This is a genomic window from Nocardioides sp. Root140 (genome assembly GCF_001426745.1).
GTDB lineage: Bacteria > Actinomycetota > Actinomycetes > Propionibacteriales > Nocardioidaceae > Nocardioides.
In genome coordinates this window covers 1-110015 of sequence record NZ_LMFI01000013.1, presented here as the reverse complement: position 1 = coordinate 110015, position 110015 = coordinate 1, and the positions used below count along the sequence as shown (strand labels likewise).

The window sequence follows — 110015 nt, the reverse complement described above, 5'->3', positions numbered from 1 at the left end:
AGTCGGCGGAGCAGATCGCCGCCCTCGGGCCGGCCAACGAGGCGCTGGGCAAGCTCGACGACCAGGCCGCGAAGCTGGTCCGCGAGTCAGGCGTGATCCGCATGCTGCAGCCGAAGACGCACGGCGGCCTCGAGTCGCACCCGCGCGAGTTCGCCGAGACGGTCATGAAGATCGCCAGCCTCGACGGGTCCTCGGGGTGGGTCGCCGGCATCGTCGGCGTACACCCGTGGGAGCTGGCCATGCTGGACTCCCGCGTCCAGGACGAGGTGTGGGGCCAGGACCAGGACACCTGGCTGGCCTCGCCGTACGCACCGATGGGCGTGCTGCGCCCGGTCGACGGCGGCTACGTGTTCAACGGGCACTGGCAGTTCTCCTCCGGCACCGACCACTGCGACTGGATCTTCCTCGGCGCCTGGCTCGGCGACGACTCCGGCGAGGCGCTGATGCCGCCGCAGATGTACCACGTGGTGCTGCCCCGCGCCGACTACGAGATCGTCGAGGGCTCCTGGGACGTGGTCGGGCTCAAGGGCACCGGCAGCAAGGACATCATCGTCAAGGACGCCTTCATCCCCGACTACCGGGTGCTCGCCTACGACAAGCTCGCCGACGGTTCGGCGGCGATCGAGGCCGGCCTCGGCACGCTCTACCGCGTGCCGTTCTCGCAGGCCTTCCCGCTCGGCATCACCTCGGCCGTGATCGGCATCGCCGAGGGAGCCCTGGCCCACCACCTGGCCTACCAGAAGGGCCGCACCTCGGTCACCGGCACGAAGATCAAGGACGACCCCTACTCGTTGTACGCGGTCAGCGAGGCGGCCGCCGAGATCTCCGCCTCCCGCACGGCCCTGATCGAGAACATCAGCCGGTTCCACGACCAGGCCGAGGCAGGCATCACCGCGACCTTCGAGGAGCGCGCCGTCGGGCGCCGGATCCAGGTGCAGGCGGCCTGGCGCGCCGTACGCGCCGTCGACGAGATCGTCAGTCGCTCCGGCGGCAACGGGATGCGCATGAGCAACCCGATCCAGCGCTTCTGGCGCGACGCCCACATGGGCATGGCACACGCGATCCACGTGCCGGGCTCGGTCTTCCACGCCTCGGCCCTGACCAACCTCGACGTCGACCCGCCGGCCGGGCCGATGCGCTCGATGATCTGACCGGCCCAACCCAACGACTGACAAGGACATCCCATGACGGAACTACGCGGCCTCGGCTACCTCAAGGTCCAGACCACCGACGTCCCTCGCTGGCGTGAGCTGATGATCGACTCGCTCGGTTTCGCCGAGGGGTCGGGCCCCGAACCCGACGGCCTCTACCTGCGCATGGACGAGCGGTCCTCGCGGGTGATCATCCTGCCTGGGGAGACCGACGAGGTGCTCGCCGTCGGGTGGGAGGTCCGCGACCAGTTCGCGCTCGCTGCCGTCGGCCGCGCCGTCGAGGCCGCCGGCACCCCCGTGAAGATGTTGTCGACGGGGGAGGCGGCGCACCGTGGCGTTGAGGCGGCCATGACGTTCACCGACCCGGCCGGCATCCCGGTCGAGGTGTTCTTCGGCCCGGTGCTCGACCACTCGCCCGTCCTGACCGGCGCCGGCCAGAAGTTCGTGACCGGCAAGTGCGGGCTGGGCCACGTGGTGCTCCCGACGACGGAGATGGAGGAGACCGTCGCGTTCTACACCGAGGTCCTCGGCTTCCTCCCGCGCGGCGCGATGAAGGTGGGTCCTGCGGCGGAGGACGGCAGCCAGGCCCGGATCCGGTTCATGGGCATCAACCAGCGGCACCACAGCCTCGCCGTCTGCCCCGCCCCGCACGGCGGTGCGCCGGGCATGATCCACCTGATGGTGGAGGTCGACACCCTCGACGCCGTCGGTCGCTCGCTCGACAACGTGCAGAAGGCCGGCTTCACGATCTCCTCGACCCTGGGCCGGCACACCAACGACAAGATGGTCTCCTTCTACGTCCGGGCACCCGGCGGCTGGGACATCGAGTACGGCTGTGAGGGCATGCTGGTCGACGAGACCTGGTACACCTCCGAGGAGATATCCGCGGACTCCTACTGGGGCCACGACTGGTCGGGTGCGGAGCCCCTGGCCGCTTTCACGCCGCCGGCCTCCTGAGCGCCTGAGTTCGACACACTGCCCGGATCGACCTGAACGGATCGTCACATGACCGAACGGCCTGACCTCTCCCTGCCCGTCGCTCCCCAGGGAGCGCCCAACGTCGTGCTCGTGATGCTCGACGACGTCGGGTTCGGTGCGTCCGCGCCGTTCGGCGGGATCATCGAGACCCCCGCCATCTCGCAGCTGGCGGAGGAGGGGCTGCGCTACAACCGGTTCCACACGACCGCGATCTGCTCGCCGACCCGGGCCGCGTTGTTGACCGGCCGGGACGCGCACGTGGCCGGCGTCGGCACGGTGATGAACAGCGCGAACGACCAGCCGGGCTACCAGGGCATCCTGCGAGACAGCTCCGCCACGATCGCCACGGTGCTCAAGCAGAACGGTTACAGCACCGCCTGCTTCGGCAAGTGGCACCTGGCGCCGGCCTGGGAGACCTCGCAGGTCGGTCCGTTCGACCGCTGGCCGACCGGTCGGGGGTTCGACACGTTCTACGGGTTCCTCGGCGGGGAGACCCACCAGTACGAGCCCACCCTGTACGCCGGCACCACGCCGGTGCACCGACCTGACGGGGACGACTACCACCTCACCGAGGACCTGGTCGACCGCTCGATCGAGTGGATCCAGATGCAGGAGTCGGTCGCTCCCGACCAGCCGTTCATGCTCTACCTGGCCCCCGGCGCGACGCACGCGCCGCTGCACGTGCCGAGTGCGTGGAGCGAGAAGTACAGCGGACGGTTCGCCCAGGGCTGGGACGTCGTACGGGAGGAGACCCTGGCCCGCCAGAAGGCGCTCGGCGTGGTCCCCGAGGACACCGTGCTCACGCCGCGCCCCGAGGAACTGCCCGCCTGGGACACCCTGAGCGACGGCCAGAAGCAGGTGGCCGAGAGGCTGATGGAGGTCTACGCGGGCTTCCTGGAGCACACGGACACCCAGATCGGTCGCCTGGTCGACGCCCTCAAGGAGAGCGGCCAGTTCGAGAACACGATGTTCGTCTACGTCGTCGGTGACAACGGCAGCAGCGCGGAGGCCGGACTCCTCGGCAGCATCAACTACTTCGGAGCCCTGCAGGGGATGCAGGAGCCGCTGGAGACCCAGCTCGAACGGCTCGACGAGATCGGTGGGAAGAAGTCCTACCCGCAGTACCCGGCAGGGTGGGCGTGGGCGATGACCTCGCCGTTCCAGTGGGTCAAGCAGGTGGCCTCGCACTTCGGTGGAACCCGCAACCCGATGGTGGTCTCGTGGCCCGCCGGCATCAAGGATGCCGGCGGCCTGCGCACCCAGTTCTCGCACGTGAACGACGTGGTGCCGACGATCCTCGAGGCGGCCGGCATCGAGGCGCCGAAGGTGGTCAACGGGGTCGAGCAGTCGCCGATGGACGGCACCAGCCTGGTCTACAGTTTCGCGGACGGCGAGGTGCCCGAACGCCACACCACCCAGTACTTCGAGGTGTACGGGCACCGCTCGATCTACCACGAAGGGTGGATCGCCTCGGCCTTCCACCGGGCCGGGATGCCGTGGACCGTGGGCCTGCCACCGACCGACGCACCCTTCGACCAGGACGTGTGGGAGCTCTACGACACCACCCGTGACTTCAGCCAGGCCCACGACCTGGCGGCGTCCGAGCCCGCCAGGCTGGCCCAGCTCCAGGAGCTCTTCGAGCGCGAGGCCGCGCGCGTCGAGATCCTGCCGTTGCACGACGCGCGCACCCGCCGCGGAGGCACGCCGAACCTGGCCGGCAACCGGACCGAGTTCGTCTACCGTCGCGGTGCGTTCGGGATCCCCGAGTCCAACGGCCCGCGGCTCAACGGTCGCTCGTGGACGATGCGGGCACACGTCGACGTTCCCGAGGGTGGGTCCCGCGGCGTCCTGGCCACCATGGGCGGCAACACCGCCGGCTGGGCGCTCTGGCTCACCGAGGACGGCCGACCCGAGTTCCGGCTCAGGGCCTTCGAGGCCGGCACCGTGAGCCTGGCCGGCGACACCGCCGTCGCCGTCGGTGCGCACGTCCTCGAGGTCGACGTCGACTACGACGGTGGCGGCGTCGGCAAGGGCGCCACGATCACGCTCTCCCTGGACGGCGTGGCCCTCGGCAGCGGACGCACGGAGCGCACCCCGCGGGGCTTCTACTCGATCGACGAGACCTTCGACATCGCGATGACGTCGGGCTCTCCCGTCGGGGACTACCCGCACGTCTTCCCGTTCGAGGGTGGGCTGGACCGCGTCGAGTTCAGCCTGCGCTGACGGAGGCAGGTCATGCCCCTCGTCGCCCACGGCGCCATCATGCAGATCGGCTGCGTCGTCGAGGACCTCGCCGAGGCCGAACGGATCCACTCTGCGAGCTTCGGCGTGCCGATCTGGACGCGCATGCGCGACATCGCGTTCAGCCCCGAGCGCACGACCTATCGGGGTGAGCCGGCCGACTTCGTGATCCACGTGTCGCTCGGGTACGCCGGCTCGCAGCAGATCGAGCTGATCGAGCCGGTGCGAGGCGTGAACCTCTACACCGAGTTCCTCGAGCGATCCGGGCCCGGCATGCACCACCTCGGGTGGATCCCGGAGGACTACGACGCCGCACTCGACGAGGCGCGGCGTGCCGGCCTTGCCGTCGTACAGCAGGGGAGCACGAAGGAGATGGACTTCGTCTACCTGGAGGCGGCGGACATGGGCGTCCAGTACGTCGAGCTGATGCGACCGTCGGCGTCCTTGAGCAGTCGGTTCGAAGCCATGCGGCTCGCCTCCCAAACCGTCGACCCGTCGTGAGTTCTGATCGACCCGTCGCCAGTTCTGGTCGACCCGTCGTGAGTTCTGATCGACCTGTCGCCAGTTTCAGCCCGCGACAGCGCTGAGCCGGTCGTACCACCGGGCCAGGTCGAGCTCGCCGGACCACGGGATGTCCACCAGCAGCTCGTCGACGCCGGCGTTCCGGAGCAGGGGAATCGCCGCGACCAGTCCGTCGACGTCGAACGACGGCCCCGTGTGCACCCGCACGAGCTGGGCGATCTCGTCGGGGTCCCGGGCGTGGTCCGTGGCGATCTGGCGGATCCGGGTGATCGGTTCGACCGCGCCGCGCTGGAGGTCCTTGAGGTTCGTGGTGCCCATCCAGCCCGAGCCGTAGCGGACCACCCGTTCGTAGGCGCGCTCCGACACACCGCCGATGATGACGGGCACGTCGTGCAGCGGGACGGGGTAGAAGAGCGATCCCTCCGGCAGCGAGTAGAAGTGGCCCTCGAAGCCGTCGGGCGCGCCTTCCCAGCAGCGTCGGATCATGGCGACGGCCTCGTCGAGGCGGCGTCCGCGATCCTTCGCGTCGAGGCCGACGATGCCGAACTCCTCGGTGAGCCAACCTGCGCCGACGCCCAGCTCGAGCCGTCCGCCGCTGAGCACGTCGATGGTGGCGAGCTGCTTGGCCAGGACGACGGGGTTGCGCAGGCCGGCCACCATCACTCCCGTGCCGACCCTGATCGTCGAGGTCGCCTCGGCCATCGACGCCATCGCCACGACGGAGTCGCACCACGGCTCCGTCGCGGGCCACGGCATCTCGCCGGTGGGGGAGAACGGATAGCGCGACGTGTGCGTCCGCGGCATGGCGACGTGGTCGCCCACCCAGGCCGACTCGAACCCGGCGGACTCGAGGTCCCTGGCCATGGCGCCGAATCCCCGCTCGAGGGCAGCGCGCCCCCGAGCAGGGATGGTTGCCCCGATCTTCAGAGCTTCACGACCTTGCAGGTCGGCAGGGGGTGGTTGTCAGCCTTCACCCAGCGCATGAGGGCGGTGCCCTCCTCGTGGAAGGCGGTGGAGATCCAGTTGCCGTAGCCCGGGTCCTTGGCCGAGACCACGATCGTCAGGGTGCCGTCGTCGTTGAGCTTGCCGGTGTGGTTGTTGATGTAGGTGTTCATCCGGTCGTGGTCCAGCGACTCCATCCACCAGTTCTGCAGCACGAAGTTCCAGTACTCGCAGTCCGGGACCGCAGTCTCGATCACCCAGGCCTCGTCGGGCGCGAGCTTCCAGTAGCCGTGCAGGTAGAAGATGGTCGGGTCGCCGCCGGCCCCTTGGAACAGCTCCTGGCCCCAGTCGGGAAGCTCGTTGGGCCGTTCCATGAAGAGCTTCGTCCACCGGGCAAACGTAGCCGAGGTGCCCTTGACGAAGTCCGTGGTCAGCTTGAGCTGGCGGGCGAAGGCGTCGCTGTCGATCGGGGTCGGGCGGGGGATCTCGTCGATGAGCTCGATGCGGACCTGTGCCGCGACCTCGGTGCTGCGATCCTGGAAGGACTGCCGACCGACCAGGTTGGTGGTGTCCTCGGCGAGGGGGAGCCAGGCTCCTTCCGCGGGGCGATCCGCACTGGCGATGAAGCTGAAGTTGCCGTCGGCGTCGACGGGGATCTCGTCGTTGGAGATCTCGCCGGTCGAGGCCATCGTGCCGTCGATGTGGTAGCGGTTGGCCTTCGATCCGAACGTCATCAGGGGCACGGTGCCGCGGCTGCCGCTGATCCGGTAGCGGTGCTTGCCCGAGACGTTGGCGCGCATGTAGATGTTGTCCGGGTTGTCCGCGCCGATCTTGCACTTGAGGTTGGGATCGAGCGCATTGGTGATCGCGGGGAACATCGGGTCGGAGTTCTCGATCGCGTTGAGGGACGCGTAGCGCAGCAGCCGGATCAGGTAGCGGACGCCCTCGTCCTGGTTGAGCGCATCCTGCGGGGCGGCTTCGTCGATCAGCCCCTGCCCCGCCTCTCGCAGCTGGTCGCAGAACTCGTCCCACACCTTGTTGGCCATGTCGCTCCTCGGAGTAGTCAATTTCCTCGGACGGTACGACGTACGAAGCCTCGAGGCCGGGGGCGTCCCGCTGGCAAGGACTGGATCCCGTTGTCCGGGATGCGGCCGACGCCGGCAGGGTCGGCTCCCTAGGTTGAGCGGACCACCCACGACATCAGGGAGATCTCGCATGACTCGTCAGGTCGTCGTCACCGGCGCCGCATCCGGAATCGGAGCGGCCACCGCCGCCATGCTCACGGCACAGGGTGACCACGTGATCAGTGTCGACCTGCGCGACGCCGACGTCGTCGCGGACCTGGCCACCCGTCAGGGCCGCGAGCAGGCGGTCGCCGACGTGCTCGAGCAGACCGGTGGCGTCGTTGACGCCGTGGTCGCGTGCGCCGGCACGTCGTCGCTGAGCCCGCTGGACGTGAAGGTCAACTTCTTCGGTGTCGTCGACTTCCTCGAGGGACTGCGACCGGCACTGGCCCGCGCGGAGGCGCCGCGAGTGTCGGTGACCTCGTCGATCTCGTCGACGCAGCCGACCGACCAAGAGGTGGTCGACGCCTGCCTCGACGGCGACGAGGAGCGCGCCGTCGCACTCGCGGAGAAGCTGCACGCCGACGGGAAGGGCTCCTTGCTCTACGCCTCGTCCAAGAACGCGCTGACCCGGTGGTTGCGTCGTACCGCCGTCACGGAGGACTGGGCCGGCGCCGGCATCCCGCTGAACGCAGTGGGCCCGGGAGTCGTGGTCACGCCGATGACCGAGGGCCTGCGCGCGTCCGAGCAGGGTGTCGAGATGATGAAGAAGGCCGTGCCCTCGAAGCTGGGCGGCTGGATGGGCCCGGAGGTGATCGCCGATGCGCTCGTGTGGCTGGTCCGCCCGGAGAACACGCACACCACCGCACAGATCCTCTTCATGGACGGCGGCGCCGAAGCAGTGGTCCGCGGCCCCGAGGCGTTCTGATGAAGTGGGCGCTGTCGGGCGCGATGATGGGCCCGAAGGAGCTGCTCGAGGTCGCCGTCGCCGCGGAGGAGCTCGGGTACGACGGTGTCGGCCTGTCCGACTCGGTCTTCTACCCGGAGAAGGTCTCCGCCGACTACCCCTACACCGCGGACGGCAAGCGGATGTGGAGCGGCGAGACCCCCATGCCCGACCCGTTCGTGATGATGTCGGCGCTGGCCGCGGTGACCGAACGCCTGATCATCTCGACCAACGTGCTCAAGCTGCCGTTGCGCGACCCGTTGCTCACCGCCAAGCAGGTCGCCACGATGGCGGTCCTGTCGGACAACCGGATCGCCCTCGGCGTGGGCCTCTCGTGGATCCCGGAGGAGTTCACCTTCACCGGCACCGACATGCGCACGCGTGGCGCCCGGACCGACGAGGCGATCGCGATCATCAAGTCGGTCTGCGCCGGCAACGGTCCCGAGTGGGTCGAGCACCACGGCAAGCACTACGACTTCGACCGGCTGATGATCAGCCCGGCCCCCGACAGGCCGGTCCCGGTCTACGTCGGCGGGCACAGCGAGGCCGGCCTCAAGCGCGCGGCGCGGATCGGCGACGGCTGGATCTCGGTCAACGTCCCCGCCGACGAGCTGAAGGTCGCCATCGCCCGACTCGGTGTCCTGCGCGAGGAGTACGGCCGAGCCGACCTGCCCTTCGAGATCGACGTGTCGCCGACCGACGTCCACGACGTGTCCGGCTACCGCGACCTCGAGGAGGCCGGGGTGACCATCTGCCGTGTCTCGCCCTGGCGGATGTTCGGCGAGGAGCAGACCACAGCTGGTCGGATCGAGTCCCTGCGCCGCTTCGCCGAGACGGTCATCGGGAAGTACTGACGTGACTTCCGCGTCGCCGTGACCCGAGACCTGACATGACCCTGCCCCGATCGGTGTGGGCGGCACTGTTCGCCCTGGTCGCGGCGACGATCGGCATGGGCCTCGTGGTTCCGATCCTGCGCCCGATGAGTGTCGATCTCTCCGCCTCGCCGTCGGAGACGCTGTTGCTGGTGTCGGTCTACCTGGTCGCGTGCGGTGGGGCGATGCCGTTCACCGGCATGGTCTCGAGCCGCCTGGGCATCCGCAGGTCGCTGATCGCGGCGCTGCTGGTCAACGTCGCCTGCGGCCTGGTGGCCACCACGGCTCAGGACATCGGTTGGGTCATCGTGTCGCGGGCCGGATGGGGCCTGGGCAGTGCGCTGTTCCTGGCCACCGTGCTGGTGGCCGTGCTCGAGGAGGCTGGAGGAAGCTCCGGCCGGGCGGTCAAGCTCTTCGAGGCCGCGGTCGGGGTCGGCATCGCGGCGGGGCCGTTGGCGGGCGGACTGCTGGGAGCGATCTCGTGGCGGATCGCCTTCCTCGGCTCCTCGTCGATGATGCTGGTGGCCGCCCTGTCCCTGGTCGTCCTGATGCCCCCGAACCGGGACGAACGATCGCCCACGAGGTTCTCGTCGACGTTTCGCGCCCTGCGGGACCCGGTCGTGCTGACCCTCTCGGTCGCGGCACTGCTCTACAACGCCGGCTTCCTGATGATGTTCACCTACACGCCGTTCCCGCTGGCCCAGAGCCCCGAGGTGGTCGGCCTCGTCTACTGCGGCTGGGGCGTGACCCTGGTGCTCTCCTCCACCGTGATCGGCCCGCCGCTGCAACGGCGCTTCGGCACCGTGGCGACCTTCGCGGGTGCCACGGTCGGCTTCGCCCTCCTGCTCGCGGTGATGTCGTTCCTCGCGGGCAGCGGGCCCGCCCTCGCTGCCGGGGTGGTGTGCTCGGGCCTCCTCCTGGGGATCTGCAACACGATGATGACCGAGGCAGTGATGTCGTCCTCGTCCAGCGACCACGCGACGACCTCCGCGGCGTACAACCTGATGCGCAACGCCGGGCCCGCGCTCGCCCCCTGGCTGGCCGGGCACCTGGGCGAGACGTACAACGCCCATGTCCCGTTCGCGGTCGCCGCCGCCGCAGCAGGGGCCGCTGGCCTCGCCGCGCTGTTCGTGCTCGGGCGCCGTTCGCCCGCCCCGATCCCGCTGATCGGGATCATGCCCGGGTCGGGCAGGTGCGCTGGCTAACTTCCGGCCATGAGCAGCAAACCGACCTTCGCGCCCGCCCACGCCTCCGACATCGAGGCCTTCGACCACGAGACCGACGTGCTGGTGGTCGGCTTCGGTTGCGCGGGAGGCGCCGCGGCCCTCGAGGCGGCGGGCTCGGGAGCCGACGTCCTGGTCATCGAACGTGCCGGCGGCCCGGGCGGCTCGTCGGCGATGTCCGGCGGGGAGCTCTACCTCGGCGGAGGAACCCCGTTGCAGCAGTCCTCCGGCTACCGGGACAGCCCCGACAACATGTTCGCCTACCTGAAGGCCGCCCTCGGGCCCGACGCCGACGAGGAGAAGATCCGCCTCTACTGCGACGGCAGCCGCGAGCACTTCGACTGGTTCTGCGGCCTCGGGCTGACCTTCAACCCCGGCCTGTACGACGGCCAGAGCTGGATGCCCCCGACCCAGGACGGCCTGATGTGGCTCGGCGAGAACGCCTGGCCCTACGACCGGCTGGCCGACGCCGTGCCGCGTGGCCACCGGCCCGCGACCGAGTCCTTCGGTGGCTGGCTGATCATGGAGAAGCTGGTGGCCGCGGTGAAGGCGGCCGGTGTGGAGACCCATGTCGACACCGTCGCGACCCGCCTCGTGCTCGACGACGACGGCCGGGTCGTGGGCGTGGTCGCCCGGCAGTACGGCACCACGGTCACCTACCGCGCCCGAAAGGCCGTCATCGTGACCACGGGCGGGTTCGTCGACAACGAGGAGATGCTCTTCGAGCACGCGCCGGTGCTGAGCGGTCACGCCAAGGTCAGTGACGGGCTGGACGACGGCAGCGGCATCTCGATGGGCCTCGCCATCGGAGCCGCCGTACGCCGCATGTCGGTGACGCAGATCGCCGCCCAGGTCCTGCCGGCGATGATCGCGCGGGGGATGCTGGTCAACGGCCTCGGTCAGAGATTCATCAACGAGGACGTCTATCCCGGCCTGGCCAGCGTTGCCGCGGTGCGTCACCAGCCCGGCCCCTACTGGGTGATCATCGACCAGGAGGGCTACGACGACATCCCCGAGCGCGACCTCTGGAACGTCCGGCCCTCGCACGTGTGTGAGCGCCTGGGCGAGCTGGAGGAGGAGCTCGGCCTGCCGGAGGGGTCCTTGGAGAGCACCGTCGCGGCGTACAACCACTGGGCCGAACGGGGCGAGGACCCGCAGTTCCACAAGAACAAGCGGTGGCTGCGCTCCCTGAAGGCGCCCTTCGCGGCGATCGATCCCAGGAAGGGCTTCGACTCGGGCAGCGAGGGTGGCGGCGGAACGACGGGCGTCGCGGGCTTCACGCTCGGGGGACTCCGCACCACGGTCGACGGTCGCGTCCTCGACGTGTCCGGCAACGAGATCCCGGGCCTCTACGCGGCCGGGCGGGCCAGCGCGGGCATGTTCGGCCAGGGCTACATCAGCGGCACGTCGCTGGGCGACGGCACGTTCTTCGGCCGCAGGGCCGGCCGCGCCGCTGCCGTCGGAATCGGCAACACGACCAGTGACAGTGGTGCGCAGGACGCCGGATGAGACTGGGCGTGTCCACGCCGGTGGTGGTCAAGGTCCCCGGCCTGACCGCGGAGTGGGAGGACACCGCGGGGATCGCCGAGATCACCCTCGTCGCCGAGCACGCCGACCGACTGGGCTTCCACTTCCTCACCTGCAGCGAGCACATCGCGATGCCCCGTGGCATCCACTCACCACAGTTGCCACAAGGCCGTGGCACGCGCTACTGGGACCCGCTGGCGACGCTGTCCTGGCTGGCTGCCCGCACCAAGAGCATCCGGCTGCTCACCAACGTCCTGGTGCTCGGCTACCACCACCCGCTGGCCATCGCGAAGAGATACGGCACGCTGGACCGGATGAGCTCAGGCCGGGTCAACCTCGGGCTGGGCGTCGGAACGGCGGAGGAGGAGTTCCGGACCCTGGGGGCCGCGTTCGAAGATCGCGGTCCTCGTGCGGACGACGCGATCCGGGCGCTGCGGGCGGCACTCTCCCAGGTGGAGCCCGAGTACCACGGTGAGTTCTACGACTTCGCGGGGCTGGTGGTCGACCCGTGCGCGGTGCAGGAGCGAGTGCCGCTCTGGGTCGGTGGGCACTCCCGACGGGCACTTCGCCGCGCCGTCACACTGGCGGACGGTTGGCTCCCCGGCGCACCGGATCTCCAGACACTGCGCACCATGCTCGCCGAACACCCCGAACGACCGGCCGGCTTCGAGGTCGTCTCAGGCGTCCATGGGGCGCTCGACCCGCTCACTGATCCCGATCGGGTGGAGGAGGCACTCCACGCGGCCGCGGCGGCCGGCGTGACGATGGTTCCCTTCCGGCCGGTCCACCGGTCCGTGCAGCACTACCTCGAGCAACTCGAGGCGGTCGCGGGCCTCGGGGTGTTCGAGGCGTTGGTCCCGCCGGAGGATCCGACGGGACCGTGAACGGCGAGCGGTCAGCCGGGCGAACCCGCGCCCTCCAGTGCGAGGTTCTCCTCGACCTCCCGACGCCACATCTCCACCGGCTTCGTGGTGTCGATCTCGAACTCGAACCGCTCGACCATCTCGGGGGCGATGTCGGCGACGTCGGTGTAGAACTGCTGGTACCAACGGCGCAGCTGGTAGACCGGGCCGTCCTCCTCGCAGAGCAGCGGGTTGTCGATCCGGGTCTTGTTCTTCCAGATCTCCACGTCCTGCTCGAAACCGGCCTTGACGAACCCGGCCTGCTCCCGCGCGATGGTGAGGGCGGCCTCGTTGTCCAGTCCCTCGGGCACCTGCACGATGATCCCGTACTGCAGCACGAACGAGTTCTCGTCGACCGGGTAGTGGCAGTTGATCAGCGTGGTCTTCAGGTCCATGTCGTCGAAGTGGTAGGTCAGCTCGTCGATCATGAAGGACGGGCCGTAGTAGGCGGCCACCGACGTGTTCCCCCGCATCTGGGGTGAGTCGTCCGCGGTGGGGACGCGCGCGTCCTCGCGGGCCAGGCCGTTCATGTGCTGTGCGGCGACGTGCCCCTCGAAGATGTTCTTGAAGTACGTCGGGAACGACTTGTGCACGTAGAAGAAGTGCGCCATGTCGACGTTGTTGTCGATCACCTCGCGCACGTTGGTGTGCACGGGCGTCTCGTACCAGACCCAGTCGGTCCACCCGTCCTCGAGTGCTCCCTCGATCCGGGGCGGCGCCTGCTCCTCGATGGGAGGGTTGCCCTCGGGGTCGTTCCAGACGAAGAGCATGCCGTCCTGCTCGAGGGTCGGCCAGGCCGCGGTGCGGGCCCGCAGCGGGACGCGTCGGGCGTAGGGGATGTTCTTACGAAGAGCATGCCGTCCTGCTCGAGGGTCGGCCAGGCCGCGGTGCGGGCCCGCAGCGGGACGCGTCGGGCGTAGGGGATGTTCTTGCAGCGGCCGTCACCGCCCCAGCGCCAGTCGTGGAAGGGGCAGGCGATCTCGTTGCCCTTGACGGTGCCCTGGGACAGGTCGCCGCCCATGTGGCGGCAGTAGGCGTCGAGCACGTTGACCGTGCCGTCCTCGCCGGTGAAGACCACGAGCTTGGTGCCGAATGCGGTGATCGAGTGCGGCTGCCCGTCACGGAAGTCCCGCGCCAGGCCCAGGCAGTGCCAGCCACGCGCGAACCGCGTCTCGACCTCGGCGGCCTCGATCGCCCGGACCTCGTCAGCTTCAACAGTCATCGTCTCGCGCCCTCTTTCGTCAGTCGGTGTCCTCCCGAGGCTCGGTCGCGGCCGTGCCCCTCGGCGCGGGGGTCCCACTGTCCGGGACACGGGCCATGTGGGGGTGAGCCGGGTCGCACGATCGCTGGGGTCGCCGCACGGCCGCAAGAAACGGAGAGACCATGCCCAACGAGGTTCTGGAGAAGGTGCGCCCGCTGCTCGCGAAGATCGCCGAGCGCGCCACCGCCACCGACACCGACGGTGCTGTGCCACCCGAGACGATCGCCGAGCTCAAGGCCGCGGGGGTCTTCCGGATGCTCCAGCCCGAGAAGTTCGGCGGGATGGAGGGCAACCCGGTCGACTTCTACGAGGTGGTCCGGGCCGTCTCCGGTGCCTGCGGCTCCACCGGATGGGTCACGTCCGTGCTCGGCGTCCACCCCTGGCAGCTCGCGCTGTTCGACGCCCGGGCACAGGAGGAGGTCTGGGGCGAGGACCCGGACACGCTGGTGTCGTCGGCGTACGCCCCTGTCGGGCGGCTCAGGCAGGTCGACGGTGGCTACGAGCTGAGCGGGCGCTGGAGCTTCTCCTCCGGGTGCGGGCACGCGTCGTGGGTGCTGGTCGGCGCCCTGCTGACCGGCAGCGCCGGCAAGCCGGTCGACGTGATCACCCTGCTGCTGCCGCGACCGGACTACCGGATCGAGGAGGTCTGGGACGTGATCGGGCTGCGGGGTACGGCGAGCAACGACATCCTCGTGGACAAGGTCTTCGTGCCCGCCCACCGCACGATCCGCAACTTCGACCAGGCCCGGCTGCGCGGCCCCGGACAGGCAGTCAACACCGGCCCGCTCTATCGCATGCCGTTCGCCTCGATCTTCACCTCGACCATCACCGCACCCATCATCGGTGCGGTGGGCGGCTGCTACTCGGCCTACATCTCCGCGATGCGCAACCGGACCCGGCTCAGCCTGGGCGGCGGTCGCTACGCGGAGGACGAGTTCGCGCACGTGGCAGTGGCGCGGGCCGCCTCCGAGATCGACGCCGCGACCCTGCAGATGGACCGCAACATCGCCGAGCTCTACGACCATGTGGTGCAGGGCGAGGAGCTTCCGGACGAGCTGCGGCTGCGGACCCGTCGCGACCAGGTGCGTGGCACCGAGCGGGTGCTCGAGGCCATCGACATCCTGTTCAAGACCGCGGGCGGCAACTCCTTGAAGCGGGGCAACCCGATCGAGCGGTCCTGGCGCGACGCCCATGCCGGCAGCGTGCACGTGGCCAACGACGTGGAGCGGGCGCTGGCGATGTACGGCCGCAACGAGTTCGGCTTCGTCGTCGAGGACAGCCTGATGTGAAACCCGCGGCCGCGCCGGTTCGGGGAAAGCCCTGTCGGCGGGCCGAGTCGCTTGCTAGTCTACCTGCCAAGCGCTTGCTACATGTGATCCAGAACACTCATGAACGAGGAGGATGACCGTGGTGGAACCGCTGGTCGATCTGACGGACCGCGTCGTGCTCATCACCGGCGCCGCCGGCGGCCAGGGCGTCGAGCACGCCCGGGTGTGTGCTGAGCTGGGCGCCTCGGTGGTGCTCGCCGACCTCGACCTCGCAGCGACGCGTTCGGTGGCCGACGGCATCGAGGGCCCGACGCTCGCTGTCGCCCTCGACGTACGCAGCGAGGAGTCGTGGGACGCGGCGCTGGCCGCGACCGTCGAGGCGTTCGGGCGGCTCGACGTGCTGGTCAACAACGCCGGCCTCTACCGCCTCGGTGCGCTCGAGGGCCTGGAGCGTGGCGAGGTCGAGGCCGCGATGGCGGTCAACGTGCTCGGGCCGATCCTCGGCATGCAGCGGGTCGTTCCCTTGATGGAACCCCGTGGCGGATCGATCGTGAACATCGCCTCCACCGCGGGGCTGGGCGGCTATCCGGGAGCGATCTCGTACGCCGCGTCGAAGTGGGCGTTGCGCGGGGCCACCAAGTCGGCCGCCATGGAGCTGGGGCCGAAGGGCATCCGGGTCAACTGCATCTGCCCCGGCGCGATCGACACCCCGATGATCACCGAGGCGACGCGCGCCGGCGGGGGAGCGGTGGCCACCCAGCCGATCGCCCGGGTCGGGCAACCGGCGGAGGTGGCGGCCCTGGTGGCCTTCCTCGCCAGCGAGGCCAGCAGCTACTGCACCGGACAGGACTTCATCGTCGACGGCGGTCAGTCGATCTGACGATCCCCGCATCGCGGGCACACGAATCAGGAGCGAATGTGATGAGTGAACGGACAAGGGACCAGGGCTCAGGCAGCTGGGACCTCGAGGTGGACGTCGTCGTGCTCGGCATGGGTGCTGCGGGATGCGCGGCCGCCATCGAGGCCCACGAGTCCGGTGCGAGCGTGGTCCTCCTCGAGAAGCTCTCGGGAGGGCTCGAGGGCGGCAACACCCGCGTCTCGGGAGGCGCCTGGTTCCGCACACACGACGTGGAAGGGGCCGAGACCTACCTCAACAGCTTGTCGGGCGGCTACCCATTGCCGCCGGCGGTGGTCAGCACCTGGGCCAGGGAGACCGCCCAGCTCACCGAGTGGGTCGAGAGCGCGCTGGGCGCCACGACCGCGCTGGTCGGTGAAGCCGTCAACGGCAAGGGTCGGGGGATCCCGTCGGAGTTCCCGGGCCTGGAGGGCAGCGACTCCTACGGCGGCATGGTCGCCGTGGACGGACAGCTCGGCCGATCGCGTCTCCTCAACGCCCTGTTCGCCGGGCTCGAGACCCGGGCCATCGACGTACGACTCGCGACGCCCGCGCGTCGCCTGGTCCAGGACCCGGAGTCCCGGGCGGTCACGGGTGTGCTGGCCGAGACTCCCGACGGTGGAACGCTCCGGGTTCGTGCCCGGGGCGGCGTCGTGCTGGCCACCGGCGGGTTCGAGGGCAACGTCGAGATGGTGCGCGACTACCTGCGACTGCCGCAGAACCTGCCCTGGGGCTCGCCGTACAACACCGGCGACGGCCACAAGATGGCGCAGAAGGTCGGCGCGGACCTGTGGCACATGGACAACATGATGAGCATCGAGGGCTTCGCCGTCGCCGGCTACCAGAGCGGGTTCTACGGGCGCTTCTTCTTCAGCAACGGCTTCATCTTCGTCGACTCGCTCGGCAAGCGCTGCGACGACGAGCTGCCGAGCATCGGTCACGGGCACGCGCTGCGGCACGGCGCCTACGAGCACTCGCCGGTACGACGGGTGCACGCGATCTTCGACGAGGCGACGAGACTGGCCGGACCCGTCTCGCCGAACGGTGACGTCCTCGCCGTCGGGTGGAACGTGCTGGTCGAGGGCTATGAGTGGAGCGCCGACAACTCGGTCGAGGTCGACAAGGGCTGGCTCCACAAGGGCGAGACCCTCGACGAGCTGGCCGCGAGCCTCGAGGTCGATCCCGAGGCCCTGCACCGCACAGTCGCACGGTGGAACGCCTCGTGCGAGGCCGGTGAGGACGAGCAGTTCGGGCGAGACCCTGACACTCTCGTGGCGCTCGGCGACGGGCCCTACTACGCGTTCACCTCGGCGCCGATGCTTGCCTGGACCAATGGCGGCCCTCGTCGCGACGAGCACTGCCGTGTGCTCGACCCGTTCGGCGATGTCATCGATGGCCTCTACGCGGCGGGCAGCGTCAGCTCGACGTACAGCTGGGCCCGCGACAGCGGCATGCACATCGCCGACGCGCTGGCGTTCGGACGTGTCGCAGGAAGAACCGCATCGGCATCGACTCAAGGAGCCTCGTCATGACCACACTGTCCGTCGTACCCGAGGCCGAGGTTCCGGCGCGGTCGACACCGCCGTCGATGCTCGACCGGATGACGTTGATCATGGAGTGCTTCTCGGCGCGTGCCGCCAGTCGCACCCTGGAGGACGTGGCCGCGGCGACCCACCTGCCACGGTCGACCACGCACCGGATCCTGGTCGATCTCGTGCGGCTCGGCTGGCTCGCGCTGGGCACCGAGGGCTACTGCCTCGGTCACCGGCAGCTGATGTTCGGCGGCGGCGACGAGGGCCACGGGCGGCTCCGGGAGGCGACCGCCGAGACCTTGCACGACCTCGCGCTGCGCACCGGCATGGTCGTGCACCTGGCCGTGCTCTCCGACAGCGAGATCCACTACCTCGACAAGGTCGGCGGCCGCTTCGCCGCCCAGATCCCGTCGCGGGTCGGAGGGCGGGCGCCCGCACACTCCACCGCGCTCGGCAAGGCGATGCTGGCCTGGCTCTCGCCCGAACAGGTCGACCTGCAGCTGGAGGGTTCCCTGGGCAGGCTGACCAACCGCACCATCTCGCGGTTGCCCACCCTGCACCAGGAGCTCGGCCGGATCCGCAGCCGCCACGGGCTCGCCTTCGAACGCGGAGAGTGCTTCCCGGACATCGCCTGCGTGGCCGCCGCCATCCGTTCGCCGGAGGGCCCGGTGGCCAGCATCTCGCTGTGCGGCGAGGCCGGTGTGCCACTGGAGAAGGTCGCGCCGCTGGTTGCCCACGCTGCGCGTGCGACGGCCGAAGAGCTGTTCCCGCGCCGCAAGTCGAACCGCAATCGCCCGTCAGTGGCGCCGCTGGAGGAGACCTGGTCGACCGAGGCCATGGACGCCCTGCTCTCGGTCGGCTCCGGCTCCGACTGGATCTGACCCGTCAGACACAGATCCGTACTCCCAGTCAGTGGGAAACCGGATGTGACGCACGTCGCTTGACCTAGGTTCACGAATGCCGGCGTGGCCGCCGCGCACAAGACCACCCCGACAGTCGGCATCGCCGGCTCCCGGACGACAACGATGGTGAGTTCTATGACCCGATTTATCGGAAAGCGCCTTCTGCTGGCGGTGCCGACGATCATCCTCGTGACGCTGCTCGTGTTCGTGTTGATGGAGCTCTCGCCCACCGACCCGGCGGCAGTCCTCGCGGGTGACAACCCCACCCCCGAGCGGCTCGCCGAGATCCGCGAGCTGCACGGCTTCGACCGGCCCTTCCTGACCCGCTACCTCGAGTGGGGCTGGAACGCCCTCCAGGGTGACTTCGGGGTCTCCCCGGTGACGCACCAGTCGGTGCTCGCCGACCTGATGTACCGCTTGCCGATCACCGCGTCCCTCGTGGTGCTGGCGCTCTTCTTCAGCCTGGTGATGGGTGTCGTCCTCGGCACCGTCGCCGCCCTCAACAAGGGTGGTGTCGTCGACTGGCTGATGAACTCGATCGCCAACCTGCTGATGGCGATCCCGCCCTTCGTCGCCGCCGTGCTCCTGGTCCTGTTCCTGGCCATCCTGTCGCCGGTCTTCCCGGCCACGGGCTACGCGGACCTGTCGACCGGCATCGGTCCGTGGCTGCAGTTCACCACGCTTCCCGCGCTCTCCCTGGCGATCATCCCCGGCGCCTTGCTGACCAGGCAGGTCCGCGGAGCCCTGGTCGACGCACTCGAGGAGGACTACGTCCGCACCGCGAGGGCCAAGGGACTGCAGCGACGCCTGATCGTCGGCAAGCACGCCGCCAAGAATGCCGCCGTACCGGTGGTCACCGTCCTCGGGCTCGTGATCACCCAGATGTTCGGCGGAGCCGTCGTGGTCGAGCGGATCTTCGCGATCCCCGGCCTCGGCTCGGTCAGCGTCGAGTCGGTGCTCAACGGTGACCTGATCACGCTGCAGGGCCTCGTGCTCCTCGTCGCCGTGCTGGTGACCGTGGTCAACCTGTGCGTCGACGCCTCCTACGGCTACTTCAACCCGAGACTGAGGACCCGATGACCATGTCCCTCGCCGACTCGACGAACCTCAGCGCCACCCCGCCCAAGCGGCGTCGCCGGCTGAACAACCGGGTGCTGCGGCGCCTGATGCGCAACAAGGCCGCGGTCGCCTCCATGGTCGTCATCTTCCTGCTGGTCGTCGTCGCCGTCTTCGGTGACCTGCTGGCACCCCACGACCCGAACAAGGTCACGTTGTCCCTGCGGCTGATGGGCCCCTCCGGCGACCACCTGCTCGGCACCGACGAGCTCGGCCGCGACGTGCTGAGCCGGTTGATCGTGGCCACCCGCGTCGACCTGCTCGCCTCGGCCCAGGCGGTCGGCATCGCGCTCTCGGTCGGCGTACCGCTCGGCATCGTGGCCGGCTACCTCGGCGGGTTCACCGACGCAGTCCTGAGCCGGGTCATCGACGCTCTGATGACCCTCCCGCCGCTGATCCTGGCGGTGGTGGTGGTCGCCATTCTCGGCCCTGGCCTGCGCAACGCCATGTTCGCCATCGCCATCCTGATCGTGCCGAGCTTCTACCGCATCGTGCGGGCGTCCACGCAGGGAGCGCGCAACGAGCTCTACATCGAGAGCGCCCGCGCCAGCGGCTGCGGCACCTGGCGGATCCTGTGGCGGCACATCCTGCCCGCGGTCGCCCCGCCGCTGCTCGTGCAGGCGTCGTTCTCCGCGTCGGTCGTGATCGTGGCCGAGGCCAGCCTGTCGTTCCTGGGCCTCGGCGCCCGCGTGCCGCAGGCCACCTGGGGGCTGATGCTCAACGACGCCTCGTCGAACCTCACCACCAGCGCCTACCTGATCTACCCGCCGACCGTCATGGTCGCGATCACCATCCTGGCCTTCTCGCTGCTGGGCGACGGCCTCCGCGACGCCCTCGGGCGCCAGACCACGGACGGGAAATGAACATGTCTGCCCTCGAGATCACGGCCGAGCCCCACGTGGGCGAGGTGGTCATGCAGGCCACCGACCTGACCGTCGAGGTCAGCACGGAGAGGGGCTGGGTCACGATCGTCGACAGCGTCGACCTCACGGTGAACCGCAACGAGGTGGTCGGCCTGGTCGGTGAGTCGGGCTCCGGAAAGACCCTCACCTCGCTGTCGGTGATGGGTCTCCTGCCCAAGAACGCGAGGATCAGTCGCGGGTCCGTCGACCTGATGGGCCAACGCATCTCGGACATGGAGGAGCGCAAGCTCGCCGACGTCCGTGGCGCCAAGGCGGCGATGATCTTCCAGGAGCCGCGGCGCTGCCTCAACCCCGCGTTCACCGTCGGCGACCAGGTCGCCGAGTCCCTGCGCCGGCACCGCGGCTGGTCCCGCAAGCGGGCGATGCAGCACACGATCGAGCTCTTCAAGCTGGTCGAGATCCCGCAGGCCGAGCACCGGGTCAAGCAGTATCCGCACGAGTTCAGCGGCGGCATGTGCCAGCGGGTGATGCTCGCCATGGCGATCGCCTGCGACCCGATGCTGCTGATCGCGGACGAGCCGACCACGGCGCTCGACGTGACCGTGCAGCGTCAGGTGCTCGAGCTGATCCGCAGGCTCCAGGCCGAGCTCGGCCTCGGCGTCCTGCTGATCACCCACGACCTCGGCGTGGTCGCCGAGATGTGCGACCGGGTGTCGGTGATGTACGCCGGCCAGGTGGTCGAGGAGGCCCCCGCCGACGAGCTGTTCCACAACCCGCAGAACCCCTACACCAGTGCGCTCCTGCAGTCGATGCTCGAGCCGTCCCGGCGAGGAGAGCCGCTCGGCTTCATCCCCGGGCTGGTGCCGGCACCGCACGAGTTCCCCGCGACGTGCCGTTTCCAGGACCGTTGCCGGCACGCGGTCGAGGAGACCTGCCGCCAGACCATTCCGCTGACCTCCGTAGCGCCCGGCCACCTGAGCCGATGCGCGCGGGCCGCCGAACTCGACCTCCCGGGAGTGCGCGCATGACCACCACGAACCCCACCCTGTCCGTGCGCGGCCTGACCAAGGTCTACGGACGTCGCGCCACGCTGCTGCGCCGGCACCCGCACCAGCTGAAGGCCGTCGACGGCGTCGACCTCGACATCGCTCCGGGCAAGACCCTGGGCCTGGTGGGGGAGAGTGGCGCCGGCAAGTCCACGGTCGGGCGACTGGTGCTCCGGCTCATCGAGCCCGACGCCGGCACGATCAACCTGCTCGACACCGACATCTCCACCATGTCGCGCGGCGACCTGCGGCGGATGCGGTCGCACGCCACGATGATCTTCCAGGACCCGTACACGTCGCTCGACCCGCGCATGCTGATCAAGGACTCGGTCGCCGAGCCGTTGATCGTGCACACCGACGACAACCGGGCCACCCGGCACAAGAAGGCACTCGAGATGGTGCGCCGGGTCGGGCTCGACACCGCACACATGGAGCGCTTCCCCTACGAGATGTCGGGCGGCCAGCTCCAGCGCGTCGCCATCGCGCGGGCACTGATCACCGACCCGTCCTTCATCGTGTGTGACGAGCCGGTCGCCGCCCTCGACGTCTCCACGCAGGCCCAGGTGATCAACCTGCTCAACGACCTGCAGGCCGAGCGCGGCATCTCCTACCTGTTCATCTCCCACGACCTGCGCCTGGTGCGGCTGATCGCCGACGAGGTCGCGGTCATGCGCGCCGGCAAGCTCCTCGAGACCGGCTCGGCCGAGCGGGTCTTCGCCGCGCCGGAGACCGACTACACGCGTGAGCTCCTGGCCGCCATCCCGGGTCGCAGCCCGAGGCACCGCCGGTTCAACGGAGAGACCGCCGCATCCGTGGAGCTCGACGAGGCCGAGCGGGAAGAGGCCGTGGTCGTCTAGCCCCTGCAGGAGTCCCCGGTGCGCCGCGGAAACCTGCACCTACCACGGCATATTTGCCGTGGGGAGCAACTGTTTCCCCGGTGCGCCGGGGATCGCTGCAACCGGGAAGTCAGGCCAGCGCGTGGGTCTCCTGCCAGGCGCGGGCGGCCAGGCCCTGCGCCTGCACGCCGAACGACTCGGGCGTGCGGTCGCTGGCGCCCATGGCGCCGCGCAGCATCCGGGTGTGGACGTCCTCGACGATGCAGGCGGTCTTCCACCAGTTGAAGACGACGTAGTAGGCCACCTCGGCCGGGTCCGCCCCGCTCGCGGCGAGATACCGGTCGCGCAGCTCGTCACGGCTGGCGAACCCCGGCACCCGCGTCGGGGGACTGTTCAGCGCGGTGAATTCGTCGTCGGGCTCTGCCCAGTAGACGAGGAGCTGACCGAGGTCCGCGAGCGGGTCGCCGACCGTGGTGAGCTCCCAGTCGAGCAGGCCCAGCACAGCGCCGTCCGCGCCCAGGATGCAGTTGTCCACCCGGAAGTCGCCGTGCACGATGCTCGACCGGCTCTGCTCCGGGCAGTGCTCGACCAGCCAGGCATGGGTCCGCGCGAGGTCGGGCAGGTCGCGGGTGCGGGTGGACTCCCAGTTGCGGTGCCAGCGACGGAGCTGGCGCTCGGCGTAGTCCCTCCGCTTGGCGAGGTCGCCGAGGCCCAGGCGGTTGGGGTCGACCTCGTGGAGGGCCACGAGCGCATCGACCAGCGACGGCCCGACGGCGGCGCGCACCTGCGGGTCCAGCGACAGGGCACCCTCGGGATCGCGCACCACCGTGCCGTCCAGGTGCTCCATCACGAAGAAGGGCGCCCCGGTCACGGCGGGGTCGGGGCAGGTCGCCAGCACTGCGGGGACGGGCACCCGGCCGGCGACCGCCTCGAGCAGTCGCGCCTCACGGAGGACGTCGTGCGCGGTGGCCGGAAGGTCGCCCAGGGGAGGCCTGCGCAGCACCGTCCGGCGACCCGTGTCGTCGGTGAGCAGGTAGGTGAGGTTCGAGCGGCCGCCGGCCAGCCGACTCACGTCGAGGGGTAGCCGCAGGTCGATCTGACCGGCCAGCCAGGGCGCGACGGTGTCGAGATCGAGGCCGGTGATGGTGGGGGATTCGCGTGCCGCCACGGGGGCTCCTGGGAAGTGGGATCGGAGGTTGACGTTCGTCGGAATTCGGCTAGTGTAGCCGTTCAACCAAGCGCTTGCTACATCGAAAGGCAGATGATGGCTGACAAACGGATGACCGGCCCCGAAGTGGTCGGGCGGTTGGAGTCGGGCATGACGATCGGGATCGGCGGTTGGGCCTCGCGCCGCAAGCCGATGTCCCTGGTCCGCGAGATCCTGCGCTCCGACCTCACCGACCTCACCGTCGTCTCGTACGGCGGCCCCGACGTCGGCCTGCTGTGCGCGGCCGGCAAGGTCAAGAAGCTGGTCTTCGGCTTCGTGACCCTCGACTCGATTCCCCTGGACCCGCACTTCCGCGCGGCTCGGCAGAGCGGCTCGATCGAGGTCGCCGAGTACGACGAGGGCATGCTCCAGTGGGGCCTGTACGCCGCCTCGATCCGGCTGCCCTTCCTGCCCACGCGTGCCGGCCTGGCCACCTCGGTCACCGACACGAACCCGGACCTGCAGCTCATCACCGACCCCTACGGCAGTGGTGACGAGCTGATCGCGATGCCGGCGATCCACCTCGACGCCGCCCTGGTGCACATGAACCGCGCCGACGCTGCCGGCAACGCGCAGTACCTCGGGCCGGACCCCTACTTCGACGACCTCTTCTGCATGGCCGCCGACCAGGCGTTCGTGTCCTGCGAGAAGGTCGTGCCGACCGAGGAGCTGACCCGCGACCACCACGCCGCGACGATCGCGCTCCGACGCCTGTTCGTCGACGGCGTCGTCGAGGCCCCGAACGGCGCGCACCTCACCTCGTGCGCGCCCGACTACGGCACCGACGAGGGCTTCCTGCGCGAGTACGCCGCCGCGGCGAAGTCGCCCGAGGCCTGGCAGGCGTTCTCCGCCACCTACCTCTCCGGCGACGAAGAGACCTACCAGCGAGCGATCGCTGCCCGAGACGACGAGGAGCTGTCCGCATGAGCGACATCAGCCGTGCCGAGGTGTGCGTGGCCGCCTGCGCCGAGATCTACCGTGACAACGGCGAGATCCTGGCCAGCGCGTTCGGCACCATTCCGGCGATCGGGGTCCGGCTCGCCCGGCACACGTTCTCGCCCGACCTGCTCCTGACCGACGGTGAGTCCCACCTGGTGCAGGGCACCTGGGCGGTCGGCGGTCCGGCCGAGGGCGTCGTCGAGGGATGGTCGCCCTTCCGCGGCATCTTCGACCTCAACTGGACGGGCAAACGGCACATCGTGATGGTGCCGGTGCAGATCGACCGCTTCGGCAACGTGAACATCTCTGCCATCGGCGACCACGCGAAGCCGTCCGTCCAGCTGGTCGGCGTGCGGGGCGCGCCGGGCAACACGGTCTACCACGCGACCAGCTACTGGATCGCCAAGCACAGCACCCGGACGTTCGTCCCGGCCGTGGACATGGTCTCCGGCGCGGGCAACGACCGGGTCGCGGCCGCGGGAACCGGTGCGAGCCGCTACCACGATCTCCGCAAGGTGGTCACCGACCTCGCCGTGCTCGACTACGCCCCCGCCTCCGGCGCGATGCGACTGGTCTCGGTCCACCCGGGAGTGACCGTCGACGAGGTGCACGCCGCCACCGGGTTCGACCTCGTCGTCGACGGTGAGGTGCCGGTGACCCGGCTGCCCACTGACGACGAGCTCGCCCTGATCCGCGACGTCATCGACCCGCGCAACCTGCGCGACAAGGAGGTGCCGGCATGACGGACACCCGCCTGGTCCACCCGGCGCTGAAGACCCGCGCCACCGAGCTGTTCGGCGTCGACCACCCCGTCGTACAGACCGGGATGGGCAACGTCTCCGACGCAAGGCTGACCGCGGCCACGGCCAACGCCGGTGGGCTCGGGATCCTCGCCGCCGGACTGCTGTCGTACGACGAGCTGGTGACCGCGATCGACGAGATCCAGGCCGCCACCGACAAGCCGTTCGGCGTCAACGTGCGCGCCAACCAGCCCGACGTGCACAAGCGGATCGACCTGATGATCAGCGCGGGGGTCAAGGTGGCGTCGTTCGCGCTCGCCCCCAAGCAGGACCTGATCGCCAAGTGCAAGGACGCCGGTCTGGTCGTGATGCCGTCGATCGGCGCCGTCCGCCACGCCGAGAAGGTGGCCTCGTGGGGCGCCGACGCGGTCATCGTGCAGGGCAGCGAGGGTGGCGGCCACACCGGCCAGGTCCCGACCAGCCTGCTGCTGCCCCAGGTGACCGACGCGGTCGACCTCGTGGTGATCGGTGCTGGTGGCTTCTTCGACGGCCGGGGCCTGGTCTCCGCGCTGGCCTACGGCGCCGACGGGATCGCGATGGGCACCCGCTTCATGCTCACATCCGACTCACCGGTCGCGCAGGAGGTCAAGGACGTCTACCTCTCCAAGTCGGTCAACGACACGGTCCTCACCACCCAGGTCGACGGCATTCCGCAACGCGTGCTCCGCGTCGGCCCGATCGCCCAGATCGAGAAGACCCGCCCGGCCGCACGCGTGCTGCGCGCGGCGAGCAACGCCCGCAAGTTCCAGAAGATCTCCGGGGCCCGCTGGCGCGACATGGTCGGCGAGGGCCTGGCCATGCGCAAGCACGAGGACCTCACCTGGAGCCAGGTCGTGATGGCCGCCAATGCTCCGATGCTCTACCGCACGGCCCTGATCGACGGCAACGCCGAAGCCGGCGTCATGGCGACCGGTCAGGTGGTCGGCATGATCGACGACCTGCCCAGCTGCGACGAGCTGGTCTCGCGCATCGTCCGCGAGGCCACCGACGTCCTCGAGCGCTTCGGCGCCTAGGCCACCAACCACCACACCAAGGAGTTCGAGATGTCCGCACTGAACGACCGCGTCGTCGTCATCACCGGAGCGGGCCGCGGCATCGGCCGCGCCCACGCCCTGTTCGCCGCCGAGGAGGGTGCCAAGGTGGTCGTCAACGACATCGGTGCCGGTTCCGACGGCCGGGGCAGCGACGGCTCCGTCGCGGCCGCCGTGGTCGACGAGATCACCGCAGCCGGTGGCACCGCCGTCGGCAGCACGGCCGACGTGCGCACCATGGCCGGCGCCCAGGAGCTGCTCGACCTCGCGCTGGCCACCTATGGCCGCGTCGACGGACTGGTCAACAACGCCGGCGTGCTGCGCGACAAGATGTTCGCCAACATGAGCGAGGACGACTGGGACGCGGTCATCGAGGGCCAGCTCAAGGCGACCTTCGCACCCAGCCGCATCTTCGCCGCGCACTGGCGCGACGAGTCCAAGGCCGGGCGCCAGCCGTCGGCCTCGCTGGTCAACGTGCCCTCCACCTCCGGGCTCATCGGCGCGGTCGGCCAGACCAACTACGGCGCGGCCAAGGCCGGCATCGCGGCCCTGACCGTGATCCTCGCCCAGGAGCTGGGTCGGTACGGCGTCCGCGTCAACGCGGTCACCCCGGTGGCTCGCACCCGGATGACCGAGGACCTGCCGAAGATCGGGGAGATGGTCGCCGCGCCGACCGACCCGAGCCTGTTCGACGTCTACCACCCCGGGAACGTCTCGCCGCTGGTCGGCTGGCTGCTCACCGAGGGCTGCCCGGAGAACGGGTCGGTCTGGTACGCCAAGGGCGGCGAGATCCGCCGCTTCGCCGGCTGGTCCTACGAGTGGACCGTGGACAAGGGCCAGCGCTGGACCATCGAGGAGCTCGACCACGAGATCCGCTCGCGGTCCGCGCAGGCTGCCGACGCCGCCGCCGACCCGCACAACTGAGCCGGGCCGACACATGCGTGCACTGATCTGCCGGCACCTCGGCGCTCCTGACGTGCTGGAGTACGGCGAGCTGCCCGATCCCACAGCGGGCTCGGGCGAGGTCGTCGTCGACGTCGAGGCCGCCGGGGTCAACTTCCCCGACGGGCTGATGGTGGCCGGCAAGTACCAGACCAAGCCGGAGCTCCCGTTCGTCCCCGGGTCGGAGGTGGCCGGCACGATCCGGTCACTCGGCCCGGAGGTGCCGGGGCTCGAGGTGGGGCAACGGGTCACCGCGTTCTGCGGCATCGGCGGGTACGCCGAGCAGGTCGCGGTCCGCGCCGACCAGGTGCACGCCCTCCCCGACGCGACCAGTGCCGTCGACGCGGCGGCCATGCCCGTCGCCTACGGCACGTCGTTCCACGGGCTCGTCGACCGGGCCGGGCTGGCGGCGGGGGAGACGCTGCTGGTGCTCGGCGCCGCCGGTGGGGTCGGCCTGACCGCGGTCGAGATCGGCCACGCCCTGGGGGCTCGGGTGATCGCGGTGGCCTCGACGCCCGAGAAGCTCAAGCTGGCCGCCGAGCACGGCGCCGACGACCTGGTGAACTACCGCGACAACGACCTCACCGAGGCCATCGTCGAGCTCACCGGCGGTGCGGGCGTCGACGTGGTCTACGACCCGGTCGGTGGTGCTGCCGCGGAGTCCGCCGTACGCAAGCTGGCGTGGGGCGGGCGCCACCTCACCGTGGGCTACGCCTCCGGCGACATCCCCCGCGTGGGGATGAACCGGCTGCTGCTCAACGAGGGCAACCTGCTCGGCGTCCTCTGGGGAGCCTGGGCCCGACGCCACCCCGACCGCAACGCCGCCAACGTCCAGCGCCTGCTGGCCTGGCACGGCGAAGGGATGATCCGCCCGCACATCGGCGGCACCTGGCAGCTCGAGGACGGCGTGGCCGCCCTCGAGACCGTGATGAACAGGTCCGCCCTCGGCAAGATCGTCCTGCTCACCTGAGAACCCCTGACCCGAACGGATGACCCTGATGAGCACCACCACCGAAGCACCTCCTGCAGTCGACCTGCCCGTGATGGACCTCGGCCCCTCGGCCCGGGTCCGCGAGGTGCTGGCCGATCTCCAGTCGTTCATGGACGAGGCCGTGTACCCGGCCGAGGCCGTCTACGCGCAGCAGCGCGCGGACGCCGGGCCGGAGGGCACCCACGTGCTGCCCCAGGTCGTCGAGGACCTCAAGAAGGAGGCGCGGTCGCGCGGGCTGTGGAACCTCTTCTTGCCCGACCTGTCCGGGCTCAGCAACCTCGAGTACGCGTACGTCGCCGAGCTGACCGGACGGTCGCCGTACATCGCCCCCGAGGCGCTGAACTGCGCGGCACCCGACACCGGCAACATGGAGCTGCTGCACATGTTCGGCACCGACGCGCAGAAGCAGCAGTGGCTCGAGCCGTTGCTCGACGGGCGGATCAGGTCCGGCTTCTCGATGACCGAGCCGGACGTCGCCTCGTCCGACGCGCGCAACATCGCCACGTCGATCACCCGTGACGGCGACGAGTACGTGATCAACGGCCGCAAGTGGTGGACCACCGGTGCCGCCGACCCGAACTGCCAGCTGCTGATCCTGATGGGCAAGACCGACCCGGAGGCCGAGACCTACCGCCAGCAGTCGATGATCCTGGTCCCGGTGGACACCCCCGGCGTCACGATCGTGCGCTCGCTGCCGATCTTCGGCTACGTCGACCAGCACGGGCACGCGGAGATCACCTTCGACGACGTCCGGGTCCCGATCGGCAACCTCCTCGGCGCCGAAGGATCTGGCTTCGCCATCGCCCAGGCCCGTCTCGGCCCCGGCCGGATCCACCACGCCATGCGGGCCATCGGCATGGCCGAGCGCGGTCTCGAGCTGATGGTGAAGCGGACCATGGGCCGCGAGGCGTTCGGCGGTCCGATCTCGGACCAGGGCGTGGTCCGCACCTGGATCGCCGAGTCGCGCATGGAGATCGAGCAGGCCCGCCTGCTCGTGCTCAAGACCGCCTGGCTGATCGACCAGGTCGGCGTCAAGGGCGCCGCCACCGAGATCGCCGCGATCAAGGTCGTCGCCCCACGCGTCGCACGATCGGTGCTCGACCGGGCCATCCAGTGCCACGGTGGTGGCGGCGTGACCGACGACTTCCCGATCGCCCGGATGTGGGCCACCGGTCGCATCCTCGGCATCGCGGACGGACCCGACGAGGTGCACATCCGCAGCGTCGCGCGGGTCGAGCTCAAGAAGCACCGCGCGTGATCCGCGCGGGCTTCAGCCCTTGCTGAGCTGGCGATCCAGCCACTCGAGGGCGCGCGCGTGCGCGCCCTCGACGCCTTCAGCGTCGATGCGCGGTCCGAGGATCTCGATCTCGTGGACGCCGGTGTAGCCGGCCGCCACGACGTCGCGGACCAGTCGGTCGAGTGGCAGGTCCCCGTCGCCGGGCACCCAGCGGTTCGGCTGCTCCAGCGTGCCGTGCACGAAGTCGCCGTACTGCACGATCCGGATCACGTCGAGGCCGTCGGCCAGCGTGGCGGCGAGCCTCGGCTCGGCCCAGCAGCAGTAGAGGTCGGCGCACACGCCGACGCCCAGGTGGCGTGCCGCAGCCACCGCGTCGCGCAGCGTGTGCAGGAACGACACGTCGCTGCGCAGCGAGTGGGTGTTCTCCACGGTCAGGGTGATGCCGAGGTCGTCCGCTCGGGCGGCCAGTGGCGCGAGGCGTACGGCGAACGAGGTCAGCGCTTCCTCCCAGCACAGGGGGCCAGCGGGTCCCGTGGTGAGGGTGACCACCGGGATTCCCAGCCGGGCCGCGAAGTCGATCGACTGCGCGGCAAGCTCCAGCTGCTCCCGGCCTGCGGGGGAGTCGACGGACGCCGGCGTGGTGAGGCCGCTGCCGATCGAGCCGACCACCAGCCCCGAGGCCTTGATCGCGGCCTCGGCCTCGCGCCACCCATGACCTTCGAGCTGTCTCGAACCGATCGCCACCCGGTCCACCCGGAGGCGGGACAGGCAGGCGAGCAGGTCGGGCAGCGCCCAGGCGTTCATGGCGATCGTGCTGATGCTGGACAAAACCATGGGACGAGGGTAGCAAGCGCTTGGTTGAGGGGCTAGGGTGAGCGCACCACATCGACAGGAGCCACACGGATGTCACAGGACAACGGATCAGGAAACGCGCCCGGGCGAGGCCTGCTCGCCGGCCGCTCGGTGCTCGTCACCGGCGCCGCGGGCACGGGCATCGGCTTCGCCACCGCCCTGCGCTGCGCCGAGGAAGGTGCCCGCGTCGCGATCAGCGCCCGCAGCGCCGAGAAGGTGGAGCTCGCTGCCGACCAGCTCGAGAAGCTCGTCGGGGTTCGCCCGGTGACCACGGTCTGCGACATCACCGTCGAGTCCGAGGTGCAGGCGATGATCGCCGCCGCCGACGAGCGGCTCGACGGCCTCGACGTGCTGGTCAACAATGCGGCCGTCGGTGGCATGGCCCCGGTCGCGGAGATGACCGACGAGCAGTGGGACGCCGTGCTCGACACCACCCTCAAGGGCACCTTCCGTTGCACCCGGGCCGCACTGCGCCTCATGCTGCCGCGCAAGAGCGGCGTGATCGTCAACAACGCCTCGGTCGTGGGCTGGAAGGCCTCGCCCGGGATGGCCCACTACGCCGCCGCCAAGGCCGGTGTGATGGCACTGACCCGTGCGTCGGCACTCGAGGCCGCGTCCGCCGGGATCCGCATCAACGCCGTGGCGCCGACCCTGGTCGCCCACGACGAGCTCGCGGCGAAGATGCCGCCCGGCGTGATGGACCAGCTCGGCGCCCAACAGCCCCTCGGTCGCGCCGGAGAACCCTCCGAGATCGCCAACGTGATCGTGTTCCTCGCCAGCGACTACGCGTCCTACCTGACCGGCGAGGTCATCTCGGTCAGCGCCCAACACGCGTAGGCACCCGACACCCACAAGGAAGAGACATGGCCAACCCAGATGCAGTGGGGCGCTCCGGCTCCCCGTTCACCCTCGACGTAGAACGCGGCAAGATCCGTGAGTTCGCCCGGGCCACCGGATCCTCCGATCCGGCCTACCTCCAGGGCGACCACCCGGTGTCGCCGCCGACGTTCCTGACCACGCAGTTCTTCTGGCAGGACGGCGACGCCAACGCCTGGCAGCTCGTGGAGCTCAACCAGCAGCGCGGCCTGCACGCCGAGCAGGAGTACACCTTCTTCGGGCCGCCACCGAAGGCCGGCACCCGGCTCACCGCGCAGTCGACGATCACCAACATGTTCGAGAAGCAGGGCCGACGCGGCGGGCCGATGACGTTCGTGGAGATGGTGACCGAGTTCCGTGACGAGTCCGGCGCGCTGGTCGCCCAGGCCAAGATGACCGGCGTCGAGACCGGTCGCGCACCCGAGGAGGAGAAGTGAGTACGTCGATCGACAGCACCACGCTGGTCGTGCCGGAGGCGCTGGTCTTCGGGCCGGTGACCCGCACCGACTTCGTGCGCTACCAGGGCGCCTCGGGCGACATGAACCCGATCCACCACGACGAGGAGTTCGCCAAGGCTGCCGGCTTCCCGGCCCCGTTCGCGGTCGGCATGTTCCAGGCCGGGTTGCTCGCCTCGTGGGCGACTGCCTGGCTGGGCGCGGAGAACGTGCGCTCCTACCGGGTGCGCTTCAAGGAGCAGGTCTGGCCCGGCGACGTGCTGACCTGCACCGGCGCCGTCACCAGGGAGTACGCCGAGGGCGACGAGCAGCGCGTCGACCTCGAGCTGACCTGCGCGCGTCAGACCGGTGGCGTCGCGATCACCGCGTGGGCCACGTTCGTCGTGCCGGCCGCGTCATGACTGCCTACTCCATCGACGGGGTCAGCCCCGTGGTCCACGAGACCGCGTTCGTCCACCCTCAGGCCAGCCTGATCGGCGACGTCGTGATCGGGCCGGAGTGCTACATCGGCCCGTTCGCCAGCCTGCGTGGCGACTTCGGACGGATCGACGTGCGCGCCGGCTCCAATGTGCAGGACAGCTGCACGGTGCACGTCTTCCCCGGTCAGGACACGATCCTCGAGGAGGGCAGCCACATCGGGCACGGCGCCGTACTGCACGGCTGCCACCTCGAGCCCGGCGTGCTGGTCGGCATGAACTCCGTGATCATGGACGGCACCCGGATCGGCCCCCGCTCCCTCGTCGCAGCGCACAGCTTCGTCCGCGCCGGTGGCGACTACGCCGCTGAGTCGCTGATCGCCGGCAGCCCGGCCAAGTTCATCCGGCGCCTCGACGAGGTGACCCTTGCCTGGAAGGCGAACGGCGCCGACGTCTATCGCGAGCTCGCCGCCCGCAGCCTGGCCAGCCTCCGGGAGGTCACCCCACTGCGTGAGGTCGAGCCGGACCGCAAGCGGGTCAGCACCGGCCGCGACACGTCGACCCCGCTGCACGAGATCCGCGCAGAAGGCGCCTAGGCACTGGGCATCGGCGCCGGTCCTGCTGGTCGGGACCGGAGGCCAACCGGAGCCCAGCTCGCAGCAGGCTGGGCACGGCGGCAGCCCGCCCGAATCCTGTGAGGACCGGTGAACCCAATGACCTGGAACGGAAGCGACGCGATCGCGGCCGCTCTCGACGCTCTCGACGTGGAGACCGTCTTCTTCGTGCCGAGTGCGCACAACCTGCCGATCCTCGACGCGATCGAGCGCCGCGGCATCCGAACCGTCGGCTGCCGCCACGAGCAGGGCGTCGCCCACGCGGCCGACGCCCATGCGCGCACGACGGGCACCCTGGCCGTGGGTGTGGTCAGCGGTGGGCCGGGAACCGCCAACACCATGGGCGGGATGTATGAAGCGCACTTCGCGTCGTCGCCGGTGCTGCTGATCACCAGCCAGGTCGAGAGTGCCCACCTCGGCAGGGGACGCGGCTACGTCCACGAGGCCGAGAGCCAGGCGGAGATGCTGGCGACCGTCTGCCGCGAGGTGGTCACCGAGACCACCGCCGAGGACCTTGCCGAGACGGTGCTGCGACTGGCCCGGGTGGCCTGCACCGGCCGCCCCCGGCCGGTCGCCCTCGAGGTGCCACTCGACCTCCAGACCGCCACCGTCACATCACTCGACGATGCCGCACTGATCGAGAGCGCACGTCGCCCGCTGCGGCGTACGGCGCCCGACGCCGCGAGCCTCGAAGCCGCCGCCCGACTGCTGGTCACCGCGGAGCGGCCGGTGATCTGGGCCGGCGGGGGAGTGATCCGCTCCGGTGCCGCCGACGAGCTGCTCGAGCTGGCCCGCCGCTGGCAGGCACCGGTGCTGACCAGTCGCGAGGGCCGCGGCGCGATCAGCGAGCTCGACGTGCTGAGCATCGGCTCCTACGCCACCCTGCCGTCGGTCAGGGACTTCCTCGCGGACTGCGACGTGATGCTTGCCGTGGGCACCCGGTTCCAGATGTATCCCACCGCGCAGTGGCAGCTGCCGATCCCACAGGCCCTGGTGCACCTCGACGTCGACCCCACGATCATCGGCCGCAGCTATCCCGCGGCGGTCAGCCTCGTCGCCGACGCGCGTCTCGGACTGACGGCCCTCACCGACCTGGTGGGCGAGCCCGACGAGGCCGTGGCCACCAGCCGCAGTGACCACCTCAAGGCCGGGCAGGAGGCCGCCGCCGTGGCACGCGACGTGGTGGTCGAGCAGGCCGGCCCCGACCACCTGCGGATCAGTGCCACGATCGCTCGGCACCGACCGACCGACGGCGTGCTGGTCTGCGACGCCACCGTGCCGGCCTACGTCTGGGGAGACCGGCTGGTGCCGATCGCCGCACCACGTACGTCGATCCGTTCCGCCGCGGCAGGCATCGGGCCCGGCATGGCGATGGCACTCGGCGCCGCCACGGCCTCCGACTCGCACACCGTGCTGCTCCAGGGCGACGGCGGCTTCATGCTCGGCATCGCGGAGCTGGCCAGTGCGGTGCAGGCGAAGTCACGCATCGTGGTGTGCCTCTTCGACGACGGCGGCTACGGAATGCTCCGCGACATCGACGCCCTCAGCGGTGGGGGATCCGGCAGCGGGTTCGACCTGGCGACACCCGACTTCTTCGCGGTCGCCACGGCCTTCGGCGCCAGGGCGGCGCGGGTGTCGAACCCGGACGAGTTCGAGGCGGAGTTCGTGGCCGCCCTCGACCACGACGGACCGACCCTGCTCCACGTCGACCTGCGCGCGCTGACACCCCTGCGTCGTACGTGGGGCACATGAGCGCCGCAGTCCCGACCGTGCGCGAGCGGGCCCTCGTGCCCACGCTCGTTCTCATCGCCTCCTCGACCGCCGTGGTGGCCAGTCTGGGTGCGCCTCTGGTGCCGATGATCGCCCGTGACGAAGGTGTCTCCCTCTCGAACGCGCAGTGGATCCTGACCGTCACCTTCCTCACCGGCGCGGTGACCTCGCCGATCATCGGGCGCCTCGGCGGCGGCCGCCACCGACGACCCGTGATCCTGGCCGGGCTGCTCGCCGTCTGTCTCGGCTCCGTGCTGGCCGCGCTGCCGCTGGGCTTCGGCGCCATGGTGTTCGGCCGGGTGCTCCAGGGAGTGGGACTGAGCCTGACCCCGTTGGCGATCGCGGTCGCCCGCGAGCTCGTCGCCGAGGAGAAGCAGCTGGCCACGCTGGCCACCCTGTCGATCACCACCGTGGCCGGCGCGGGCATGGGCTACCCGTTGGCCTCCTACATCGTCCAGGAGTACGGCGTCTCCGCGGCGTACTGGGTGGGAGCCGCCATGGCGGCCCTGACCCTGGCCGCGGCGGTGCTGGCGATCCCGGCCAATCGCGGCAGCGAGCCTCGCCCTCTCGACCTCGTCGGCGCGGTGCTGCTCGGTGGAGGCGCCGGAGGACTGCTGCTCGGTGTCAGCCAGGCCCACCACTGGTCTGGTCCGCTGACGATCGGCATCGCGCTCGCCTCCCTTGCCATGCTCGCCGCCTGGGTGCGCTGGACCCTCGCGCGCAGGGACCCGCTGGTCGACCTGCGCCTCGCCACCAGGCACGGTGTGCTCGGCGCCAACGTCACCGCGCTGCTGGCCGGATGCGGAATGTACATGCTGATCACGATGGTGGTCCTGATCGTGCAGGCGCCCACCGCGACCGGCTACGGCCTCGGACACTCGCTCACCGTCGCCGGCCTGATGCTGGTGCCGTTCTCCTTCGCAAACGTCCTGGGCAACCGCATCCTGCGCGCGCTGGACCGACGTGTCGCCCCCGACATGCTGCTGCCGATCGGCTCCTGCCTGTTCCTGGTGGCCACCCTCGTGCTGGCCGGATTCCGGGACACCCTGTGGGGCTGCGTGCTGGCCATGGTGATCGGCGGCCTGGGAGCCGGGGCGTCGTTCGCCGCCATGCCGCGACTGATCGTGCGCTTCACGCCTGCTGGGGAGACGGGCAGCGTGATGGCGTTCAACCAGATCCTGCGCTACCTCGGCTTCTCGGCCGGCAGCGCCCTGGTCCTGGCCGTCCTTCAGCTCTACGCCGGTCCCGACGGTGCACTGACCGCGACCGGCTTCACCGTGGCGGCACTCGCCGCCTCGGCGGTGTCGGGCGTGGCCGCGGTGCTCGGCTTCGTGCTGGCCCGGTCCGTGACCGACCCCGAACCCACCCTCCAGGAGGTGCGATGACCAACCCAGAGATCGACGACATGCTGGCCCTGCTCAACGCGGGCTTTCCCCGTGTCGAGGAGATGACCGGCGCACAGGCCCGCGCGGCCGTGGCGGCCAGGCGTCAACCCGTCACCAACCTCGACGACGTGGCCAGTGCCGACGACGTGTCCATCGAGGCCGCGCACGGCCAGATCCCGGCCCGCGTCTACCGGCCGCACGGCAACTCCGCCGACCGGCCGGTGGTGGTCTTCTTCCACGGTGGCGGCTTCGTGTTCTGTGACCTCGACACGCACGACGGTTTCTGTCGCGCGATGGCCAGGGGCACCGATGCCGTGGTCGTGTCCGTCGACTACCGGCTGGCGCCCGAGCATCGGGCCCCCGCGGCGGCCGAGGACGCGTTCGCCGCCACCCGGTGGGCGATCGAGCACGCAGCCGAGCTGGGCGGGGACCCGCACCGCGTGGTGGTGATGGGCGACAGTGCCGGCGGCAACCTCGCCGCAGCGGTCTGCCTGATGGCACGCGATGACGGCGGCCCGATGCCCGCCGCACAGGTGCTGGTCTACCCGGTCATCGACCCGGCCTGCGACTCGGAGTCCGCGCAGCGCTACGCGACCGGATACTTCAACACCCTCGCCGCCACCCGTTGGTACTGGACCCAGTACCTGCCCGACGACGGTGTGCTTCCCGAGCCCACGGCGTACGTCGCACCGCTGACGGCCGCGACCCTGAGCGGGCTGCCGCCCGCGATCGTGGTGACCGCCGGCCTCGACCCGCTGTGCAGTGAGGGGGAGCAGTACGCCGCTGCACTGGCCGACGCCGGTGTCCCCGTCGTGCACCGCGGCTACGACGACCTCTTCCACGGGTTCCTCACCATCTTGTCGATGCGTGCCGCCGTAGGGCCGCGCGAACAGCTCTGGGGTGACCTGGCGGCGCTGCTGGAGAGGACACGGGTCGCACCGTGACCGACGCCCGAGCCTGAGGCGTCGGCAAAGTCGTCGCTCGCCACGTCCCAAGAACACGCCGGATCGTGGGTACGCTACGACGCAGCCGAAATCACTAGCCAGACAAGGTCTCCCACGTGCCGCCCACTGATCGCAGGTCCAGGATCCTGGAATCGGCAGCCGCGCTGTTCGCCGACAAGGGCATCAACGCGAGCACCGTGCGCGACATCGCCGACGGCGTCGGCATCCTGTCCGGCAGCCTCTACCACCACTTCGACTCCAAGGACGCGATGGTCGAGGCCATCGTCGTCGAATACCTCGAGGCGCTCACCCAGCGCTATGCCGAGGTGGTGCTGCCGGAGCTGGACGCACGAGCCCGGCTGCACGCGCTGGTGCTGGCGTCGCTGCAGGTCGTCGACGAGCACGAGCACGCCAGCGAGATCTACCAGGCCAACCGCAAGTACTTCGAGACCAGCGACCGGTTCAAGTCCGTGCGCGACCTGGCCTCGGCCGTCCACCTGGCCTGGGCCGGGGTGATCGACTCGGGAGTGAAGAGCGGCGACTTCCGCTCCGACGTCAACCCGCGCGTCTTCCACCGCTTCCTGCGCGACGCCGTGTTCCTCGCTTCACGGTGGTACCACCGCAGCGAGGTCTACGGCATCGAGGAGCTCGCCGACGACACCGCGCGCATCTTCCTCGACGGCTTCACCGTCGCACCCACCGCTGGCTGAGTCAGACCACCATCGGCTGCACGTGTGAGCGGTCGAGGCTCGCCACGTCGGCCACCCCCATCAGGGTGAGCGTGCGCACGATCTCGTCTCGGAAGATCTCCAGCACGTGCTCCACGCCCTCCTGTCCGCGCGCGGCCAGGCCGTAGACGTAGGGCCGGCCGATCCCGACTGCAGTGGCACCCAGCGCGAGCGCCTTGACGACGTCCGTTCCTCGTCGTACGCCGCCGTCCAGGAACACCGGCACGCGGCCGCCGACACGCTCCACCACGGCGGGCAGGGCGTCGAGGGCAGCAGGGGCGCCGTCGAGCTGGCGGCCGCCATGGTTGGAGACCAGCACGCCGTCGGCGCCGAGCTCGACGGCACGCTGGGCGTCGTCGGCCTCGAGGACTCCCTTGAGATAGACCGGCCCGTCCCACATGTCGCGGATGCGGGCGAAGTCGTCCCACCCCAGGTCGGGTCGTAGCAGCGTCTGCTGCGCCCGGGCCGAGGCCACGGCCGCCTTGGTGCCGCGCTCGTCGACCAGCATCCGCGACGTGATGCGTTGGTGCCGCAGGAAGCCGTAGGCCCAGCGCGGGCGGACGGCGGCGCTGAGAGCGCGAGCCGGGGTCAGTGTGGGCGAAATCCCCATGCCACGCTTGCGTTCGGCCAGACGGTTGCCTGCCACGGGTACGTCGACGGTGACGAAGAGAGCGGCGTAGTCGGCATTGCGTGCCCGGTCGATGAACGCCTTCGAGAGCGGCTGGCCGGTGGTCTGGCTGGTCCAGGGGTAGAGCTGGAAGAAGTGGTTCTCGTCGGTCGCCTCGGCGACTTCTTCCACGGTCCAGCTCGACGCGGTGCTGATCACCGCCCGGGTGCCCGCCGCCTCCGCGGCCCGTGCGGCAGCGCGTTCGCCCTGCCAGTGCACGAGGCCGGTCATCCCGGTGGGGGAGAGGAACACCGGCAGCGAGAGGTCGGTGTCGCCGACCTTGGTCGCGACGTTGGTGCCGGTGTGACCGGTCAGCACGCGCGAGCGCAGCGACCAACGGTCGAAGGCGTCCTGGTTGGCGCGCAGGGTCAGCCCGGACTCGGCGCCGCCGTCCACGAACGCCCACACCATGCCGGGCAGTGCCCGCCGGGCCCGCTCCCGGTAGTCCTCGACGGTGATCGGTCCGCCGCTGCGGGCGGACAGGGCGAAGCGGAGGCCGCCGCTCATGACGCCACCCTCAGGGTGACCTTGGCGGTCTCGGAGGTGGGGGCGGTGGCGAGCTCGAAGCCCTGCTGGACCCGGTCGACGTCGAACGTGTCGGTGACGAACATGTCCACGAGGGCGGGGTGCGCGGCCAGGTAGTCGCCGGCCTTCTCGAGCATGGCCCGACGTTGGAGGGTGGCTCCCGATCTCAGTGACAGGTTCTTGCGGAGCAACAACTGCATGTTGACGGGATAGTGGGCGTCATCGGGGATGCCGAAGTAGAAGATGTGGCCGCTCGGAGCTGCGGCCTCGAGGGCATGGTTCAGTGTGGACATGTTGTGCCCGATCGCCTCGATCACCACGTCTGGCCGGTCGGCGTCGCTCAGCTGACCGGCCCAACGGCTCGTGTGCAGATGCGCCACCTCGTCCGCGCCCATGCGCAGGCCCAGGACGGTGCGGTCGAGGCGGTCCACGCCGACCACCGACCGAGCCCCCGCCGTACGCAACACGTGGTTGAACAGCAGGCCCATGGGTCCTTGCCCCAACACGGCGGCCCGGGAGCCTGCGACCTCCGGGAGCTGATCGACGGCGAAGAGCACACAGGCCAGGGGCTGCAGCATCACGGCCCGCTCGGGGCTCAGCTGCGGGTCGAAGGAGAAGAGGTCGTCACCGAGGCTGATCGTGAACTCGGCAAGGGCATTGAGGCGAGATCCCCAGCCGACGACGTGGTCACCGACCCGGTGCCGCGGATCGCGAGTGGCGACCACCTCGCCCACCACTTCGTGCAGTGGCGAACCGGGCGGACTGCCGGCACCGGGCTCATCACGTTGCTTGAGGGTGAGCAGGCCGTTGAAGACGGGGAGGTCGCTGCCGCAGATCGCCCCGGCCAGGACCTTGAGGAGCACCTCGCCGCCGACCAGGTCGTCGGCCCCGGGGCGTGGCGTCTCCACCTCGACGAACTCCCTGGGGCGGACCAGCTGCTGGGCCCGCATCGTCGCCATCAGTGGCCGATGCCGTGGCCGGACGGACCACTGTCCGGGTCGGTGTTGACCGGCATCGGGTCGGAGGACTGGATCGGCAGGTCGCCGTTCGACACGGCCGCCCGGATCGAGTCGCCCAACCGCGCGCAGCCGCCGAAGAGCCGGCCGTCCTCGGTCCATCCCGTCGCGCTGCGTTCCTCGCAGACCCGCAGGCCGTCGGCGTGCCACTGGATGCTGGTCTGCTCCCAGCTGCTCTTGCGCACCTCGACGAGCGCGGAGCAGGATCGGCACGCCACCGGCCACATGGGGCCGTCCTCGAGTCTCACGTCGGGCCGGATCACTTGCTCGCTCATCGGGGCTCCTGTGTCGTGGGTGCGTGCCCCGCAAGTCTCTCCACGGCTGGTCGTGCTGCCGGGAATGTCCCGCTCAGCGAAACCGGGGCTCCTCACGACAGCAGGAGCACGGTCGTCTCGGTCAGGCACAGGAGGCAGGTCGCCACGGCAACGGTCAGCGGGGCCCGGCCCCCTCGGCGTCGACGGGCCGCCCGGGTGCCTCGGGTACGCCGGTAGCGGCCGCGGCTCTCGACGAACACCCACAGGCTGAGCAGGAAGGCCGGGCCGAGGACGGTGAAGGCGGCGCCCCCGAGATCGCCGTACGTCAGGCGGGCCAGGATCGCCGCGCACACCATGAGGCTCAGGGCGGTGCGTTGCCACGCCAGGGCGGTGCGTTCGTTGGCCAGCCCCGGGTCGGCCGCGACGTTCACGCGACCGACGCGATCACCACGACGGCCGCGCAGACCACCAGGCCGGTGAAGAGGGCGCCGAGTCCGAAGCCCGGCAGCGGCGCGGAACGGCGCATGGCCCGCTCCGCACGCGACCAGCGGATCCACGCGATCACGGCGCACAGTGCGCCGGTCACCGTCAGCAGGATCGCCAGCAGGTGCTGCGACTCTGCCCTCAGGGGCAGGTCGACGGCGTCGATGGCGACGCCGGCGGCGAGCAGCGCCAGCGCCGTCCGGATCCAGGCCAGGAACGTGCGCTCGTTGGCGAAGCTGAACCGGTAGTCGGGTTCGGATCCTGCGCCGTACACGGACTCGGGCCAACGGCCGTCGGGACTCCGATTCCCTTGCGTGGTCTGCGCTACCGGGTCGCTGTCCATGGGTGCGGCCACTCCTGTGCTCGGTCGTCCGGGTCTCCGGCGAAGTCAACGCCGACGGCTCCCCGGCGCGTGGAAATGTCCCACTCAGCGAACCCGCTGCAGGGGCCGGTCGGTGCCGGGACCAGAATCGGCAGCGTGAACGAACCGTCACCCTGTTGCTCCCCGGGCCGTCCCGCCGACGGGCCCGCAGAGATCCGGCCCCCGGCGCACGCCGTCGCGCGACCGCGCAGCACGCGTGGCCAGGTGCGGATCCCGGCCGGTGACTTCGCGATGGGCGACCCCTTCGGCGAGGGCTACGCCGGCGACGGCGAGACCCCCGTGCACCGGGTGCACCTCGAGTCGTTCTGGATGGACGCGACCACGGTCACCAACGCCGCCTTCGCGGTCTTCTGCAAGGACACCGGCCACGTCACCGAGGCGGAGGAGCTGGGCGTCTCCGCGGTCTTCCACCTGGCCTTCCGGGGCGAGCGCTCCGACGTGCTCCAGCAGGTCGCCGAGGCGCCGTGGTGGCTGGCCGTCAAGGGTGCGTCGTGGCGGCAGCCGGGCGGTCCCGGTTCGAGCATCCAGGACCGGCAGAACCACCCCGTCGTGCACGTGACGTGGAACGACGCGTCGGCGTACGCCGCCTGGGCAGGCAAGCGCCTCCCGACCGAGGCCGAGTGGGAGTACGCCGCACGAGGTGGACTCGACGGCGCCCGGTTCGCCTGGGGCGACGAGCTGACACCCAGAGGCCGCTGGCAGTGCAACATCTGGCAGGGCGACTTCCCGCGCAGCAACACCGAGGACGACGGCCACCTGGCCACCGCGCCGGTCAAGACCTACCGGCCCAACGGACACGGCCTGTGGCAGATGGCCGGCAACGTCTGGGAGTGGTGCGCCGACTGGTTCGACCCCGGCTACTACGAGGTCAGCCCGGCAGTGGACCCGCGAGGCCCCGACACCGGCGCGGCCAGGGTGATGCGCGGTGGCTCCTACCTGTGCCACGACTCCTACTGCCACCGCTACCGGGTCTCCGCCCGGTCGAGCAACACACCCGACTCGGCCAGCGGCAACATGGGCTTCCGCTGCGCCAACGACGACGCCTGACCAGGGTCAGGCGTCGTCGCGCAGGTCCCGCTTGAGGATCTTGCCGCTGGCGTTGCGCGGGAACTCCGCGACGGTGACGATCTCGCGGGGCACCTTGAAGTTGGCCAGGCGCGTCTTGCAGTACGCCGTCAGCGCGGCGACGTCGATCGTGGCGCCGGGCCGGGGCACGACGTACGCCCGGCCGACCGAGCCCATCCGCTCGTCGGGGATGCCGATGACGGCGCACTCCACGACATCGGGGTGGCTGGTCAGCACGCCCTCGATCTCGGCGGGATAGACGTTGAAGCCGCCGACGGTGAACATGTCCTTGATCCGGTCGGTGATCTTGAGGCAGCCGTGCTCGTCGAGGCGGCCCACGTCACCGGTGTGCAACCAGCCGTCGGGGTCGATCGCCTCCGCCGTGGCTGCCTCGTCCTCGAAGTAGCCGAGCATGACGTTGTCGCCCCGCAGCAGGATCTCGCCGTCCGCGCCGACCGCCACGTCGTCGCCCTCGGCGTCGACGGTGCGCACCTCGATGCCGGGGCAGGCCGGACCGGTGGTCTCCGCGACGTGCAGGGGATCCTCGTTGGGCCGCGACTGGGTGGCGACCACGCACTCGGTCAGTCCGTAGGCCTGGGCCACCTGGTCGAAGCCGAGCACCTCGAGCATCTCCTTGAAGAGCGTCTCGGGCACCGAGGCGGCACCCGCGATGGAGAAGCGCAACGACGACAGGTCGAAGTCGGCCAGGCGCGGGTGGTTGATCAGGGTGAGGAAGATCGTCGGCGCACCGGGCAGCACGGTGATCCGCTCGCTCTCGATGAACGCCATCAGCTCCGGCGGGTCGAAGGTGCGCACCGGATAGATCGTCGTACCGGCGGTGAGGCAGGCCATGATGCCTGCCTTGTAGCCGAAGCTGTGGAAGAACGGGTTCACGATGGCATAGCGGTCGGCCTCCGTGAGGGAGGCGCCCGTGGCCCAGACGTCGGCCACCCCGATCGTCTGCCGGTGCGCGCTCATCACGCCCTTGGGCAGGCCGGTGGTGCCGGAGGTGTAGAGGATGTCGCAGACCGTCTCGGAGGTGACCGTGGCCTCGGCCTCGGCCAGTGCCTCGGGGGTGACGGACTCGGCACCGGCCAGGAACCGGTCCCAGCCGATGGTTCCCTCCTGACCGGTCGAGCCGAGGTCGACGACGGTGTGCAGGTGGGGGAGACCCGCGACCGGACCCTCGCCCGACTCGGTGCCGTCCTCGACGGACTCGGTCAGCATCGTGAAGTAGTCGGCGCCGAGGAAGCCGTTGACCAGCACCAGGGCGCTGGCCCGGGCGCGCTCGAGCACCACCCGCGCCTCGCGGCCGCGGTAGCGGGTGTTGAGCGGCACCACCGAGGCGCCGATCACCTGCGCACCCAGCAGGGCGAGCACGAACTCGAGGCGGTTGGGCGCCCAGATCGCCACCCGGTCGCCCGGTCGTACGCCGGCCGCCAGATAGGCCCGCGCCGTACGACGCGACTCGGCCGCGAGGTCGGCGTAGGTGAGCCGCTGGTCGCCGTCGACGACCGCAGGGGAGTCGCCGAAGCGCCGGGCGCTGTCGTCGATCAGTGCGGGCACGGTCAGATGAGACATGCCAACTCCTTACTGAACAAGTGCTTGTTAGGTATCCTAGTCACGGAACGTGGCCTCGAGGGCCGCAGGCAGGGCGCAGGAGCAGACTCCCGCACCGCCACCCCATGAGAAGGGATCTGTCGATGACGCCACGAGGCAACGAGAAGGCCGGCCGTGCCAACGGCAACGGCCAGGGCTCGGCCCGGCGTACGGAACTGCTCGCCCTGGCGGCCGAGCTCTTCGCCACACGCGGGTTCTCCCAGACGACCGTGCGCGACATCGCGGACGCTGCCGGCATCCTGTCCGGGAGCCTCTACCACCACTTCGACTCCAAGGAGTCGATGCTCAACGAGATCCTGCGCGAGTTCCTGACCGGCCTGCACGACACGTTCCGCACGATCGTCGACGAGTCCGGCACCCCGCGCGAGACCCTGGACGAGCTGGTGCGGGCGAGCTTCGTCGCCATCGACGGGCAGCGGCACGCCGTCGCGCTCTACCAGAACGAGTCCAACCTGCTGATGACCCAGCCGGAGTTCGAGGTCGTCGCGAAGACGAGCCGCAAGATCGAGCGGGTCTGGCTGCAGGTGCTGGTGCAGGGGCGTGAGTCCGGAGACTTCCGTGCCGACCTCGAGAGCGGCGTCATCTACCGGTTCATCCGCGACGGAGTGTGGTCCGCGGTGAAGTGGTACAACCCCCGCGGCAAGCTGCGTCACGACAAGGTCGCCGAGCAGTACCTCGCGATGCTGCACGGCGGGCTGCTGGCCGGCTGAGCCCCGACCCGCCGGCTGCTCGACCGTGGACCGCATAGTCATGCCGGCAGCAGGCTGCGCCGGTGCTCGCGCGCGGAGCCGAAGAGCTCTCCGGTGGCGTGGGCGCGCTTGAAGAAGAGGTGCGCGTCGTGCTCCCAGGTGATTGCGATGCCACCGTGCAGCTGCACCATCTCGGCGGCGACTTCTGCGAACGCCTCGGAGCACCAGGCCTTGGCCAGGGCGGCCTGCCGCACGACGTCGGCGTCGCCCTGCGCAGCGGCCCACGCAGCCGACCAGGAGATCGACCGGGAGGTCTCCACGGCCACGAGCAGGTCGGCGACCCGGTGCTTGAGCGCCTGGAACGACCCGAGCGGCCGGCCGAACTGCTCGCGCTCCTTGAGGTGCGCGACGGTGCGGTCGAGGGCGCCCTGTGCGCCGCCCACCTGGAGCGCGGTCACGGCCACGGCCGCTTCCGCGCGCAGGGTGGCCAGCTCGTCGGTGAGCACGCCGCCGACCGGGGTCGCCGGTGCGCCGTCGAACGTGACGGTGTCGAGCTGCAGGGTCAGGTCGAGCGCGGGTGTGGCCGTGCGCTCGACTCCCGCTGAGAGGTCGGCCTCGAAGAGTCGCGGGCCGTCTTCGGTGGCTGCCACGACCATGAGCAGGTCGGCTCCGTGCGCGTCGAGCACGAGGGTGGCCGCGCCGTCGAGGCGCCAACTGTCGCCGTCCGCCGTCGCACGTACGTCGGAGCCGTCGGCACGCCACTGACCCGATGCGTCGGCCCAGGCGAGGGCGGCCACGTGGGTGCCCTCGGCGAGCGGCGGCAGCAGGCGCGCGCAGTCGTCGGGCGTGCCGGCCAGCAGCACTGCCCGGGTCGCCAGCACGCCCGACCCGAGCAGGGGAGTGGGCGTCAGCGTGCGGCCCAGCGTCTCGAGGACGACGTGGGTCTCGAAGGTGGAGAACCCGGCGCCGCCGTACTCCTCGGGGATCGCCAGCGCGGCCACGCCGATCTGGCCGCACAGGGTCTCCCAGAGTGCCTCGTCGAAGCCCCGGGCAGCCTGCGTCGCGGCACGCAGGTCGACCTGGCCCGCGCGACGCTCCACGAGGGTGCGCACGGCACCGGCCAGCTCCTCCTGCTCCTCGCTCAGTCCGAAGTGCACGCTCAGCTCCTCATCAGGTGGTCGAGCACCCGGCCGCGGTGGTGGGACGTGCTGCCCCACGCGCCGGCCAGCGCACGGGCGCGCAGGATCCAGATGCTCAGGTCGTGTTCCATGGTGTAGCCGATCGCGCCGTGCACCTGCAGCGCCGTACGCGCCGCGAGGTGGGCGGCGTCGGTGGCGGCCACCTTCGCGGCCGAAACGTCGCGCGTCGCGTCGTCGTCGCCGGACTCGAGCCCCCGGGCCGCGCCGTGCACCAGAGGGCGGGCGAAGTCGAGGGCCACTCGGACGTCGGCGAGGGCGTGCTTGATCGCCTGGTACTCCCCGATGACCCGGCCGAACTGGCGGCGCTGGCCGACGTACGTCACGGAGTCGCGCAGCAGTCTCTCGCCGGTGCCGACCAGGCTCGCCGAGCAGGCCAGGGTGGCCAGGTCGAGACCACGCGCGACGGCGTCGTCGGCCAGGATCTCGCGCGGACCGTCGGCCTCGACGGCCTGCAGCCGGCGCGACGGGTCCACCGAGGTGAGCGCGCGCGTCGACCGCGCGGGGGAGAGCGTGTCTGCCTCGAGGAGGAACACGTGGGTGGCCGACCCGGCGTCGAGGGCGTACGGCGCCAACGGGGGTGCGGCGATCGTGACCCGTGCCGAGCCCTCGGCCACGTCGGCCAGGACGTCGTGGTGCTTCGTGCCAGCCAGCAGCGACGGGGCGAGGGCGACCGACTCGATCCAGGGACCGGGGACGCCGTGATGGCCCAGGCACTCGAAGGCGACCGCGAGGTCGAGGGGAGTGCCGTCGATGCCGCCGGCCTCCTCGGGCACGACGAGGGCAGTCACCCCGAGCTCGGCGAGCTTCTCCCACAGGCGCAGGCCGGCGGTGTCGTCGCCGGCGGCCCAGGCCCGGTTCGCGGCAGGGACGTCGGAGGCGGTGAGCAGGCCGGTCAGGGCATCGCCGAAGGAGCGCTGCTCCGCGGACATGGCGAATCGCATGGTCAGGACCTCTTCTCGCCCCGGGGCAGCCCGAGGATGCGTTCGGCAACGATGTTGCGCTGGATCTCGTTGGTGCCCGCGTAGATCGGACCGGAGAGGGAGAACAGGTAGTCGTCCATCCATCGTCCGCCGTTGGGGGCGGCCTCGCCGCGCAGCTCCTGGTCGGCGCCGAGCAGTGCGAGACCGGTCTCGTGGAGGTCGACGTCGAGGTCGGACCAGAACAGCTTGTTCACGCTGCCGGCCGCGCCCATGTCGCCACCGTCCTGGAGGCGGTCGACGGTGCCCCATGTGTAGAACTGGTAGGCCCGGGCGCCGATCCACGCGTCGACGACGTCGTCGCGCAGCGTGGGGGTCTCGTCGCCCCGCTCGCGCCACAGGTCGAGCAGTCGGTCGGCGGCGGCCATGAAGCGGCCCGGCGCGCGCAGGGAGAGTCCGCGCTCGTTGCCGGCAGTGCTCATCGCCACGCGCCAGCCGTCGCCGGCTCCGCCGAGCACGTCGGCGTCGGGCACGAACACGTCGTCGAAGAAGATCTCCGCGAAGCCCGGGTCGCCGTCCAGCTGGGGGATCGGCCGCACGGTGATGCCGTCGGCGGTCAGTGGGAAGAGGAAGTAGGTCAGGCCGCGGTGCCGCTCGGCGGCCGGGTCGCTGCGGAAGAGACCGAAGCCACGGTCGGCGTACGGCGCACGCGAGCTCCACGTCTTCTGTCCGTTGAGCACCCAGCCGCCACGGGCCTCGTCGCGGGTGGCGGTGCTGCGGATGCCGGCCAGGTCGCTGCCGGCCTCGGGCTCGGACCAGGCCTGGGCCCAGACATCGGTGCCGTCGGCCATCGCGGGCAGGAAGCGCTGCTGCTGCTCGGGCGTGCCGTGCTCGAAGATGATCGGGGCGAGGAGCGAGATGCCGTTCTGCGTGATGCGGGTCGGGGCTCCGGAGAGGTAGTACTCCTCCTCGAAGATCACCCACTCGGTCAGCGAGACCTCGCGGCCGCCGTACTGCTCGGGCCAGGCGACGACCGACCAGCGACCGGAGGCAAGCTTCTTCTCCCACTCGCGGTGTGCCGCGGCGCCGTCGGTGGTGTCCATCGAGGGCAGCCGGCCGGGCGAGTGCTCGGCCAGCCAGGCGCGGGCCTCGGCGCGGAAGGCCTCTTCGTGCTCGGTGAAGTCGAGGCTCATCGGGTGACCGCTCCGTTCTTGTTCGCGGTGGCCATCGCACGGCCGTCGAGGTCGGCCAGCGGGTCGCCGCCCACCTCGACGTTGTGCGCGTGGGCCGCGTGGTGGAGGCCGAAGACGGAGTCGATGCCGGCGCGCAGCCCCTGCAGGTCCTCGGCCTGGTTCACGGCCTTCTTGGTCAGCGCGAGTCCCAGACGGGGCATCGTGGCGATCCTCTCTGCAATCTCCATGACGGTGCGCTCGAGGTCGGCGCGGGGCACCACACGGTTGACCATGCCGAGCTCCTGGGCGCGCTGGGCGGGGAAGCGGTCGCCGGTGAAGAGGAGCTCCTTGGCGGCCCGCGGGTTCATCACCCACGGGTGCGCGAAGTACTCGACGCCGGGGATGCCCATGCGCACCACCGGGTCGGCGAACCAGGCGTCGTCGGAGGCGACGATGAAGTCGCACGACCAGGCCAGCATCAGGCCGCCGGCGATGCAGGCGCCCTGGACCATCGCGATCATCGGCTTGGGGATCTCGCGCCAGCGCCGGCACATGCCCAGGTAGACCTCGGACTCGCGGGCGAAGCGGGACTCGACGCCCTGCTTGTCGACGTGGTCCCAGTGGATGACCGCCTGGCGGGTGAAGCTCTGGTCGATGTCGCGGCCGGGTGTGCCGATGTCGTGACCGCCGCAGAAGTGCTTGCCGTTGCCGGCCAGCACGATCACCTTCACCTCGTCGTCGTCGACGGCGCGGACGAACGCCGCGTCGAGTGCGTAGGTCATCTCGGAGTTCTGCGCGTTGGCGTAGTCGGGGCGGTTCAGCGTCACCACGGCCACCGGCCCGCGCCGTTCGTAGGTGACCACCGAGGTGCTCGCGGCGGTCGGCTCGTCGTGGGGCATCTCTCTCCTCAGTGTCACCTCAGCGGTGGGGAACTGGGACGACACTACCAAACAAGTGCTTGGTTAGGTAAGGTGAGTCCCAGTGGTGGCCGGCCGCCATTCCTGCACCAAGAAGGAGACCTGACGTGGACCTGACCTACTCCGCCGCGGACGAAGAGTTCCGCGACGAGGTGCGCCAGTGGCTCGCCGACAACCTCGTCGGTGACTTCGCCGCGATCAAGGGCCGTGGTGGCTCGGGCCGCGAGCACGAGTCGTACGACGAGCGTGTGGCCTGGAACCAGCATCTCGCCAAGGCGGGCTGGACCTGCCTGGGTTGGCCGAAGGAACACGGCGGCCGCGACCTCAGCCTCTTCCAGCAGGTGATCTTCCACGAGGAGTACGCCCGCGCCGACGCGCCTGCCGGCGTGAACCACCTCGGCGAGGAGCTGCTCGGCCCGACCCTGATCGCCCTCGGCACGGACGAGCAGCGCGACCGCTTCCTGCCCGGCATCGTCAACGCCACCGAGCTGTGGTGCCAGGGCTACTCCGAGCCCGGCGCCGGCTCCGACCTGGCCGGCGTGCGCACCCGGGCCCGCCTCGAGGGCGACGAGTGGGTCATCGACGGCCAGAAGATCTGGACGTCGCTCGCGCACAACTCCGACTGGTGCTTCGTCATCGCCCGCACCGAGCCGGGATCCCAGCGCCACGCAGGGCTCTCCTACCTGCTGGTGCCCCTCGACCAGCCCGGCGTACGCGTCGAGCCGATCCTGCAGCTGACCGGCACCTCGGAGTTCAACGAGGTCTTCTTCGACGGCGCCCGCACCAGCGCCGACCTGGTCGTCGGCGCTCCCGGTGACGGGTGGCGGGTCGCGATGGCCACGCTCGGCTTCGAGCGCGGGGTCTCCACGATCGCGCAGCAGATCGGCTTCGCCCGCGAGCTCGAGGGCGTCGAGGAGGTCGCCCGGGCCAACGGCACGTGGGACGACCCGGTCATCGCCGACAAGATCGCCCGCGCCCGCCTGGGCCTCGAGGTGATCCGCACCCACGCACTGCGCACGCTCAGCTCCTACGACTCCGGCTCGCAGGGCCCGGAGGCCTCGGTCTCCAAGCTGCTGTGGGCCCGGTGGCACCGTGACCTCGGCGAGCTCGCCATGGAGGTGCACGGCGCCCGGGGGCTGACCGTCGCCGAGCCGCCGTACGAGCTCGACCAGCACCAGAGCCTCTACCTCTTCAGTCGGGCCGACACCATCTATGGCGGCTCCGACGAGATCCAGCGCAACATCATCGCCGAGCGTGTGCTCGGCCTACCTAAGGAGCCACGGGGATGACCCGTCCCGAACAGCCTGCCCCCACCTACGTCCCGGGCCACGACCTGCTCGCCGACCGCACCGTGGTCGTCACCGCGGCCGCGGGAGCCGGCATCGGTGCGGCCGTCGTCCGCAAGTGCCTCGAGGAGGGCGCCAAGGCCGTCGTGCTCGGCGACACCCACGAGCGCCGCCTCAAGGAGGCCGTCGACTCGCTGGGGGAGGAGTTCGGCGCCGACCGGGTCACCTCCGTGGTCTGCGACGTCACCAATGACGACGACGTCACCGCGCTGCTCGACGCGGCAGAGGCCTTCGGCGGCGTCGACGTGATGATCAACAACGCTGGCCTCGGCGGCACCGCCTCGATCCTCGAGATGACCGACGACCAGTGGAGCAAGGTCCTCGACGTGACCCTCACCGGCACGTTCCGCTGCGTTCGTGCGGCGTCCAACCGCATGGTCGCCGCCGGCAAGCGCGGCGTGATCATCAACAACGCCTCGGTGATCGGCTGGCGCGCCCAGGACGGCCAGGCGCACTACGCCGCGGCCAAGGCCGGCGTGATGGCGCTGACCCGCTGCGCCGCCATCGACGTCGCCGAGCACGGTATCCGCATCAACGCGGTCTCGCCGAGCCTGGCCATGCACCCGTTCCTGGCCAAGGTCACCTCCGACGAGCTGCTCGCCGAGCTCAAGGGCAAGGAGGCCTTCGGTCGCGCCGCGGAGCCGTGGGAGATCGCCAACGTGATGGTCTTCCTGGCCAGCGACTACTCGTCGTACATGACCGGCGAGGTCGTCTCCGTCAGCAGCCAGCACGCCTGATCCGCTCCACCCACTCTGAGAAACCAACACCGGAGGAACACCGTGGCCGAGGCCTACATCATCGACGCCGTCCGCACACCGGTCGGCAAGCGCGGCGGCGCCCTGGCCGAGATGCACTCGGCCGACCTCGGCGCCCACTCCCTGGCCGCCCTCATGCGGCGTACCGGTGTCGACCCGGGTGCCGTCGACGACGTGATCATGGGCTGTTGCGACACGATCGGCTCGCAGGCCGGCGACGTCGCGCGCACGGCGTGGCTGGTGGCCGGGCTGCCCGACCACGTGCCGGGCGTGACCATCGACCGGCAGTGCGGCTCGTCGCAGCAGGCGGTGCACTTCGCCGCCCAGGGAGTCATGTCGGGCACCCAGGACCTCGTCGTGGCGGGTGGCCTGCAGAACATGAGCGCGATCCCGATCTCGGCGGCCATGATCGTGGCCGACCAGTACGGCTTCACCACCCCCTTCGCCCAGTCGCCCGGCTGGCTCGCGCGGTACGGCGACGTCGAGGTCTCGCAGTTCAACTCGGCCGAGATGATCGCCGAGAAGTGGGACATCTCGCGGGAGCAGATGGAGGAGTTCGCCCTCTCGTCGCACGTGCGCGCGAAGGCGGCCATCGCCGAGGGGCGGTTCGTCAACGAGATCGAGCCCGTCACGCTGGCCGACGGTTCCGTCTTCGACACCGACCAGTGCCCCCGTGACACCTCGCTGGAGAAGATGGCCGGGCTGCAGCCGTTGCAGCCGGGTGGGCGCATCACGGCGGGCGTGGCCTCGCAGATCTGCGACGCGTCGTCGGCCCTGCTGATCGCCTCGGAACGGGCGGTCAAGGACCATGGGCTCACGCCCCGGGCCCGCATCCACCACCTGTCCGTGCGTGGTGACGACCCGGTCTGGATGCTCACCGGTCCCATCACGGCGACCGAGCACGCGCTGAGGAAGGCCGGCATGTCGATCGACGACATCGACCTCTTCGAGTGCAACGAGGCGTTCGCGTCCGTCGTCCTCGCCTGGTCCAAGGAGACCGGTGCGCCGCTGGAGAAGGTGAACGTCAACGGCGGCGGCATCGCCCTCGGCCACCCGATCGGCGCCACCGGCACCCGCCTGATGAGCACGCTGCTCAACGAGCTCGAGCGCACCGGCGGCCGCTACGGCCTGCAGGTGATGTGCGAGGGCGGCGGCCAGGCCAACGTCACCATCATCGAGCGTCTCTGACCCACGCCCCGAACCGAGGTCGTCGAACGGCGTCGAGCAAGGCGGCCATGTCGTCGATCACGACGTCGGCCTCGGCCAGCAGGCGCGCGGGCGTGAGCCCGGCGTACCCCACGACGGGCATGCCGGCGGCGCGAGCTGCGGCGACTCCCGACGGGCTGTCCTCCACCACTACGCATTCGCGAGGCGCCGCACCCATTTCGCGTGCGGCCAGCAGGAACAGGTCGGGAGCCGGCTTGCCGTGCGTGACGTCCTGGCTGCTGAAGATGCGGCCGGCAAAGGTGTCGAGCAGCCCCGTGCGGCCGAGGCTGAACCGGATCGCGTCATGGGTGCCCGACGAGGCGATGCAGGTCGGATGGCCGGCGGCGGTGATCCGGCCGAGCGCATCCACGAAACCTGGCACCGGCTGGAGGCGCTCGGCGAAGGCCTCTCGGTAGGTTCGGCGGCGCGCGTCGAGCCACCCGCCGGGCAGTGGGCGGCCGATGTGGCGCGCCACGTTCGCGGCCACGTCCGCGGTTGATCGACCCAGGTGCTGCTCGTGGATCTCGGCCAGCGTGATCGGCCAGCCGAGGTCGGAGATCATCGCCAGGTCGACCTCCTGCACGAGGCGTTCGGTGTCGACGACCACGCCGTCGCAGTCGAGGATCACCAGGGCGGGAGCATCGGTCACACGGGCGAAACTATCGAATGCCCCGCAATGCCTCCGGCATCCGTCACCACCGGTTCGGCATGCTGTGGGGGTGACTGATCGTGACGCCGTCCTTGACCGGCTCGCCGACCGGCTGGCTTCCGCCCGCACCGACCACCCGCTCCGTGTGGGCATCGACGGACGCTGTGGCTCGGGCAAGACGACTCTCGCCCACGAGCTGACCGACCGGTTGACGGCCCGTGGTGTGCCGGCGGTGCACCTCGACTCCGACGGCTTCCACCACGTGCGCGCCGTACGCCGACGCCCGTCCGACGACCAGGCGCGGGTCTACTACGAGAGCGCCTACGACTTGGACTCGTTGGCACAGCGGGTGCTGCGTCCACTCGGTCCCGGCGGCTCGCTGACCTACGCCACCAAGGTGCACGATCTCGAGACGGACGAGGTGTTCGACGACCGGGTCGCCACCGCTGAACCGGACGCAGTGCTGGTCGCGGCGTGCACCTTCCTCCAGCGTGGTGAGCTGCGCGAACTGTGGGACGAGGTGATCTACCTCGACACGACGCGCGAGACGGCCATGCTTCGCGGCGTCGGGCGAGACTCGTCCGCCCTCGGGGGCGAGGAACAGGCCAGGGCGGCGTACGACGCCCGCTACATGGCGGCCTGCGACATCTACGTGGCCGAGGAGCGCCCGGTCGAGCGCGCCAGCATCGTCGTTGCGTACGACGATCCGGCCGCTCCCGTCGTCACGCGGATGTAGGCTGCGCGCTACCGATCAGCGGGACTCCCCTCGCCCCGAGCGGCATGGTGCACCAAGGTGGTGCCATGACCGCCACCCCCGTGATCGACGGCTGGTTCACCACTGGTGAGGCAGCCGCCCTGCTCGGCACGCGTTGTACGTCGTGCGCCACCGTCTACTTCCCTCGCGAGACCGGCTTCTGCCGCAACCCCGCGTGCTCGGGCGAGGAGTTCGAGACCTACGAGTTCTCGCGCACGGGAACGGTGTGGTCCTACACCGATGCGCAGTACCAGCCGCCGCCGCCGTACATCCCGGCCAGTGAGTCGCACGAGCCGTTCGCCATCGCCGCTGTCCAGCTCCCCGAGGGCCTGGTCGTGCTGGGCCAGGTCGCCACCGGCTTCGGTGTCACCGACCTGCAGGTCGGAGCTCAGGTCGAGCTCGTCGTCGAGACGTTGTACGTCGACGAGTCCGGAGAGCGCACCATCTGGCGCTGGCGTCCCGCCTCGTCGGTCGAGTCCACAGGGACCGTAGAGAACATGGGAGCCCGGGCATGAAGCGCGATGTCGTGGTGGCCGGTGTCGGCATGCACCCGTGGGGGAAGTGGGGTCGTTCGTTCGTGTCGTACGGCGTCCACGCTGCCCGTGTTGCGTTGGCCGATGCGGGAGTCGACTGGAGTGACGTCGGCCTGATCGTCGGCGGTGAGACGGTCCGCAACGGGTACGGCGGCTATGTCGCCGGCGCCACGTTCGCGCAAGCGTTGGGCTGGAACGGTGCGAAGGTGGCCACCTCCTACGCCGCGTGCGCGACCGGTGCGCAGGCGTTGGACACGGCCCGCGCGCAGATCCTGTCCGGCCAGGTCGAGGTGGCGCTCGTGGTGGGTGCGGACACGACGCCGAAGGGGTTCCTGGCGCCGAATGCGGGGGAGCGGTGGGATGACCCGGACTGGTTGCGGTTCCGGTTGCTCGGCATGACCAACCCAGGGGTTCCTGGCGCCGAATGCGGGGGAGCGGTGGGATGACCCGGACTGGTTGCGGTTCCGGTTGCTCGGCATGACCAACCCGGCGTACTTCGCGCTCTATGCCCGTCGTCGGATGGACCTGTACGGCGCCACGGCGGAGGACTTCGCGGCCGTCAAGGTCAAGAACTCGCGGCACGGGTTGGCGAACCCGAATGCCCGCTATCGCAAGGAGGTCAGTGCCGACGACGTCCTCAACTCGGCCGTGGTCTGCGATCCCTTGCACCTGCTCGACATCTGCGCCACCAGCGACGGTGGCGCGGCCGTCGTACTGACCTCGGTGGAGTACGCCCGCAAGCACGGGCTCACCGACCCGGTCACGGTCAAGGCGATCTCGACGGTGACGCCGAGGTTCCCGCAGACCACGATCGACATGCCCCTGATGTCCACAGACGCCGGGTCCAGTGCCGAACGGACCTTCAAGGAGTCGATCGCCGACGCGGCGTACGCCGAAGCCGACCTTGGCCCGGAGGACGTCGATGTGGCGGAGGTCTACGACCTGTCGACCGCTCTCGAGCTGGACTGGATGGAGGATCTCGGCCTGTGCAAGCGCGGTGAGGCCGAGCACCTGTTGCGGGCCGGGGACACCACGATCGGTGGCCGCATCCCGGTGAACCCCTCGGGTGGGTTGGCCTGCTTCGGTGAGGCGGTGCCGGCGCAGGCGTTGGCCCAGGTCTGTGAGCTCACCTGGCAGCTGCGTGGTCAGGCCGAGGGTCGTCAGGTGGAGGGTGCCCGGGTCGGGATCACCGCCAACCAGGGCCTGTTCGGCCACGGGTCCTCGGTCATCCTCGCGCGCTGACCCGTTTGGGCGGCGGACGGCCAGTTGCTCAGCGGTCCTCGGGCGTCTCGGCGTCGGCGATCGAGTCGTCGGTCTGGTCCGGCCGATTGACCTGCTCCTCAGGGTCGAGGTCGACGCGCTCGGAGATGTCTGCCGTCTCCATGTGTTCCTCGGCCGGCACGTCTTCCGGCTCGATGTGCCGGTTCTTGTCGGACGGTGCAGGCCCGGGTTCGTTCGGTGAGTTGGTCATGACCAGCGGTACCCAACTCGACCGGCGCCATGAGAGCGACTGGACCGTTGTCGAGAACCGGGAAAGATTGGACTTGGACCGCCAGCGCGCGCTCAGGCCAGGAATGCGGTCATTCGGATCGAGACGAGCAGGCCCGGTATCTCTGCCCCTAGCTTGGCCGCGTAGCGGGCAGGTGGCTCAGACGGGAACCACCGGGCGTACTCCTCGTTCATGCCGGCGAAGTCGCTCGGGTCGGCGAGGAGGACGCCTATCTCGACGACGTCATCGAGCGTCGCACCGGCTTGTCGCAGAATGGCTTCGCAGTTCGCCAATGCCTGCCTGGTCTGGGCCTGGATGTCGTCGCCCGCCATGCGGCCGGTGCTCACATCGATGCCGGTGGTTCCTGAGATGAACACCTGGGATCCAGCCCGGACTCCTTGGCTGAAAAGTGGTGAGCTGGGCGCGTTCGACGTCGTGACGATCTGTCGGGGCATCTCGGACCTCCGGCCCGATCGTCCCACCGTCAGGAGTTGAGGGGAAGGCCCCCCGCGCCTCGGTACGCCAGACATCGACTTGAACCACGTGTCGACCGTTCCGGCTCAGAAGGTCCACCACACGCACGGCATCCTGGTCGCCAGCACCGAGATCGTGCCCTCGTGCTGCGCACGCAGTGAAGCTCCCGGGCCACTCGGGGTTCGATCAGTCCAACCAACGTCGCCCGATCACATGTCGCGGTACCGCCGCGCCGCGCCGAGGGCGGTCTGCAGCACATCGGCCGGGGTGGGACGGGCAGACCAGTCGGGGTAGGTCGTTCCCGGCTCGACGTACGGCATCACGTAGGCCGCGGTGTCGCGCTGGTAGCGCCATCCCTCGGCGAGCGACCCGACGTCGAGCGCGTCGTACCCGACTGCGTCGAGGAACTGCCGAACCGCCTGCTTGGCCGTGTCGTCATCGCCCGCGATCGTGAGGGTCGATCGTTCGGGATTGCCCGCGGGTCGCGGGAGTGCAGCGAGGTGGTCAACGTAGATGTTGTTGAAGCCCTTGACCACGTGGGAGCCGGCCAAGTGCGCCTGCAGCAGTTCGCTCGTCGTCGTCGACTCGGCATCGAGCACCGCGATGTGCCCGTCCCGGTCGGGGTAGTAGTTGTTGGTGTCGATCACGACCTTGCCGCGCAGGGACTCTGCAGGAACCTGTCTGTAGTTCTTCAGCGGCACCGACACCACCGCGATGTCTGCCGCCTCGGCCGCATCTGCAGCGGTTGCGGCTCSCGCCCGAGGACCGAGCGAGTCGACAAGGTCAGTCAACGTCTCCGGTCCGCGGCTGTTGCTCAGCACGACGTCGTATCCCGCGGCCACCGCCAATCTCGCCACGGTGCTACCGATGTTTCCACTGCCGATGAGTCCGATCGTTGTCATGCTGACTCAAGCGAGGTGGCGGCCCCGGCATTCCGCGTCGTCCGGATCTCGGCATGACCGCGCGGTCCGAAGGCGCTGATCATGAGGCGGCCAGGGTCTCGAGACACGAGCCATTCCGTAGCCAACTTCTCGCGTCACAGGCCCATCAGCCCGTCATGACCTCAAGAGATTGTCCATGGCGGCGATCCGAGAATCTTCGCTGCATCTCGACAACCGTTCAGGCGGCGTCGTCGATGAGCTCGTACTCGGCGAGGAGGTCGCTCGGGTCTTGTGGTTCGACCACGGTCAGGTGGCGTGGTGGGTCGGCCCAGCCGGGTAGGGGTGGTGCGGTGGAGACGTAGGTGTGACCGGTCGGGGTGGTCGTGGTGACTTGATGTCGACCGTGGGGTGGGTGGTGGCCGGTGGCGGTCCAGCCGGGGGCTTGTTTGGCGTAGTTGCAGCCCTCGCACAGTCCTTGGAGGTCTTCCTCGACCGTTTCACCGCCGTTGGCGATGCCGGTGGCGTGGTCGATGTGGCGGATGGGTGCGTCGCAGAACAGGGTGCGGCAGATGCCGCTATCTCTGGTGCGGATGAGGGTGGCGAGTCCCTGGGGGACGATCCGGGCCCTCGAGTCCATCGCCGTGAGGCCGCCGTGGGGTGAGGCGTACACCTTGCGCAACCAGGTCTGCAATCCCGTCTTGGCTCCGGCTTCCAGGCTGGTCGCGACCAGATGGCGGGCCAGGTCGGCGGGGAGGGATGGTGCCGTGTCCGTCGAGGTGCGCGGGGTCGTGACTGGTGCCGAGGAGCGTCTGGTCGGAGACCACCAGGTTGATCATCACCGGCACCGCCGGAGCGTCGGCCTTGCCGGTGACACGTTCGACGAGGGTGTCGGCCATGATCTGCGCCCGGGAGCGTTCGTCACCGGATGCGATCAACGTGTCGGCGGCCCTCTTCAACGCCGCGTACACCTCGACGCCCTGCCCGACCGGCAGGTGCCCGGTCAGGTAGGTCATCGTGTCCGGTGCCGGACGGATGGTGACCCGGCGGTCCTTCTCCGCCTTCGCGCGGCGGTGCGCGACCGAGGCGGGGTCGAGCTTCGCGGCCATTTTGCGGGCCTGGTCACCGACCTGTTTCTCCGACAGCTTCGCGACGGCCTCGGGGTCGCCGGCGATCTCCTTGTCGACCTTCGCGCGGTCGTCGACCTCGAGGCAGGCGGTCTCCTTGGCGAGGAGGGTGGCGGCCCATTCGGTGATCTGTCNGGTCGCCGGCGATCTCCTTGTCGACCTTCGCGCGGTCGTCGACCTCGAGGCAGGCGGTCTCCTTGGCGAGGAGGGTGGCGGCCCATTCGGTGATCTGTCCGGCCCGGAACGCGGCACGGGTGTGCGGCAACTCCTTGCGCAGGAGCTTGGCGAGGCCGAGGTGACGCTTCCCGCGGTAGGGCGACTCCCGGCGCGCCAACGCGAGCTGCTCGGGGATGCCGCGACCCTGGCGGCGCTTCCCGACCCCGGAGGCGGCGGCCTTGGCACGCATCGACTCGTCGAAGTCGACCGAGAGCTCGGCCTGGGCGGCGGCGATGGCTGACTTGAGGGTTTCGAGGGCGCCGATGACGTCGATGCGGGCGTCGTCGTCGCTCACCGCCTCGGAGATGCTCTGCAAGGCTGAGGTCCAGGCGGTCACTGTCGAGGCGTCCAGCACCACTCCAGGGGCCGTGGTGGGCTCCTGGGGTGGGGTGACTTCGGATGCTTCGAACATGTGTTCGAGTCTATCGAGTTTCGTCAACCCTGGCAAGGGATTCTCGACATCTGTGGAGAGGAGATTCCGGTTGTCAAGAGCGCAGCGGTCTCCATGGGCGGGCCCGTTCGTCGCCCTGATCGACCACCGGTTCCGGGGGCTGTGCCGGGCTACCGGCCTTCCTGGTGGCGGGTGAGGTTCTCCTGCACGCGTTGGGCGACCAGCTTGTCCTCCCGGAGCAGGGCGCTCATCTCGCGTGAGTTCAGCACCAACAGCCGCATCGGCGTCTTCGCGGTGACGGTCGCCGCGCGCACGGTGTGCTTGAGCACGCCCATCTCGCCGACCAGCTCACCGATCTCGGTGTCGCGGACGGGCTTGCCGTCGACCTCGATCTCGGCCACCCCGTCGGCGATGATGAACGTCTCGTAGGCGCCCTCACCCTGGGAGGTGAGCACCTTGCCGGCGGCGACGTTCACGTCGTCGAGATGCTGGTCGATCCGCGCGAGCACCTTGGTCGACAGACCCTCGAAGAAGGGGACCTGTCGCAGCACGTCGATGCGCTCCTTGGGTACCCGGTTCCTGTTGAACATTCCTGCCCCTTCCGCCCTGCTCAGAGTGGCAGCGGGCCGGGTGCGTGGCAAGGCCTAGCTTGTGATCCCCCGGGTGATCGCGTGCGCGGCGAACGTGACCAGCTCGGCCGGGTCGAGGTCTCCCCAGTCGTTGACGAGGGCGTCGGACACGCCGGCCAGGCCCGAGTGCACGAAGCGGAGCATCGCCGGGTCGTCGGTGAGGCTCCGTCCCTCGATGCGTGCTGCCTCGACCAGCGCATGGCGCAGCGCGTCGTCGTAGCGACCGAAGCTCTCGCGCAGCCGGCTCACGGACTCGCTCCGGTCGCGTTCGGTGGCGCCGGTGGTGTCGCGCCAGGCGGCGGTCATCCGGACGACGCGCCTCCACTGTCGGGCCGACTCGGGGATCAGTGCCTCGATCAGGGCCGCGACGCCGTCGGCGCGCGGCAGGGAGGCGACGAAGTCGGCGGACTCGGCCTGGCTCTCCTCGAGCAGCGCGACGAAGATGTCCTGCTTGTCGGTGAAGTACTGGTAGATCAGGCCGGTGCTGGTACCGGCCCTTTGGGCGACCGCGCGGATCGTCAGTGCGGCGTACCCGCCCTCGTCCAGCAGCGCTGCGGCGGCATCGAGGGTGCCGCGGCGCCGGGCCTCTGCGTCGCCGTGGATCGACCTGGCGTTCATCCCGTTCACTGGGACACCTTAACCACGACGGACCCAGAATGAACAATGTTCATTTTGTCATGGCAGTCGCTGACGCCGCCCCGAGTGGGTGGGCGACGGCGGGCCGTCCATCCCTGGGAGGTACCGGCACGATGAGCACCACGCACCCCGTCCTGACGCACCTGGAACGTCTGGAGGCTGAGAGCATCCACATCATGCGGGCGGCAGTCGCCGAGAGCGAGAACCCCGTGATGCTCTACTCGGTCGGCAAGGACAGTGCGGTGATGCTGCACCTGGCCCGCAAGGCGTTCTACCCGTCACGGCTCCCGTTCCCGCTGCTCCACGTCGACACCACGTGGAAGTTCCGCGAGATGTACGAGCTGCGGGACGCGACCGCAGCGGCGGGCGACCTGGACCTGCTGGTCCACCAGAACCCCGAGTGCGTCGAGAAGTCGATCAACCCGTTCACCCACGGGTCTGCCACCCACACCGACATGTGGAAGACCGAAGGGCTCAAGCAGGCCCTCGACCTCCACAAGTTCGACGCGGCCTTCGGTGGTGCCCGCCGCGACGAGGAGAAGTCGCGGGCCAAGGAGCGCATCTTCTCGATCCGCTCTGCCGAGCACCGGTGGGACCCGAAGCAGCAGCGCCCCGAGCTGTGGCGGATGTACAACGTGCGCAAGTCGCCCGGCGAGAGCCTGCGCGTCTTCCCGCTCTCCAACTGGACCGAGCTCGACGTCTGGGAGTACATCCGGCAGGAGGAGATCCCGATCGTGCCCCTCTACTTCGCGGCGAAGCGGCCGGTCGTCGAGCGTGACGGCGCGTTGATCATGGTCGACGACGAGCGGATGCCGTTGCTGCCGGGCGAGGAACCCGAGCTGAAGAGCGTGCGCTTCCGGACCCTCGGCTGCTATCCGCTGACCGGCGCCGTCGAGAGCGTCGCCACGACCCTGACCGACATCATCCAGGAAATGTTGCTGACCACCACCTCCGAGCGACAGGGGCGAGTGATCGACCACGACAGCACCGCGTCCATGGAGAAGAAGAAGCAGGAAGGCTACTTCTGATGACCCACTCGACCGACCTGATCGCCGACGACATCGAGCAGTACCTCGAGCGGCACGCGAACAAGACCATGCTCCGCTTCATCACCTGCGGCAGTGTCGACGACGGCAAGTCCACGCTCATCGGCCGGCTGCTCTACGAATCGAAGCTGGTCTTCGAGGACCAGCTCACGGCACTCGAGACCGACTCGCGCAAGGTGGGCACCCAGGGCGAGGGCCTCGACTTTGCGTTGCTGGTCGACGGCCTGGCCGCCGAACGCGAGCAGGGCATCACGATCGACGTGGCCTATCGCTACTTCTCCACCGAGCAGCGCAAGTTCGTCGTCGCCGACACCCCGGGCCATGAGCAGTACACCCGGAACATGGTCACCGGAGCCTCCACCGCGGACCTCGCGGTGATCCTCGTCGATGCCCGCAAGGGTGTGCTGACCCAGACCCGACGGCACTCGTTCCTCGTGTCCCTGCTGGGGATTCGCCACGTGGTGCTCGCGGTCAACAAGCTCGACCTGGTCGACTACTCGCAGGAGGTCTTCGACCAGATCGTCGCCGACTACAGCGGCTTCGCGAAGGAGATCGGCCTCGACGACGTCGTGGCCATCCCGATGTCGGCGTACGTCGGCGACAACCTGACCGAGCGCAGCGCCAACACGCCTTGGTACGACGGCCCGACCCTGATCGGCCACCTCGAGTCGGTGCAGATCGACGACGAGCTGCTCACCAGCCCGTTCCGGATGCCCGTGCAGTGGGTGAACCGGCCGGACCTCGACTTCCGTGGCTTCTCCGGCCAGATCGTCAGCGGCGTGGTGCGGCCCGGTGACCGGGTGCGCGTCCTGCCCAGCGGCCGCGAGTCGTCGGTCTCGCGGATCGTCACGATGGACGGCGACCTGGCGGAGGCGATCGCCGGCCAGTCCGTCACGATCACCCTGGCCGACGAGATCGACATCAGTCGGGGCGACGTGCTCGCCATCGCCGACGACCTGCCCGATGTCGCCGACCAGTTCGAGGCACACGTGGTCTGGATGGGCGAGGAGGAGATGCTGCCCGAGCGGCCCTACCTCTGCCAGATCGGCACGATGACGGTGCAGGCGCGGATCACCAAGCCCAAGCACAAGGTCAACGTCAACACCCTCGAGAAGACGGCGACCAACACGCTCGCTCTCAACGAGATCGGCGTCTGCAACCTCAGCTTCGACCGCCCCGTGCCGTTCGACCCGTACGCCGCGAACCGCGACACCGGCGGGTTCATCCTGATCGACCGGCTGACCAACTCCACGGTGGGTGCCGGCATGATCGCGCACTCGCTGCGTCGCTCGGACAACATTCACTGGCAGGTCGTGGACGTCGACGAGCGGGCCCGCGAGGCGCTGAACGGACACCGTCCGCAGGTGCTCTGGCTGACCGGTCTCTCCGGCTCCGGCAAGTCGACGATCGCCAACCACCTCGAGCGACGGCTGCACGCACTCGGCGCGCACACCTATCTCCTGGACGGCGACAACATCCGCCACGGCCTGAACCGGGACCTCGGGTTCACCGAGGCCGACCGGGTGGAGAACATCCGGCGGGTCACCGAGGTGGCCCGGCTGATGGCCGACGCCGGCCTGGTCGTGATCGCGTCCTTCATCTCGCCGTTCCGCGCCGAGCGCGAGGCGGCCAGGGAGCTGGTCGGGGCCGACCAGTTCTGCGAGGTCTTCGTGGACACCCCCATCGACGTCGCCGAAGGGCGGGACCCCAAGGGGCTCTACAAGAAGGCGCGTCGCGGTGAGCTGGCCAACTTCACCGGCATCGACTCGCCGTACGAGCCACCTCTCGCGCCGGAGCTGCGGATCGACACCACGTCCGTCTCGCCGGAGCAGGCGAGCGACCAGATCGTGGGCCTGCTCCGCGCCCGCGGCGTCATCTCGTGACCCAGACCCACCAGGGCACCACTCAGGGAAGGACTGACCGATGACCCACGACCACGACGGCATTGGTTCCATCGAGGGCCTGCAGACCGCCGCGCGCGAGGCGTCCGGGTACGACGACTTCGGCACGGACGACTACCTCGAGGGGCTCCAGGTCCTGCTCGAGTCGTTTGAGCGAGAGGCCGACCTCACCCCTCAGGGAAAGGTGATCGCCCGCAAGCTGATCACCGGAGCGCTCACGGGGCGCCTGACCAGCGAGGCCGGATTCGCGAGACACCCCGAGCATGTCGACGTCCCGATCGAGCGGCCGATCTTCGTCGTCGGCCTGACCCGAACCGGCAGCACCGCACTGCACCGCCTGCTCGGAGCTGACCCGGCGCACCAGGGGGTCGAGATGTGGCTCGCCGAGCGGCCGCAGCCACGACCCGAGCGCGACACATGGGCGGAGAACGAGGACTTCCGGCGTTCGGACGCCTTCTACCGGGCCCGCCAGGCGGCCGAGGCCGACCTGATGAAGGTGCACTTCATGGGCGCGGAGGAGGTCGAGGAGTGCTGGCGGCTGCTGCAGCAGACGATGCTCTCGACCTCGTTCGAGACCGTGTCCTACGTTCCGTCGTACAGCACGTGGCTGTCGGGCCAGGACTGGACCGAGACGTACGCGCGCCACAGGAAGAACCTTCAGCTGATCGGGCTGCATGCCGCCGACCGGCGATGGGTGCTCAAGAGCCCCAGCCATGTCTTCGCGATCGACGAGATCATGAAGGTCTATCCGGACGCGTTGTTCGTGCGCACGTTCCGGGACCCGCTCACGTCGATGGCGTCGACCTTCAGCCTCTCGGAGCAGGGCGGACACGGTATGTCGAAGTCCTTCGACCGCCCCGCCATCGGGCGCACCCAGCTCGACCTGTGGGCGCGCGGCAACGCGAACTTCAACGAGGCGCGGCTGCGGTACGACCCGGAGCAGTTCATCGACGTCGACTACGACGGCTTCGTCTCCGATGCCGTCGGCACCGTCGAGAAGATCTATGCGCAGTTCGCCATGCCCTTCACGGACGCGGCCCGCGCGGCCGTGACGGCATCCCATGAAGCCAGCCTCTCCGACCATCGCCGTCCGTCACACCGCTACTCCCTCGAGGAGTTCGGCGTGAGCGCCTCCGAGGTCGAGGCGAAGTTCGCCGGCGCTTCCTGAACCTTCGCCGGCACTGTCCGAGAAACGAACCGTCAACCAGAACAGGGACACTCGAATGAACGCCACCTGGGAGAAGTTCTGTGCAGATCTGCTCGAGGTCGGGAAGATCCTGGAGGACGACATCGTCCCCCAGGACCCGCTGACCCAGGCCGAGGGAGTCCGCTACCTGAGTCGGCTGCTCCGGTACGGCACGATCAACAGCGTCGAGTTCACCGATCCACGGTGGCCGAGCTTCACCTCCGCGCCCAACCCCAACATGATGACGAAGATCGGTGCCGACAACCCCGACAACGTCTACATGCGGGCCAACGTCTCGGGCAGCTACCGCTACCGGGTCACCGGGACCCGCGGCACGGTTCCGTTGATCACGTTCGGTTCACGCGTCAACCGCTACCACATCGACGGCACCATGCTTCAGACCGGCGACCTGCACATCCACGACGTCGAGGTCGACGAGCACGGCCGGTTCGAGTTCATCGCGAGCGTGGACGAACCGGCGGACGGCGCCTGGCTGCCGTTGTCACCGGACAGCAACCTGATCTCGGTCCGGCAGACCCACCAGGACCGCCGCAACGAGGTCGTCGGTGAGCTGTCCATCGAATGCCTCAACCCTGACGGGGAGTTCAAGCCGTTGGACCCTGACGTGGTGGGGGAGCGTCTCACCAAGGCCGTCGAGGTCGTGAAGGGCATGTCGGAGACCTTCCTCGAGTGGTCCCGCAAGTTCCAGCCCCGCGCCAACGAGATCTTCGACTGGGGTCAGGACTACTTCCAGGATGCCGGCGGTGACCCGACCATCTTCTACCTGCACGGCTACTGGAAGCTGGCCGAGGACGAGGCATGGGTGATCGAGACCGAGGTCCCGAACTGCGAGTACTTCAACTTCGTCCTGCAGAACTTCTGGGTGGAGTCACTCGACTACAACCGCGCGAACATCTACCTCAACAACCACACCGCGAAGCTCAACGACGACGGCACGCTGACGATCGTGGTGGCAGCCAAGGACCCCGGGTACGGCAACTGGATCGACACCGACTCACATCGTGAGGGCACCTGGGCGATGCGCTGGATCAAGGCCGACTCGCACCCGATCCCGACCGCGAAGGTCGTCAAGCTCTGACCGGGGGAGGTGCTGCGCTCAGCGAGCCCTGCGCAGCATCTCCTCGCGCTCGACGACCTTGACCCGGGTGCGGCCCTCGGCCTCGCCCAGGGCGATCTCGTGGGCGTCGAGCCGCTCCCAGTTCTCGAACTCGACGACGTCGACGCCGCGCTCGGCGAAGTAGGCGTTGACCGCAGCAGGGTCGCGCTCGGGAGCGGTGGCCGTGGTCTCCTCGACCAGGTGACCGACGGTCTGCGCGGCGTCGCTCTTGGTGTGCCCGATCAGGCCGACCGGACCGCGCTTGATCCAGCCGGTCACGTAGGTGCCGGGGATCGGGTCACCGTCGAGGTCGAGGACCCGACCCTCGTCGTTCGGGATCACCGCGGCCCGGGTGTCGAAGGGCAGGTCGGCCACCTGCGTGCTGCGGTAGCCGACGGCACGGTAGACCGCCTGCACGTCCCAGTCGGTGAACTCGCCGGTGCCCTCGACGCCGCCGTCGCCGACGAGGCGGGTGCGCTCGGTGCGGAAGCCGGTCACGGACTCCTCGCCGAGGATCTCCACCGGCTGCTCGAGGAAGTGCAGGTGGATGCGGTGCGGCTTGTCGCCGGGATCGCGACCGACCCAGTTGGACAGCGTGTTCAGCACCATCTTCGCCTGCTTGTTCGCGGCGATGTGCTCCATGCTCGCGTCGTCGACCTCGAAGCCCTCGGCATGCACGACCACGTCGACGTTGGGGGAGTGGGCCAGCTCGCGCAGCTCGAGCGGGGAGAACTTGGCGTACGCCGGACCGCGTCGCGCGAAGACGTGCACGTCGGTCGCCTGCTTGGCCACGAGGCCCGCGTGGACGTTGGCCGGAACGTCGGTGGCGAGCATCTCTTCGCCCGTCTTGGCCAGCACCCGGGCGACGTCGAGGGCGACGTTCCCGGCACCGACGACGGCGACGTGGCGCGCCTCGAGAGGCCAGTCGCGGGGCACGTCGGGGTGGCCGTCGTACCAGGAGACGAAGTCGGCTGCGCCGTAGGAGCCCGGGAGCTCTTCGCCGGGGATGCCGAGGTCGCGGTCGGACATCGCGCCCGTGGCGATGACGACGGCGTCGTAGAACGCACGCAGGTCGTCGAGCTTGCAGTCGACGCCGTAGGTCACGTTGCCCAGGAACCGGACCTCGGGCTTGGACAGCACCCGCTGGAGCGCCTTGACGATCTCCTTGATGCGCGGGTGGTCCGGGGCCACGCCGTAGCGGACCAGGCCGAACGGGGCAGGCAGCCGTTCGAGCACGTCGACGCTCACGTCGGTCCCGGACTTGGTCAGCAGGTCGGCGGCATAGATGCCGGCCGGGCCGCCGCCGATGATGGCTACACGAAGGGTCATGAGACCAGTCTGGGTGGCGTGTCCGCTCCGCGGAACGACGTCCACGTTGTGGGGTCACAACGTAGGCTTGTGACCATGTTGAGCCCGCACATGCCCGAGCTGCGCGCCCTCGAACTGCTGGTCGTGGTGGCCCGCACCGCCAGCCTGAGCGCCGCCGCCGTTGAGCTCGGCATCAGCCAGCAGGCCGCGTCCTCACGGGTGCGCACGATGGAGTCGTTGGTCGGTGCCACGCTCCTGGCCCGCACACGGCGCGGGTCCGAGCTCACCCCGACGGGGGAGCTCGTCGTGCAGTGGGCGAGCCGGGTGCTGGACGCCGCCGAACAGCTCGACGCCGGCATCACCGCCCTGCGCCAGGACCGACGCGGGCCGCTCGGCATCGCGGCCAGCCTGACCATCGCGGAATACCTGCTGCCCTCATGGCTGGTCGGCGTACGCACGGCGCAGCAGCGCTCCGGAGTGGCGACGACCGAGTTCACACTGACCGCCACCAACAGCGATCACGTCGCCGAGCTGGTCAGGGCCGGCGAGGCCGAGCTCGGGTTCGTCGAGGGTCCCGAGGCGCCTGCCGGCCTGCGACGCCAGGTGGTGGCGGTCGACGAGCTCGTCGTGGTGGTGGCGCCGAGTCATCCGTGGGCGCAGCGACCGAGCCGACGGGTCAGCGTGCACACCCTGGCGGCCACGCCCCTGGTGGTGCGCGAGGCCGGCTCCGGCACGCGCACCGTGCTCGAACGGGCCCTGGCGCACCTGGCCACGGTCGACCCGGCACTCGAGTTCTCCAGCACGGCGGCCGTGCGTGCGGCCGTGGCCGCGGGTGCGGCGCCTGCCGCGCTCAGCGTCCACGCCGTCCACGACGACCTGGCTGCGGGGCGGCTGGTCCGGATCGCCATCAGCGGGCTGGAGCTGCCACGGCCGCTGCACGCCGTGTGGAAGGGCGGCGCGCGACCGCCGGCGGGCCCGGCCCGCGACCTCGTCGACTGGGCGACCAGCTCACGGTCCTGACGGGCTCAGGGCGACTCCGGGTGCTCGGGTGCCCGGCCACCGGCCAGACGCGGAATCACGACCAGGGCGACGGTCACGAGCACCACCATGGCAAGGCCGACGACCGTGGCTGCCTGTCGATCGACGACGACGTCGAAGACGAACACCGCGAGACCGGTGACGAGCAGGCCGATGAGGAACATCACGACCTGCGCCAGGCGGTGTCCGGCCATGACGAGGCGCTGCTTGCGTTGCCACCGGAAGACCCGGCGGTGAAGGGCGATCGGTGAAAGCAGGAGTGTCGTGGTGGTGGCCGCGAGCAGCACCAGCACCAGGTAGAGGTGCCGCTGGAAGTCATCCAGGTCGGAGAACGCCGACTGGAACGGCAGCGTCAACAGGAAGCCGCCGAGGATCTGTACGCCGGTCTGCAGCACCCGGAACTCCTGCAGCAGGTCGTCCCAGTTGCGGTCCGCGCGCTCCTCGGTGGACTCGTCGCGGCCCTTCGGCTCAGCCGCTGGCGTCACGAGCCGCGCCAGCCTCGGTCGTGGCGCCCTCGGTCTGCAGCTTCCCGCCCTGGTCCTCCAGGTGGGCGCGGACGAACCAGTGGAAGAGCTCGAGCTGCTCGACCTGCCCGATCAGCACGTCCTGGGTCACCAGGTCGAGATCGTCCAGGGCCTTGATGGCCTCCCGGTAGGAGGTGATCACGCCTCGATACGTGATGTCGAGGGCGGCGAGGTGCTCCTGGGTCGTGGCCCGGCCGATGCTGTAGTCGTCCCACGCGCGTTCCTTGACGAGGGCACCCGGGGTGCCGCGCGGTGCGCCACCCAACGTCGCGATGCGCTCGGCGAGGGTGTCGGCCATCGCGCGCACGGCGTCGACCTGCGGGTCGATCATCTCGTGGACGGCGATGAAGTGCGGCCCCACGACGTTCCAGTGCACGTGCTTGAGGGTGAGCTGGAGGTCGTTGGCGGCATGAAGTCGTGACTGCAGCAGGTCGATGATCTTCTGGGCCGCGCCCTCCTCGAGACCGGGAACCGTGTAGTGCAGCGCCGTGTCGGTAGCCATGCCCGGGCAGTACCCGCATCCGATTCCTTCATACGGGCACCGACTGCCGTACGCGGTGCGGGGTACCGGGGTCGCCGACATCGACGGAAGGGATGACTCACACGATGACCAACGAATCGAGCACGACGAAGGTCGCCGTCCTGGTCGGCGCCGAGGGCATCGAGCAGGCCGAGCTCACCGAGCCGTGGGAGGCCCTGGCGGCCGCCGGGTGGCGGCCCGTGCTGATCTCACCCGAGTCGGGGGACGTGCAGGCCTACCACCACCTCGATCCCGCCGACAGCTTCACGGTGGACCAGAAGGTCGGTGACGCCGACCCGGGGGCTTACGCCGCCGTCGTACTGCCCGGCGGTGTGGCGAACGGCGACCAGCTGCGCACCGACGAGACGTCGGTCGAGTTCGTCCGGTCCTTCCTCGAGGCAGGTAAACCGGTGGCCGCGATCTGCCACGCCATCTGGACCCTGGTGGAGACAGGTGGCCTGAAGGGACGACGGCTCACCTCATGGCCGAGCCTCCAGACAGATGTCCGCAACGCCGGTGGCGAGTGGGTCGACGAGGAGGTCGTGGTCGACGGCAACCTGGTCACCAGCCGCAAGCCCGACGACCTGCCGGCCTTCAACAAGGCCCTCCTCGATCAGCTCGGGTCGGCCTGAGATGGCGACCCGCTCCGGGCAGGTCCACGTCGCCGACAAGGGCCCCGCGCCGGACGGAGATGATCGACATGTTCGGCTCGGACGCCCTGCCCGGACTCCGCAGTCACGAACGCCGGGCGTGATGCGGGAGCGAGCAGTAGTCTCAGGCCATGCCTGACCAATCGACTGCCGGCGGGAACGACACCGGACCCTATTTCGCAGAGCTCAGCAAGGCCCTGATGTCCGACCATGACGTGACAGGCACCCTGCAGCGCATCTGCGACCTATCGTTGGAGGTCGTTCCGGCGGCGGCCTTCAGCGCGATCACGGTGCGGCGACGCCGGGGCCGGCTCGAGACACTGGCGCACACCGACGAGATCGCCCTCCGCTGCGACGAGCTGCAGTACGAGTTCGAGGAAGGCCCCTGCATCGCGTCGGCCCTCGAGGACGAGCCCTACCTGATCCTCTCGACCAGCGATGACCAGCGCTTCCCGCTGTGGGGACCCAAAGTGGCGGACCTGGGCGTGCACTCGTTGATCAGCGTGCAGCTCTCCGCGGCGGCCATCGACCCCGACCGCGACCCGCTCGGCGCCATCAACCTCTATGCGACCAAGGTCGACACGTTCACCGAGGAGGACCTGCAGCGCCTCATCGTGTACGGCGTACACGCGGGCAACGCCCTGGCGACCTCCCACCTGGTGACGACGCTGGGCGAGGCAGTGGAACGGCGGCACGAGATCGGGGTGGCACAGGGAGTCCTGCTGCAGCGGTACGGGCTCGACCAGGAGCAGGCCTTCGAGACCCTTCAGCGCTACTCCAGCCACGCGAACGTGAAGTTGCGCGACGTGGCAGCCCTGGTGATCGAGCAGGGCGGGTTGCCGGCCAGCTACAAGGATGTCGCCCAGGAGTCCTGAGTGGCGGCACCCGTGCGTCAGGGGTGCCGGCCGGATCGATGCCCTGCCGGTCTGAGGGATCCGCACGTGGGTACCGCCCGTCGGACACCGTGAGACGAAAGGAAGTGGACGCGATGCCGAAGCGCAAGCCTGGTCCCAGCGTCAAGGACCCAGAGCTCTACGAGGAGCTGCGCGACGAGGGGGCGAGCAAGGAGAAGTCGGCCCGGATCGCGAACAAGGCGGCCGCCAGCTCTCGCTCCAAGGTCGGGCGCAAGGGTGGGGAGTCCGGGTCGTACGACGACTGGACGGTCGCCGACCTGCGCTCCCGGGCGAAGGAGATCGGTATCGACGGCCGGTCGAAGATGAACAAGAGCGAGCTGATCAAGGCCCTCAGGAACCATTGAGCGCGGGCTGCCCGGTCGACAACGGGCTCCGGCCCAACTGCGCGAGGAGATCGGCGGGGTGGGCGAACACGGACCCCGCACCGGCGCCCCGCAACGAGGCTTCATCGATGCCGCCGCAGAGCAGGCCGATGGTCGGAACTCCGCACGCCTGGGCGGCCTGTGCGTCCCAGACGGAGTCGCCGACCACGATCGCGCGCTCCGCGTCGACGGCCTGCATCGCGGCCTGGATCAGGTCCGGTGCCGGCTTGCTGTGAGCGACCTCGGCTCCCGACAGCACCACCGTGACGGATCCTGCGGCGTCGACGGTGGAGAGCAGTGCCTCGGTGATCTCCTGGCTGCCGGAGCTGGCCAGCACGAGTCGGTGTGTCGAGGCGAGGCGGCTCAGGAGGTCCGAGGCGCCACGTGTCTCGTGCACCTGCGACATGAGGTCGCGGAAGTGGCTGTCGTGGGCCCGGCGTACGTCGTCTCCGACGGCCCACTCGGCGGCCTCGCCGGCAACCTGCGCGACCAGGCGATCGCCGCCCATGCCGATGCAGCGGTGCACGTCGCTCCCGCTGACCTGCAACCCGACGTCCCTGAAGGCGCCCATCCAGGCCACGACGTGCTGGTAGACGGAGTCGACCAGGGTGCCGTCGAGGTCGAACACGACCGTGTCGATCGGGGAGTGCTGCCCTGCGGGCATGTGCGGATCCTCTGCTTGGTGACTGTGTCAGTTTCCGTTACCCAATCCGGTCCAGCGCATGCCGTGAGGTCTGCTGACAGACGAAGGTCACGGGCATTCGCATGGGACCCGCTGCCTCGGGTACCGCGACCACTGGTCGTCAAGGTCGAGAGGTGCAGAGATGGGCAAGCGGGCAACGTTCGTCGCAGCAGGTGCTGGGTGCCTGGTCGGCGCATGTCTCGGGCGGGCTCGGCAGCGCGCCCGGGGTCCGCATCTCGTCGCCGCCGGTGCGCACCCTGCGGAGCTCGCCGCCATGCAGAAGGTGGCCCGTCGGTCGCGCCGCGCGGCCGCCGACGCGAGCGCCGCACTGATCAACGACCGCTTCCGGGGCCCATGAGGCCAGGGGAAACTCCTGTGCCGCCGTGCCGGAACCACGGACTGGAAAACCGAGGTGTCGTGCGCTAAGTTGCGGTGCGACGGCATCATCTGCCGGAGCATCACGAATGCCAACGAGGTCCACGGTTACACCTCTCGCTGAAGTCAACGGCGAGGCCCGAGCGAATTCCCCCGGGAGGCCGCCATGGCCAGCATTGACATCCAGAAGAATCCCTTCGACGACCTGCCCCGCGACCAGCGGCGCAAGCTCACCGCGAGTCTTCTCCAGCGCGCCGCGCGTGCCAGTACGCCGGAGGAACGAGCGCGGTTGCTCGAGGACGTCGTGCTCGCCAACGTGTGCGTGGCACGCAGCATCGCCTCGCGCTACAAGTCGCGCGGCATCGCGTCCGAAGATCTCGAGCAGGTGGCCAACGCGGCCCTCGTGCGCGTCGTCCAGAAGTTCGACGGGGAGCACGAGAGCGACTTCCTCGCCTATGCCGTGCCGAGCATCAGGGGGGAGATCCGCCGCTACTTCCGTGACCACGGCTGGGTGGTCCGCCCGCCGCGGCGCATCCAGGAGCTCCAGTCGCGGGTCATCGAGGAGCGGGACCGCCTGGGCAGCGAGGGGCGGCGTACGCCGAGCGACGGCGAGATCGCAGCTGCTCTCGACGTGCCCGAGCAGGAGGTGTCCGAGGCCCTCCGCGCGGAGGGTTGCTTCACCCCGACGTCGCTCGACGCCCCCGTGGGCGACGACGTGGGCGCCAGTCTGGGCGACATGCTGCCCGATCCGCAGGCCGACGAGGCTGCCGCGGCGGAAGCGCGCGTGATGCTGCGTCCGGTGGTGCGCAGGCTGTCCGCCCGAGACCGCAAGCTGCTCCGGATGCGCTTCTTCGACGAGCTCACCCAGCAGGAGATCGCCGACGAGTTCGGGGTCACCCAGACCCAGGTGTCCCGACTGCTGAGTCGCATCATGCGCGACCTTCGCAGCGGTCTCGTGGAAGGGCGCGAGGACATCGAGGCCTGACGATCGGGCATGCCGACGCCCCAGTTGGATACCGTGAGGGGGATGGAGTGGCACGTTCTCGGCCAGAGGGGGCGACATGCCCACCACACCCACTGATGTCCAGATTCCGTCCGGGCTGCCCGTCCTGCCCGGCGTCGTCCTCACGGGCAGCTACCTGCTCACGGACGTGCCACCGCTCAACCGCGGTGACACCATGGACGCGATCGTGCTGCCGCATCGACGGGTCGCGCTCATGGTCGCCGACGTGGTGGGCCAGGGCTTCGGTGCAGCCCTGGCCGTCACCCAGGTCCGGGCGATCCTGCGGGAGCGTCTCACGGGTGGCGCTGGGCTGCTGGGCGCACTCGAGAGCGTCGACGCCTACGCCGAGCACCATCCGGAGACCTGCGCCACCACGATGTGCGTCGCCGTCCTCGACCTCGACAACGGGCATGTCGAGTACGGCACGGCCGGTCACCTGCCACCCATGATCCTCACCCCCTTCCGGCCCGCACGCATGCTGCCCTCGGAGCAGGGGCGCCCCTTGGGGACCGGGGGCGACTTCCACACCGGGTGGGCCAAGCTGGCGCCGGACGACCTGCTGGTGCTCTACACGGACGGTCTGGTGCGCACCCCCGCACGGTCGTTGGACCTGGCGAACGCACAGCTGCTGCAGGTGGCGGCGACGGCACTCGACCGGACGATGTCCGGCCCGGCGGTCCAGCGTGGGGACGAGGTGTGCCGGGCCATCCTGAACGGTGCCGGCACGGCCGGCGACGTACGAGACGACGTGGCGCTGATCGTGGGAGCGCGTAGCCCCGCCCCCGCGACGTACTCCATCCGCGCGTCGGCCAGCACGGCTTCGGCGTCGACGGTCCGCGACGGGCTGCGTGACTGGCTCGACGCGATCGGTGCGGGCCTCCTCGACCACATCGGACTCGACCATGCGCTCGCGGAGCTGGTCACGAACGCGGCCCAACATGCCTATCCGGATGACACGCGAGATGCCGAGCGCCCGCTGTGGGTCGACGCCGCGCTGGACGACAGCGGGACGGTGACCGTCACGGTCTCCGACGCCGGCCGGTGGCGCGAGGAGGTCTCTGACGGCCGGGGACTGATGATGGCCGCCGCGCTGGCCGACAGCATGGACGTCCGCCGGGGCCCGCGCGGAACGGAGGTCGAGCTGCGGCTGAAGTTGGCCCGACCCGTGCAGCTGCTCCAGTCCGAGCCGGAACCGCGGGTCGCCCCCGTGGTCGACGACCATGACGGAGAGCTCCACACGGTCGCTGCGCGGGGGAGCCTGGTCGCCAAGGGGCCGATCGACGGCGTGACCATCGAGGTCTTCGACGCAGCGCTGCACGAGGCGACCCGAGCGGGCACTGCCTCGGCCACGGTCGATCTCAGCGGGGTCACCCACCTCGCAAGCCCGGGGGTGCAGTCGCTCTTCGAGTTCCTGGCCCGCACCAAGCGGGCCGGGGCCGAGCTGACCTTCCTGGCACCGGCAGGTTCCCCGGCCGCCCAGATCATGACGCTCGTCGGACTGGTGTCGGCTTGATCCGGATTTGTCGGGAACTGCGCGGTATGAGCATGCACGGTCCGGGTACTGGCTTCTCGCGTCGGGGCCGATCGGCCAGTGCGGACCGGCTTCGACGTCCAGGCAACACACGGGCTGGCGCCTCACTCTGCACTGCTTGCGCGCGGCACTGCCGAACGAGTCCCGGCCCGCTCCTGATCGCGGAGCCCTCCCGTACGCCGTGCGAGGGCTCCGCGATCCACGTCCCGACGGCGAGGATTCCAGGGTGCGACTTCGACGGGTGTCACCGCACGATCCCGGCTGGAGCCGGCGCCGGGCCGGCCGCGGGTTCGTCTATCTCGACGAGGTGGGGGAACGTCTCCCGGACGACGACGCCCAGAGGATTCGGGACCTCGCAGTGCCGCCGGCCTGGCAGGACGTGTGGATCTGCCCGGTGGTCAACGGCCACCTGCAGGCGGTCGGCACGGACGCCGCGGGTCGCCGGCAGTACCTCTACCACCCGGACTGGCGGATCCGTCGTGACGCCGAGAAGTTCGAGCGCACCACGTCCCTGGGACGGGCGTTGCCGCGGATGCGCAGGGCGCTGTCGCGCCATCTCCGGGACGACGAGATGAGCGAGGCGCGCGCCTGTGCGGTGGCCGTTCGCCTCCTCGATCTCGGGTACTTCCGGATCGGCAACGACGTCTACACCGACGAGTACGGCAGCTTCGGTCTCACCACGCTCGAGCGACGACACGTGCGGGTCTCCGGTGAGGTCGCCACGTTCGACTTCGTCGGCAAGTCCGGGGTCGAGCACGTCGTGACCATCGACGACGCCAGGTGTGTCGCGGCGATCAAGGCGTTGCGGGCGCGCCGGGGTGGGCCCGATGAGCTGATGGCGTTCAAGCACGGTCGACGATGGCACCGGCTCGAGCCCGCCACGATCAACGACTACGTCCGTGAGGTCTCGGGAGTGGAGGTGACGGCCAAGGACTTCCGCACCTGGCACGCGACCGTGCTGGCCGCGGTGGCCCTGGCGCAGAGCCCGGAGCCGGGAGAGAGCAAGGCCTCACGCAAGCGGGCGGTGCGTGCGGCCATGGAGGAGGTCGCGGAGTATCTCGGCAACACCCCCACGGTGGCGAGGACGTCGTACGTCGACCCGCGAGTGCTCGACCTCTACGATCAGGGCGAGGTGATCGGCACCAGCCGATCCGCGTCGCAATCCGCGGTGGAGAAGGCAGTCCTGCTTCTGCTGGGTCAGTAGCATCGCGACAGTGAAGACCACCCAGATCCGCCTTGCGTCCCGACCCGTCGGTGAGCCCCAGGACAGCGACTTCTCGTTCGTCGACGAGGAGCTCCCGGCACTCGAGGAAGGACAGGTCCTGCTGCGCACGATCTACCTCTCCCTCGACCCCTACATGCGCGGCCGGATGAGCGCCGCCAAGTCGTACGCCGAGCCGGTCGAGGTCGGCGCCGTGATGATCGGCGGCACCGTGTGCGAGGTGCTCGAGTCGCGTTCATCCGCACGCCAGCCGGGTGACCTCGTGCTCGCCTTCGCCGGCTGGCAGACCCACGCCGTCGTCGACGCCCGTCAGACTCGTCGCCTCGATCCCGAGGCCGCACCGGTCTCGACCGCTCTCGGCGTCCTGGGCATGCCCGGCTTCACGGCGTACGCCGGACTCCTCGAGATCGGCAGGCCGAAGGCGGGGGAGACGGTCGTCGTCGCGGCGGCCACCGGTCCGGTCGGTTCCGCGGTCGGACAGATCGCGAAGGTCAGGGGCGCCCGCGCGGTCGGCATCGCAGGCGGACCCGAGAAGTGCCGGGCCCTGCTCGAGGAGTTCGGCTTCGACGCGGCCGTCGACCACCGCTCGCCGACCTTCGTCGACGACCTCGCCGCAGCCACCCCGGACGGCATCGACGTCTATTTCGAGAACGTCGGGGGCCCGGTGGCCGCGGCCGTGGCCCGACGTCTCAACACGTTCGCCCGCATCCCGGTGTGCGGCCTGGTCGCCAACTACAACGCGACCTCCGTGCCCGAGGGACCCGACCAGCTGCCAGCCTTCATGGGGAAGGTGCTGTCGCTCAGCCTGACCATCCGCGGGTTCATCCAGCAGGAGTTCGTGCCCACGCATCACGAGGACTTCCTGCGTGACATGGCCGGGTGGGTCGCCGACGGCTCGGTGCGCTACCGCGAGGACGTCGTCCACGGCCTCGACCAGACGCCCGAGGCCTTCCGCGGACTTCTCACCGGACGCAACTTCGGCAAGCTCCTGGTGCGCGTCGGCGACGCGTAGGTCACCCGCTCCCGACCCGCGCGGCGTCCGGTCGAGTGCGCGGCCGGGCTCCCGTGGCGGGCCGGGGGACGCGCGCGGGATAGAGTCCCGCCCGTGGGTATCCAGATCACGCCGAGCATCCTGAACGCCGACCTTGCCGACCTGGCCAACGAGGTACGCCGCATCGGCAGTGCCGACTGGGTGCACGTCGACGTCATGGACAACCACTTCGTGCCGAACCTGACCCTCGGGTTGCCGGTCGTGGAGTCGCTGGCCAGGTCGACGCCGTTGCCGATGGACGCGCACCTGATGATCGAGGACCCCGACCGCTGGGCTCCGGCGTACGCCGAAGCCGGTTGCGGCTCGGTGACCTTCCACGTCGAAGCGGCCAAGGCACCCGTCCGCCTGGCTCGTGAGATCAGGGCCCAGGGCGCCCGCGCGTCGATGGCACTCAAGCCGGCCACGCCGATCGAGCCCTACGAGGACCTCCTCGCCGAGCTCGACATGCTGCTGATCATGACCGTCGAGCCGGGCTTCGGTGGCCAGAAGTTCCTCGACCTCTGCCTGCCCAAGATCCGCAAGGCGCGGGCGCTGATGGACAAGCACGGACTCGAGACCTGGCTCCAGATCGACGGCGGGGTCTCGCTCGAGACCATCGAGCGTTGCGCCGAGGCCGGTGCCGACGTGTTCGTCGCGGGGTCGGCCGTCTACTCCGCCCAGGACCCCGACGCCATGGTGCGCGAGCTGAAGGCCAAGGCCGAAGCCTCCGCCGGCTAGCTCACCCTGCACCCTGTCCGCATCGACCTGTCGCCAGTTCTGATCGACCTGTCGTGAGTTCGGGTCGACCTGTCGCCAGTTCGGCCCGAGAGTCAGAACTGGCGACGGGTCGTCAAGAACTGGCGACGGGTCGCGGAAGGGAGACGGGTGCAGTCTTGGTGGCCGGGCTCACATCCGCGCGCCGTGGGTGGTGTGGCAGGATTGCTCCCGTCGAGTTTTCAACTCGCGTGCTCTGGGGTCGGTGCAATTCCGAGCCGGCGGTGACTGGGTGAAGAGGTTTCACCCGGAAGTCCGCGACCCGGTCACAACCAGTGACCGGTTGACCAGGTGAGATTCCTGGACCGACGGTCAAAGTCCGGATGGGAAGTGCACGCAGTGGTTGATGCTCTGCGTGAGGCCGTCCGACGCGCAGCACGCACGAGTTGACCCCCTGCCGATCGACCCGCATCAAGCCCCAGAGTCCGCGACCGGACCGAGAGGGCAAGCGGATGACCAGGGTGATCACCGAATACTCTGCCGTCGAATACTCTGCCGCCGAGCAACGCGCCATGCTGCGTGCGCTCGAGATCGCGGCCACCCCGGGCGTGCCCCTCGGCCCGAACCCACGCGTCGGATGCGTGCTCCTCGACGACGACGGCATCGAGGTCGCCGAGGGCTTCCACCGCGGAGCCGGTACGCCGCACGCCGAGGCGGCCGCACTCGCCGAGGCCGCCGGCCAGGCGCCGGGTGACCTTGCCCGCGGTACGACGGCCGTGGTCACCCTCGAGCCCTGCAACCACACCGGTCGAACCGGTCCGTGCGCCCAGGCCCTCATCGACGCCGGCGTACGTCGGGTGGTCTTCGCCCAGTCCGACCCGAATCCCGTGGCTGCCGGGGGAGCGGAGACGTTGCGGGCAGCCGGTGTCGACGTCGCGTACGGCCTTCACGAGGACGCCGCCCGACGACTCAACCGGGCGTGGACGTTCGCCGTCGAGCACCAGCGTCCGTTCGTGACGTGGAAGTTCGCGACCACCCTCGACGGCCGCAGCGCCGCTGCCGACGGCACCAGCCGCTGGGTGTCGTCACTGCCGGCCCGACGTGACACGCACCGCCTGCGCGGTGAGTGCGACGTGATGATGGTCGGCGCCAACACGGTCGACGTCGACGACCCCGAGCTGACGGTGCGCGACGAGCTGGACCAACCCGTGGAGGCGCAGCCGCTGCGTGTGGTGATGGGGCTGCGCGACCTCCCGGCGACGAAGAGGATCTTCAACGACTTGGCGGAGAGCCTGCACCTGCGCACGCACGATCCGCGCGAGGCGCTGCAGCAGGTCTTCGATCTCGGACGCCGTCACGTCTTCCTCGAGGGCGGGCCGACCCTGGCCGCCGCCTTCCTCGAGGCCGGGCTGATCGACGAGGTCGTCACCTACGTCGCGCCGATGCTGCTCGGCGCCGGACGCAACGCCGTGGCCGACCTCGGAATCAGCACGATCGCCGACGCGTTGCACTTCGCGATCGACGACGTGACCGTGCTCGGCACCGGCGCCGAGACCAACATCCGCCTCACCATGACACCGAGTTCGTTGGTTGAGGAGCGAGCGCCAGCGAGCGTCTCGAAACCACACACAGAGGAGAGCTGAATGTTCACCGGAATCGTCGAGGAACTCGGCACCATCGAGGCGATCGAGTCCCAGGGTGACGCGATTCGCCTCTCCATCCGCTCGGCTGTCGTGCTCGACGGCACCGGCCTCGGTGACTCGATCGCCGTCAACGGCTGCTGCCTGACGGTCGTGGAGCACGACGGAGCCGTCTGGACCGCCGACGTCATGCAGGAGACCCTCGACAAGACCTCGCTCCTCGGCGTACAGCCGGGCGACAAGGTGAACCTCGAGCGTGCGGTCACCGTCGAGAAGCGACTGGGTGGCCACATCGTGCAGGGCCACGTCGACGGCGTAGGCACCGTCGTACGCCGGACCCCCAGCGAGCACTGGGAGATCGTCGAGATATCGATGCCCGAGGGCATGGGCCGCTACCTGGTCGACAAGGGCTCCATCACGGTCGACGGCATCTCCCTCACCGTCGTGGAGACCCACGGCGACACGTTCACCGTCAGCCTCATCCCCGAGACGTTGGCGCGTACCACCCTCGGCTTCCGGGGACCCGGCGACCGGGTCAACCTCGAGGCCGACGTCATTGCCAAGCACGTCGAGAAGTTGCTGGCCAGTGGCTACATCAACCAAGGAGACAGCACCAATGAAGGACCAGGCAATGAGTGACAAGGTGCGACTCGACAGTGTCGAGGACGCCATCGCGGACATCGCGGCCGGCAAGGCAGTTGTCGTCGTGGACGACGAGGAGCGCGAGAACGAGGGCGACATCATCTTCGCGGCCAGCAAGGCCACCCCGGAGCTGATGGCGTTCACGATCCGCCACTCGAGCGGCGTGATCTGCGTGCCGATGCCCGCCGAGATGCTCGACCGCCTCGAGATCCCGTTGATGACGCCGCACAACAAGGACAAGCTGCGGACGGCCTACACCATCTCGGTCGACGCCCGTGACGGCGTGAGCACCGGCATCTCCGCCGCCGACCGGGCGCACACCGCGCGCGTGCTGGCCGACTCCGCGACCGAGCCGTGGGAGATCACCCGTCCCGGCCACGTCTTCCCCCTGCGCTACCGCGAGGGCGGCACCCTGGTCCGTCGCGGCCACACCGAAGCCGCGGTCGACCTGGCCAAGCTGGCCGGGCTGACCCCGGCCGGCGTGCTCGTCGAGGTGGTCAACGACGACGGCACGATGAAGCGCGCCCCCGAGCTGCGCGCCTTCGCCGACGAGCATGGCCTGAAGATGATCTCGATCGAGGACCTCGTGCGCTACCGCCGCCGCACGGAGGTGCTCGTCGAGCGCGTCGCCGAGACCGACCTGCCCACGAAGTTCGGCGACTTCACCGGGTACGGCTACCGCATCACGATCGACGACAGCGAGCACATCGCCCTGGTGTACGGCGACATCAGCGGTGACGCGCCGGTGCTGACCCGGGTGCACTCGGAGTGCCTGACCGGCGACGTGTTCGGCAGCCACCGCTGCGACTGCGGTCCGCAGCTCGACGAGGCGCTCGAGCGGATCGTGGCCGAGGGTCGCGGCATCGTCGTCTACCTGCGCGGCCACGAGGGCCGCGGCATCGGGCTGGTCGCCAAGCTGCAGGCGTACGCGTTGCAGGACGGCGGGCGCGACACCGTCGACGCCAACCTCGACCTCGGGCTGCCCGCCGACGCGCGTCACTACGGCACCGCCACCCAGATCCTGCGCGACCTCGGGGTCGGCACGGTGCGGTTGATGACCAACAACCCTGACAAGGTCAACAACCTCGAGGACTTCGGCATCACCGTGGCCGAGCGGGTGCCGCTGACGCCGCACCCCAACGACCACAACCTCGCCTACCTGATGACCAAGCGCGACCGTATGGGCCACGCGCTGCCGGACCTCGAGCCGGCGCCCACGTTGGACGGACACGACACGTTGGAAGGACAAGAGCTGTGAGCGGAGCGGGAGCCCCCGACCAGAAGCCGATCGACTGCCACGACCTGCGAGTCGCCGTGGTCGCCTCGAGCTGGCACGAGGAGGTCATGAACGGCCTCCTCGAGGGTGCCGACCGTGCCCTGCGCGCGCACCAGGTGGAGGCGCCGACCGTCGTGCGCGTGCCCGGCGCCTTCGAGCTGCCCGTGGTGGCGGCCGCGCTGGCCACGACGTACGACGCGGTGATCGCGCTCGGTGTCGTGATCCGCGGCGGCACGCCGCACTTCGACTTCGTCTGCAACGCAGCCACCGATGGGCTCGGTCGGGTCGCCCTCGACACCGGTACGGCGGTCGGCTTCGGCCTGCTCACCTGTGACGACGAGCAGCAGGCCCTCGACCGCGCGGGGTTGGCCGACTCCCGCGAGGACAAGGGGTGGGAGGCCACGTCCGCGGCGCTGGCCACCGCCCAGCTCCTCAAGCAGGTACGCCGCGGCATCATCGAGTGATCGCTCGTGAGACCGGCGCGGGACGCGGTCGTCGTACGCCGTAGGCTTGTCGACCGTGAAGACGTTCGAGGAACTCTGGGCCGAGCTCAACGAGAAGGCCCAGACCCGACCTGAGGGATCCGGCACCGTGCGACAGCTCGACGCCGGCGTCCATGCCATCGGCAAGAAGCTGGTGGAGGAGGCCGCGGAGTCCTGGATGGCCGCCGAGCATGAGGGCAAGGACGCAGCAGCCGAGGAGATCAGCCAGCTGCTCTACCACGCCCAGGTGCTCATGATCGCCACCGGCATCACTCTCGACGACGTCTACTCACACCTCTGAGGAACCCCACATGACGCAGCCCGCCAACCAGAAGCTCCTCCGGATCGCGGTGCCCAACAAGGGCTCGCTGTCCCAGTCCGCGACCGAGATCCTGCGTGAGGCCGGCTACCGCCAGCGCAGCGACACCAAGGAACTCGCCCTCATCGACGCCGAGAACGGCGTCGAGTTCTTCTACCTGCGTCCGCGTGACATCGCGTTGTACGTCGGCGAGGGCACACTCGACATCGGCATCACCGGCCGCGACCTGCTCCTCGACTCCGGCGCCGAGGCCGAGGAGGTGGTCCAGCTCGGGTTCGGCCGTTCGAAGTTCTTCTTCGCCGGCCCGGCCGGCCAGTTCACCGACGCCTCCGAGCTCGAGGGCAAGCGCATCGCCACGTCGTACGTCGGTGTGGTGCAGCAGTTCCTCGACAAGCGCGGCATCAACGCGACCGTGACCCGCCTCGACGGAGCCGTCGAGACCAGCATCCAGCTCGGCGTCGCCGACGTGATCGCCGACGTCGTCGAGACCGGCAGCACCCTGCGTGCCGCCGGCCTCGCCACGTTCGGAGAGGTCGTGCTCGAGTCCGAGGGTGTGCTGATCACCCGCGGTGGCGACCGACCGGCCGGGTTCGACGTGTTCCTGCGTCGTCTTCAGGGCGTCCTCGTGGCCCGCTCCTACGTGATGATGGACTACGACATCCGCAGCGAGCACGTCTCGAAGGCGGTCGACCTGACCCCCGGCATCGAGAGCCCGACGGTCAGCCCGTTGCATCGCGAAGGGTGGGTCGCGGTGCGTGCGATGGTGCCCCGCGACGGCGCCCAGAGGCTGATGGACGAGCTCTACGACATCGGTGCCCGCGGCATCCTGCTGACCGACATCCACGCCTGTCGGGTGTGAGCGCGGCCGTGTCCGAGCTGACACTGCCGCACACCTGGCGGCCGTTGGGCGTCCGCATGGCCGGCATCGCGGGCGGCGTCATGCTGCTGGTGCTGTGCGGTGCGACCTGGTTCCTCTTCGACTCCGAGGTGCGCGAGACGTTCACGCTGTTCCAGCGTGGCACCGCGCTGCTGCTCGGACTGTTCGTGGCGTCGTTGGTCCACGCGCTGGTCCGGGCCAGGGCGGTCGCCACCAGCGAGGGGCTGCTGGTCGTCAACGGCTACCGGACCCGGTTCTACGAGTGGGCCGAGATCGTCGCGATCCACCTGCCGCGCGGGGCACCGTGGGCCATGCTCGACCTGGCCGACGGCACCACGAGTGCGGTGATGGCGATCCAGGGCAGCGACGGCGCCCGCGCCAAGCAGGCGGTCCGAGAGATCCGTTCGCTGTTGGGCTGAGTGCCTGACTGGCTCAGAGTGCCCGGATGCCCCACGAGACGGAGAGCTCGCCACCGTCCGGAGCGAGGGTCGTGAGGTCCTCACCCGACCGGAACGCGTTGGCCTGTGCGGTCATCGGCTCGACTGCCAGCGAGCGGCGTGCCGTCGCGGGCACGTCGTCGGCCGAGTAGACCTGCAGCCACCTCACGTTGTCGTCGACCCAGAGGGTCACGCCCCGCTGCGGCCCCTGGAGTACGACGATCGCACGGCCGGCCTCGTCACGCACCAGGTCGGTGAACGCGTCGTTGAGCACGGTGGCCCGGATCGGCCGCGAGACCCGGAAGTCGAGCTCGGTGCCCTCCACCTCCTCGCTGCCGACCGGCAGCAGGCGGTCCGCGGAGACGAGAGAGCGCCGGGCCGCGGGCAGGGTCAGCTCCCAGTCGTCGATCGGCCCGTCACCCGCGAGCAGATACGGGTGCGCGCCGCAGGCATAGGGCGCGGGCGAGTCGGAGAGGTTCGTGGCGGTCTGGGTGACCGTGAGCCCGTCGGCGGACAGGTCGTAGAGCACGTGCAGGTCGACCGCCCACGGGTAGCCGGTCTGCGCCATCACCCGCAGCGTCAGCGACACCGAGTTCGGCGAGTGCTCCTCGAGGGTCCAGGCCGCCCACCGGGCCAGGCCGTGGGAGGCGTTGTGGCGCCTGGGCTCGGTCAGGGCGAGCTGGTGGTCCCGGCCGCCGAAGGAGTACTGCCCGTCCTCGATCCGGTTGGGCCAGGGCATCAGCAGCTGCCCGCGCCCGCCGGAGGCCATCTCCGACTCGTCAAACCCGTCGACCAGCGGAGTGCCGTCGTACGACAGGTGCCGCAGCGCGCCGCCGCTCTCCGTCACCACGGCCCGGTAGCCACCGCCGCTGATCTCGAACTGTTCCCCCGAAGGCATCACCATGGACTCACCCTATGGTTCTGGTTCCGTCGAACCGCAGGTCGGCAGTGCCGGGCAGCCCGTGTGCGGCGAAGAACCGCGCCTCGTCGGCCATGAAGCCGGCCCACAACGCCCGGTGCCCCGCCTCGTCCCACGGCTCGCCTTCCCGGGCATACAGGGCACGGTCGCGGGCGAGGCCTCGCTCGAGCCGCAGGTCGTCGGGCGCGGAGACCCAGACCAGCGTGCTGCGGTACGGCGCCAACGCCCGGTCGCCCGAGCCGACACCCTCCAGCACCAACAACGGCGACGGCGGCACGTCGTGTCGCTCCGCGAAGGCGCCCAGGACCCAGTCGTAGCGCCGGTAGTGACCCGTCTCGCCGGCGGCCAGCGGCACCACGACCTGGTCGTGCAGGCGCGCGCCGGTGTCGCCGTTCAGGCCGCTCCAGCCGTCGTACATGTCGTCCATGTGCAGCACGACGGCGCCGGGCACCGCCTCCGCGAGGGCGGTCGCCAACGTGGTCTTGCCGGAGCCGGCCGGGCCGTCGACGCAGACCAGGCGACCGCCGGCGAGCCGACCCGGTCGCGCCCGCGCGTGCTCGAGGACGGCCGCGACGACGTCGGTCATCAGAAGGCGTTGCCGGTGCCCCGGTAGGTCGGCACGGAGTCGGTGATCGCGGACCCGGAGAGCAGGTGCACGGTGTCGGTGTGCTCGAACGGCTCGCCCGACTTGGCGTGCCGGAACCAGACCAGCTCGCCGATCTTCAGACGCGAGGCGGGGTGCCCGGTCAAGGGGGTCTGCACCTCGCCGGCGCCTTCGAGCCCGGTCAGGTGCAGCCCGGGCGGCGCCCACGGGATCGGTGCACGGTCGGCGCCGGTGGGTCCGGAGGCGATGAAGCCCCCGCCGGCCACGGTCACGACGTTCGCGGACGGTCGTCGTACGACGGGAACCGCGAAGAACGACGCCGGACGTGGCGTGAACGACTGGTAGTGGTCGAAGAGGCCGGGCACGAGCAGACCGGACCCGGCGGCCACCTCGGTGACGACCGGGTCGGAGGCGGAGGACTCCACCGATCCCGAGCCGCCGGCGTTCCAGAACTCCAGCGGCGCGATCTGGCGCAGCGCCGCGTTGATCTCGTGGCGACGCACCTTCAGCTGCTCGACCGAGGCCGACTTCAGCCGGCGCACGATCATCGACTTCGCGCGCTGCGACGGTACGTCGTCGGGCACACCGGCGACCTGTCCCTCGTAGGTCATCACGCCGACGAGCGTGAATCCGGGTCGGTCGGCGATCGCCCGGCCCAGCGCGGTCACGGCGGCCGTGTCGTAGAGCGGCGAGCGCTTGGGGCCGACGTGCTGGCCGCTGATCCTCAGTCCGGCGTCGACGTCGATCGCGATCCGGATCGCCACCGCCTTCGACGAGCGCACCGAGTCGATGATCTCGAGGTGGTCGACCGAGTCGACCATGAGCGTGATCGCCGAGGCTGCGGACGGTGAGCTGACCAGCCGCCCGAGGGCGTCGCGGTCGACGGTCGGGTAGCCCATCACGATGTCGTCGGCGATGCCGTTCTCGTGCAGCCACAGGGCCTCGCGCAGGGTGTAGCCGAGCACGCCGTGTAAGCCCGGCCGAGCCAGTGCCCGCTGCAGCAGTGCGGGCACCCGCAGGGACTTGGAGGCCACCCGGATCGGCGTGCCGGACGCCCGCCGGACCAGGTCGGCCGCGTTGGCGTCGAAGGCGTCGAGGTCGACCACCATGGCCGGTGTGCGCAGGTGCCCGGGAAGGTCGGCGACGGCCGCGTCGAGTCGCGCCCGCAGACGATGGCGGGCGATGCCGTCGTCCATCAGTTGATGCCGCGCTTCTTCAGGATCGCCTCGATGTCGGCCAGGTCGTCGTCGATCGCAGGCGCGCCCTTCTGCGACGAGGGCGGCAGTGCCTTGCGCTCCTTGCGCTTCGGCTTGACCTCCGGCGTCTCCTCGCCCGGACTCGACTCACCGCGAGCGGACAGCCAGCCGGAGACGCCGAACAGCACGACCGAGGTGCCGGCCAGCAGGATGCCCAGCCACACCAGGGGGCTGAACACGAAGCCGGTCGCCCAGTCGGCCACCGACGAGGTGATCTCGCCGAACATCTCGAGGGTGCCGGTGAAGTACGCCGCGGCCGGCAGCAGCGTCAGCGCGGCGCCGCGGGTGGCCGAGGCGGCGCCACGATTGCGTGCGGCGTACCAGGTCCACAGGCCGCCGCACACGGTCAGGGCCAGGGCGAGGGCCTGCCAGCTCACTTCGGACATGCCTCCAGCATTTCACATGTCCGGTGATCCGGCGTGGGTACGGTGCCGGGCGGGCGTCGTCGACTGCGTCGGCGGCCCTCAACCGCGGCATTCCTCGATCACCTCGAGCAACGCCAGCAGGCCTGGCCGCACACGCTCGGTGTCGATGCAGGAGAAGCCCACGCGCACGAACCCGGAGCCGGTCGCGGCGTCGGCGAAGTAGAGCTCGCCGGGGTCGATCAGGATGCCGCGCTCGCGTGCGGCAGTCACGACGTGATCGCTCGTCGCGCCGTCGGGAAGTCGCAGCCACAGCGCCGTACCGCCGGGAGGGAAGACCTGGTCCGGGAAGCGGGTGTGCAGCGTCCCGGTCGCGACCTCCCAACGGACGGCGAGCTCACGCCGGTAGGCGTGCAGCGACCTGGTGAACGAGCCGTCCCGCATGAAGAGGGCCAGTGCGCGTTGGGTGACACCGGGGACCTGGCGGTGGACGTAGCGGCGCCGCCAAGCCAGGGCCCTGATCAGCGACGGGTCCGCGACCACGAAGCCGACCCTGATGCCCGGGGCGAGGAGCTTCGACATCGAGCCGAGGTAGATCACCCGGTGCGGGTCGTGGGACGCGATCGCGGGCGTCGGGCGTCCGCGGTAGCAGAGCTCGCTGTCGTAGTCGTCCTCGATGACCAGGAAGTCGTCGTCGCGGGCCCGCCGGATCAGGTCGAGCCGGCGGTCGGGGGACAGGGTGACGTTGCTGGGGTGCTGGTGTGACGGCGTCGTGTAGCAGAGGGACGTCTCGCGGGTGAGGTCGTCGACCCGCAGGCCCTGGTCGTCGACGGGCACCGGCACCAGCTCGGCCCCGCGGGCCGCGAACACGTGACGGGCGTCGACGTAGCCGGGATCCTCGACCACGACGTGGTCGCCGCGCCGGACCAGGGTGTCGGCCAGCAGGGCAAGGGCCTCCTGGGCGCCGAGGGTGATCAGCACGTTCTCGCGTTCGACGAAGATGCCGCGGCTCGGCAGCAACGACCGGCGCAGCTCGTCGATCAGGAGCATGTCGTCGATGAGGTTGTCGTCGAGCGAGGCGTGGCGGTGGTCGTCGCCCAACGACTTGCGCACGGCAGAGAGCCACTGGCGATCGGGGAAGAAGCGGGCGTCGTGCTGCCCGGTGATGAAGGGGTACGGGTAGGTCCACCACTCGGGAACCCGTTGCAGGTGGGGGATTCCCGGGGTGACCGGTTGCCGGATCCAGCGGGCCCAGGCGACGTCGCCGCCCGACTCGGTGGGTGCGTCGGCGACCGTCGCGTGGGTGTTCACGAAGACGCCGCTGCGCGGTGCGCTGCGCAGGTAGCCCCCGGCGATCAATTCGTCGATCGCGGTCTGCACGGTCATGCGGGAGACGCCGAGCTGCTCGGCCAGCATGCGGCTCGAGGGAATCCGCTCTCCAGCCCGCCACGACCCGGTGAAGATCAGCTGCTCGACCATCGTGCGGACCCGCACGTGCAGCGGGAAGACCGACGGGACTCCGTCGAACACCTCGCTCACGAGAATCGTCGAGGCCGGCATGCCGATCTCCCATCTGGACTGGTCGGATTGCTGAAACTGGATCTTGTCCTAGTCCAGATATTGCTCGAGTGTAGGGCCAGTCATGCCCTTCAGGCCCCTGCGGACCCGGGCCACCACGTTCGATCCTGTTGTTCCGAAAGGCTCCGCCGGACATGTCCGAGACGCTGCACGTTGCCGGCCGCGTGACCCATGAGCGGTAGGCACGCGAGCATCGGGGGAGCCGTGGCGACCTTTGCGCCGGTCGTCAGCACCATCTCGTTCTACTTCGCCTTCCACACCCTGGTCATCACCGCCCTGCCGCTGACGGCGGACGACGCCGGCATCGCCTCCGTGGCGGTCACCGTCTACATGGGAGCCGGGCTGCTCTTCGACGCAGCCGCCGCGTCCGTCGCCACGCATCGCGGCCTGCGCTCGGTGGTGGCCGTCTCGGCCGCGCTCATGGTGGTGATCGCCGCCGCGATGCTGACCCTGGGCGACATCGGCTGGGCCCTCGTGCCGGTGGCACTGGTGCTCGCGGCGTGCTCGAGCCTGATCTACATCCCCGGCCTCGCCCACTACTCCCACCTGTTGGGCGCTCGACAGGCGAGGGGTCAACGACTGTCCGTGCTGGTCCAGCGACTGGGCGCACTGGCGGCGTCTGTCGTGGTCGGCCTCTCACTCGCCCGCGGGGTGCCGTCGGCGCTGTGGTGGGCGGTCGGAGGCTGCGGCGCCCTACTCGCACTCGGTGCCACCCGGCTGCCCGCCGGCGTCGTGCGTGAGGCCGAGCCCCGAGTCCGCCTGCTCGCGGCCGCCCACGCTGCGTGGCGCGAGACCGCCGGCTCCCGGACGATGCTCTGGGGGTTGCTCCCCGCCATGTCGATGCCGCTGGTCTTCGTGCTCACCGGGTCGGTGCTCCCGGCGCTGGACGGCACGGACGCGGCGGCCGCCGGCCTCGGCCTGATCGCCCGGGAGCTCGTCGCGCTCGTCTGCGCTGCCCTGCTGGCGCGACGTGGACGGCTCCGCGCCAACGTGGAGTTCATGGTCGCGGTGGCTCTGTGCGCGGGCGGCGCACTGCTCGCGTTGACCGCGACCTCGCCCTGGCAGGTCGTCGCCGGTGTGGCCCTGACCGGCCCGGTGGTCTCCTCGGCCATCATCGTGTCCGCCTTGAACGTGCACGCGGCAGCGCGGCACTCCACGCGGCCGTGGGCGTGCTTCGGGGCGATGGGCATGTCGGCGCGGCTCAGCGGCCTCGCCTCTCCGCTCCTCCTCGGCGCCGCCGGGGTGTGGGGCGCTCCCTCCATCGGTGCGGTGTTCGTCATGCTCCTCGTGGGACTGGGCCTGGGCATGTGGCCGGGCCGGCAGGCCCTGCGCGACGAGAGGGACTCCCCACGCGGTGGGCCCACCCGGCCGGTCGACCACGCGGCTCGGTTGGGTCACCGATCACGATCCCGCCTATCCTGACGCCACCATGACGAACCCCAATCCCGATCGCTTCGAGGGCGCCCGCATCCTCGAGTCGTCCTTTCCCGACGACGACGGCGGGCAGTTCCCCGAGGTGGCCGAGGCCCTGTCGGCGTACGCCGCGGATCGGAGCAGGTACGCCGAGGCGTTGGCCGCCGTGCAGTCCTCGCGCCTGCTGGTGCCCGTGGTCGCGCTGCTCGGCGAGGTGGAGTACGACGACGAGGGCCTGGCCCACGACAAGTCCAGTGACATGGCGGCGGTGCTGATGCAGGGCGGCGACGGCCGGATGGCCCTGCTGGCCTTCACCGGCACGGAGCAGCTCACCGCCTGGAACGCCGAGGCCCGTCCGGTCGCCGTACCCACGATCGCCGCTGCCCAGTCTGCGCTCCAGGACGAGGCCGAGGCGCTGGTCATCGACGTCGCCGGGCCGGTGACGTTCGTGGTCGAGGTCGACGACCTGCGAGGACTCGCGGCGGGGTGGCAGCTGGTCGAGGTCGACGGCCGCTCGGCCTGGCTGCAGCCCGAGGCCGACTGAGTCGATTTGGGGGAGTGGGCGGAGGGCGCGTAGTCTGTCCCTCGACCGATCTGCATTGCCATGACCCCATGGCGGAGTGGATCAGACAAGCGGAGGTTTCGACTTCCCACCCGCATCGACCGCGAGGTCGTCGGGTCCGGTCCGCAGAACCAGGTCTGCGCGGCGTACGCCGTGGTGCAGGCATGGAGACGCGTGGTGCACCTGTGCATCTGGAGACTGGGCTTCCGCTTGGAATGAGCGGAAGCCCATTTTCGTTCCACAAGGGCGAATTCGTTCCATCCACAGATTTGCACCATCGTCCCCAGGAGGACCCATCAGCACAGAGCTGCGCATCAACGACCGGATCCGGGTTTCCGAGGTCCGGCTCGTTGGACCCAACGGCGAGACCGTCGGCATCGTGCCGACGGCTGACGCGCTGCGCCTTGCCCAGGAGGCTGACCTCGACCTCGTCGAGATCGCGCCGCAGGGCAAGCCGCCCGTCTGCAAGCTCATGGACTACGGGAAGTTCAAGTACGAGAACGCCCAGAAGGCCCGTGAAGCCCGACGCAACCAGACGAACGTGATCATCAAGGAGATGAAGCTTCGTCCCAAGATCGACGCGCACGACTACGAGACCAAGAAGGGTCACGTCGTCCGCTTCCTCAAGGCCGGTGACAAGGTCAAGATCACGATCATGTTCCGCGGTCGTGAGCAGCACCGCCCCGAGCTCGGCTTCCGGCTGCTCCAGCGCCTGGCCGAGGACGTCGAGGAGCTGGGCTTCGTCGAGAGCTCGCCCAAGCAGGACGGCCGCAACATGATCATGGTGCTCGGTCCGCACCGCAAGAAGGCCGACGCCAAGGTCGAGATGCAGGCCGAGAAGGAGTCCAAGGCCGCCGAGCGCGCCGCGGGCGAGGCCGAGGAGTCCTCGTTCCGCAAGGCATCCGCCGGCACCAAGCCCGTGGCCCAGAAGAAGGAGCGCAAGCGCTCCGAGAACCTCGATCCCGAGATCGAAGCCTGAGTCCAGGCCCCCCACGTTCACCAGATCCAGAGATAGAGAGCAGAGAGATGCCGAAGAACAAGACGCACTCCGGTGCCAAGAAGCGCTTCCGCGTGACCGGCACCGGCAAGATCCTTCGCGAGAAGGCCGGCAAGCGCCACAACCTCGAGAAGAAGCCGTCCAAGGTGACCCGCCGCATGACCGGCACCGTCGAGCTGGCCAAGGCTGACGTCAAGTCCGCCAAGAAGATGCTGGGTCTCTGAGACCAACTTCCTGCTGGTGACCTCGCCCCGATCGGCGGACACCGCACCCCCAAACTTTTCGAGCAACAAGGAGTAAGACAGTGGCACGCGTCAAGCGGGCGGTAAACGCCCACAAGAAGCGCCGGGTAGTTCTCGAGCGCGCATCCGGTTACCGGGGCCAGCGCTCGCGCCTGTACCGCAAGGCCAAGGAGCAGGTCACCCACTCGCTGGTCTACAGCTACCGTGACCGCAAGGCCAAGAAGGGCGAGTTCCGCAAGCTGTGGATCCAGCGCATCAACGCCGCTGCCCGCGCGAACGGCCTCACCTACAACCGCTTCATCCAGGGCCTGAAGGCCGCCGAGGTCGAGGTGGACCGCAAGATCCTCGCCGACCTGGCCGTCAACGACGCCCCGGCGTTCGCCGTCCTGGTCGAGCTGGCCAAGGCCAACCTCCCCGAGGACGTCAACGCGCCCCGCGAAGACGCGACTGCCTGATCTGTCTCACCGGTGGTTGAGGAAGGCGCGCCAGCGCCTGTCTCGAAACCCTTGGGTTGAGGAAGGCGCGCCAGCGCCTGTCTCGAAACCACACCGACAGACAGCAAGGACGATCTGACGTGGCGAGCTTCCGCGACGACCCCACCCCGCTGACCAGCGGGAACGCGAGGGTCAAGAACGCGCGGAAGCTCGCCCGTCGGTCATTTCGGGCCGAGCACCGGCTCTTCCTCGCCGACGGCCCCAAGGCCGTCGAGGGAGCGCTGGCCCTGAGCGGCTGCGCGGTCGAGGTGTTCGCCACTCCCGAGGCCACCGAGAAGTACGCCGACCTGCGGGTCGCCGCGAGCTCCGCAGAAGTCGACTGGACGCCCGTCGACGAGCGGGCCCTCGCCTCGCTCTCCGACGCGGTCAACCCGGCCGGTGTGATCGCGGTCTGCCGTTTCGTCGACCGACCCGCCGACCACGTGCTCGACGGCGGACCTCGCCTGGTCACGATCTGCGCCGACGTCCGCGATCCCGGCAACGCCGGCACGGTGATCCGCACGAGTGACGCCGCCGGCGCGGACGCCGTACTCCTGGCCGGCAACTCGGTCGACGCCCACAACCCGAAGACGGTGCGGGCCACGGTCGGCAGCCTCTTCCACGTCCCCCTCGCGGTCGTCGACGACCCCGCCGAGGCCGTACGCCGGGCACAGGCCGCCGGACTCGTCGTCCTGGCCGCCGACGGCGCCGGAGAGATCGACCTGTTCGAGGCCGACGAGCTCCTTGCCGGGCCCACCGCGTGGCTGTTCGGAAACGAGGCCTGGGGACTTCCCGAAGAGCTGGCCGCGCTCGCCGACCACCGAGTGCGCATCCCGATCACGGGCCGGGCCGAGAGCCTCAACCTCTCCACCGCCGCCGCGGTCTGCCTCTACGCGTCCGCCCGCGCGCAACGCTGAGCCCGCACCACCCACCACGCAACGTCGCACGCGACCGCGTCCCGGGCGCTAACCTCGCCCTGTGGACCAGACCGCCCGCGAGACCCTCGACCAGCTGCCCGACGGCGTGGTCGTCGCAGGGGACGACGAGGTCGTGGAGCTGGCCAACGCCGAGGCGGTCCGCATGCTCGGTGCGACGTCAGCAGATGATCTGGTCGGTCAGAAGCTGAAGGACGCCCTCGTCCTCCAGGACCAGTCCGGTGAGACCTGGTGCGACCGCAACCAGCCGTACCTCGGTCTCGCCACCCGCACCGGCGTGCCCGAGCAGCCGTGGGTGCTGCCCAACGGCACCGAGGTGCTGGTCAACGCGCGCATCCTGCGCCCGAGCCTCACCGAGCCGATCGAGCGGGTCGTGGTGAGCCTGCGGTCGGGACGCGGACGCGCCCGGCTCGACCGGGAGCGTTCCGACCTGGTCGCCACCGTGGCCCACGAGATCCGTTCTCCACTCACCGGGGTGAAGGGCTTCGTGCAGGCCCTCCTGAACAGGTGGGACAAGCTCAACGACGACCAGAAGAAGCTGATGCTCACCACGGTCAACGCCGACTCCGACCGGCTGAGCCGCCTGATCGCGGAGCTGCTCGACGTGGCCCGCATCGACACCGGTCGGCTCTCCCTGTTCCCGAGGCCCGCCGACCTCGAGGTGCTCGTCCAACGCGTCGTCGACTCGGTGCGCGCCGGCACCTCCCGGCCGGTCGAGCTCGCCGTCGGGCCCGGCCTTCCCGAGGCCCACGTCGACCCCGACAAGTTCACCCAGGTGATCACCAACCTGATCGAGAACGGCATCCGGCACGGCGACGGCGTGGTCTCGGTGACCCTGTCCGCGATCGCCGAGGAAGCCGACTTCGACGGCGTACTCCTGACCGTGGACGACGAGGGCAGCGGCATCCCCGAAGAGATGCGGCGCCGCGTGTTCACCAAGTTCTGGAAGCACGGCGAGCGCGGTGGCTCCGGGCTCGGCATGTACATCGTGAACGGGCTCGTCCGGGCCCACGGCGGTGTGCTCACCATCGGAGATTCACCCGCCGGGGGAGCCCGGATCGCGACCGCGTGGCCCGAGGACGACAGGCGCCAGCTCTGACGCTGGGTGAGACCAGGCCAAACCCGGTCGCGGCGCCCGCGGCGTACTTCCTAGACTGGCCCTGGCACATCCCCCTTCCCGGAAGGCAGTCATGTCGGGACCGAACACCGATTACGACCCCGTCGAGGTCACGCCGTTGCGTGCCGACGAGGTCGAAGCCCAGCGCGACGCCGCGCTCGCCGCGATCGCCGCGGCCGCGGACCTCGAGGCACTCAAGCAGGTGCGCCTCGAGCACGCCGGTGACCGGTCCCCGCTGGCCCTGGCCAACCGAGAGATCGGCGCCCTGCCGCCCCAGGCTCGCAAGGAGGCCGGCGCCCGCGTCGGCAAGGCCCGCGGCGAGGTCAACAAGGCCCTCGGCCAGCGCCTCGCCGTGCTCGAGGCCGAGCACGAGGAGCGCATGCTCGTCGAGGAGACCGTCGACGTCACCCTGCCGACCGACCGCGCCCTGACCGGCGCCCGGCACCCGATCACGATGATGTCCGAGCGCATCGCCGACGTGTTCGTCGCGATGGGCTGGGAGGTCGCCGAGGGTCCGCAGGTCGAGGCAGAGTGGCTCAACTTCGACGCGCTCAACATGGGCGCCGACCACCCGGCCCGCACCATGCAGGACACCTTCTGGCTCGAGCCCGCCGAGGCCGCACTGGTGCTCCGCACGCACACGTCGCCGGTGCAGGCCCGCACCATGCTGACCCGCGAGCCCCCGATCTACGTGGTGTGCCCCGGCCGGGTCTACCGCACCGACGAGATCGACGCGACGCACTCGCCGGTCTTCCACCAGGTCGAGGGCCTGGTCATCGACGAGGGCATCACCATGGCCCACCTCAAGGGCTCGCTCGACCACTTCGCCACCGCCATGTTCGGCGAGGGCATCACGACCCGGTTCCGGCCGTCGTACTTCCCGTTCACCGAGCCGTCGGCCGAGGTCGACCTGGTCTGCTTCGTCTGCCGTGGCGTGAACTCCGACGAGTGCCGCACGTGTCGCGGTGAAGGCTGGATCGAGTGGGGCGGCTGCGGTGTCGTGAACCCACGCGTGCTCATCGCCTGTGGCGTCGATCCGGAGAAGTACACCGGCTTCGCCTTCGGCATGGGCATCGACCGCACCCTGATGTTCCGTCACGGCGTCGAGGACCTCCGCGACGTGTTCGAGGGCGACATCCGCTTCGCCCAGCCCTTCGGAATCGAGATCTGAACCCATGAAGGCCCCTGTTTCCTGGATCCGCGAGTACGTCGACCTGCCCGACGCGGTCACGTCCGACGAGCTCGCCGCCACGCTGACCATGCTCGGCCTCAAGCTCGAAGCACTGGTGACGCCTGCCGACGCCATCACCGGACCCCTCGTGGTCGGCCGGGTGCTGACCATCGAGAAGGAGCCGCAGAAGAACGGCAAGGTGATCAACTGGTGCACCGTCGACGTGGCCGACGCCAACGGCACGGGTGAGCCGCAGGGCATCATCTGCGGAGCCCACAACTTCGTCGAGGGCGACCTGGTGGTCGTCTGCCTGCCCGGCGCCGTGCTGCCCGGCAACTTCGAGATCTCCGCGCGCAAGACCTACGGCCACATCTCCGCGGGCATGATCTGCTCCTCCCGCGAGCTAGGCCTCGGAGAAGACCACGACGGCATCATCGTGCTGCCCGCCGAGGCAGGCAGGCCCGGCGACGACGCGTTCGAGGTCCTCGCGATGAACGACTCGATCATCGAGTTCGAGATCAACCCCGACCGGGCCTACGCCCTGTCGCTGCGCGGCATCGCGCGTGAGACCGGCATCGGGTTCGACGTCCCGTTCCGCGACCCGGCCGACCGGGACGTCCCCGCAGCCAACGGCGACGGGTACCCGGTCGTCGTCGACGACGTCGCCGGCTGCCCGGTCTTCGTGGCCCGCAGCGTCACCGGCTTCGACCCGGCCGCGCCGACCCCCGACTGGATGGTCACGCGACTCACTGCCGCCGGCATGCGCCCGATCTCCCTGGGCGTCGACATCACCAACTACGTGATGCTCGAGCTCGGCCAGCCGATCCACGGCTACGACCGGTCGAAGCTGTCCGGCGCGATCCGGGTGCGCCGTGCCACCGAGGGCGAGAAGCTCACCACGCTCGACGGCCAGAAGCGCAAGCTCAGCGCCGAAGACCTGCTGATCACCGACGACTCCGGGCCGATCGGCATCGCCGGCACCATGGGCGGCGAGACCACCGAGCTGTCCGGGAGCACCACCGACGTGGTGATCGAGGCCGCCCACTTCGACGCGGTGTCCATCTTCCGCACCGAGCGTCGGCACAAGCTGCCCTCCGAGGCCTCCAAGCGCTTCGAGCGTGGGGTCGACCCCGAGCTGCCGGCCGCAGCCGCCGACCGTGTGGTCGAGCTGATGGTCGAGCTCGGCGGCGCCACCGCCGACCCCGGTGTGACGGTCGTGGGCGAGGCACCTGCTCGTCGTACCGTCACGGCCGCCACCGACCTCTCCGCGCGGGTCACCGGCATGGAGATCAGCGCCGGGACCGCCGTGGCCAACCTCGAGAAGGTGGGCTGCCAGGTCGTCGTCGACGGCGACACGCTCACCGCGACGGTGCCGCCGTGGCGCCCCGACATGAGCGACCCGTTCGACCTGGTCGAGGAGGTCGCCCGCATCGTCGGCTACGACAAGGTGCCCTCGGTGCTGCCCCCGGCGCCCTCGGGCCGCGGGCTCCCCGTCGCCCAGAAGCTCCGCCGACGCGTGGGCCTCGTGCTCGCCGGCGCCGGCTGGACCGAGTCGATCAGCTACCCGTTCGTCGGCGACTCCGACTGGGCCAACCTGGGCCTGCCCGACGACGACGAGCGGCGCCGCACGATCCGCATGGCCAACCCGCTCAACGCCGAGGAGCCCCAGCTCGCGACGACGCTGCTGCCGGGCGTGCTCCGGTCGCTCGGCCTCAACGTGGCCCGCGGCAACGCCGACACCTCCCTGTTCGAGACCGGACTCGTGTTCCTGCCCACGGGGGAGGAGGCCGCGCCGATCCTCGGTGTCGACCGCCGCCCGACCGACGAGGAGTGGGCCGCGATCGAGAAGGCCGTCCCGCACCAGCCCCAGCACCTCGCGCTCGCACTGACCGGACAGCGCGAGCGCTCCGGCTGGTGGGGCGAGGGGCGTCAGGGATCGTGGTCCGACGCGATCGGCGCCGTCCGCGACGCCGCGGGTGCGCTGGGTGTCGAGGTCGAGGTGACCGCCGCGGCGCTCGCTCCGTGGCACCCCGGCCGCTGTGCCGAGATCCGCGTCGGCGAGACCGTGCTCGGCCACGCCGGCGAGCTGCACCCCAAGGTCTGCAAGGCGTACGGCGTCCCGGCGCGGTCCGCTGCGGCCGAGATCGACCTCGACGCGCTGCTGCGCCTGGCCCAGGTCGTCACGCCCAGCCCGCACTTCGCGTCGTACCCGGTCGCCAAGGAGGACGTCGCCCTCGTGGTCGACGCGTCCGTGCCGTCCGCCGACGTCGAGGCGGTGCTGCGTGAGGGTGCCGGCGAGCTCCTGGAGTCGGTGCGCCTCTTCGACGTGTTCACCGGCGAGCAGGTCGGCGAGGGCAAGAAGTCGCTGGCCTTCGCGCTGCGTTTCCGGGCGCCCGACCGCACCCTCAAGGAGGGTGAGTCCGGTGCCGCCCGCGACGCCGCCGTGGCCCTGGCCGCGGAACGCCTCGGAGCCGTCCAGCGCTGACGTCACGAACCGCGTGCTCTTGATGCGCGAACCGTGGATTCTTGATGGCCGAACCGTGGATTCTTGACGTGTGCCCCGGCCCTGACCGTGCCGCGCTACGCGGCCAGCCTTAGGGTCGGCGCATGCCATTGTTCGAGTTCGAGGGCAAGCGCCCGGAGGTCCATCCCGAGGCGTTCGTCGCGCCGACCGCCACCCTGATCGGGGACGTCGTCATCGAGAAGGGCGCCAGCGTCTGGTACGGCGCGGTGCTGCGCGCCGACGACTGCCGCATCATCGTGCGCGAGGGTGCCAACATCCAGGACAACTCGGTCGTGCACGGCACTCCCGACTCGGTCGTCGAGATCGGCGCGGGCGCGACCGTGGCGCACAGCTGCATCGTGCACAGCGCCACCTTCGGCGAGAAGGCGTTGCTGGGCAACGGCTCGACGATGCTCGACGGCACCTCACTCGGCGCCGGATCCCTGGTGGCCGCGGGGTCGTTGCTGACACCGGGCACCGCGATCCCCGAGGGCGTACTGGCGGCGGGATCACCGGCACAGGTCAAGAAGCCGATCGCCGGCACCTCGGCGGAGTTCTGGGTCGAGGCGAACCCGCCGTACTACGCCGAGCTGGCCCAACGGCACCGCACCGGCATCTCCGGGGCCTGACCCACGAGCCTGCAGTTGTTGCGCCTCGAACCCGCATGCCTCGACGCAAGGACTGCAGGTTCGAGCATCAAGAACTGCCGGCTGGTGCGGCCTCGATCTGCTCGCGCAGGATGTCGGCATGACCTGCGTGCCGGGCCACCTCCCGGATCATGTGCAGGTAGATCCAGCGCAGGCTCACCGCCCCGAAGTGGTCGTGCTCGATCGTGAAGTCGAGGTCCAGCGGATCGGCGATCTCGCGACCCCGCCGGGCCGCCGCGCGCAGCTCGGCGACCGCCGACTCCACCGTGTCGTCGGCGGTGACCGCGAAGCTGGCGTCGTCGCCGTACCCGTAGCCGTCCCACTCCGACTCCGGCAGCGCCGCGACCCGACGCTGGAACCAGCTGCGCTCGGCGCAGGCAACGTGCTTCAACAACGCCAGGGGTGTGGTCAGTGATGGGACCAGCCGGCGTCGCGCATCATCCTCGGACAGCCCCTCCACGCACTCGATCAGCGACTGCCGGTTGATCTCGAGCATGTTGACCAACATGGCCCGCTCGGGACCAACCGTCACCATCTCGAGCATCAGTTGATCGGGTGGTTGACGCAGCTGCGGAAAAGGTCGTACGTCGACCGCTCGCCGGCCACCGTGATGGCCGAGTCGTCGGCGCGCCTCCACAACCAGGCATCGAGGTCGGCCGCCTTCCCTGCCACCACGACGTCGGGCTCGACCCCGGGATCGGCGACCACGTTGATGTCGTCCTCGTCGTGGCTGGTGCCCTCCGGGTCGGTGCCGGTGAACCGGCCCAGCTGCACCCACACGTGGTGGTCGGTGTCGATCGAGTCGACCCGCACGTGGTGATCGCCCCCGGTGAACGTGCCCCACGGGGGAGTGCCGCCGAACATGACGTCGAGGACCTCCTGCACGCCGTCGGCGGCCAGCCGCGCGTCGAGGTCGCTCGGCAGCCCGGCCGCCTGCTCGGCGTCAACCCGGTGGATCAGCGCCTCGTGTGCCTGGCGGCGGAACGTGAACGCGACAGTCTGCTCGGTCGACCAGGTCCAGGCGGGGTGCGCCGGGTCGGCCGCCTCGAGGGCGGTGACCAGCGCGGCCGACCGCTTGTCGAAGAGCGCGAGCAGGTCGTCGTACGACGCGGGCCGCTCGGGCTCGGTGTAGTCGTCGGGGGAGGCCGGTCGGTTCTCGATGATCCACGCCCAGAAGTCCTGGACACCGGTGAGGTGCCAGAGCAGGTCGGCGGCGTCCCAGTCGGGGCACGCAGGAACACGTGCGGTGGGGTCGGCGTCGGCGAGCACCGCTGCGAAGCGCGCCGAATCCGTGCGAAGGTGGTCGAGGTAGGCGTCGTACGAAAGTCGCGTCATGGCGCACACGCTAGGGGTCCGCGGCCAGACCCGAAACCCAATATGCGATGTCATGCATACATGTGTATAGTCATGCACATGTCCGACAAGATCTCCGTCGCAGTAGCCGGGGCCAGCGGGTATGCGGGCGGCGAAGTCCTCCGCCTGCTGCTGGCCCATCCCAACGTCGAGATCGGGGCGCTCACCGGCGGCTCCAACGCGGGGGAGTCCTTCGGCCGTCTCCAGCCGCACCTCGTGCCGCTCGCCGGGCGCACCCTCGAGCCCACCACCCCCGAGGTGCTGGCCGGCCACGACGTGGTCTTCCTCGGCCTGCCGCACGGCGCCTCCGCCGAGGTGGCCAACGCGTTGGGTGACGACGTCGTCGTCATCGACTGCGGGGCCGACTTCCGGCTGACCGACGCAAGCGTGTGGGAGAAGTTCTACGGCGGCACGCACGCCGGGGCCTGGCCCTACGGCATCCCCGAGCTCGCCCAGCAGCGCGAGGAGCTGCGCGGAGCCCGCCGCATCGCGGTGCCCGGCTGCTACCCGACGGTCTCGACGCTGACCATTGCCCCCGCGGTCAGCGCCGGCGTGATCCAGAACGACATCGTCGTGGTCGCCGCCAGCGGCACCACCGGCGCCGGCAAGGCCGCCAAGACGCACCTGCTCGGCAGCGAGGTGATGGGCAACGCCAGTGCGTACGGCGTCGGCGGGGTCCACCGCCACACGCCCGAGATCATCCAGAACCTCAACCTGCTCACCGAGTCCGAGGTGAAGGTCAGCTTCACCCCGATGCTGGTGCCGATGCCGCGCGGCATCCTGGCCACCGTCTCGGCGCCCCTCTCCGGTGACCTCACCGCGGAGCAGGCCTACGCCCTCTACACCGAGGCGTACGCCGACGAGCCGTTCGTGCACGTGCTGCCCGAGGGCATGTGGCCCCAGACCAAGTCGGTGATCGGCTCCAACATGGTGCACGTGCAGGTGACCGTCGACGAGGCGGCCGGCCGGCTCATCGCCGTCGGTGCGGTCGACAACCTCGCCAAGGGCACGGCCGGCGCCGCCGTACAGTGCATGAACCTCGCGCTCGGACTCGAGGAAACCACCGGACTCCCCACGATCGGACTCGCCCCATGACCGACGCACGGACCTTCAACCTCCAGCAGTTCCCCGAGAAGCTGGCCGTAGTCCGGCTGGCACCGGGCGCCGAGATCCCAGACTGGGCCGAGGCCTCCTCGTTGCTCTCGATCACCGCGACGGCCACCGAGACCTCGTTGGTCTGCGCCACGCGCAGTGTCCCGACCAAGGTGCAGAGCCAGAAGCCGTTCACCGCGTTCGCCGTCCAGGGCCCGCTCGACTTCGAGCTGTACGGCGTCCTGGTCGAGCTGCTGCAGCCGTTGGCCGAGGCCGAGATCAGCGTCTTCACGATCTCCACGTTCGACACCGACTGGATCCTGGTGCCGCAGAGCTTGGTCGACGACGCGACCGAGGCATGGCGACGACGAGGGCACACCGTTGCCGCCGCCGTCCCCGTCACCCCTCCGCGAAAGAGCAAGAAGAAATGACCGTCACCGCACCCCAGGGATTCATTGCCGCAGGCGTCGCCGCCGGGCTCAAGTCCACCGGCGCCAAGGACCTCGCCCTCGTCGTCAACCAGGGCCCCACCTACGACTCCGCCTCCGTCTTCACCGCCAACCGCTGCAAGGCCAACCCGATCCTGTGGAGCCAGGAGGTCGTCAAGGACGGCGTCGTGCGCGCCGTCGTGCTGAACTCGGGCGGCGCCAACTGCTACACCGGCACCGAAGGCTTCCAGACCACCCACGCGGTCGCCGAGCAGGTGGCCGGCAAGCTGGGCATCGGCGCGATCGACGTCGTGGTCTGCTCGACCGGTCTGATCGGTCTCGCCAACCCGCGCCAGAACCTCCTCGACGGTGTCGACGCGGCCCATGCCGCGCTCTCCGCCGACGGCGGCGTCGACGCGGCCGAGGCGATCATGACCACCGACAGCGTGAGCAAGAAGGTCGTCATCGAGGGCGCCGGTTGGAAGATCGGCGGCATGGCCAAGGGCGCGGGCATGCTGGCACCGCAGCTGGCCACCATGCTCGTGGTGCTCACCACCGATGCGGTCGTCCCCGCCGCGGACCTCGACCAGGCACTCCGCGCCGCGACCCGGGTCAGCTTCGACCGGCTCGACTCCGACGGCTGCATGAGCACCAACGACACCGTCACGGTGATGGCCAGCGGGGCCTCCGGCATCACGCCGACCCTTGCCGACTTCACCGACGCGCTCACCCAGGCCTGCACCGACCTGGCCATGCAGCTGCTCAAGGACGCCGAGGGCGCCGACCACGAGATCGCGATCACCGTGCTCAACGCGGCGTCCGAGGACGACGCCGTCGAGGCGGGCCGCTCGGTGGCGCGCAGCAACCTGTTCAAGGCCGCGGTCTTCGGCAACGACCCCAACTGGGGACGCGTGCTGGCCAGCCTCGGCACCACGCAGGCCGCCTTCGACCCGGCCGACCTCGACGTCGCGATGAACGGCGTGTGGGTCTGCCGCAAGAGCACCCCTGCCGAGGACCCCGCCGGCGTCGACCTCACCGGTCGCGACGTCACCGTCACCATCGACCTCAAGTCAGGCAACGAGCGGGCCACGGTCTGGACCAACGACCTGACCCACGCCTACGTCCACGAGAACAGCGCGTACTCCTCATGACAGACACCGAACAGAGTCCCGAGACCGCCAAGGCCGCAACGCTGGCCGGGGCCCTGCCCTGGCTGAAGGCCTACAACGGCAAGATCGTCGTGATCAAGTACGGCGGCAACGCGATGACCGACGACACCTTGAAGAAGGCGTTCGCAGAAGACATCGCGTTCCTCCGGTTCGCCGGCTTCAAGCCGGTCGTGGTGCACGGCGGCGGCCCCCAGATCTCCAAGATGCTCGACCGCCTCGGAATCGAGTCCGAGTTCCGCGGTGGCCTGCGGGTCACCACGCCCGAGGCCATGGACGTCGTACGCATGGTGCTCGTCGGGCAGGTCCAGCGCGAGCTGGTCGGGCTGGTCAACCAGCACGGTCCGATCGCGGTCGGCCTCTCCGGTGAGGACGCCGGCCTGTTCACCGCCGAGCCCACCAACACCATCGTCGACGGCGAAGAGGTCGATCTCGGCCTAGTCGGTGAGGTGGCGAGGGTGCGCCCCGAGTCCGTGCTCGACCTGGTCGAGGCCGGCCGGGTGCCGGTGATCTCCAGCGTGGCACCCGACGAGGCCGGACTGGTGCACAACGTCAACGCGGACACCGCCGCCGCGGCGCTCGCCGCGGCCCTGGGTGCCGAGAAGCTGCTCGTGCTCACCGACGTCGAGGGCCTCTACCGCGACTGGCCGAACAGCTCCGACGTGATCGGCCAGATCAGTCCCGAGGGCCTCGAGACCCTGATGCCCTCGCTGGCCAGCGGCATGGTGCCGAAGATGCAGGCCTGCCTCCAGGCCGTGCGTGACGGCGTGAAGCGGGCGACGGTCGTCGACGGCCGCGAGCCGCACGCCGTACTCCTCGAGCTCTTCACCGACGAGGGCATCGGCACCCAGGTGCTGCCCGGCGTCGACACCGTGATCCGGCAGGCGAAGAACCCTCCCGTCGTGAAGGAGTCCTGATGACCGCGACCTGGACCGAGCGGTACGCCGACTCGGTGATGAACACGTTCGGCCCGCCGAAGCTGGTGCTCACCCGCGGGCAGGGCGCCCACGTGTGGGACGCCGACGGCAAGGAGTACGTCGACCTGCTCGGCGGCATCGCGGTGAACGCGCTCGGCCACGGCCACCCGGCCCTCGTCGAGGCGGTCACCAACCAGCTGCAGACGCTCGGCCACATCTCCAACTTCTTCGCCAGTGGCCCCCAGATCGAGCTGGCCGAGAAGCTGCTCGAGCTCGTCGGCGAGCCCGGCCGGGTGTTCTTCTCCAACTCGGGCACCGAGGCCAACGAGGCGGCGTTCAAGCTGACCCGCCGCACCGGCCGCACCCACGTCGTGGCCGCCGAGAACGCCTTCCACGGCCGCACCATGGGTGCGCTCGCGCTGACTGCGAAGGCTGCCTACCGCGAGCCCTTCGAGCCGCTCCCGGGCGACGTCACGTTCGTTCCCTACGGCGACTCCGATGCGCTGGCCGCCGCGGTCACCGACCGGACCGCCGCGGTGATCCTGGAGCCCATGCAGGGGGAGGCCGGCGTCAACGTGGCCCCCGAGGGCTACCTCGCCGACGCCCGCCGCATCACCAGCGAGCACGGCGCCCTGCTCTGGTTCGACGAGATCCAGACCGGCATCGCCCGCACCGGCGCCTGGTTCGCGTACGCCGACTCCGGTGTCACGCCCGACATCATCACGCTGGCCAAGGGACTGGGTGGCGGCATCCCGATCGGCGCCACCCTCGGACTCGGCAAGGCCGCATCGCTGCTCGAGCCGGGCAACCACGGCACCACGTTCGGCGGCAACCCGGTCGCGACCGCGGCCGCACTGGCCGTGCTCCACACCATCGAGGCCGAGGACCTCCTCGCCCGGGTCACCGACCTGGGCAAGCGACTGTCCGAGGGCCTGGCCGCCGACCCGCGCGTGACGGAGGTGCGTGGCGCGGGCCTGCTGATCGGCCTCACGCTGACCACGGAGTCCTCCGCCGAGGTGACCGCCAAGGCACTCGAGCAGGGGTTCATCATCAACAACCCGACGCCTGACCGGATCCGCCTCGCCCCGCCGCTGGTGCTCACAGATGCGGACGTCGACTCGTTCCTCGCAGCCTGGCCCGGGATTCTCGACGCGGCCGGAGTCGGAGTCGTGCCATGACCCGCCACCTGCTGCGCGACGACGACCTGACGCCGGCCGAGCAGGCCGAGGTGCTGGCCCTCGCGGTCGAGCTCAAGGCGGCGCCGTACGACCACAAGCCGCTGGCCGGTCCGCGCACGGTCGCGATGATCTTCGACAAGCCGACCCTGCGCACCCAGACGTCGTTCTCCGCCGGCATCGCCGAGCTCGGCGGCAACGCGATGGTGATCAACGGAGACCTCGCCCAGATCGGGGTCCGCGAGTCGGTCGAGGACGTCGCCCGCGTGCTGGCCGGGCAGGTCGCGCAGGTCGTGTGGCGCACCAACGACCACGCACGGCTCGAGACGATGGCCGCGTGGGCCGGCATCCCGGTGATCAACGCGCTCAGCGACGACTTCCACCCCTGCCAGCTGCTGGCCGACCTGCTCACCGTGATCGAGCGCAAGGGGCCGCTGGCCGGGCTGCGTGCGACGTTCGTCGGCGACGGGGCCTGCAACATGGGCAACTCGTGGTTGATCGCCGGCGCCACGGCGGGCATGCACGTGGTGGTCAGCTCGCCGGAGGGCTACGAGCCCAGCGAGTCGATCGTCGGCCACGCGGCCAAGATCGCCGCCGAGACCGGGGGATCGGTCGGCCTCGAGCGCGACCCGGTCGCCGCGGTCGCCGGAGCCGACATCGTCATCACCGACACGTGGGTCTCGATGGGCAAGGAGGCCGAGTCGGCCGACCGCCTGGCTGCGCTCGCGCCGTACTCCCTGACCAGTGCGCTCCTGGCCCACGCCAAGTCCGACGCGATCGCCATGCACTGCCTGCCGGCGTACCGCGGCAAGGAGATCGAGGCCGAGCTGATCGACGGCCCCGACAGCGTCGTGTGGCAGGAGGCGGAGAACCGTCGACACGCCCAGAAGGCCGTGATGATGTGGTTGGAGGCCCGACGATGAACGAGCAGGCGCTCACACCGTTGACCAAGAACGCGCGCCAGCAGCTGATCATCGAGCTGCTCGCACACCAGGAGGTCAAGTCCCAGGTCGAGCTGGCCGAGTTCCTCGCGGCCCGCGGCGTCAACGCGACCCAGGCGACGCTGTCGCGCGACCTCGTCGAGCTCGACGCGGTCAAGGTCCGCGCTCGCGACGGTGGTCTGGTCTATGCCGTGCCCGCCGAGGGTGGCGACCGCACTCCGACCAGCCCGCGCGACAGCTCGGCGGCCAACGCCCGACTGGCACGCCTGTGCGCCGAGCTCTTGGTCAGTGCCGAGGCGAGCGCCAACCTGGTCGTCCTTCGCACCCCACCGGGGGCCGCGCAGTTCCTCGCCTCCGCGTTCGACAAGGCCGAGATCGGCGACGTGCTCGGCACCATCGCCGGCGACGACACCGTGCTGGTGATCGGCCGCACCCCCACCGGGGGCGATGCGCTGGCGCAACGCTTCCTGGGCTTCGCCAACAGCCGTACGGCGTGACCGCCGCCCACCTCCACAGACACTGCGCGCCCATCCGCCACCCACCCCGACCGACACCGCGTGCACATCCGCCGCCCACCCCGACCGACACCGAGGACTCCCGTGACCCAGGACAGCACCACCAACACCGGCAAGCTCTGGGGCGGACGCTTCGGGAGCGGTCCGAGCCCCGAGCTCGACGCCCTGTCCCGCTCCACCCACTTCGACTGGCGCCTGACGCCCTATGACCTGGCCGGGTCGCGCGCGCACGCCAACGTGCTGCACGCCGCCGGGTTCCTCACCGACGCCGACCACGCCGAGCTCCTGCGCGGACTCGGCGCCCTCGGGGAGAAGTACGCCGCCGGCGACCTCGCCCCCGACCCCGGCGACGAGGACGTGCACGGCGCCCTCGAGCGGCTCCTGCTCGAAGAGGTCGGGCCGGACGTCGGCGGACGACTGCGCGCCGGACGCTCCCGCAACGACCAGATCGCCACCCTGTTCAAGGTGTTCCTCCGCGACCACGCGAAGGTGATCGCTGGTCAGGTGCTCGACCTGGTCGACGCGCTGCAGGCCCAGGCCGACGCCCACCTGGGCGCGATCATGCCCGGCCGCACGCACCTCCAGCACGCCCAGCCGGTGCTGCTCAGCCACCACCTGCTGGCCCACGCCTGGCCGCTGCTGCGCGACGTCGAGCGGATCCGCGACTGGGACGCCCGGGTCGCCGCCGACTCGCCGTACGGCTCGGGGGCACTGGCCGGCCAGAGCCTGGGCCTCGACCCCGAACGCGTGGCCGCGGAGCTGGGCTTCAGCGGTTCCACCGCCAACTCGATCGACGGCACGGCGGCCCGCGACTTCGTGGCCGAGTTCGCCTTCTTCACCGCGATGATCGGGGTCGACGTCAGCCGCCTGGCCGAGGAGGTCATCCTCTGGTCGACGCGCGAGTTCGAGTTCGTCAAGCTCCACGACTCGTGGTCGACCGGGTCGAGCATCATGCCGCAGAAGAAGAACCCCGACATCGCCGAGCTGGCGCGCGGCAAGGCCGGTCGCCTGATCGGCAACGTGGGCGGGCTCCTGGCCACGCTGAAGGCGCTGCCCCTGGCCTACAACCGCGACCTGCAGGAGGACAAAGAGCCTGTCTTCGACTCCGTCGACACCCTCGAGGTGCTGCTGCCGGCCTTCACCGGCATGGTCGCCACGCTCACCTTCAACACCGAGCGGATGGCCGAGCTGGCCCCGCAGGGCTTCTCGCTGGCCACCGACATCGCCGAGTGGCTGGTGCGGGAGGGCGTTGCGTTCCGCATCGCCCACGAGGTCGCAGGGGCCTGCGTGCGCCGCTGCGAGGAGCTCGGCATCGAGCTGCACGAGCTCAGCGACGAGCAGTTCGCCGAGATCCACCCGACCCTCACTCCCGCGGTCCGCGACGTGCTGACCGCCGGGGGATCCGTGGCCTCGCGCAACGGCCGCGGCGGCACCGCACCCGACCGGGTGCGCGAGCAGCTGGCCGAGCTCGGTGCGGCCGCGGCGGCGCACCGCGGCCGGCTCGGCGAGTCCTGAGGGGCAGCGCGGGAACGTGTCCCGACCGACCGGTCTCGACGTACTCGCGGGGGCACCGCTCGAGGTGGCCCCGTTGCTGCTCGGCGCCGTGGTCTCGTACGGCGACGTCGCCGTGCGGCTCACCGAGGTCGAGGCGTACGACGGTGCGAACGACCCGGGCTCCCACGCTCACCGCGGCCCGACGCGTCGCAACGGGGTGATGTTCGGCCCACCCGGTCACCTCTACTGCTACTTCACCTACGGCATGCACGTGTGCGCCAACGTCGTGTGTCGTGAGGAGGGCACCGCCGGGGCCGTGCTGTTGCGGGCCGGCGAGGTGGTCAGTGGTGTCGAGGTGGCGAGGTCGCGTCGTCCGAGGAGCAGCGACCGCGACCTGGCCCGGGGACCGGCCCGCCTGTGCACGGCGCTCGGCATCGGCCTGGACGACGACGGCAACGACCTGGCCACCGGCCCGATCACGCTGGCCCTGTCAGCAGCGGCGCCGACCTCGGCGATCAGCACCGGTCCTCGGGTGGGACTGCGGCCCGCCCCCGACTGGCCGTGGCGCTTCTGGTTGACCGACGATTCGACCGTCTCTGCCTACCGCCCCGCCAAGCCCCGCGCACGAAAGGCATGATCGAGCCATGCTGATCCATCCTTGGGACTCCGTCGACGACTGGCACCGACTCGTGCCCGGCAACGACTTCGGCCAGCTCGTCACCGCCGGCCATGTCGACGGCTGGCCCGTCATCGTGCCGACCCACTTCATCGTCGAGGGCGACGAGGTCCTGCTCCACCTCGCCCGGCCGAACCCGGTCTGGCGGGCGTTGGAGTCCGACGACCGTGTGGTCCTCTCGTTGATCGGCGACTGGACCTACGTCGACGCCGCGATGAACTCCGACCCGGGCGACGATCCCGCGCTCGGCGTACCGACGTCCTACTACTCGGCTCTCCAGCTGCACGGGCACGCGACGGTGATCGACGACCCCGAGGCGAAGGCCGACATCCTCGCCCGACAGCTGGCGCACTTCGAACCGCCGGGCTCGACGCGGGTAACGCCGAGCCCAGCAATCGAGTCCGACCGCCGGCAGCTGCCCGGAATCCGCGGGCTCCGAATCCGGATCGACCACGTCCGGGCCAAGCAGAAGTACGGCGGCAACAAGCCGGCCGCCCAACGACAGGGCATCGCCGACGCGCTGGCGCAGCGCGACGGGCCTGGCGACCGTGCGGCCGTGGCACACCTGCGCGCAGGCTCCACCTCCGAGGAGGGGGCAGGGACCGACGAGTGAAACCGGCTACCCCACGACACCGGTGATGGGGCAGGCTTGGCCCCGGACCATTTCTCGACTTCCTGCGGAAGGAACCACGTTGCCCACCGACCCGAACCTCCTCGATGACCTCGAGTGGCGCGGACTGATCGCCCACTCGACGGACCCGGACGCGCTGCGTGAAGCGCTCTCCGCGGGGAGCGTGAAGTTCTACGTGGGCTTCGACCCGACCGCGCCGAGCCTCCACATGGGCAACCTGGTGCAGATCATCACTGCCAAGCGACTCCAGGACGCCGGCCACACGCCGTACGCCCTGGTCGGTGGCGCGACCGGCATGATCGGTGACCCGCGCGACTCGGGGGAGCGCACCCTCAACTCGGCCGACACCGTCAAGGAGTGGGTCGAGCGGGTACGCCGCCAGATCGAGCCGTTCCTCGCCTTCGACGGTGAGAACGCAGCGACGATGGTGAACAACCACGACTGGACCGAGTCGATGTCGGTGATCGACTTCCTGCGCGACATCGGCAAGCACTTCCCGGTGAACCGGATGCTGGCCCGCGAGACGGTGAAGCGGCGCCTCGAGTCGGGGATCAGCTACACCGAGTTCAGCTACATCCTGTTGCAGTCGATGGACTTCCTGACCCTTCACCGCCAGCACGGCGTCACCCTCCAGTTCGGCGGGTCCGACCAGTGGGGCAACCTCACCGGCGGCGTCGAGCTGATCCGCCGCTCCGACGGGGCCACCGCCCACGCCTTCGCGACGCCGTTGATCACCAAGGCCGACGGCACGAAATACGGCAAGACCGAGGGTGGGGCCCTGTGGCTCGACCCGGCGATGATGTCGCCCTACGCCTTCCACCAGTTCTGGCTCAACGTCGAGGACGAGAAGGTCGGCGAGCTGCTGCGCATCTTCACCTTCCTCAGCCGCCAGGAGATCGAGGACCTCGAGGCGCAGACGGCCGAGAAGCCGTTCCTGCGCGCCGGTCAGAAGGCCCTCGCCGACGCAGTCACCACCCTGGTGCACGGTGAGGAGGAGACCGAGCACGCCAAGGCGGCGGCCCAGGCGCTGTTCGGGCGCGGCGACCTGACGACACTGAGCCCTTCCACGCTGGGCGCGGCGTTGCGCGAGGCAGGGGCCGGTTCCTTCTCGAGGGCAGACGGTGTCCCAGACGTCGTGGCGCTGATGGTCACCTCGGGGCTGGCCAAGAGCAACGGGGACGCGCGCCGCACGATCGGCGAGGGTGGTGCCTACCTCAACAACGTGCGCATCGAGGACCCCGACTACGTCCCTGTGGAGTCCGACTTCATCGGGGGCTCGTGGCTGGTCCTGCGACGGGGCAAGAAGACCATGGTCGGCGTCGAGGCGCGGGACTGAGGCCCGGCTGATGGAGACCGGAGTGGACGCGCGCTGGCTGGACGGACTCGAGGAGACGGCACGGCAGGCGCTGCCCGCTCCGGTCTTCCGCTATTTCCAGCAAGGGGCGGGGGAGGGCCTGACTGCCTCGGAGGCCCGGGAGGCCTGGCGGTCGATCCGGTTCGTCCCACGGGTGCTGCGCGACGTCCGCGAGGTCGACCTGACGACCTCGGTGCTCGGCGCTGACCTCGCAGTGCCGTACGCCGTCGCACCGACAACCCTGCAACGCGCGGCGCATCCCGACGGTGAGCTGGCGATGGCACGCGCCGCCGCCGAGGCCGGCTCCCTGATGGTCGTGTCGAGCAACGCCGGTACACCGTTCGACGACATCGGCGCGACCGGGGTGCGTTGGTGGCTGCAGGCGTACGTGCCCGAGGACCGTGCGCTCGCGGAGCCGCTGCTGACCCGCGCGGTCTCCGCCGGTGCCTCCGCGGTCGTGCTCACCCTGGACACCCCGGTGGTCGGCACGAAGTACGACGACGGACCCACGGTCTGGTACGAGCTCGATCCCTCCCTGCTCCGGGTGAACTTCTCCGACGGACAGGATGAAGCGGCCGCCGCGGCCAAGGCCCGCAATCTCGGCACCGACGACATCGCCCACGTACGTGAGCTGACCGGGCTGCCGGTGGTGGTCAAGGGCGTGCTGCACCCCGACGACGCGGTGGCGTGCGTGGAGGCGGGAGCGGCCGCGGTCTGGGTCTCCAACCATGGTGGGCGCCAGCTGGACCGAGCCGTGAGTACGGCCCAGGCCCTGCCGGCCGTCGCCCGTGCCGTGCGGTCCGCCGGCGACGGCTCCGCCCAGGTGTACGTCGACGGGGGAGTCCATTCCGGGCTCGACATCATGGGTGCCCTCTCGCTCGGCGCCGACTGTGCGTTCCTCGGTCGGCTGCCGCTGTGGGCGCTGGTCGGCGGCACCGAACAACTGCACCGGATGCACGAGGCGCTGACCGAGCAACTGGTCGAAGCGCTGCGCCTGGCGGGAGCCCGTACGCCGGCAGAAGCGGTCGATGCCGCAGCGCTGATTTCGCCAAAGTGCCTCTGACCTGCACAAACGCTAATGTGGTCGCCGTCACGTCGTCTCGATTTGACCGTCTGTTGGCCCTCGCATAATGTTCTCTTTGTCGCCAGCGAGCGCCGGGAAGCAAAGCCGAGAGGCGAGGCTCCGGACCGGGCGGCCACCCCCTGATCTACGTCTGCGTGAGACTGGTTTCCAGGTGCCGAGAGGCCAAAGAAATCAGTCTCACTTCGTGCGCCGGATCAGGAACCGAAGCTGGATCCGCTCAGTTTGACTGTGCGAATCTCACTCCGGTAAGTTTTGTCAGGTTGCCCCGGGGCTTGGTCGTGAGGCTGGGTGCGGTGCGCGCTTGATCCTTGAGAACTCAACAGTGTGTCAAAAGGCAGGCCCTGCCCGCGG

Annotated in this window: 118 protein-coding genes and 1 riboswitch (1 of these 119 running past the window's edge); of the genes, 83 read left to right on the top strand and 35 right to left on the bottom strand. The window is 70.0% G+C overall.

The genetic code is table 11. The annotated features are described in order from the left end of the window. The 4 genes in view from ASD30_RS21860 to ASD30_RS21845 are tightly spaced (at most 48 nt apart) and all read left to right on the top strand, a layout consistent with a single transcriptional unit that may run on beyond the window. A protein-coding gene (locus ASD30_RS21860; RefSeq protein WP_056687150.1) for an acyl-CoA dehydrogenase family protein crosses the window boundary here: on the top strand, positions 1 to 1151 show its 3' portion. The gene continues 31 nt to the left of window position 1, outside the view; only the last 1151 of its 1182 coding nucleotides appear in the window; its start codon lies beyond the left edge, outside the window; the stop codon is at positions 1149 to 1151. Positions 1152 to 1184: 33 nt separating this feature from the next. Beyond that, positions 1185 to 2108: a VOC family protein gene (locus ASD30_RS21855; protein ID WP_056687146.1), complete on the top strand. Its 924-nt coding sequence runs from the start codon at positions 1185 to 1187 to the stop codon at positions 2106 to 2108. 48 nt (positions 2109 to 2156) lie between these two features. Further along, positions 2157 to 4352, top strand: coding sequence for an arylsulfatase (locus ASD30_RS21850; RefSeq protein ID WP_056687143.1), 2196 nt, complete (start codon positions 2157 to 2159; stop codon positions 4350 to 4352). A gap of 12 nt (positions 4353 to 4364) precedes the next feature. Next, on the top strand, positions 4365 to 4871 hold the full coding sequence (locus ASD30_RS21845; RefSeq protein WP_056687139.1) for a VOC family protein: 507 nt from the start codon (positions 4365 to 4367) through the stop codon (positions 4869 to 4871). Positions 4872 to 4937: 66 nt separating this feature from the next. On the opposite strand, the gene ASD30_RS21840 is transcribed toward ASD30_RS21845, so the two are convergent. Further along, positions 4938 to 5756, bottom strand: coding sequence for a TIGR03619 family F420-dependent LLM class oxidoreductase (locus tag ASD30_RS21840; protein ID WP_056687137.1), 819 nt, complete (start codon positions 5754 to 5756; stop codon positions 4938 to 4940). A gap of 59 nt (positions 5757 to 5815) precedes the next feature. After that, the gene (locus tag ASD30_RS21835; protein WP_056687134.1) at positions 5816 to 6880 is read right to left on the bottom strand and encodes a DUF1214 domain-containing protein; all 1065 of its coding nucleotides are present in this window, start codon (positions 6878 to 6880) and stop codon (positions 5816 to 5818) included. A 169-nt stretch (positions 6881 to 7049) separates the two neighbouring features. Between ASD30_RS21835 and ASD30_RS21830 the strand changes: the two genes are divergently transcribed. The 5 genes from ASD30_RS21830 to ASD30_RS21810 are packed head-to-tail and all read left to right on the top strand — an operon-like array spanning position 7050 to position 12350. Beyond that, positions 7050 to 7826 carry an SDR family oxidoreductase gene (locus tag ASD30_RS21830; RefSeq protein ID WP_056687131.1) on the top strand — a complete coding sequence of 259 codons (777 nt, stop codon included), beginning with the start codon at positions 7050 to 7052 and terminating at the stop codon, positions 7824 to 7826. Further along, the gene (locus tag ASD30_RS21825) at positions 7826 to 8698 is read left to right on the top strand and encodes a TIGR03619 family F420-dependent LLM class oxidoreductase (RefSeq protein ID WP_056687128.1); all 873 of its coding nucleotides are present in this window, start codon (positions 7826 to 7828) and stop codon (positions 8696 to 8698) included. Before ASD30_RS21830 ends, ASD30_RS21825 begins: the two co-directional genes overlap by 1 nt. Before the next feature lie 35 nt (positions 8699 to 8733). Beyond that, positions 8734 to 9921, top strand: a complete 1188-nt coding sequence (locus tag ASD30_RS21820; RefSeq protein WP_056687125.1) for an MFS transporter — start codon at positions 8734 to 8736, stop codon at positions 9919 to 9921. 9 nt (positions 9922 to 9930) lie between these two features. Continuing rightward, positions 9931 to 11448 (top strand): FAD-dependent oxidoreductase, encoded by a 1518-nt coding sequence (locus tag ASD30_RS21815; protein ID WP_056687122.1) that lies wholly within the window; start codon positions 9931 to 9933, stop codon positions 11446 to 11448. Then, positions 11445 to 12350 (top strand): LLM class F420-dependent oxidoreductase, encoded by a 906-nt coding sequence (locus tag ASD30_RS21810; RefSeq protein WP_056687119.1) that lies wholly within the window; start codon positions 11445 to 11447, stop codon positions 12348 to 12350. The genes ASD30_RS21815 and ASD30_RS21810 overlap by 4 nt, the downstream gene beginning before the upstream one ends. Positions 12351 to 12361: 11 nt before the next feature. On the opposite strand, the gene ASD30_RS27875 is transcribed toward ASD30_RS21810, so the two are convergent. Continuing rightward, positions 12362 to 13075 carry a hypothetical protein gene (locus ASD30_RS27875; protein ID WP_327152752.1) on the bottom strand — a complete coding sequence of 238 codons (714 nt, stop codon included), beginning with the start codon at positions 13073 to 13075 and terminating at the stop codon, positions 12362 to 12364. Beyond that, the gene (locus ASD30_RS27870) at positions 12997 to 13590 is read right to left on the bottom strand and encodes a Rieske 2Fe-2S domain-containing protein (RefSeq protein WP_327152750.1); all 594 of its coding nucleotides are present in this window, start codon (positions 13588 to 13590) and stop codon (positions 12997 to 12999) included. Before ASD30_RS27870 ends, ASD30_RS27875 begins: the two co-directional genes overlap by 79 nt. A gap of 161 nt (positions 13591 to 13751) precedes the next feature. On the opposite strand from ASD30_RS27870, the gene hsaA reads away from it, so the two are divergent. The 8 genes from hsaA (at position 13752) to ASD30_RS21765 (ending at position 22108) form a co-directional block, all read left to right on the top strand. Further along, positions 13752 to 14918: a 3-hydroxy-9,10-secoandrosta-1,3,5(10)-triene-9,17-dione monooxygenase oxygenase subunit gene (gene hsaA / locus ASD30_RS21800; RefSeq protein WP_056687116.1), complete on the top strand. Its 1167-nt coding sequence runs from the start codon at positions 13752 to 13754 to the stop codon at positions 14916 to 14918. 118 nt (positions 14919 to 15036) lie between these two features. Next, entirely contained in the window at positions 15037 to 15777 is a 741-nt protein-coding gene (locus tag ASD30_RS21795; RefSeq protein ID WP_156388483.1) for an SDR family NAD(P)-dependent oxidoreductase, read from the top strand. A 41-nt stretch (positions 15778 to 15818) separates the two neighbouring features. After that, a complete protein-coding gene (locus ASD30_RS21790; protein ID WP_056687108.1) occupies positions 15819 to 17324 on the top strand; it encodes an FAD-dependent oxidoreductase in 1506 nt (501 codons plus the stop codon). After that, positions 17321 to 18205, top strand: coding sequence for an IclR family transcriptional regulator (locus ASD30_RS21785; protein ID WP_056687105.1), 885 nt, complete (start codon positions 17321 to 17323; stop codon positions 18203 to 18205). The genes ASD30_RS21790 and ASD30_RS21785 overlap by 4 nt, the downstream gene beginning before the upstream one ends. 156 nt (positions 18206 to 18361) lie before the next feature. Further along, positions 18362 to 19306 carry an ABC transporter permease gene (locus ASD30_RS21780; protein WP_156393745.1) on the top strand — a complete coding sequence of 315 codons (945 nt, stop codon included), beginning with the start codon at positions 18362 to 18364 and terminating at the stop codon, positions 19304 to 19306. Next, entirely contained in the window at positions 19303 to 20205 is a 903-nt protein-coding gene (locus ASD30_RS21775; protein ID WP_156388482.1) for an ABC transporter permease, read from the top strand. Before ASD30_RS21780 ends, ASD30_RS21775 begins: the two co-directional genes overlap by 4 nt. A 2-nt stretch (positions 20206 to 20207) precedes the next feature. Further along, entirely contained in the window at positions 20208 to 21233 is a 1026-nt protein-coding gene (locus tag ASD30_RS21770) for an ABC transporter ATP-binding protein (RefSeq protein WP_056687096.1), read from the top strand. Continuing rightward, entirely contained in the window at positions 21230 to 22108 is an 879-nt protein-coding gene (locus ASD30_RS21765) for an ATP-binding cassette domain-containing protein (RefSeq protein ID WP_056687093.1), read from the top strand. The genes ASD30_RS21770 and ASD30_RS21765 overlap by 4 nt, the downstream gene beginning before the upstream one ends. Positions 22109 to 22217: 109 nt before the next feature. Here ASD30_RS21765 and ASD30_RS21760 read toward each other — a convergent pair whose 3' ends face one another. Then, entirely contained in the window at positions 22218 to 23255 is a 1038-nt protein-coding gene (locus tag ASD30_RS21760) for a phosphotransferase family protein (RefSeq protein ID WP_056687090.1), read from the bottom strand. 93 nt (positions 23256 to 23348) lie between these two features. On the opposite strand from ASD30_RS21760, the gene ASD30_RS21755 reads away from it, so the two are divergent. From ASD30_RS21755 to ASD30_RS21730, 6 genes are read left to right on the top strand one after another with little or no spacing between them, the layout of a single operon-like run. Further along, on the top strand, positions 23349 to 24221 hold the full coding sequence (locus tag ASD30_RS21755) for a CoA transferase subunit A (RefSeq protein WP_321163483.1): 873 nt from the start codon (positions 23349 to 23351) through the stop codon (positions 24219 to 24221). Then, positions 24218 to 24976, top strand: coding sequence for a CoA-transferase subunit beta (locus tag ASD30_RS21750; protein ID WP_056687088.1), 759 nt, complete (start codon positions 24218 to 24220; stop codon positions 24974 to 24976). Before ASD30_RS21755 ends, ASD30_RS21750 begins: the two co-directional genes overlap by 4 nt. Beyond that, a complete protein-coding gene (locus ASD30_RS21745; RefSeq protein ID WP_056687085.1) occupies positions 24973 to 26046 on the top strand; it encodes an NAD(P)H-dependent flavin oxidoreductase in 1074 nt (357 codons plus the stop codon). The genes ASD30_RS21750 and ASD30_RS21745 overlap by 4 nt, the downstream gene beginning before the upstream one ends. Positions 26047 to 26076: 30 nt before the next feature. Beyond that, complete coding sequence (locus ASD30_RS21740) at positions 26077 to 26988, top strand: SDR family oxidoreductase (RefSeq protein WP_056687083.1); 912 nt, start codon at positions 26077 to 26079, stop codon at positions 26986 to 26988. A gap of 13 nt (positions 26989 to 27001) precedes the next feature. Next, a complete protein-coding gene (locus tag ASD30_RS21735; RefSeq protein ID WP_056687080.1) occupies positions 27002 to 27976 on the top strand; it encodes an NADPH:quinone oxidoreductase family protein in 975 nt (324 codons plus the stop codon). A 28-nt stretch (positions 27977 to 28004) separates the two neighbouring features. Continuing rightward, the gene (locus tag ASD30_RS21730; protein WP_442938264.1) at positions 28005 to 29255 is read left to right on the top strand and encodes an acyl-CoA dehydrogenase family protein; all 1251 of its coding nucleotides are present in this window, start codon (positions 28005 to 28007) and stop codon (positions 29253 to 29255) included. A gap of 12 nt (positions 29256 to 29267) precedes the next feature. On the opposite strand, the gene ASD30_RS21725 is transcribed toward ASD30_RS21730, so the two are convergent. Next, positions 29268 to 30068, bottom strand: a complete 801-nt coding sequence (locus tag ASD30_RS21725; RefSeq protein ID WP_082564075.1) for a sugar phosphate isomerase/epimerase family protein — start codon at positions 30066 to 30068, stop codon at positions 29268 to 29270. A gap of 69 nt (positions 30069 to 30137) precedes the next feature. Between ASD30_RS21725 and ASD30_RS21720 the strand changes: the two genes are divergently transcribed. The 8 genes from ASD30_RS21720 (at position 30138) to ASD30_RS21685 (ending at position 37256) form a co-directional block, all read left to right on the top strand. Continuing rightward, entirely contained in the window at positions 30138 to 30923 is a 786-nt protein-coding gene (locus ASD30_RS21720) for an SDR family oxidoreductase (protein WP_056687075.1), read from the top strand. 26 nt (positions 30924 to 30949) lie between these two features. After that, complete coding sequence (locus tag ASD30_RS21715; protein ID WP_056687072.1) at positions 30950 to 31399, top strand: FAS1-like dehydratase domain-containing protein; 450 nt, start codon at positions 30950 to 30952, stop codon at positions 31397 to 31399. Then, positions 31396 to 31818, top strand: a complete 423-nt coding sequence (locus ASD30_RS21710; RefSeq protein WP_200951214.1) for a MaoC/PaaZ C-terminal domain-containing protein — start codon at positions 31396 to 31398, stop codon at positions 31816 to 31818. The genes ASD30_RS21715 and ASD30_RS21710 overlap by 4 nt, the downstream gene beginning before the upstream one ends. After that, a complete protein-coding gene (locus ASD30_RS21705) occupies positions 31815 to 32429 on the top strand; it encodes a transferase hexapeptide repeat family protein (RefSeq protein ID WP_056687069.1) in 615 nt (204 codons plus the stop codon). Before ASD30_RS21710 ends, ASD30_RS21705 begins: the two co-directional genes overlap by 4 nt. Before the next feature lie 117 nt (positions 32430 to 32546). Next, positions 32547 to 34199, top strand: coding sequence for a thiamine pyrophosphate-binding protein (locus tag ASD30_RS21700; RefSeq protein ID WP_056687066.1), 1653 nt, complete (start codon positions 32547 to 32549; stop codon positions 34197 to 34199). Next, complete coding sequence (locus ASD30_RS21695; RefSeq protein WP_056687063.1) at positions 34196 to 35602, top strand: MFS transporter; 1407 nt, start codon at positions 34196 to 34198, stop codon at positions 35600 to 35602. Before ASD30_RS21700 ends, ASD30_RS21695 begins: the two co-directional genes overlap by 4 nt. Next, positions 35599 to 36546, top strand: a complete 948-nt coding sequence (locus ASD30_RS21690) for an alpha/beta hydrolase (RefSeq protein WP_056687060.1) — start codon at positions 35599 to 35601, stop codon at positions 36544 to 36546. The genes ASD30_RS21695 and ASD30_RS21690 overlap by 4 nt, the downstream gene beginning before the upstream one ends. 116 nt (positions 36547 to 36662) lie before the next feature. Next, positions 36663 to 37256: a TetR/AcrR family transcriptional regulator gene (locus ASD30_RS21685; RefSeq protein ID WP_056687057.1), complete on the top strand. Its 594-nt coding sequence runs from the start codon at positions 36663 to 36665 to the stop codon at positions 37254 to 37256. Position 37257: 1 nt separating this feature from the next. Here ASD30_RS21685 and ASD30_RS21680 read toward each other — a convergent pair whose 3' ends face one another. From ASD30_RS21680 to ASD30_RS27865, 5 genes are all read right to left on the bottom strand, one after another. Next, positions 37258 to 38448, bottom strand: a complete 1191-nt coding sequence (locus tag ASD30_RS21680) for an alpha-hydroxy acid oxidase (protein ID WP_056687054.1) — start codon at positions 38446 to 38448, stop codon at positions 37258 to 37260. After that, positions 38445 to 39425 (bottom strand): zinc-binding dehydrogenase, encoded by a 981-nt coding sequence (locus tag ASD30_RS21675; protein ID WP_200951213.1) that lies wholly within the window; start codon positions 39423 to 39425, stop codon positions 38445 to 38447. Before ASD30_RS21675 ends, ASD30_RS21680 begins: the two co-directional genes overlap by 4 nt. Beyond that, positions 39425 to 39757: a hypothetical protein gene (locus ASD30_RS21670; protein WP_082564074.1), complete on the bottom strand. Its 333-nt coding sequence runs from the start codon at positions 39755 to 39757 to the stop codon at positions 39425 to 39427. Before ASD30_RS21670 ends, ASD30_RS21675 begins: the two co-directional genes overlap by 1 nt. Before the next feature lie 92 nt (positions 39758 to 39849). After that, positions 39850 to 40167, bottom strand: coding sequence for a DUF202 domain-containing protein (locus tag ASD30_RS21665; protein ID WP_056687051.1), 318 nt, complete (start codon positions 40165 to 40167; stop codon positions 39850 to 39852). Next, on the bottom strand, positions 40164 to 40562 hold the full coding sequence (locus ASD30_RS27865) for a YidH family protein (protein WP_056687048.1): 399 nt from the start codon (positions 40560 to 40562) through the stop codon (positions 40164 to 40166). The genes ASD30_RS21665 and ASD30_RS27865 overlap by 4 nt, the downstream gene beginning before the upstream one ends. A 135-nt stretch (positions 40563 to 40697) precedes the next feature. Here ASD30_RS27865 and ASD30_RS21655 point away from each other — a divergent pair, with 135 nt between their 5' ends. Further along, the gene (locus ASD30_RS21655) at positions 40698 to 41648 is read left to right on the top strand and encodes a formylglycine-generating enzyme family protein (protein ID WP_235532654.1); all 951 of its coding nucleotides are present in this window, start codon (positions 40698 to 40700) and stop codon (positions 41646 to 41648) included. A gap of 6 nt (positions 41649 to 41654) precedes the next feature. On the opposite strand, the gene ASD30_RS21650 is transcribed toward ASD30_RS21655, so the two are convergent. Then, positions 41655 to 43247: a FadD3 family acyl-CoA ligase gene (locus ASD30_RS21650; protein ID WP_056687044.1), complete on the bottom strand. Its 1593-nt coding sequence runs from the start codon at positions 43245 to 43247 to the stop codon at positions 41655 to 41657. A gap of 122 nt (positions 43248 to 43369) precedes the next feature. On the opposite strand from ASD30_RS21650, the gene ASD30_RS21645 reads away from it, so the two are divergent. Beyond that, positions 43370 to 43996: a TetR/AcrR family transcriptional regulator gene (locus ASD30_RS21645; protein WP_056687041.1), complete on the top strand. Its 627-nt coding sequence runs from the start codon at positions 43370 to 43372 to the stop codon at positions 43994 to 43996. Between the two features lie 38 nt (positions 43997 to 44034). On the opposite strand, the gene ASD30_RS21640 is transcribed toward ASD30_RS21645, so the two are convergent. The 4 genes from ASD30_RS21640 to ASD30_RS21625 are packed head-to-tail and all read right to left on the bottom strand — an operon-like array spanning position 44035 to position 48162. Next, complete coding sequence (locus tag ASD30_RS21640) at positions 44035 to 45132, bottom strand: acyl-CoA dehydrogenase family protein (RefSeq protein ID WP_056687038.1); 1098 nt, start codon at positions 45130 to 45132, stop codon at positions 44035 to 44037. 2 nt (positions 45133 to 45134) lie between these two features. Further along, on the bottom strand, positions 45135 to 46115 hold the full coding sequence (locus ASD30_RS21635) for an acyl-CoA dehydrogenase family protein (RefSeq protein ID WP_056687033.1): 981 nt from the start codon (positions 46113 to 46115) through the stop codon (positions 45135 to 45137). 2 nt (positions 46116 to 46117) lie between these two features. Continuing rightward, on the bottom strand, positions 46118 to 47284 hold the full coding sequence (locus ASD30_RS21630; RefSeq protein ID WP_056687028.1) for an acyl-CoA dehydrogenase family protein: 1167 nt from the start codon (positions 47282 to 47284) through the stop codon (positions 46118 to 46120). After that, positions 47281 to 48162, bottom strand: a complete 882-nt coding sequence (locus tag ASD30_RS21625) for an enoyl-CoA hydratase (protein ID WP_056687025.1) — start codon at positions 48160 to 48162, stop codon at positions 47281 to 47283. Before ASD30_RS21625 ends, ASD30_RS21630 begins: the two co-directional genes overlap by 4 nt. A gap of 125 nt (positions 48163 to 48287) precedes the next feature. Here ASD30_RS21625 and ASD30_RS21620 point away from each other — a divergent pair, with 125 nt between their 5' ends. Genes ASD30_RS21620 through ASD30_RS21610 form a run of 3 tightly spaced genes read left to right on the top strand, consistent with a single transcriptional unit; the run spans position 48288 to position 51469 of the window. Continuing rightward, a complete protein-coding gene (locus ASD30_RS21620; protein ID WP_056687022.1) occupies positions 48288 to 49469 on the top strand; it encodes an acyl-CoA dehydrogenase family protein in 1182 nt (393 codons plus the stop codon). Further along, positions 49466 to 50263 carry an SDR family oxidoreductase gene (locus tag ASD30_RS21615; RefSeq protein WP_056687017.1) on the top strand — a complete coding sequence of 266 codons (798 nt, stop codon included), beginning with the start codon at positions 49466 to 49468 and terminating at the stop codon, positions 50261 to 50263. Before ASD30_RS21620 ends, ASD30_RS21615 begins: the two co-directional genes overlap by 4 nt. Before the next feature lie 42 nt (positions 50264 to 50305). Further along, complete coding sequence (locus ASD30_RS21610; protein ID WP_056687013.1) at positions 50306 to 51469, top strand: acetyl-CoA C-acetyltransferase; 1164 nt, start codon at positions 50306 to 50308, stop codon at positions 51467 to 51469. Here ASD30_RS21610 and ASD30_RS21605 read toward each other — a convergent pair. Next, the gene (locus ASD30_RS21605) at positions 51453 to 52136 is read right to left on the bottom strand and encodes an HAD family hydrolase (RefSeq protein ID WP_056687010.1); all 684 of its coding nucleotides are present in this window, start codon (positions 52134 to 52136) and stop codon (positions 51453 to 51455) included. The two genes, ASD30_RS21610 and ASD30_RS21605, sit on opposite strands and share 17 nt — an antisense overlap. Positions 52137 to 52206: 70 nt before the next feature. Here ASD30_RS21605 and ASD30_RS21600 point away from each other — a divergent pair, with 70 nt between their 5' ends. The 4 genes from ASD30_RS21600 (at position 52207) to ASD30_RS27680 (ending at position 54665) form a co-directional block, all read left to right on the top strand. Continuing rightward, positions 52207 to 52872: a uridine kinase gene (locus tag ASD30_RS21600; RefSeq protein WP_235532653.1), complete on the top strand. Its 666-nt coding sequence runs from the start codon at positions 52207 to 52209 to the stop codon at positions 52870 to 52872. A gap of 65 nt (positions 52873 to 52937) precedes the next feature. Further along, the gene (locus tag ASD30_RS21595) at positions 52938 to 53405 is read left to right on the top strand and encodes a Zn-ribbon domain-containing OB-fold protein (RefSeq protein WP_082564071.1); all 468 of its coding nucleotides are present in this window, start codon (positions 52938 to 52940) and stop codon (positions 53403 to 53405) included. Continuing rightward, entirely contained in the window at positions 53402 to 53869 is a 468-nt protein-coding gene (locus tag ASD30_RS27685; protein WP_235532652.1) for a beta-ketoacyl synthase N-terminal-like domain-containing protein, read from the top strand. The genes ASD30_RS21595 and ASD30_RS27685 overlap by 4 nt, the downstream gene beginning before the upstream one ends. 10 nt (positions 53870 to 53879) lie before the next feature. After that, a complete protein-coding gene (locus ASD30_RS27680; RefSeq protein ID WP_235532651.1) occupies positions 53880 to 54665 on the top strand; it encodes a lipid-transfer protein in 786 nt (261 codons plus the stop codon). Positions 54666 to 54693: 28 nt separating this feature from the next. On the opposite strand, the gene ASD30_RS21585 is transcribed toward ASD30_RS27680, so the two are convergent. The 7 genes from ASD30_RS21585 to ASD30_RS21550 all read right to left on the bottom strand — a co-directional run bounded on the left by ASD30_RS21585 (position 54694) and on the right by ASD30_RS21550 (position 59245). Continuing rightward, positions 54694 to 54894, bottom strand: coding sequence for a hypothetical protein (locus ASD30_RS21585; RefSeq protein WP_056687002.1), 201 nt, complete (start codon positions 54892 to 54894; stop codon positions 54694 to 54696). 92 nt (positions 54895 to 54986) lie between these two features. Then, the gene (locus ASD30_RS21580) at positions 54987 to 55367 is read right to left on the bottom strand and encodes a RidA family protein (RefSeq protein ID WP_056686999.1); all 381 of its coding nucleotides are present in this window, start codon (positions 55365 to 55367) and stop codon (positions 54987 to 54989) included. 228 nt (positions 55368 to 55595) lie between these two features. After that, complete coding sequence (locus tag ASD30_RS21575) at positions 55596 to 56288, bottom strand: NADPH-dependent F420 reductase (RefSeq protein WP_056686996.1); 693 nt, start codon at positions 56286 to 56288, stop codon at positions 55596 to 55598. Between the two features lie 217 nt (positions 56289 to 56505). Beyond that, the gene (locus ASD30_RS26770) at positions 56506 to 56904 is read right to left on the bottom strand and encodes an HNH endonuclease (RefSeq protein WP_056686992.1); all 399 of its coding nucleotides are present in this window, start codon (positions 56902 to 56904) and stop codon (positions 56506 to 56508) included. Beyond that, positions 56843 to 57520, bottom strand: coding sequence for a DUF222 domain-containing protein (locus ASD30_RS28020; RefSeq protein WP_442938267.1), 678 nt, complete (start codon positions 57518 to 57520; stop codon positions 56843 to 56845). The genes ASD30_RS26770 and ASD30_RS28020 overlap by 62 nt, the downstream gene beginning before the upstream one ends. A gap of 648 nt (positions 57521 to 58168) precedes the next feature. Next, a complete protein-coding gene (locus tag ASD30_RS21555) occupies positions 58169 to 58588 on the bottom strand; it encodes a cyclic nucleotide-binding domain-containing protein (RefSeq protein WP_056686983.1) in 420 nt (139 codons plus the stop codon). Positions 58589 to 58642: 54 nt separating this feature from the next. Continuing rightward, positions 58643 to 59245, bottom strand: a complete 603-nt coding sequence (locus ASD30_RS21550; RefSeq protein ID WP_235532658.1) for a TetR/AcrR family transcriptional regulator — start codon at positions 59243 to 59245, stop codon at positions 58643 to 58645. A gap of 131 nt (positions 59246 to 59376) precedes the next feature. Between ASD30_RS21550 and cysD the strand changes: the two genes are divergently transcribed. From cysD to ASD30_RS21530, 4 genes are read left to right on the top strand one after another with little or no spacing between them, the layout of a single operon-like run. Beyond that, a complete protein-coding gene (gene cysD / locus ASD30_RS21545; RefSeq protein WP_056686978.1) occupies positions 59377 to 60291 on the top strand; it encodes a sulfate adenylyltransferase subunit CysD in 915 nt (304 codons plus the stop codon). Further along, positions 60291 to 62192: a sulfate adenylyltransferase subunit CysN gene (cysN, locus tag ASD30_RS21540; protein ID WP_056686975.1), complete on the top strand. Its 1902-nt coding sequence runs from the start codon at positions 60291 to 60293 to the stop codon at positions 62190 to 62192. Before cysD ends, cysN begins: the two co-directional genes overlap by 1 nt. 40 nt (positions 62193 to 62232) lie before the next feature. Then, positions 62233 to 63378: a sulfotransferase family protein gene (locus ASD30_RS21535; RefSeq protein WP_056686971.1), complete on the top strand. Its 1146-nt coding sequence runs from the start codon at positions 62233 to 62235 to the stop codon at positions 63376 to 63378. A gap of 55 nt (positions 63379 to 63433) precedes the next feature. After that, complete coding sequence (locus ASD30_RS21530; RefSeq protein ID WP_056686967.1) at positions 63434 to 64495, top strand: DUF1214 domain-containing protein; 1062 nt, start codon at positions 63434 to 63436, stop codon at positions 64493 to 64495. 18 nt (positions 64496 to 64513) lie between these two features. Here ASD30_RS21530 and ASD30_RS21525 read toward each other — a convergent pair whose 3' ends face one another. Then, complete coding sequence (locus ASD30_RS21525) at positions 64514 to 65842, bottom strand: FAD-dependent oxidoreductase (protein WP_056686964.1); 1329 nt, start codon at positions 65840 to 65842, stop codon at positions 64514 to 64516. 75 nt (positions 65843 to 65917) lie between these two features. Here ASD30_RS21525 and ASD30_RS21520 point away from each other — a divergent pair, with 75 nt between their 5' ends. Then, entirely contained in the window at positions 65918 to 66841 is a 924-nt protein-coding gene (locus ASD30_RS21520) for a LysR family transcriptional regulator (protein ID WP_200951212.1), read from the top strand. 5 nt (positions 66842 to 66846) lie between these two features. On the opposite strand, the gene ASD30_RS21515 is transcribed toward ASD30_RS21520, so the two are convergent. Further along, positions 66847 to 67344: a DUF6328 family protein gene (locus ASD30_RS21515; protein ID WP_056686958.1), complete on the bottom strand. Its 498-nt coding sequence runs from the start codon at positions 67342 to 67344 to the stop codon at positions 66847 to 66849. Beyond that, positions 67328 to 67885 (bottom strand): Dps family protein, encoded by a 558-nt coding sequence (locus tag ASD30_RS21510; RefSeq protein ID WP_056686955.1) that lies wholly within the window; start codon positions 67883 to 67885, stop codon positions 67328 to 67330. The genes ASD30_RS21515 and ASD30_RS21510 overlap by 17 nt, the downstream gene beginning before the upstream one ends. A gap of 104 nt (positions 67886 to 67989) precedes the next feature. Here ASD30_RS21510 and ASD30_RS21505 point away from each other — a divergent pair, with 104 nt between their 5' ends. From ASD30_RS21505 to ASD30_RS21495, 3 genes are all read left to right on the top strand, one after another. Then, positions 67990 to 68535: a type 1 glutamine amidotransferase domain-containing protein gene (locus ASD30_RS21505; protein WP_082564070.1), complete on the top strand. Its 546-nt coding sequence runs from the start codon at positions 67990 to 67992 to the stop codon at positions 68533 to 68535. A 149-nt stretch (positions 68536 to 68684) separates the two neighbouring features. Beyond that, entirely contained in the window at positions 68685 to 69428 is a 744-nt protein-coding gene (locus ASD30_RS21500; RefSeq protein WP_056686948.1) for a GAF and ANTAR domain-containing protein, read from the top strand. A 113-nt stretch (positions 69429 to 69541) separates the two neighbouring features. Continuing rightward, positions 69542 to 69811: a DUF7218 family protein gene (locus ASD30_RS21495; RefSeq protein ID WP_056687392.1), complete on the top strand. Its 270-nt coding sequence runs from the start codon at positions 69542 to 69544 to the stop codon at positions 69809 to 69811. Here ASD30_RS21495 and ASD30_RS21490 read toward each other — a convergent pair. Further along, positions 69798 to 70493 (bottom strand): HAD family hydrolase, encoded by a 696-nt coding sequence (locus ASD30_RS21490; RefSeq protein WP_056686944.1) that lies wholly within the window; start codon positions 70491 to 70493, stop codon positions 69798 to 69800. The genes ASD30_RS21495 and ASD30_RS21490 overlap by 14 nt on opposite strands. Positions 70494 to 70653: 160 nt before the next feature. Here ASD30_RS21490 and ASD30_RS21485 point away from each other — a divergent pair, with 160 nt between their 5' ends. The 13 genes from ASD30_RS21485 (at position 70654) to ASD30_RS21425 (ending at position 82041) form a co-directional block, all read left to right on the top strand. Further along, positions 70654 to 70869 carry a hypothetical protein gene (locus ASD30_RS21485; protein WP_056686942.1) on the top strand — a complete coding sequence of 72 codons (216 nt, stop codon included), beginning with the start codon at positions 70654 to 70656 and terminating at the stop codon, positions 70867 to 70869. Between the two features lie 183 nt (positions 70870 to 71052). After that, positions 71053 to 71871, top strand: a complete 819-nt coding sequence (locus tag ASD30_RS21480) for a sigma-70 family RNA polymerase sigma factor (protein WP_056686939.1) — start codon at positions 71053 to 71055, stop codon at positions 71869 to 71871. A gap of 76 nt (positions 71872 to 71947) precedes the next feature. Next, a complete protein-coding gene (locus ASD30_RS21475; RefSeq protein ID WP_056686935.1) occupies positions 71948 to 73402 on the top strand; it encodes a SpoIIE family protein phosphatase in 1455 nt (484 codons plus the stop codon). 244 nt (positions 73403 to 73646) lie between these two features. Beyond that, positions 73647 to 74624: a DNA topoisomerase IB gene (locus ASD30_RS21470; RefSeq protein WP_056686930.1), complete on the top strand. Its 978-nt coding sequence runs from the start codon at positions 73647 to 73649 to the stop codon at positions 74622 to 74624. Positions 74625 to 74634: 10 nt separating this feature from the next. After that, a complete protein-coding gene (locus ASD30_RS21465; RefSeq protein WP_235532650.1) occupies positions 74635 to 75654 on the top strand; it encodes an NADP-dependent oxidoreductase in 1020 nt (339 codons plus the stop codon). 93 nt (positions 75655 to 75747) lie between these two features. Beyond that, complete coding sequence (gene rpe / locus ASD30_RS21460; protein ID WP_056686924.1) at positions 75748 to 76410, top strand: ribulose-phosphate 3-epimerase; 663 nt, start codon at positions 75748 to 75750, stop codon at positions 76408 to 76410. Between the two features lie 223 nt (positions 76411 to 76633). After that, positions 76634 to 76786: riboswitch (FMN riboswitch) on the top strand. A gap of 112 nt (positions 76787 to 76898) precedes the next feature. Further along, entirely contained in the window at positions 76899 to 78029 is a 1131-nt protein-coding gene (gene ribD / locus ASD30_RS21455) for a bifunctional diaminohydroxyphosphoribosylaminopyrimidine deaminase/5-amino-6-(5-phosphoribosylamino)uracil reductase RibD (RefSeq protein WP_056686921.1), read from the top strand. Beyond that, entirely contained in the window at positions 78030 to 78665 is a 636-nt protein-coding gene (locus tag ASD30_RS21450) for a riboflavin synthase (protein WP_056686919.1), read from the top strand. After that, a complete protein-coding gene (locus ASD30_RS21445; RefSeq protein ID WP_056686916.1) occupies positions 78658 to 79926 on the top strand; it encodes a bifunctional 3,4-dihydroxy-2-butanone-4-phosphate synthase/GTP cyclohydrolase II in 1269 nt (422 codons plus the stop codon). The genes ASD30_RS21450 and ASD30_RS21445 overlap by 8 nt, the downstream gene beginning before the upstream one ends. Continuing rightward, positions 79923 to 80408 carry a 6,7-dimethyl-8-ribityllumazine synthase gene (gene ribH / locus ASD30_RS21440; RefSeq protein ID WP_056686912.1) on the top strand — a complete coding sequence of 162 codons (486 nt, stop codon included), beginning with the start codon at positions 79923 to 79925 and terminating at the stop codon, positions 80406 to 80408. The genes ASD30_RS21445 and ribH overlap by 4 nt, the downstream gene beginning before the upstream one ends. 55 nt (positions 80409 to 80463) lie before the next feature. Next, on the top strand, positions 80464 to 80727 hold the full coding sequence (locus ASD30_RS21435) for a phosphoribosyl-ATP diphosphatase (protein ID WP_056687390.1): 264 nt from the start codon (positions 80464 to 80466) through the stop codon (positions 80725 to 80727). 10 nt (positions 80728 to 80737) lie between these two features. After that, positions 80738 to 81604: an ATP phosphoribosyltransferase gene (gene hisG / locus ASD30_RS21430; protein ID WP_056686909.1), complete on the top strand. Its 867-nt coding sequence runs from the start codon at positions 80738 to 80740 to the stop codon at positions 81602 to 81604. 8 nt (positions 81605 to 81612) lie between these two features. Then, positions 81613 to 82041, top strand: coding sequence for a PH domain-containing protein (locus tag ASD30_RS21425; protein ID WP_235532649.1), 429 nt, complete (start codon positions 81613 to 81615; stop codon positions 82039 to 82041). Positions 82042 to 82054: 13 nt separating this feature from the next. Here ASD30_RS21425 and ASD30_RS21420 read toward each other — a convergent pair whose 3' ends face one another. From ASD30_RS21420 to pdxR, 5 genes are all read right to left on the bottom strand, one after another. Beyond that, positions 82055 to 82963, bottom strand: coding sequence for an aldose 1-epimerase family protein (locus tag ASD30_RS21420; RefSeq protein ID WP_056686905.1), 909 nt, complete (start codon positions 82961 to 82963; stop codon positions 82055 to 82057). 4 nt (positions 82964 to 82967) lie between these two features. After that, entirely contained in the window at positions 82968 to 83564 is a 597-nt protein-coding gene (locus tag ASD30_RS21415; protein ID WP_056686902.1) for a uridine kinase family protein, read from the bottom strand. Continuing rightward, positions 83564 to 84778, bottom strand: a complete 1215-nt coding sequence (locus tag ASD30_RS21410) for an amino acid deaminase/aldolase (RefSeq protein ID WP_082564069.1) — start codon at positions 84776 to 84778, stop codon at positions 83564 to 83566. Before ASD30_RS21410 ends, ASD30_RS21415 begins: the two co-directional genes overlap by 1 nt. After that, positions 84778 to 85224, bottom strand: a complete 447-nt coding sequence (locus ASD30_RS21405; RefSeq protein ID WP_056686901.1) for a hypothetical protein — start codon at positions 85222 to 85224, stop codon at positions 84778 to 84780. Before ASD30_RS21405 ends, ASD30_RS21410 begins: the two co-directional genes overlap by 1 nt. 78 nt (positions 85225 to 85302) lie before the next feature. Further along, positions 85303 to 86760 carry a MocR-like pyridoxine biosynthesis transcription factor PdxR gene (pdxR, locus tag ASD30_RS21400; protein WP_056686897.1) on the bottom strand — a complete coding sequence of 486 codons (1458 nt, stop codon included), beginning with the start codon at positions 86758 to 86760 and terminating at the stop codon, positions 85303 to 85305. Positions 86761 to 86949: 189 nt separating this feature from the next. Here pdxR and ASD30_RS26760 point away from each other — a divergent pair, with 189 nt between their 5' ends. The 10 genes from ASD30_RS26760 to ASD30_RS21350 all read left to right on the top strand — a co-directional run bounded on the left by ASD30_RS26760 (position 86950) and on the right by ASD30_RS21350 (position 96820). After that, complete coding sequence (locus ASD30_RS26760) at positions 86950 to 88200, top strand: hypothetical protein (RefSeq protein ID WP_156393743.1); 1251 nt, start codon at positions 86950 to 86952, stop codon at positions 88198 to 88200. A 7-nt stretch (positions 88201 to 88207) separates the two neighbouring features. Further along, entirely contained in the window at positions 88208 to 88735 is a 528-nt protein-coding gene (locus tag ASD30_RS21390; protein WP_056686891.1) for an SseB family protein, read from the top strand. Positions 88736 to 88982: 247 nt separating this feature from the next. After that, on the top strand, positions 88983 to 89732 hold the full coding sequence (infC, locus tag ASD30_RS21385; RefSeq protein ID WP_321163498.1) for a translation initiation factor IF-3: 750 nt from the start codon (positions 88983 to 88985) through the stop codon (positions 89730 to 89732). 47 nt (positions 89733 to 89779) lie between these two features. Then, positions 89780 to 89974 carry a 50S ribosomal protein L35 gene (gene rpmI / locus ASD30_RS21380; protein ID WP_056686884.1) on the top strand — a complete coding sequence of 65 codons (195 nt, stop codon included), beginning with the start codon at positions 89780 to 89782 and terminating at the stop codon, positions 89972 to 89974. 80 nt (positions 89975 to 90054) lie between these two features. Next, entirely contained in the window at positions 90055 to 90447 is a 393-nt protein-coding gene (rplT, locus tag ASD30_RS21375) for a 50S ribosomal protein L20 (RefSeq protein WP_056686880.1), read from the top strand. A gap of 119 nt (positions 90448 to 90566) precedes the next feature. Beyond that, positions 90567 to 91382 carry a TrmH family RNA methyltransferase gene (locus ASD30_RS21370; protein WP_056686878.1) on the top strand — a complete coding sequence of 272 codons (816 nt, stop codon included), beginning with the start codon at positions 90567 to 90569 and terminating at the stop codon, positions 91380 to 91382. 61 nt (positions 91383 to 91443) lie between these two features. Then, on the top strand, positions 91444 to 92499 hold the full coding sequence (locus ASD30_RS21365; protein WP_056686875.1) for a sensor histidine kinase: 1056 nt from the start codon (positions 91444 to 91446) through the stop codon (positions 92497 to 92499). A gap of 91 nt (positions 92500 to 92590) precedes the next feature. Then, positions 92591 to 93688, top strand: a complete 1098-nt coding sequence (pheS, locus tag ASD30_RS21360; protein ID WP_056686872.1) for a phenylalanine--tRNA ligase subunit alpha — start codon at positions 92591 to 92593, stop codon at positions 93686 to 93688. 4 nt (positions 93689 to 93692) lie between these two features. Then, positions 93693 to 96173 (top strand): phenylalanine--tRNA ligase subunit beta, encoded by a 2481-nt coding sequence (gene pheT, locus ASD30_RS21355; RefSeq protein WP_056686870.1) that lies wholly within the window; start codon positions 93693 to 93695, stop codon positions 96171 to 96173. 122 nt (positions 96174 to 96295) lie between these two features. Then, positions 96296 to 96820, top strand: coding sequence for a gamma carbonic anhydrase family protein (locus tag ASD30_RS21350; protein ID WP_056686867.1), 525 nt, complete (start codon positions 96296 to 96298; stop codon positions 96818 to 96820). Positions 96821 to 96887: 67 nt separating this feature from the next. On the opposite strand, the gene ASD30_RS21345 is transcribed toward ASD30_RS21350, so the two are convergent. Together ASD30_RS21345 and ASD30_RS21340 are read right to left on the bottom strand one after the other, a co-directional pair. Further along, positions 96888 to 97382, bottom strand: a complete 495-nt coding sequence (locus tag ASD30_RS21345; protein WP_056686864.1) for a DinB family protein — start codon at positions 97380 to 97382, stop codon at positions 96888 to 96890. Next, the gene (locus ASD30_RS21340) at positions 97382 to 98173 is read right to left on the bottom strand and encodes a maleylpyruvate isomerase family mycothiol-dependent enzyme (RefSeq protein ID WP_056686861.1); all 792 of its coding nucleotides are present in this window, start codon (positions 98171 to 98173) and stop codon (positions 97382 to 97384) included. Before ASD30_RS21340 ends, ASD30_RS21345 begins: the two co-directional genes overlap by 1 nt. Before the next feature lie 72 nt (positions 98174 to 98245). On the opposite strand from ASD30_RS21340, the gene argC reads away from it, so the two are divergent. From argC to ASD30_RS21280, 12 genes are all read left to right on the top strand, one after another. Next, positions 98246 to 99286, top strand: a complete 1041-nt coding sequence (gene argC, locus ASD30_RS21335; RefSeq protein ID WP_056686858.1) for an N-acetyl-gamma-glutamyl-phosphate reductase — start codon at positions 98246 to 98248, stop codon at positions 99284 to 99286. Then, positions 99283 to 99714, top strand: coding sequence for an ACT domain-containing protein (locus tag ASD30_RS21330; protein ID WP_056686856.1), 432 nt, complete (start codon positions 99283 to 99285; stop codon positions 99712 to 99714). The genes argC and ASD30_RS21330 overlap by 4 nt, the downstream gene beginning before the upstream one ends. Next, the gene (argJ, locus tag ASD30_RS21325) at positions 99711 to 100862 is read left to right on the top strand and encodes a bifunctional glutamate N-acetyltransferase/amino-acid acetyltransferase ArgJ (protein WP_056686853.1); all 1152 of its coding nucleotides are present in this window, start codon (positions 99711 to 99713) and stop codon (positions 100860 to 100862) included. The genes ASD30_RS21330 and argJ overlap by 4 nt, the downstream gene beginning before the upstream one ends. After that, positions 100859 to 101794 carry an acetylglutamate kinase gene (gene argB / locus ASD30_RS21320; RefSeq protein ID WP_056686850.1) on the top strand — a complete coding sequence of 312 codons (936 nt, stop codon included), beginning with the start codon at positions 100859 to 100861 and terminating at the stop codon, positions 101792 to 101794. Before argJ ends, argB begins: the two co-directional genes overlap by 4 nt. Continuing rightward, positions 101794 to 102972 carry an acetylornithine transaminase gene (locus ASD30_RS21315; RefSeq protein ID WP_056686847.1) on the top strand — a complete coding sequence of 393 codons (1179 nt, stop codon included), beginning with the start codon at positions 101794 to 101796 and terminating at the stop codon, positions 102970 to 102972. The genes argB and ASD30_RS21315 overlap by 1 nt, the downstream gene beginning before the upstream one ends. Beyond that, a complete protein-coding gene (gene argF, locus ASD30_RS21310) occupies positions 102969 to 103892 on the top strand; it encodes an ornithine carbamoyltransferase (protein WP_056686844.1) in 924 nt (307 codons plus the stop codon). Before ASD30_RS21315 ends, argF begins: the two co-directional genes overlap by 4 nt. Further along, positions 103889 to 104407, top strand: a complete 519-nt coding sequence (locus tag ASD30_RS21305) for an arginine repressor (RefSeq protein ID WP_056686840.1) — start codon at positions 103889 to 103891, stop codon at positions 104405 to 104407. Before argF ends, ASD30_RS21305 begins: the two co-directional genes overlap by 4 nt. Positions 104408 to 104509: 102 nt before the next feature. After that, on the top strand, positions 104510 to 105940 hold the full coding sequence (gene argH, locus ASD30_RS21300) for an argininosuccinate lyase (RefSeq protein ID WP_056686837.1): 1431 nt from the start codon (positions 104510 to 104512) through the stop codon (positions 105938 to 105940). Positions 105941 to 105956: 16 nt separating this feature from the next. Continuing rightward, positions 105957 to 106556: a DNA-3-methyladenine glycosylase gene (locus tag ASD30_RS21295; protein WP_056687384.1), complete on the top strand. Its 600-nt coding sequence runs from the start codon at positions 105957 to 105959 to the stop codon at positions 106554 to 106556. 7 nt (positions 106557 to 106563) lie between these two features. Next, entirely contained in the window at positions 106564 to 107208 is a 645-nt protein-coding gene (locus ASD30_RS21290; RefSeq protein WP_056686834.1) for an FMN-binding negative transcriptional regulator, read from the top strand. 79 nt (positions 107209 to 107287) lie between these two features. Continuing rightward, positions 107288 to 108562 carry a tyrosine--tRNA ligase gene (gene tyrS, locus ASD30_RS21285; protein WP_056686831.1) on the top strand — a complete coding sequence of 425 codons (1275 nt, stop codon included), beginning with the start codon at positions 107288 to 107290 and terminating at the stop codon, positions 108560 to 108562. A gap of 10 nt (positions 108563 to 108572) precedes the next feature. Continuing rightward, complete coding sequence (locus ASD30_RS21280) at positions 108573 to 109643, top strand: alpha-hydroxy acid oxidase (protein ID WP_056686828.1); 1071 nt, start codon at positions 108573 to 108575, stop codon at positions 109641 to 109643. The last annotated feature ends 372 nt before the right edge of the window (positions 109644 to 110015 follow it).

What these genes read in the sequence shown, in the direction of transcription:
- ASD30_RS21290 (WP_056686834.1), top strand. Translation starts at nt 106,564, where the DNA reads ATGCTGATCCATCCTTGGGACTCCGTCGACGACTGGCACCGACTCGTG.
- ASD30_RS21495 (WP_056687392.1), top strand. Translation starts at nt 69,542, where the DNA reads ATGCCGAAGCGCAAGCCTGGTCCCAGCGTCAAGGACCCAGAGCTCTAC.
- ASD30_RS21645 (WP_056687041.1), top strand. Translation starts at nt 43,370, where the DNA reads ATGACGCCACGAGGCAACGAGAAGGCCGGCCGTGCCAACGGCAACGGC.
- hisG (WP_056686909.1), top strand. Translation starts at nt 80,738, where the DNA reads ATGACGCAGCCCGCCAACCAGAAGCTCCTCCGGATCGCGGTGCCCAAC.
- ASD30_RS21445 (WP_056686916.1), top strand. Translation starts at nt 78,658, where the DNA reads ATGAGTGACAAGGTGCGACTCGACAGTGTCGAGGACGCCATCGCGGAC.
- ASD30_RS21475 (WP_056686935.1), top strand. Translation starts at nt 71,948, where the DNA reads ATGCCCACCACACCCACTGATGTCCAGATTCCGTCCGGGCTGCCCGTC.
- ASD30_RS21785 (WP_056687105.1), top strand. Translation starts at nt 17,321, where the DNA reads ATGACCACACTGTCCGTCGTACCCGAGGCCGAGGTTCCGGCGCGGTCG.
- ASD30_RS21525 (WP_056686964.1), bottom strand. Translation starts at nt 65,842, where the DNA reads ATGACCCTTCGTGTAGCCATCATCGGCGGCGGCCCGGCCGGCATCTAT.
- ASD30_RS21410 (WP_082564069.1), bottom strand. Translation starts at nt 84,778, where the DNA reads ATGGACGACGGCATCGCCCGCCATCGTCTGCGGGCGCGACTCGACGCG.
- ASD30_RS21730 (WP_442938264.1), top strand. Translation starts at nt 28,005, where the DNA reads ATGAGCACCACCACCGAAGCACCTCCTGCAGTCGACCTGCCCGTGATG.
- ASD30_RS21750 (WP_056687088.1), top strand. Translation starts at nt 24,218, where the DNA reads ATGAGCGACATCAGCCGTGCCGAGGTGTGCGTGGCCGCCTGCGCCGAG.
- ASD30_RS21480 (WP_056686939.1), top strand. Translation starts at nt 71,053, where the DNA reads ATGGCCAGCATTGACATCCAGAAGAATCCCTTCGACGACCTGCCCCGC.
- ASD30_RS21705 (WP_056687069.1), top strand. Translation starts at nt 31,815, where the DNA reads ATGACTGCCTACTCCATCGACGGGGTCAGCCCCGTGGTCCACGAGACC.
- ASD30_RS21595 (WP_082564071.1), top strand. Translation starts at nt 52,938, where the DNA reads ATGACCGCCACCCCCGTGATCGACGGCTGGTTCACCACTGGTGAGGCA.
- pheT (WP_056686870.1), top strand. Translation starts at nt 93,693, where the DNA reads ATGAAGGCCCCTGTTTCCTGGATCCGCGAGTACGTCGACCTGCCCGAC.
- ASD30_RS21720 (WP_056687075.1), top strand. Translation starts at nt 30,138, where the DNA reads ATGTCACAGGACAACGGATCAGGAAACGCGCCCGGGCGAGGCCTGCTC.
- ASD30_RS21755 (WP_321163483.1), top strand. Translation starts at nt 23,349, where the DNA reads ATGATGGCTGACAAACGGATGACCGGCCCCGAAGTGGTCGGGCGGTTG.
- ASD30_RS21505 (WP_082564070.1), top strand. Translation starts at nt 67,990, where the DNA reads ATGACCAACGAATCGAGCACGACGAAGGTCGCCGTCCTGGTCGGCGCC.
- ASD30_RS21340 (WP_056686861.1), bottom strand. Translation starts at nt 98,173, where the DNA reads ATGACGCGACTTTCGTACGACGCCTACCTCGACCACCTTCGCACGGAT.
- ASD30_RS21745 (WP_056687085.1), top strand. Translation starts at nt 24,973, where the DNA reads ATGACGGACACCCGCCTGGTCCACCCGGCGCTGAAGACCCGCGCCACC.
- ASD30_RS21680 (WP_056687054.1), bottom strand. Translation starts at nt 38,448, where the DNA reads ATGAGCGGCGGCCTCCGCTTCGCCCTGTCCGCCCGCAGCGGCGGACCG.
- pheS (WP_056686872.1), top strand. Translation starts at nt 92,591, where the DNA reads ATGTCGGGACCGAACACCGATTACGACCCCGTCGAGGTCACGCCGTTG.
- ASD30_RS21500 (WP_056686948.1), top strand. Translation starts at nt 68,685, where the DNA reads ATGCCTGACCAATCGACTGCCGGCGGGAACGACACCGGACCCTATTTC.
- ASD30_RS21715 (WP_056687072.1), top strand. Translation starts at nt 30,950, where the DNA reads ATGGCCAACCCAGATGCAGTGGGGCGCTCCGGCTCCCCGTTCACCCTC.
- ASD30_RS21765 (WP_056687093.1), top strand. Translation starts at nt 21,230, where the DNA reads ATGACCACCACGAACCCCACCCTGTCCGTGCGCGGCCTGACCAAGGTC.
- ASD30_RS21330 (WP_056686856.1), top strand. Translation starts at nt 99,283, where the DNA reads ATGACCGACGCACGGACCTTCAACCTCCAGCAGTTCCCCGAGAAGCTG.
- ASD30_RS21630 (WP_056687028.1), bottom strand. Translation starts at nt 47,284, where the DNA reads ATGAGCCTCGACTTCACCGAGCACGAAGAGGCCTTCCGCGCCGAGGCC.
- ASD30_RS21580 (WP_056686999.1), bottom strand. Translation starts at nt 55,367, where the DNA reads ATGCCCCGACAGATCGTCACGACGTCGAACGCGCCCAGCTCACCACTT.
- ASD30_RS27870 (WP_327152750.1), bottom strand. Translation starts at nt 13,590, where the DNA reads ATGACTGTTGAAGCTGACGAGGTCCGGGCGATCGAGGCCGCCGAGGTC.
- ASD30_RS21835 (WP_056687134.1), bottom strand. Translation starts at nt 6,880, where the DNA reads ATGGCCAACAAGGTGTGGGACGAGTTCTGCGACCAGCTGCGAGAGGCG.
- ASD30_RS21775 (WP_156388482.1), top strand. Translation starts at nt 19,303, where the DNA reads ATGACCATGTCCCTCGCCGACTCGACGAACCTCAGCGCCACCCCGCCC.
- ASD30_RS21690 (WP_056687060.1), top strand. Translation starts at nt 35,599, where the DNA reads ATGACCAACCCAGAGATCGACGACATGCTGGCCCTGCTCAACGCGGGC.
- ASD30_RS21450 (WP_056686919.1), top strand. Translation starts at nt 78,030, where the DNA reads ATGTTCACCGGAATCGTCGAGGAACTCGGCACCATCGAGGCGATCGAG.
- ASD30_RS26770 (WP_056686992.1), bottom strand. Translation starts at nt 56,904, where the DNA reads ATGGACTCGAGGGCCCGGATCGTCCCCCAGGGACTCGCCACCCTCATC.
- ASD30_RS21650 (WP_056687044.1), bottom strand. Translation starts at nt 43,247, where the DNA reads ATGTCTCATCTGACCGTGCCCGCACTGATCGACGACAGCGCCCGGCGC.
- ASD30_RS21735 (WP_056687080.1), top strand. Translation starts at nt 27,002, where the DNA reads ATGCGTGCACTGATCTGCCGGCACCTCGGCGCTCCTGACGTGCTGGAG.
- ASD30_RS21780 (WP_156393745.1), top strand. Translation starts at nt 18,362, where the DNA reads ATGACCCGATTTATCGGAAAGCGCCTTCTGCTGGCGGTGCCGACGATC.
- argJ (WP_056686853.1), top strand. Translation starts at nt 99,711, where the DNA reads ATGACCGTCACCGCACCCCAGGGATTCATTGCCGCAGGCGTCGCCGCC.
- ASD30_RS27865 (WP_056687048.1), bottom strand. Translation starts at nt 40,562, where the DNA reads ATGGACAGCGACCCGGTAGCGCAGACCACGCAAGGGAATCGGAGTCCC.
- ASD30_RS21510 (WP_056686955.1), bottom strand. Translation starts at nt 67,885, where the DNA reads ATGGCTACCGACACGGCGCTGCACTACACGGTTCCCGGTCTCGAGGAG.
- ASD30_RS21845 (WP_056687139.1), top strand. Translation starts at nt 4,365, where the DNA reads ATGCCCCTCGTCGCCCACGGCGCCATCATGCAGATCGGCTGCGTCGTC.
- ASD30_RS21585 (WP_056687002.1), bottom strand. Translation starts at nt 54,894, where the DNA reads ATGACCAACTCACCGAACGAACCCGGGCCTGCACCGTCCGACAAGAAC.
- ASD30_RS21615 (WP_056687017.1), top strand. Translation starts at nt 49,466, where the DNA reads ATGACCCGTCCCGAACAGCCTGCCCCCACCTACGTCCCGGGCCACGAC.
- pdxR (WP_056686897.1), bottom strand. Translation starts at nt 86,760, where the DNA reads ATGCCGGCCTCGACGATTCTCGTGAGCGAGGTGTTCGACGGAGTCCCG.
- ASD30_RS21790 (WP_056687108.1), top strand. Translation starts at nt 15,819, where the DNA reads ATGAGTGAACGGACAAGGGACCAGGGCTCAGGCAGCTGGGACCTCGAG.
- ASD30_RS21700 (WP_056687066.1), top strand. Translation starts at nt 32,547, where the DNA reads ATGACCTGGAACGGAAGCGACGCGATCGCGGCCGCTCTCGACGCTCTC.
- ASD30_RS21420 (WP_056686905.1), bottom strand. Translation starts at nt 82,963, where the DNA reads ATGGTGATGCCTTCGGGGGAACAGTTCGAGATCAGCGGCGGTGGCTAC.
- ASD30_RS21840 (WP_056687137.1), bottom strand. Translation starts at nt 5,756, where the DNA reads ATGGCCAGGGACCTCGAGTCCGCCGGGTTCGAGTCGGCCTGGGTGGGC.
- ASD30_RS21555 (WP_056686983.1), bottom strand. Translation starts at nt 58,588, where the DNA reads ATGTTCAACAGGAACCGGGTACCCAAGGAGCGCATCGACGTGCTGCGA.
- ASD30_RS21625 (WP_056687025.1), bottom strand. Translation starts at nt 48,162, where the DNA reads ATGCCCCACGACGAGCCGACCGCCGCGAGCACCTCGGTGGTCACCTAC.
- ASD30_RS21390 (WP_056686891.1), top strand. Translation starts at nt 88,208, where the DNA reads ATGACGAACCCCAATCCCGATCGCTTCGAGGGCGCCCGCATCCTCGAG.
- ASD30_RS21675 (WP_200951213.1), bottom strand. Translation starts at nt 39,425, where the DNA reads ATGGCGACGATGCGGGCCCAGCAGCTGGTCCGCCCCAGGGAGTTCGTC.
- ASD30_RS21280 (WP_056686828.1), top strand. Translation starts at nt 108,573, where the DNA reads ATGGAGACCGGAGTGGACGCGCGCTGGCTGGACGGACTCGAGGAGACG.
- ASD30_RS21350 (WP_056686867.1), top strand. Translation starts at nt 96,296, where the DNA reads ATGCCATTGTTCGAGTTCGAGGGCAAGCGCCCGGAGGTCCATCCCGAG.
- ASD30_RS21825 (WP_056687128.1), top strand. Translation starts at nt 7,826, where the DNA reads ATGAAGTGGGCGCTGTCGGGCGCGATGATGGGCCCGAAGGAGCTGCTC.
- ASD30_RS21345 (WP_056686864.1), bottom strand. Translation starts at nt 97,382, where the DNA reads ATGCTCGAGATGGTGACGGTTGGTCCCGAGCGGGCCATGTTGGTCAAC.
- ribD (WP_056686921.1), top strand. Translation starts at nt 76,899, where the DNA reads ATGACCAGGGTGATCACCGAATACTCTGCCGTCGAATACTCTGCCGCC.
- ASD30_RS21405 (WP_056686901.1), bottom strand. Translation starts at nt 85,224, where the DNA reads ATGTCCGAAGTGAGCTGGCAGGCCCTCGCCCTGGCCCTGACCGTGTGC.
- ASD30_RS21535 (WP_056686971.1), top strand. Translation starts at nt 62,233, where the DNA reads ATGACCCACGACCACGACGGCATTGGTTCCATCGAGGGCCTGCAGACC.
- ASD30_RS21830 (WP_056687131.1), top strand. Translation starts at nt 7,050, where the DNA reads ATGACTCGTCAGGTCGTCGTCACCGGCGCCGCATCCGGAATCGGAGCG.
- ASD30_RS26760 (WP_156393743.1), top strand. Translation starts at nt 86,950, where the DNA reads ATGAGCGGTAGGCACGCGAGCATCGGGGGAGCCGTGGCGACCTTTGCG.
- ASD30_RS21490 (WP_056686944.1), bottom strand. Translation starts at nt 70,493, where the DNA reads ATGCCCGCAGGGCAGCACTCCCCGATCGACACGGTCGTGTTCGACCTC.
- hsaA (WP_056687116.1), top strand. Translation starts at nt 13,752, where the DNA reads ATGCCCAACGAGGTTCTGGAGAAGGTGCGCCCGCTGCTCGCGAAGATC.
- argB (WP_056686850.1), top strand. Translation starts at nt 100,859, where the DNA reads ATGACAGACACCGAACAGAGTCCCGAGACCGCCAAGGCCGCAACGCTG.
- argF (WP_056686844.1), top strand. Translation starts at nt 102,969, where the DNA reads ATGACCCGCCACCTGCTGCGCGACGACGACCTGACGCCGGCCGAGCAG.
- ASD30_RS21770 (WP_056687096.1), top strand. Translation starts at nt 20,208, where the DNA reads ATGTCTGCCCTCGAGATCACGGCCGAGCCCCACGTGGGCGAGGTGGTC.
- ASD30_RS21850 (WP_056687143.1), top strand. Translation starts at nt 2,157, where the DNA reads ATGACCGAACGGCCTGACCTCTCCCTGCCCGTCGCTCCCCAGGGAGCG.
- ASD30_RS21550 (WP_235532658.1), bottom strand. Translation starts at nt 59,245, where the DNA reads ATGAACGCCAGGTCGATCCACGGCGACGCAGAGGCCCGGCGCCGCGGC.
- ASD30_RS21855 (WP_056687146.1), top strand. Translation starts at nt 1,185, where the DNA reads ATGACGGAACTACGCGGCCTCGGCTACCTCAAGGTCCAGACCACCGAC.
- cysD (WP_056686978.1), top strand. Translation starts at nt 59,377, where the DNA reads ATGAGCACCACGCACCCCGTCCTGACGCACCTGGAACGTCTGGAGGCT.
- ASD30_RS21725 (WP_082564075.1), bottom strand. Translation starts at nt 30,068, where the DNA reads ATGGTTTTGTCCAGCATCAGCACGATCGCCATGAACGCCTGGGCGCTG.
- ASD30_RS21820 (WP_056687125.1), top strand. Translation starts at nt 8,734, where the DNA reads ATGACCCTGCCCCGATCGGTGTGGGCGGCACTGTTCGCCCTGGTCGCG.
- ASD30_RS21485 (WP_056686942.1), top strand. Translation starts at nt 70,654, where the DNA reads ATGGGCAAGCGGGCAACGTTCGTCGCAGCAGGTGCTGGGTGCCTGGTC.
- ASD30_RS21740 (WP_056687083.1), top strand. Translation starts at nt 26,077, where the DNA reads ATGTCCGCACTGAACGACCGCGTCGTCGTCATCACCGGAGCGGGCCGC.
- ASD30_RS21635 (WP_056687033.1), bottom strand. Translation starts at nt 46,115, where the DNA reads ATGCGATTCGCCATGTCCGCGGAGCAGCGCTCCTTCGGCGATGCCCTG.
- ASD30_RS21530 (WP_056686967.1), top strand. Translation starts at nt 63,434, where the DNA reads ATGAACGCCACCTGGGAGAAGTTCTGTGCAGATCTGCTCGAGGTCGGG.
- ASD30_RS21810 (WP_056687119.1), top strand. Translation starts at nt 11,445, where the DNA reads ATGAGACTGGGCGTGTCCACGCCGGTGGTGGTCAAGGTCCCCGGCCTG.
- ASD30_RS21695 (WP_056687063.1), top strand. Translation starts at nt 34,196, where the DNA reads ATGAGCGCCGCAGTCCCGACCGTGCGCGAGCGGGCCCTCGTGCCCACG.
- ASD30_RS21670 (WP_082564074.1), bottom strand. Translation starts at nt 39,757, where the DNA reads ATGAGCGAGCAAGTGATCCGGCCCGACGTGAGACTCGAGGACGGCCCC.
- ASD30_RS21520 (WP_200951212.1), top strand. Translation starts at nt 65,918, where the DNA reads ATGTTGAGCCCGCACATGCCCGAGCTGCGCGCCCTCGAACTGCTGGTC.
- cysN (WP_056686975.1), top strand. Translation starts at nt 60,291, where the DNA reads ATGACCCACTCGACCGACCTGATCGCCGACGACATCGAGCAGTACCTC.
- ASD30_RS21815 (WP_056687122.1), top strand. Translation starts at nt 9,931, where the DNA reads ATGAGCAGCAAACCGACCTTCGCGCCCGCCCACGCCTCCGACATCGAG.
- ASD30_RS21415 (WP_056686902.1), bottom strand. Translation starts at nt 83,564, where the DNA reads ATGACCGACGTCGTCGCGGCCGTCCTCGAGCACGCGCGGGCGCGACCG.
- ASD30_RS21305 (WP_056686840.1), top strand. Translation starts at nt 103,889, where the DNA reads ATGAACGAGCAGGCGCTCACACCGTTGACCAAGAACGCGCGCCAGCAG.
- rpmI (WP_056686884.1), top strand. Translation starts at nt 89,780, where the DNA reads ATGCCGAAGAACAAGACGCACTCCGGTGCCAAGAAGCGCTTCCGCGTG.
- ASD30_RS21315 (WP_056686847.1), top strand. Translation starts at nt 101,794, where the DNA reads ATGACCGCGACCTGGACCGAGCGGTACGCCGACTCGGTGATGAACACG.
- ASD30_RS27685 (WP_235532652.1), top strand. Translation starts at nt 53,402, where the DNA reads ATGAAGCGCGATGTCGTGGTGGCCGGTGTCGGCATGCACCCGTGGGGG.
- argC (WP_056686858.1), top strand. Translation starts at nt 98,246, where the DNA reads ATGCACATGTCCGACAAGATCTCCGTCGCAGTAGCCGGGGCCAGCGGG.